Consider the following 110,138-nt stretch of genomic DNA (forward strand, 5'->3'; position numbering starts at 1 on the left):
ACGGGCCAGGTAGTAGCGGGCGACAAATTCATCTTCAACCGTCAGCCGAACCCGTTGTGCCGCCAGCATGCGCACGGCCATGGCGAAGTTGTGCACAGGGACCTTCTGAAATTGCAGGTCGCGGTCGAAGTCCGCCGAATAGGCATAGCCGCGCACCACGGCGACGGGATAGTCGTGCAGTTGCTGCAGATTCTGGAACTCGATGGGGTCGTCTCGGCGCTTGATAAATCGCACCCTGTTAAGCAAATACTCGCCAGAAAACTGCCCCAGCTGCGTACGCGCTTCGTCGTACCAGGCGTTGACCAGCACGTCATAACGCCCGTCACCTACGCCCATCAACGCCCTAGCCCAGGGCACCTGTTCAAAATCACTGGGATAGCCCGCACGGGCCAGCGCGGTGCTGACGATGTCGGTGGCCAATCCGCCATTGACCAGCGTGGCGTCGGTAAACGGCGGCCAGGCATCTGCCACCAGGCGCAAGCGTTCTGCGGTGGCCGTCTGAGCCAGCAACAGCAATCCGAGCAAAGCAACGGCACGAGACAATCGCGGCATGCTTGAGGTCCTTGCGCAGCGGGCAAATGCTTACGGGGGATGACGTCTGGCAAGCCGTGATCCGCATCACGCCCAGGCCCTGACTGTAGCTCATCACTCGCGCTGTACAGCAGATTACACAAAGAAGTCAGCGGCGGGAGCACTCAATGATGGCAATTTGACCCCGCTCGAAATATAGCTGGCTTTTCAGGGGTTTGCACAACCCATAAAGACAGTTGCCAGCCACGGGATTACTATCCCAGACCGGTACTTATTCGAGATATAACAATGACTGTCGATTGGGTCTGCAAACACCACAATGATCTAGGCAAGGAACAGTTGTACGCCATTTTGCGCCTGCGGGCGGAGGTCTTCGTTGTCGAGCAACAGTGCGTTTATCAGGACCTCGACGGCCAGGACCTGGAAGGTGATACCCATCACCTGATGGCCTGGAACGACGATCAATTGGTAGCCTACCTGCGCCTGCTGGACCCGGACCTCCACGGCGGTGACCTGGTAATAGGCCGCGTGATCGTCGCACCGAGTGCACGGGGTACCGGTCTTGGTCATCAGATGATGGATGAAGCGCTCAGGCAGGCGCACAAGAACTGGCCCGAAGTGCCGATCTATCTGTCGGCCCAGGCGCATTTGCAGGGGTATTACGGGCGGTACGGGTTTGTGGTGGTCGGGGAGGAATATCTTGAAGATGATATTCCCCATATCGGGATGCGCCGGGCCTAGGGGTATCCCAGCACTCGCTTGATCGGCGACAGATTTGCCTCGATCCACCGCCGATCAATCGCACCCCAACTGCGAATCCGATAGCGTCCAGCATGATTGCGGGCGCCGTCTTCCTGTTCGAACTCACAGACGATATCCAGATCCGCCAACGCCGCAATCGTATCCTGGGCCGTGCGCCGGGGCATACCCGTCACCTCGGTCAGCGCCGGGACGCTGCTGGCCAACTTGCTGTCGATCAGATACGCCACATACAGGCGGCGATAGAAGCTGCTTTTGGTCTTGCTGACATCCATGCTCGGTAGCCTTTTGGAAGTTAGGTCTTGACCTGCAAATCGCGCCAAGTCAGGTACACCCGCAGGTCAAACTCCACCTGATGGTAGCCGGGCAGCATATGTTCGCAGAGTTTGTAAAATGCCTTGTTGTGGTCCGACTCCTTGAAGTGCGCCAGTTCGTGTACGACGATCATTCGCAAGAACTCGGGCGCTGCGTCCTTGAACAACGAAGCGATGCGGATTTCTTTCTTGGACTTGAGGTTGCCGCCCTGCACCCGGGAAATAGTGGTGTGCAGGCCCAGTGCGCGATGGGTCAGGTCCAGGCGGTTGTCGAACAATACTTTGTCGATGGCCGGCGCGTTACGCAGATGGTCCTGCTTCAAGGCCAGCGCATAGTTGTACAAGGCCTTGTCGCTCTGCACGCCGTGGCGCTCGGGGTAACGCTGGCTCAGGTAGTCGCTCAACTGATCCTTGGCGATCAACTGACGTACTTGGTCTTGCAGGGAAGCCGGGTAGGCCTGGAGGTATTTCAGCGCAGTCATGGCGTCAACAACGGGGATTTGAAAGGTCGCCAGTGTAGCGAATTCAGCGGAGCACCGCGCGCAAGGCGAAAGGTTACGGCCAGTCGGCAACCTCTTCGGCCATCAGCGGTTTAGCCACCAGTGATCCCTGAATAAACTCGCAGCCATTGGCTTTGAGCCATTGGCACTGCTCCTGGGTCTCGACTCCCTCGGCAATCACCAACAAATCGAAATGCCGGCACAGCTCGATAATACTGCGGGCCATGGCGGCATCCCGTGGCGAGTCCGGTAGGCGGGCAATCAATTGCGGATCGAGTTTCAAGGTATCGAACTCAAGATCACGCAAGTGCGCCAGGGAACAGGCGCCCAAACCAAAATCATCCAGGGCGATACGTACCCCGACCATCCTCAACAGCCTGAGTTGTTTGGCCGACTCCTCGGCGTTGTGCATCAAGCTTTCTTCACTGATTTCCACCTCCAGCTGCCGCCCTTGCAACCCATGTTGCTCCAGCACCTGCTGCAGTTGAACGGCGAGGTTGGGCATATTGAACTGGCTGCTGCTCAGGCTCACGCTTAGCACCAGATCATCGCTGAACGCCTGGGTCCAGGCCTTTCGCTGGATCGCCACCTGCTGGTAGATCCAGTTGCTGAGCTGGCTGATCAGCCGCGCCTCTTCCAGCAACGGCAGAAACAATCCAGGCGGCACGTCGCCAACACTGGGGTGCTGCCAGCGCAACAGCGCCTCGACCCCACGCAAATGACCATCGCCCAGAGATACCTGCGGCTGGTACACCAGGGTGAACTCCTTGTTGTCGATGGCGGTGCGCACACTGTCTTCGAGCATCAAGCGCGAGCGCGCCCGGCCGTTCATTTCCTGATCGTAATAGCGGTATTGCTGACGCCCTGCGCGCTTGGCTTCGTACATGGCGATGTCCGCCGCGCGCAGCAGGCCGTCCAGGTCGGAGCCGCAGTCAGGAAACGTGGCAATGCCAATACTGACGCCGAGCATCACATCCAGCCCCTCGACCTGCTGACAGATCGACACCCGCTCAATCAGCTTCTCGGCGATCTTCGCTGCCTGCTCCGGGAATTCCAGTTCCAGCAGCACGGTGAACTCATCACCGCCCATGCGTCCGAGAATGTCGTATGAACGCAAGCATGCCTTCAATTGCTCCGAGACCCAGCGCAGCACCCGGTCACCAGCGTCGTGCCCCAGGGAATCGTTGACCCGCTTGAAGCCGTCCAGGTCCAGATACAGCAAGACCAGGGAGTGCTCGCTGCGCTCACCGCGCAACAGGATATTCTCCACAGCCTGATGGAACCCGCGCCGATTGAGCAGGCCGGTTAGCGGGTCAGTAACCGCCTGGAACTCCAGTTGCTGGTGCAAATGGCGCACCTCAGACATGTCCAGCACCGTGACCACCATGGCCTTCTGCTCGGCGGGCAACGGCGCGCAAGACATCGCCACCGGTAGTTGCTGACCAGGAGCGGTGCGCAGGATGGCGTCGTGCAGGCGCCAGGTCTCGCCTCGACGATAGCCGGCGTACAGCTCGGAGTCGGACCAGCCGAGCACGTGGGGCTTTTGCAGGAAGCTGAGGAACTCCTTGCCCTGCAATTCATCGACCGAGGCATTGAGCAGACGCGAAATCGCCGGGTTCGCGTAGCTGATCACACCGTCTTCGCCTACCACCAGAATGCCCTCGGCGGCGTTGTCCAGCACCGAGGCATTGAAGGCACGAGCTGACTCCAGGTCATGACTCAAGCGCTGCAGGGCCCGGCGGCCGCTCTGATGCTCCAGCAGGGCCTGGACCTTGGGCTTGAGGATATGGGGGTCGAAGGGTTTGAACAGGTAATCGATCGCGCCGCTGGCATAGCCTTCCAGCACCGCCGCCGGCGATTGCGCATTGGCGCTTAGGAAAATGATCGGTGTCATCCGGGTGCGTTGGCTGCCGCGCATCAGTCGGGCGACTTCAAAGCCGTCCATGCCAGGCATCCGTACATCCAGCAGTACCAGGTCGACGTCGTGCTCCAGCAACAACCCAAGGGCTTCAAGACCCGACCCGGCAGTCACGACCTGCCAATCCTCACGCTGCAAAAGCGCGCGCATGCTAATCAGGTTTTCAGGGTAGTCATCGACCACCAAGAGAACTGAAGTGCCGTCGCCGGGCTTAATTGAAGCGCATGCCATGTTACATCTCTTCCTTGAGGAGCCACTCCGGTCACTTTTGAGAAAAACCGGACAAATATTGAGGGATCACTCTAGCTCTGGATCCAATAAAGCAGAAGTGACGACAGTGCCATCATTGCGCCAACGGCCATACAACCGACTAACGGTAAGAGTCCACAGCCCCCGGTTTATGGGGAACATGGCTTTTTGACATTCTAATGACGTCAATAATCCGCCATAAAAACATTAACAATCTATTACCAGGCGCTTATAAAGAATCCGCGAACCCTCGGGCCACGGCCTTCTTCCTTCTATTAAAGGCGTACTCAATGATTGATCTGTCCACCTGGAACCTGAGCATTCCCGTTGGCTCCCCGCCCACCACCATCGACACCCCCAAACTGCTCAGCGGTTTCAAGGACCAATACTTCCAGGCCGAAGGCAGCAGTGTGCAGTTCTGGTCCCCGGTCACCGGGACGCGCACCGAAAACGCCATTTACCCTCGCAGTGAACTGCGGGAAACCTACACCGACGGTCGCCTGCGCAACTGGATGTATCCGGACGCCGACAATTACCTGCGCGCCACCCTGGCCGTCAATCAGGTGCCGTCTTCCGGCAAGATCGTCATCGGCCAGATCCACGCCTATGACAGCCAGAAACCGCTGATAAAAGTCGAATACCAGTACAAGGAAAAAACCCAGACCGGCAACATCGTCGCCAAAGTCCGCATGCGCCCGGATGACAGCGAAGGCCGGGTGATCATCGTCGCCGAGAATGTGCCACTGGAGCGCAACTTCACCTACGTCATCCACTTGAACCGTACAGGCCTGTTGAGCGTGGAAGCCGCCAACGGCCAATGGAACGAACGCATCGGTGCCGCCTGGGGGAAAAAACCGCTGTACTTCAAGGCCGGGGTCTACGTGCAGGACAACAGCGGCGACAGCAAGGAAGGCGGCAAAGTGACCTTTGCCAAGTTGGATATCGATCACGACTAACACTCTGATCATTCTCACGACGCTTTAGGACAGAACCGCGACCCAGGGTCTCGACTTTTTTGTAGGACAATCCGAGTATGGCGCCGCACACGCGCAATACCCCCTACAAGAAAGTCATGGAGACTCGCCAATGCCATTCACTCGCACATTGCTCGCCCTCTCACTGGGCATGGTTCTGCTGCAAAATCCAACCTTCGCCGCCCCGCCACTGTCGATGACCGACGGGGTGGCGCAGGTCAATATCCAGGACAGCAACGCCTGGGTCGAAATCAACAAAGCCGCCTTCGAACACAACATCCGCACCCTGCAAGCCACTCTCGCCGACAAGTCGAAAATCTGCGCCGTGCTCAAGGCTGATGCCTACGGCCATGGCATTGGTTTGCTGATGCCGTCGGTGATCAAGCTGGGTGTGCCCTGCGTCGGTGTCGCCAGCAACGAAGAAGCCCGCGTGGTGCGCGAAAGCGGCTTCAAGGGCCAACTGATCCGCGTACGCACAGCCGCCTTGAGCGAACTGGAAGCGGCACTGCCCTATAACGTCGAAGAGTTGGTGGGCAATCTGGATTTCGCGGTGCGCGCCAGCCTGATCGCCGAACACCACGGCCGCCCGCTGGTGGTCCACCTGGGGCTGAACTCCAGCGGTATGAGCCGCAACGGCGTGGAAATGACCACCGCCCAGGGCCGCCGCGATGCCGTCGCCATCACCAAAGTGCCGAACCTTGAAGTGAAGGCGATCATGACCCACTTCACCGTCGAAGACGCCGCCGACGTACGCACCGGCCTCAAGGCCTTCAACGAACAGGCCAACTGGCTGATCAACGTCGCACAACTGGACCGCAGTAAAATCACCCTGCACGCCGCCAACTCCTTCGCCACCCTGGAAGTGCCAGAGTCGCGCCTGGACATGGTTCGCCCAGGCGGCCTGCTGTTTGGTGACACCGTACCGGCGTTTACCGAATACAAGCGGGTGATGCAGTTCAAATCCCATGTGGCGTCGGTCAACAGCTATCCGAAGGGCAATACCGTTGGCTATGACCGCACCTACACCCTGGCGCGGGACTCGAAACTGGCGAACATTACCGTGGGTTATTCCGATGGCTATCGCCGCGCGTTCACCAACAAAGGCATCGTGCTGATCAATGGCCATCGCGTGCCGGTGGTGGGCAAGGTGTCGATGAATACGTTGATGGTCGATGTCACCGATGTGCCGACCGTAAAGAGTGGCGATGAGGTGGTGTTGTTTGGCAAGCAGGGCAATGCGCAGATTGCCCAAGCGGAAGTCGAGGACATCAACGGGGCGTTGTTGGCGGACTTGTATACGGTTTGGGGCAACTCCAATCCGAAAGTCCTGGTCGACAAATAACCTTTAAAGGGGACGCCCATTACCTCAAGCGACGGACAAGCCCAACTCGGATAACAACATCGACGCCTGGGCTTTGGAAATCACGGCGCCTTTGAAAAGTTTGGCATCACTGAGCCTGAACCCACTCAAATCCGCACCCCGCAGGTCGGCACCGGCGAAATTAGCGCCGTTGATACGGGTATGGGCCAGGCTGCAGTCGATCAATTCGGCTTTGCGAAAATCTGCGTCCGACAGGTCACTGTCGGAAAAATCCAGGGTATTGAGGGTGGTTCGGGCAAAGGACAGCCCGGACAAAAAAGCACTGTTGAGCAGCGTCTCAGTGAACGTCAAACCCAGGGAGGCGCAATGGGTGAAGTTGGCGCCGGTCAGCTTGCAGTTGGAGAAACTGGCCTGGGACAGCTTGCTGCGCTGCCAGCGAGTGTTGTTCAGGTCGCACCCGGTGAACACCGCTTCCAACAGATTGGCCGCCTCGAAAACCGCGTGGGCCGCCCGGCAACTTTTCCACTGCGTGCCCTCAAGCCGCGCCCCGAGAAAGCACGTCTGGACCAGAATACAGCGCTCAAACACCCAATGATCCAGCACCAAACGCGACAAGTCTGCACCGCTCAAGTCGACACCGATCAAGCGCAATGGCCCGCCGTGGGTGCCCATCAAGGCTTCCAGCTCCTCGCGTTGCAAGGTGCCGCCCTCGATATCGGTATGCTGCATGGGGCCTCCGGGCAATGGCCGAACCAAATTGAGGCGCGAGTTTAACCCGACGCTGCCTATCGACATATATTTAAGGGGACGGATCTATTTAGCAGTTAAATGGATCGCCCTTTCAATGAATAACTCGGCAAAAAAAACCCGCATCACTGCGGGTTTTTTATAAACGCTTGAAGCTTAGTTAACCTTAGCGTTCAACTCACCTTTCAAATACCGCTGGTACATCGCTTCCAGGGAGACCGGCTTGATCTTCGAAGCATTGCCCGCAGTACCAAACGCTTCATAACGCGCGATACACACATCACGCATTGCGGTCACGGTAGCGCCGAAGAATTTACGCGGATCAAACTCGCTCGGGTTGGTTGCCATCAGGCGACGCATCGCACCAGTGGACGCCAAACGCAGGTCGGTGTCGATGTTGACCTTACGCACGCCGTGCTTGATGCCTTCGACGATTTCTTCAACCGGTACGCCGTAGGTTTCTTTGATGTCGCCGCCGTACTGGTTGATGATCGCCAGCCACTCTTGCGGTACCGAGGAAGAACCGTGCATCACCAGGTGGGTGTTGGGGATGCGTTTGTGGATTTCCTTGATGCGGTCGATGGCCAGCACGTCACCGGTAGGTGGCTTGGTGAACTTGTAGGCGCCGTGGCTGGTGCCGATGGCGATAGCCAGGGCGTCGACTTGGGTGCGCTTGACGAAGTCGGCGGCTTCTTCCGGGTCGGTCAGCATTTGGCTGTGATCCAACACGCCTTCAGCGCCGATGCCGTCTTCTTCGCCGGCCATGCCGGTTTCCAACGAACCCAGGCAGCCCAGCTCACCTTCAACCGATACGCCGCAGGCGTGAGCCAGGGCCACGGTTTGTTGGGTGACACGGACGTTGTAGTCGTAGTCAGTCGGAGTCTTGCCATCTTCGCCCAGGGAGCCGTCCATCATCACCGAGCTGAAGCCCAGTTGAATGGAGCGCTGGCACACGTCAGGGCTGGTGCCGTGGTCCTGGTGCATGCACACCGGGATGTGCGGGAATTCTTCGATGGCGGCGAGGATCAGGTGACGCAGGAACGGGGCACCGGCATATTTGCGGGCGCCGGCCGAAGCCTGGACGATCACTGGGGAGTCAGTCTTGTCAGCGGCTTCCATAATGGCGCGCATCTGCTCAAGGTTGTTGACGTTGAAGGCTGGAACGCCATAGCCGAATTCGGCTGCGTGGTCCAACATCTGGCGCATGCTGATAAGTGCCATTGTGAGTCTCTCTCCCGGTCGAGGGTCGTTAATCGTGCAAGCCTGCCGTAGCGGCGGCTGCTATTCAAGTTATTGCAGATCGGGGGTTTGAAGGCCGATTTGCTGAATCGTTATTGCACTAAGGCTTACGGCGCTTTGCAGCCGCGGCCGATCAAGTCGTCGGTGGCAACCCAGTAAACCAGGCCTTCCTCACCTTTTGTGTGAAACGCCAACTGGTCATTGCTGTACAGCACGCCCGAAGCCGCCACATCCTGCTTGAGGCGATAGACTTGGTCCGAACCGCCAAGGCGTATATCCACCTGGCTGTGGGCCTGATCGGTAAACCGCCAGACCACTTGTGCCTGGCTGTCGCAGGTCCAGGTGGTCCATTTTTCCTGTTGCGGTTCTGCCTTGTTGAACATGTTCAGGTTGGCGCAACCAGCCAATAAGGCCAGTGCTGCCAGGGCGAAAACGCCTTTCATTGCCAATCCTCGAACGGCGACCGGAGGCCGCCACTGCTGTCGGTTAGTGAATCAGACCCGTCAAGGGCAGCCCTGTTCCTTACCTTTGGGCGGGGAGTCGTACTTCTCCAGCCCATCCGGCCCGATACGTTTGCTGATCACCGGCAGGGTTTCAGCTTGCCAGTCGGCCTGGTAGCAGCCTTTGTCCGGTACGGCTTTCCCGGTTTCGGGCGCCGCAGGCGGCGCGCTGCTACAGCCGGCCAACAAGCCTGCGGCGATTACCAGCGCTATCGACTTGACCATGGGAATACTCCTTTTCTCAGGCCTTCAGGCCTCAGCCCTTGGCTCGGCTTTCCAGCACTTCGACGGCTGGTAATACCTTGCCTTCGACGAACTCAAGGAAAGCACCACCACCGGTAGAAATGTAGGAGATCTGGTCAGTAACGCCATATTTATCGATGGCCGCCAAGGTATCGCCACCGCCCGCAATGGAAAACGCCGAGCTTTCAGCGATGGCCTGGGCCAGCACCTTGGTGCCGTTACCGAATTGATCGAACTCGAACACGCCTACCGGGCCGTTCCACAGAATAGTGCGGGACGACTTCAGCAACTCGGCGAAGTTGGCAGCCGTTTGTGGGCCAATATCCAGGATCATGTCGTCAGCAGCGACGTCAGCGATCAGTTTGACGGTGGCTTCGGCGCTTTCAGAGAACTCCTTGGCCACCACCACATCCACTGGCAGCGGTACGCTGACCTTGGCGGCGATGGCGCGGGCGGTGTCCAGCAGGTCCGGCTCGTACAGCGATTTGCCGACCGGGTGACCGGCAGCAGCGAGAAAGGTGTTGGCGATGCCGCCGCCGACGATCAACTGGTTGCAGATCTGGCTCAGGCTGTTGAGCACGTCGAGCTTGGTCGAGACCTTGGAGCCAGCAACGATGGCGGCCATCGGTTGAGCCGGCGCACCGAGGGCTTTGCCCAAGGCTTCCAGTTCAGCAGCCAGCAACGGGCCAGCCGCAGCGACTTTGGCGAACTTGGCCACGCCGTGGGTAGAACCCTCGGCACGGTGAGCGGTACCAAATGCGTCCATCACGAACACGTCGCACAGGGCGGCGTATTGCTGGGCCAGTTCGTCGCTGTTCTTTTTCTCGCCCTTGTTAAAGCGCACGTTTTCGAACAGCACAATGTCGCCGGCCTTGACGTCGACGCCACCCAGGTAATCAGCCACCAGCGGCACGTCGCGGCCCAGGGCCTTGCTCAGGTACTCGGCGACAGGCTTCAGGCTGTTTTCGGCAGAGAACTCACCTTCGGTCGGACGACCCAGGTGGGAGCAGACCATTACGGCCGCGCCTTTTTCCAGGGCCAGCTTGATGGTCGGCAGCGAAGCCAGGATTCGCGCATCGCTGGTGACAACACCGTCCTTGACTGGGACGTTGAGGTCTTCGCGGATCAGTACGCGCTTACCTTGCAGATCGAGGTCGGTCATCTTCAACACGGTCATGGGTCGCAGTTCCTGTGTTACTGAATTAGAGAGCAGGTTTAGGTAATGGAGAAGCTGTTTGCAGGTAATGCTCTGCAACGTCCAGCATTCGGTTGGCAAAACCCCATTCGTTGTCGAACCAGGCCAGGATGTTAACCAGCCTTGGGCCGGAAACGCGGGTCTGGCTGGCATCAACGATGGCCGAATGCGGATCATGGTTGAAATCACAACTGGCGTGGGGCAACTCGGTGTAGGCCAAAAGCCCTTTGAGCGGGCCACTGGTAGAGGCCTCGCGCAGAATCCTGTTGACCTCCTCGGCGTCGGTGTCGCTGACGGTTTGCATGGTGATGTCCAGGCAGGACACGTTCACTGTCGGCACCCGAACTGCTTTGGCCTGGATTCGCCCGGCAAGTTCCGGCAGCAGGCGTTCGATACCTCTTGCCAGACCGGTGGACACCGGAATCACTGACTGGAACGCCGAACGCGTGCGGCGCAGGTCTTCGTGATGATAGGCATCGATCACCGGCTGATCATTCATCGCCGAGTGAATAGTGGTGATCGACACGTATTCCAGTCCGATGGCCTGATCCAGCAGGCGCAACAACGGCACGCCGCAGTTAGTGGTGCAGGAGGCGTTGGACACCAGCAGCTCGGCGCCGGTCAGGCAATCCTGGTTGACGCCGTAGACGATAGTGGCGTCGACATCTGACTCGCTGGCCATCGGCTGGGAAAACAGCACACGCGGTGCTCCGGCGTCGAGGAAACGCTGGCCATCGGCGCGAGTGTGGTAGGCACCGGAACATTCCAGCACCAGGTCAACGCCCAGCGACGCCCAGTCGATGCCCTCGGGGGTGGCACTGCGCAGGACCTTCACGCAGTTACCATTAATATGCAGACAATCGCCGTCGACCCGCACTTCGCCGGGAAACCGGCCGTGGGTGGAGTCAAAGCGTGTCAGGTATTCGATGCTGGCCATGTCGGCCAGATCGTTGATCGCAACAATTTCAAACCCGGCAGCCGGCCCTCGCTCGAACAGAGCACGCAAGACGCAACGACCAATCCGGCCGTAGCCGTTGAGTGCAACTTTGTAGGGGCGCGGTTGGGGCATGGGGTTCTCGATTCTTATGAGCGACACAAAACCATTGTAGGAGCGAGCTTGCTCGCGATGAACTTGAGGACAACGCGTTTATCCAGACAGCCAGCGTTATCGTTAACGACCATCGCGAGCAAGCTCGCTCCTACAAGGGATGCGGTGACCATCGGCCACCGCGTTCGCGCTTTTAGTCTTCCAGCAGCTCTTCAGCCTGACCCAGGATGTTTTCCAGGGTGAAGCCGAACTCTTCGAACAACGCTGGCGCTGGCGCCGACTCACCGTAGGTAGTCATGCCAATGACGCGGCCTTCCAGGCCCACGTACTTGTACCAGTAGTCAGCGTGAGCCGCTTCGATGGCGATACGGGCGCTGACCTGCAACGGCAGTACCGATTGCTTGTAGTCGGCATCCTGGGCTTCAAAGACGCTGGTGCATGGCATCGAAACCACACGCACGTTGCGGCCCTGCTCGGTCAGTTTGTCGTAGGCTTGAACCGTCAGGCCCACTTCGGAACCGGTGGAGATCAGGATCAGCTCCGGCTCGCCGATGCAGTCCTTGAGCACGTAGCCACCACGGCTGATGCCTTCGATCTGCGCCGCATCGCGGTTCTGATGCTGCAGGTTCTGACGGGAGAAGATCAGCGCCGAAGGGCCGTCCTTGCGTTCGATGGCGTGCTTCCAGGCCACGGCCGATTCGACCGCATCCGATGGACGCCAGGTGTCCAGGTTCGGCGTGGTGCGCAGGCTGGTCATTTGCTCGACCGGCTGGTGCGTCGGGCCGTCTTCGCCCAGACCGATGGAGTCGTGGGTGTAGACGAAGATCACACGTTTCTTCATCAGCGAAGCCATACGTACCGCGTTGCGGGCGTATTCCATGAACATCAGGAAGGTCGCGCCGTAAGGCACCAGGCCGCCGTGCAGGGCAACGCCGTTCATGATGGCGCTCATGCCGAACTCGCGAACGCCGTAGTACATGTAGTTGCCGCTGGCGTCTTCGGCCGAGACACCTTTGCAACCTTTCCACAGGGTCAGGTTGGAACCGGCCAGGTCAGCCGAACCGCCGAGGAACTCAGGCAGCAGCGGGCCAAAGGCATTCAGGGCGTTTTGGCTGGCTTTGCGGCTGGCAATGGTTTCGCCCTTGGCGGCGACTTCGGCGATGTAGGCCGACGCTTTTTCAGCGAAATCAGCTGGCAGGTCACCGGCCAGACGACGCACCAGTTCGCTGGCCAACTCAGGGAATTGAGCAGAGTAGGCAGCAAAACGCTGGTCCCACTCAGCTTCGGCAGCACGGCCGGTTTCCTTGGCGTCCCACTCGGCATAGATATCAGCCGGGATTTCGAACGGGCCGTGGTTCCACTTCAGCGCAGCGCGGGTCAGCGCGATTTCCGCGTCACCCAGTGGGGCGCCGTGGCAGTCTTCCTTGCCTTGTTTGTTCGGTGAGCCGAAACCGATGGTGGTCTTGCAGCAGATCAGCGTCGGCTGGTCGCTCTTGCGGGCGGTGTCGATGGCGGTCTTGATCTCTTCCGGATCGTGGCCGTCAACATTGCGGATCACCTGCCAGTTATAGGCTTCGAAACGCTTTGGCGTGTCGTCGGTGAACCAGCCTTCGACTTCGCCGTCGATGGAGATGCCGTTGTCATCGTAGAAGGCGATCAGTTTGCCCAGGCCCAGGGTACCGGCCAGGGAGCTGACTTCGTGGGAGATGCCTTCCATCATGCAGCCATCACCCAGGAACACATAGGTGTGGTGATCGACAACGTTGTGGCCTGGACGGTTGAACTGCGCCGCCAGGACTTTTTCGGCGAGGGCGAAACCGACCGCGTTAGCCAGGCCTTGGCCCAGGGGCCCGGTGGTGGTTTCAACGCCAGCGGTGTAGCCGTACTCCGGATGGCCCGGGGTGCGGCTGTGGATCTGACGGAAGTTTTTCAGGTCGTCGATGGACAGGTCGTAACCGGTCAGGTGCAGCAACGAGTAGATCAACATCGAGCCGTGGCCGTTGGACAGGATGAAGCGGTCACGGTCGGCGAACGACGGGTTGCTCGGGTTGTGTTTCAGGTAGTCACGCCAAAGTACCTCGGCGATATCCGCCATGCCCATCGGGGCACCGGGATGGCCGCTGTTGGCTTTTTGCACGGCATCCATGCTGAGGGCACGAATGGCGTTGGCACGCTCACGACGGCTGGGCATCGCTGTTCTCCTGCGGATATTGAATCGAGAGTGAATAAAAGAAACGGAAAAAAGGACCGGCATTTTCCCTCAGCCACGGCCTTCGGGGCAATGACAGATAGTCACTTGAGGGTGTTTTTCCTGTGGATTGGCCTGCATTGGCCTGGAGAAACCTTTCACCCCTTCGTCTAAAGGTTACAGAGCCTGCTTATAGCCACCACTTATCGACCAATATCAAAACTTTTTGATATTGGCCTTGCGAGGATTTATCCCCGTCACTAGACTGCTGGCCCTATGAACTTACGCGCGCCCTCCCTTCGTCATGACGACTGCGATGAGCTGGCGGCCTTGTGCAAGGCCGGCGGTGATCCCTTACGCCTGAATGTGTTGCGCGCGCTGGCCAACGACTCATTCGGCGTGCTGGAACTGGCACAGATCTTCGCCATCGGTCAGTCCGGCATGAGCCACCATCTGAAGGTGCTGGCCCAGGCCGACCTGGTGGCCACGCGCCGCGAAGGCAATGCGATTTTTTACCGGCGCGCGCTGCCGCACACCGACCACTTGGGTGGCAAGCTGCATGCCGCGCTCCTGGAAGAAGTGGACAACCTGGCGCTGCCGGCTGACGTACAGTCGCGAATCGGCCAGGTCCACGGGCAACGCGCTGCGGCCAGCCAGGATTTTTTCTCGCGGGTGGCGGAGAAGTTTCGTGCGCAGCAGGACTTGATCGCGGGGTTGGCGCAATACCGCGAAAGCGTGCTGGCACTTCTCGACAAGCTGAGCTTCAGTGATGAGGCCACGGCGCTCGAAGTCGGCCCTGGCGACGGCGGCTTTCTGCCGGAACTGGCGCGCCGCTTCCACCAGGTCACGGCGCTGGACAACAGCCCGGCGATGCTCGAACTGGCGCGCCAGGTGTGTGAACGCGATAACTTGAGCAACGTCAGTCTGCAGCTGGCCGATGCGTTGAATAATGTAAGCCTGAGGGCCGACTGCGTGGTGTTGAACATGGTCTTGCACCATTTCGCCGCCCCGGCTGAAGCCCTCAAGCAAATGGCCTGTTTGCTGCAACCCGGCGGCAGCCTGCTAGTGACAGATTTATGCAGCCACAACCAGAGTTGGGCCAGGGAGGCCTGCGGTGATCTCTGGCTGGGCTTTGAACAGGACGATCTGGCCCGTTGGGCCACCGCTGCGGGACTCGTTCCCGGGGAAAGTCTCTATGTAGGCTTACGTAATGGTTTCCAGATTCAGGTCCGCCATTTTCAGCGGCCATCTGGCGACACTCACCATCGGTAAATATCAGGAAAACATCGAGATGAGCGAATACTCCCTTTTCACCTCCGAGTCCGTGTCTGAAGGGCATCCGGACAAAATCGCCGACCAGATTTCTGATGCGGTGCTGGACGCCATCATTACTGAAGACAAGTTCGCCCGTGTGGCGTGCGAGACTCTGGTGAAAACCGGCGTGGCGATCATCGCTGGCGAAGTCACCACCTCGGCCTGGGTCGATCTGGAGGACATCGTTCGCAAGGTGATCCTTGATATCGGCTACAACAGCTCCGACGTGGGCTTCGACGGGGCGACCTGCGGCGTGATGAACATCATCGGCAAGCAGTCGGTGGACATCGCCCAGGGCGTTGACCGCAGCAAGCCGGAAGACCAGGGCGCCGGCGACCAGGGCCTGATGTTCGGCTACGCCAGCAACGAGACCGATGTGCTGATGCCTGCGCCGATCACCTTCTCCCACCAGTTGGTGAAGCGCCAGGCCGAAGCCCGCAAGTCCGGCCAACTGCCGTGGCTGCGTCCGGATGCCAAGTCCCAGGTGACCTGCCGCTACGAAGGCGGCAAAGTGGTGGGCATCGACGCCGTGGTGCTGTCGACCCAGCACAATCCGGAAGTCTCCTACAAAGACCTGCGCGAAGGCGTGATGGAGCTGATCGTCAAGCATGTGCTGCCTGCCGAACTGCTGCACAAGGACACCCAGTTCCACATCAACCCCACCGGCAACTTCATTATCGGTGGCCCGGTGGGCGATTGCGGCCTGACTGGTCGCAAGATTATCGTCGACACCTACGGCGGCATGGCCCGTCACGGTGGCGGTGCATTCTCCGGCAAGGACCCATCGAAGGTTGACCGCTCCGCCGCCTACGCCGGTCGTTACGTGGCCAAGAACATCGTTGCCGCCGGCCTGGCCGAGCGTTGCGAGATTCAGGTGTCCTACGCCATTGGTGTCGCCCAGCCGACGTCGATCTCGCTGAACACCTTCGGCACCGGCAAGATCAGCGATGACAAGATCATCAAGCTGGTGCGCGAAGTGTTCGACCTGCGTCCGTACGCGATCACCACCATGCTCGACCTGCTGCACCCGATGTACCAGGAAACTGCGGCCTACGGCCACTTCGGTCGCACCCCTGAACAGAAGACCGTCGGCGACGACACCTTCACCACGTTCACCTGGGAAAAAACCGACCGCGCCAACGACCTGCTTACCGCTGCCGGCCTGTAATCGCTGCCCGTTGTACCCAAAGCCCCGCCGGGTTTACTCGGCGGGGCTTTTTGTTGCGCGCTGATTGGCGCGATGACGTTCACATTTGTTCAACAGGGGCCTTGCAGGCCAAATAATGGCCCACTAGAATCCGCGCCCTCCCGAGCCCTTCACCTACTTGGATATTGCACTGCGCCAGCTCGGGATCCTTTTGTGCGCAGGCAATCGAACATTGAGGTTTTTCATGCGTATTTCCACGCTCGCTCCTGCCGCCCTTCTGCTCAGCCTGTTCGCCCTGCCAGTTCAAGCCGTCGACCTCGGCGCACTGGGCGGCGCTCTGACGTCTCAACTGGGTGGCACTTCCGGCGACTGCGAAAAACAAGGCAAAGACCTGCAAGCCAAGGTCGACGCGGCCAAGGCCAGTGGCGAAGAATTGAAAGTGAAGGCCATGCAGGCCGCACTGGACCAGGTAAACAAAGGTTGCAAAAAAGTCAGCGAGTCCCAGGACAAGCTGGACTCCACCCAACAGAAGCAACAGGCCAAGGCCGACGGCAACGACACCGTGAAAGCCTTGGGTGGTTTGTTCAAGTAAGCAGAAACACCCGGTAAAAAGCCTCGCGCCTGCGGGGCTTTTTTGTGGGTGCTCCGATGCCTTAGGCTGGGCGCCCCTTCGGAGCAAGGATGCTCATGATGATGCCGCGCCTGCTGGTCTGCCTGCTGTTGATCCTTTTCCCCATAACGGCCTGGAGCCAAGACTGTCCTGACTGGCACTCCGGCAAGGCCAGGGATGAAATGGCCGCACTGCAACAACAAATCAGCCTTTGGGACGACAGTTACCACCGGCTTGGCCAATCCTTGATCAGCGATGAACTCTACGACCAGGCACGTCTGCGCCTTGACCAATGGCGTACCTGCCTTGCACAGAACGCACCGCTCCCCGACAACCCGCTGGCCAGTTCCAGGGGCACTCTGGCCCATCCGACACCACACACCGGGCTGGAAAAACTGATCAGTGACCGGGCCGTCGAAGACTGGATCACTACCCGGCACGACCTGTGGATTCAACCCAAGGTCGACGGAGTCGCCGTAACGCTGATCTATCAAAAAGGTCGCCTGATTCAGGTCATCAGCCGCGGTGACGGGGTTCTCGGGCAAGACTGGTCGGTCTCGGCACGAAAGATCCCTGGCATCGTGCAGCAACTGCCCGAACCCATTGATCTGCTGCTGCAGGGTGAACTCTATTGGCGCCTGAGCGAACACCTCCAATCAGAACGGGGCGGTATTAATGCCCGCAGTAAAGTCGCCGGGCTGATGAACCGCCAACAGCTGAGCGATACCGATGCCGCCGGTATCGGCCTGTTTGTCTGGGCGTGGCCACAGGGGCCGGCCAACTTGAATGAGCAACTGGACACTCTGGAGCGATGGGGCTTTACCGACAGCAAGCGTTATAGCCAACCCATCAGTGACCTCGACGACGCTCGTCACTGGCGTACCTTCTGGTACAACAACCCACTGCCGTTCGCCAGCGATGGCGTGGTACTGCACCAAAGCCAGCGCGCACCAGCCAACCGTTGGCAGGCCAGCACACCCTACTGGGCGGCGGCCTGGAAATATCCGGTGATCAAAGCGCTGGCCCAGGTACGCAAGGTGCATTTCAAGATCGGACGCACCGGGCGTATCACGCCTATTCTGGAACTGGACCCGGTGTTGCTCGATGATCGGCAGATCAGGCGCGTCAGCGTCGGCTCGCTGAAGCGCTGGCAAGAACTGGATATCCGCCCCGGAGACCAAGTCGCCATCAGCCTCGCCGGCCAAGTCATTCCCAGGCTCGACCAGGTCATCCTGCGCAGCCAGCCACGAACCCACATCGAGGTGCCAGCGGCCAGCGCCTTCCATCATTTGAGCTGCTGGCAATTGGTCCCTGGTTGTGAGGAACAACTGCTTGCCCGCCTGACCTGGCTGAGTGGCAACCAAGGCCTGGCCCTGCCACATATCGGCCGTGAAACCTGGAATACGCTAATCCAGGCAGGTCTAATCAGCGGTCTGCTCGATTGGTTGAAGCTGGATGAGGCAGAGCTTGCTAACATTGACGGATTCGGTGATCGCAGCAGTGCGCGCCTGCTCGACAGTTTGCGCAGTGCCCGGCAGCGACCATTCGCACAATGGCTGATGGCTTTGGGTGTTCCGCCCACTGCCCGCAATAACCTGGAAGGTGGCTGGCAAACCCTGGCCACCAGAAACAGTCAAGCCTGGCAGGCTGAAGCTGGAATCGGCCCGGGACGCGCGGCGCAATTGAGCGCTTTTTTTCGCGATCCGCACGTCCTGGCTATGAGTGAAACATTACGCGCTGCCGGGATAGACGGTTTTTAGCCCGGACCCTGCAGTATTAACCGGTGCCAGCAGAACTCATCCTGCCCACCTGATTGCAACCTTGTTTACCCTGGAGCCCTTATGAAATTTCTTGCACCGCTCGCCCTTTTGACCGTCGCAAGCTTCATGACCACCCCGTTGCTGGCGGCCGAAGAAGCACAGGAACTCACCGGCTGCGCCGCCAAGCGTCAGGCCATCAGCGCCCAGATCGAACAGGCCAAGGCCCACGGCAACAGCGAGCAGCAAGCAGGCCTGGAAAAAGCCCTGAGCGAAGTCACCGCCCATTGCACCGACGCCTCCCTGAAAAAGGAGCGGGAAAACAAGGTGCTCGACGCCAAGCACGAAGTCAGCCGCCGCCAGGCCGACCTCGACAAGGCCATGAAGAAAGGTGATTCCGAGAGGATCAACAAGCGCAAAGACAAACTCGCCGAATCACGCAAAGAGTTGCAGGAAGCCTTGGACGAATTGGACAAGTAAGGCGCTTACCGCCCCCTTGCCCAGGCAGGATCAATGATCACGAAACTGTTTATGGCAGGCGCTGCAGGCATCTTCGACTTTCTGCACCGCAGGCCCCAGGTTGCTGGCCTTGTAAGGCTGCACCTGGCTGGCGATCACCAAATCACCGGTGGCCGCTTCAAGGTTTCTGGCCATCTCCTGAAAACGGGCCTGCTTTTGCCAGACATCATCCTTGGCGCTGGTGTGGTCTTCTTCGCGCACGGTTGGGAAATGCTTCCAAGGCTCATGGGACAGACTATCGAGCTTGACCGCACCCTCGGCGAATTTCGCGCCGTCAAACGGTATGCGCCCACGCAGCATGCCACCCAGGTCTTCGCCGGTCTTGAGCATCTGCTTGAAAATGGCCTTGCGTTGGCCCAGCGGCGAATTCGGATCAACGCCGCCACACGCAGACAGTGTCAGGCAGGCCAGTAATACAACGGTCAGTTTTTTAAGAATCATGGTGGCTCAGGGTCACGGGAAACGGCGGCCAGTATCCTCGCCCCGCCCGCAAAGACCAATAGCCCTATTAATAATACGGATTGCTTGAGCGCCAACAGGCTCGGGCAATCGCCTCAGGAATTGCTTGCATGAATGTTACGTTGAAACCCTGGAGCCGCCGCCTCGCGTGGACTTTACCGATGATTGCGCTGCTCGCCGGCTGCAACGCCGGCAAGCAGGAGCCAGAAAAACCCCACGCAATTGCCACCTATGTCAGTGCCACCTGGGAAGCCTTGCCGACGGTTTCGGATAGCGATTTGCAGGCAGGATTCGAATCCTGGCGCAGCGCTTGCCAACGCCTCAAGAGCGATCCGATATGGGCCGCGACCTGCGCCTCGGCCGTCAGCGTTCCGGCAACTGCCGTCGCCATTCGCGGATTTCTTAAAGAACACCTCGACGTCTATGGCTTGCGCTCGGCGGACAACACACCCCACGGCTTGATCACCGGCTACTACGAACCGGTTTATCCAGGCAGCCTCACCGAAACCAAAACGGCTCATGTGCCGGTGTTCGGTGTGCCGGACGACCTGATCATCGTCAACCTGGAAAGCATCTACCCGGAACTCAAGGGCAAACGCCTGCGCGGTCGCCTGGAAGGTCGCGTGCTCAAGCCTTATGACGACGCCAGCGCCATCAATCAACAAGGCTCTACTGCCGAGCCCATCGCCTGGCTAACCAACCCGATGGACCTGCAATTCCTGCAAATCCAGGGTTCGGGCCGCATCCAACTGGCCGACGGACGTCAACTGCGCGTGGGTTATGCTGATCAAAACGGCTTCCCGTATCGCCCCATCGGCCGCTGGCTGGTGGAACAAGGCGAACTGAAGAAAGAAGACGTGACCATGGGCGCTATCAGCACTTGGGCCAAGGCCCATCCCGAGCGGATTTCGGAACTACTGGCGAGCAACCCCAGCTATGTTTTTTTCAGCACTCGCCCCGACAGTAACGAAGGCCCGCGCGGTTCTCTTAATGTGCCGTTGACCGCCGGCTACAGCGTGGCAGTGGATCGCAAGGTAATTCCGTTGGGCAGCCTGTTGTGGCTGTCGACGACACGTCCCGATGGCGCGCCGATCGTACGCCCGGTGGCTGCCCAGGACACTGGCGGCGCGATTACCGGTGAAGTGCGGGCCGACCTGTTCTGGGGTACCGGCGATGCGGCGGGTGAGTTGGCGGGCAATATGAAACAGCAGGGGCAGATCTGGATGCTGTGGCCCAAAGGCGCGGTGCTGCCAAACGTGCCGGATGCACCGACTGGGACCTAGCGATCTATGTGGCGAGCGGGCTTGCCCGCTCGCCACATAGAGCCGACCCACGGGCAAGCCTTATATCGATACAAAAAAGAAGCTCGCAATCAACCCTACCCCCACAAACCACACCAGCGAACGCAGCATTGCCCAATCCGCCAGGTAGCAAATGATGTAGAGCAACCGGCTGGTAATAAACAGCACCGCCAGCACATTGATGGTCACCAGTTCCGCGTTGCCGGCCAGGTGGGCAATGATCACCGCAGCAGCAAACGCCGGGGTCACTTCAAAGCTGTTGAGCTGCGCGCTGTGGGCGCGCTTGGCAAAACCCTCCAGGGTTTCCAGGAAGGCCCGAGGATCGTGGTTCTGCCGGGGCCCGAACTTGCCACCGCTGAACTTGGCCACACCAATACACAGGTAAGGCAGAGCGATAGCGATCAACACACACCAGAAAGCGACTGTCATAACTCATTCCTTTGTTAGCGTTTTATTTAGAGTTTCATCACGAACATGCCGAACAACACCACCAGAATCACACTGACTTCCCGCAGCGCAACGGCCTCGGCAATCGAGCCCGACTGCATGGCCCAAGGCACCAGAGCGCGCTGATAAATTGCAGCATGAGTTGCTCATGCGGCATCTGTCTATTACTTGGGTAAACTGCTTTCACTGCGAATCTGCGCATGGCTGATCAAGGCAAAGATAAAGCTGCCGCCGATGATGTTGCCGGCCAGGGTCGGCCCGGCAAACACCAGCCAGAAATCCTTCCACGGCAACTCACCAGCAAACACCAGGTAAGACACTTCCGCCGAGCCAACGACGATGTGGGTGAAGTCCCCCAGGGACATCAGGTAAGTGATCAGAATGATGATCCAGATCTTGGCGCTTTCCATCGACGGAATCATCCACACCATGGTGGCGATCATCCAGCCAGAGACGATGCCCTTGGCAAACATCTGGCTGCTGTCGTTCTCCATGACCTTGCGCCCGATATCGAGGAAAGCCAGGTCAGTCTTGGCATCGAAGATCGGCAGATGCAACATCACGTACGCCACCAGCAAGGTGCCGCACAAGTTGCCCACCAGCACCACCGTCCATAAACGCAGCAGCCGCCCGGCGTTGGCCAGGGTCGGCTTGCTCATCACCGGCAGCACGGCGGTCAGGGTGTTTTCGGTAAACAATTGCTGGCGCGCCAGAATGACCGCCAGAAACCCCGCGCAGTAGCCGAAGCTGGCAATGACCTTGAACCCTTCACCGCCCGGCAGGCGCGAGTTGAGCAAGCCCATGGCCATCAGCGAGAGGCCCATGGTCAGGCCCGCAGCCAATGCGGACCACCAAAGTGCGGCAACGGTACGCTCCAGCTCCTGATCGCCCTGGGTACGGATGATTTCATGCAAAACCGCCGCACGAGGCGGTTGGTTCTTGTCCACGTCCTGTTGTTCTTCCTGCGACAGGTTGGGGGTCTTGCCGTCTTTTTGCGTGGCCATAGTGCTCCTCAATTCAAGGGGTGCCTGTAACTACGACACGCTGGATTCAGGGCTGTTCAGTGGCTGGATAACTTGACCGGCAGGCGCCAGGCCGGGGGCGGCGATAACTCCACCTTGATCCGGCCATCGGGGGCTCGCCATAGGATCATCTTGCGTTCGCCCGCGCCCTCTTCCACGGGCGCAGCCACACCTTCGGATTGCGCCGCAGAGGCCAGGGGACTTGTGATGATCGGCGCCACAGTAGCGTGGCGTGGCACAGATTCGAGCAGTTTCATACGCGGACTCTCTACAGGATGCAGTCCTGAGTGACGAGAGAGCCTGGGACATATCCATCCGGAATGATTTGATTAAAAATCAAACCGGCGCTGAGTTATTCGCTGATGCCGTCATCCTGAAACTGATCCTTCACGTACTTGATTTCGGTACGACCGTGGGGGGCCGGCAAACCGTCTTCACCCAGGTTGACGAAGACCATCTTTTCCACCGTCAGGATGCTCTTGCGCGTAATCTTGTTGCGCACTTCGCAGGTCAGGGTGATGGAGGTGCGACCAAACGCGGTGGCCGTGATGCCCAGTTCGATGATGTCGCCCTGGCGCGAGGCGCTGACAAAGTTGATTTCGGAGATGTACTTGGTCACCACCCGCTGGTTGCCCAACTGGACAATCGCGTAGATGGCAGCTTCTTCGTCGATCCAGCGCAGCAGGCTGCCACCGAACAGGGTGCCGTTGGGGTTGAGGTCTTCGGGTTTTACCCATTTGCGGGTGTGAAAGTTCATGGTCACTCCAAAGCGTCTTGCCAAATGATGGGCAACATCATGGCAGAGCAGCGCAGCAAGCTCTATGAACCATTGCCTATCAACCCCATGAGCGATCTTCATGCTGCCGACAGAAAGGCTTGGGAAGTCAGCCGCAGCCCGTTATAATCCCCACCGCTTCAAAACGGTCATCTTCAGTTGATACCGTTCTCCCGCCACCTGTCCGAGGGGCGCTGCAGCAGGCTCGACCTGTCAGGCTCGGATGGGGCGTTGTCTGGCCTGGTTGTCCTGGCCTGATACTAAACGCACAACGGCGCCCATTCGCACACTACGAATGGAGGCTCTTCATGAGCGCTGTAATCACGCCTGCAGATTTTAACGACTACAAAGTCGCCGACATGTCCCTCGCCGCCTGGGGCCGTCGCGAAACCTTTATCGCCGAATCCGAAATGCCAGCCCTGATGGGTCTGCGCCGCAAGTACGCCGCTGAGCAACCGCTCAAGGGCGCGAAGATTCTCGGCTGCATCCACATGACCATCCAGACTGCCGTGCTGATCGAAACCCTGGTTGCCCTGGGCGCCGAAGTACGCTGGTCGTCCTGCAACATTTTCTCGACTCAGGATCAGGCCGCTGCCGCTATCGCCGCTGCCGGCATTCCGGTTTTCGCCTGGAAAGGCGAGACCGAAGTAGAGTACGAGTGGTGCCTGGAGCAAACCATCCTTAAGGATGGCGCGCCATGGGATGCCAACATGATCCTCGATGACGGCGGCGACCTGACCGAGTTGCTGCACAAGAAATACCCGGCCATCCTCGACCGCGTCCACGGCGTGACCGAAGAAACCACCACCGGCGTACACCGCCTGCTGGACATGCTGGCCAAGGGCGAACTGAAAATCCCGGCCATCAACGTCAACGACTCGGTGACCAAGAGCAAGAACGACAACAAGTACGGCTGCCGTCACAGCCTGAACGACGCGATCAAGCGCGGCACTGACCACCTGCTGTCCGGCAAGCAAGCGCTGGTTATCGGCTACGGTGACGTGGGCAAGGGTTCGTCCCAGTCCCTGCGCCAGGAAGGCATGATCGTCAAGGTTTCCGAAGTTGACCCGATCTGCGCCATGCAAGCCTGCATGGACGGTTTTGAGCTGGTTTCGCCGTTCATCGACGGCATCAACACCGGTACCGAAGCAAGCATCGATAAAGCCCTGCTGGGCAAGATCGACCTGATCGTTACCACCACCGGCAACGTCAATGTTTGCGACTCGAACATGCTCAAGGCCCTGAAGAAGCGTGCCGTGGTCTGCAACATCGGTCACTTTGACAACGAGATCGACACCGCTTTCATGCGCAAGAACTGGGCATGGGAAGAAGTGAAGCCGCAGGTGCACAAGGTTCACCGCACCGGCGCAGCTAGCTTCGACCCACAGAACGACGACTACCTGATCCTGCTGGCCGAAGGCCGTCTGGTGAACCTGGGCAACGCCACCGGCCACCCAAGCCGCATCATGGACGGTTCGTTCGCCAACCAGGTACTGGCGCAAATCCTCCTGTTCGGCCAGAAGTACGCCGACCTGTCGCCTGCCCAGAAGGCCGAGCGCTTGACCGTGGAAGTACTGCCGAAGAAACTCGACGAAGAAGTGGCCCTGGAAATGGTCCGCGGCTTCGGCGGCGTGGTGACTCAACTGACCAAGACCCAGGCCGACTATATCGGCGTGACCGTTGAAGGTCCGTTCAAGCCGCACGCATATCGCTACTAAGTAACCGGCGCCACCTGCTCTACCTGTAGGAGCGAGCTTGCTCGCGAAAAACCCAAAGGCACCGCGTATGTCCTGTTTACACGCGTTATCGTTGCGGTTCTTCGCGAGCAAGCTCGCTCCTACAGTACAGATGGATGCACAGTCGGTTTTCGAGTTCCCAAGGGTATTACCATGTCCCAAGACCGTCGCTACAGCTTCGAGTTCTTCCCCACCAAGACCGATGCTGGGCATGAAAAACTGCTCGCCACTGCCCGTCAGTTGGCCAGCTATAACCCCGATTTCTTCTCCTGCACCTACGGTGCCGGCGGCTCCACCCGTGACCGCACGATCAACACCGTGCTGCAGCTGGAAAGCGAAGTCAAAGTACCGGCCGCCCCGCATTTGTCCTGCGTTGGCGACAGCAAGGCCGACCTGCAGAGCCTGCTGACACAATACAAAAGTGCGGGCATCAAGCGCATCGTCGCCCTGCGCGGCGACTTGCCGTCCGGCATGGGCATGGCCAGCGGCGAGCTGCGCTACGCCAATGACCTGGTGAGCTTCATCCGCGAAGAGACCGGTGACCACTTCCACATCGAAGTGGCTGCTTACCCGGAAATGCACCCCCAGGCGCGCAACTTCGAAGACGATCTACGCAACTTCGTGCGCAAGGCCAATGCCGGTGCCGACAGCGCGATCACCCAGTACTTCTTCAACGCCGACAGCTATTTCTACTTCGTCGAGCGTGTACGGGCGCTTGGTGTGAACATTCCAATCGTGCCGGGCATCATGCCAATCACCAACTACAGCAAACTGGCGCGGTTCTCTGACGCCTGCGGCGCGGAAATCCCCCGCTTCATTCGCAAACAACTGGAATCCTATGGCGATGACGTCAAAAGCATCCAGGCGTTCGGCGAGCAGGTCATCAGCGAAATGTGTGAACGTTTATTGCAAGGTGGCGCGCCAGGGTTGCACTTCTATACCCTGAACCAGGCCGAACCAAGCCTGGCCGTCTGGAACAACCTCAAGCTACCTCGCTAAGGTTCGTTTCAAAGTGCCCAGGCCCTCTTAATACGAGGGCCTTTGCCGTTTTAAATGCCCACGGAAACCTGCAGTCCATGAATACAGTCGCCCCGACTCCGCGCCCACAACTGGTTTACCTAGTATTTGGCTCCGAGACTTACCATCAGGAAGCGGTATTCAGCATCGCCAGCGCCCTGGACGATACGCGCCAGGTCTCCGCTCACCTGCCGCGCCCACCGCGTCTGCAGCGCTTGATGTACAAGCTGATCACCCTGGTGCTACCCAAGCATCAGCAGCAGTTCATCCGGGAAATCCTCTACGGCTGCTACGAACACCCCAACGAATTCGACCAGGCCTGTGGCCCGGTTTGGTGGGAGAAGGCGCGGCAGAACCAGGAAGAACGCCAAGGCCGCCCTATTGATGCCAGCCTTCTGGAGCACTGGTTCGCCAACCCCTTTGTACGCCTGATCCTCGGCGAGCGCCGCGAAGCCATTTACGAACACCTGATGAAGTCTTCGCCAAAATAAAAATTCAGTATCAGCGCCCGCAGATCCCTGTTCCAGAGCTTCTATTTAAGCGGAGACAGTCGTAACCTCAGGTATGCCAGCCATTTTCCAGTTGTTGACAGCTGTTCTTCTCACTTGCCTGAGCCTGACCGCCCGAGGCGAGAAACTGCGTATTGTCACCGAACCCTGGGCGCCCTATGTGTACGAGGAAAACGGCAGCATGCGCGGCCTCGACTACGAGACCACGGTGATTGTCTTCCAGCGCCTGGGGATTGATGTGCAATGGCAGTTCCTGCCCTGGAAGCGCTGCCTGGCCATGCTCGACCAGGGCCAGGCCGACGGCGCGCTGGACATTTTCCACAGCACCGAACGGGACAATGTGCTGCTGTACCCCAGTGAACCGCTGTCCCGGGTGGAGTTCGTAATGTTCTATGCCAACGAGCGCCCTCACCCGTTCCAGACCCTTGATGACCTGCGCGGCCTGACCATCGGCACTTCGCCGGGCTACCTTTACGGCGCTGAATTCAGCGAATCCACCCTCTTCAACCGCGAACCGGCCCCCAGCCATGAAGCCAATTTCGGCAAATTGGCCCGTGGACGGATCGACTTGCTGATCACCGATCGCCGAGTCGGCCAGCATGCACTCAAGGAGTTGGGCCTTGAAGACCAGATCACCCAGGCGCCGAACGTGATCAGCAGCCAACAGCAATTTCTCGCCGTGCGCCGTGGCGCGGGGATGGACTTGCTGGTCCAGCGCTTCGGCGCCGAGCTCAAGCGCTTCAAACAAGAGCCTGCCTACGCGGCCTTGAGCGCCAAATACGCAGGCGCCAGCGCTGAAACGACCTCATTGCCGCTTCCAGCGCCACCCCCGGACAAAACCGTTGAGCAGCAGGAAAGCAGCGCATACTGATTGCTCTGTTATACTGCGGCCTTTCCGCCAGGCTTACGCCCGGACGCTTGGGTCTATAAAAGACACCCCGATGCAGCTACTGCGCAGCTTTGCAGCCCGCGCGAGCCGTCGAAGTGCCTGCCAGCCCCAGCAGGACCGGACGGGATTGCGTTCATCTAAACGCCATTCGCGCCAGGCAAGACTATCCCTCTGGGCCAAGCCCTAACTAAAACAGGATTACTCATGTCCTTTGCTTCCCTCGGTCTCTCCGAGGCTTTAGTCCGTGCCATCGAGGCAGCGGGCTATACCGAGCCTACTCCGGTGCAACAGCGGGCCATTCCCGCCGTGTTGCAAGGTCGCGACCTAATGGTTGCGGCACAGACAGGTACTGGTAAAACCGGCGGCTTCGCCCTTCCGATTCTGGAACGGCTGTTCCCCAATGGTCACCCGGACAAATCCCAGCGTCACGGCCCGCGCCAACCGCGCGTATTGGTCCTGACCCCTACCCGCGAACTCGCAGCCCAGGTGCACGAGAGCTTCAAGCTCTATGCCCGCGACTTGAAGTTCGTCAGCGCCTGCATCTTCGGCGGCGTCGGCATGAACCCACAGGTTCAGGCCATGGCCCGTGGTGTAGACGTACTGGTTGCCTGCCCAGGTCGCTTGCTCGACCTGTGCGGCCAAGGCAGCGTCGACCTGTCCCACGTGGAAATCCTCGTGCTGGACGAAGCCGACCGCATGCTCGACATGGGCTTTGTCCATGACGTGAAGAAAGTCCTCGCCCGCCTGCCAGCTAAACGCCAGAACCTGCTGTTCTCGGCGACCTTCTCCAATGACATCACGTCCTTGGCCGGCAAGCTGCTGCACAACCCCGAGCGCATCGAAGTCACGCCGCCGAACACCACCGTCGAGCGTATCGAGCAACGGGTGTTCCGCTTGGCCGCGAGCCACAAGCGTGCGCTGCTGGCCCACTTGATCACCGCCGGCGCCTGGGAACAGGTCCTGGTGTTCACCCGCACCAAGCACGGCGCCAACCGCTTGGCCGAGTACCTGGACAAGCACGGTCTCACCTCCGTCGCCATCCACGGCAACAAGAGCCAGAACGCACGGACCAAAGCCCTGGCCGACTTCAAGGCCGGTGAAGTGCGCATCCTGGTGGCCACCGACATCGCCGCGCGCGGCCTGGACATCGATCAGTTGCCCCACGTGGTCAACTTCGAGCTGCCAAACGTCGATGAAGACTATGTGCACCGTATCGGCCGTACCGGCCGTGCCGGTCGTTCGGGCGAGGCCATTTCCCTGGTCGCTCCGGACGAAGAAAAGCTGCTCAAAAGCATCGAACGCATGACCAAGCAGAAAATTGCCGACGGCAACCTGATGGGCTTCGATGCCAGCGCAGTGGAAGCCGAGAAGCCGGAAGTGCGCGAGCGTCCGGACGTACGCAACCCACGCAACAACCCACGCGGTCCGAAGGGCGATGGCCCGAACGGCGGTGGCGGCGGCGGTGGTCGCAAGGACAAGGGCAAGGACAAGGGCGCCAAGGAGAAACCTGCAGCCAGCAGCCGTGGCGAACGCCCGGCCCGCGAGCAGAAGCCTCGTGAAGGCACTCCGGCCCGCGAACAGCGCCAGCCGAGCCAGCCACCACGTGCTGCCGCTGACCGCGCCCCGGACGAGTTCCTCGACGACGACGTGGATAATTTCGGTAACCGCGCTGACTACGTGCCCCAGGCCAAACCAGCCCAGGGCCGTGGTCGTCGTCCAGGTGCTCCGGCACAGGGTGCAGGCGCAGGAACTGGTGCTCCACGCACCGGCCAGCCGCAGGGTCGCCAAAGCGCTCCGCGCAGCAGCAACGGCGCAACCACTGGCACCCCGCCAGCCAAGCGCAATGGCCCACGCAATGGTGCTCCCCGTGACGGTCAGGCCCGTCGCGAAGAGGCGCCACGTAACCGCCGGCCAGCTCGTGACGAGCAGCCACAGTCGTCGGAACCGGCTGTGCAAAACCCGCGTGGCGGCCCTGCGCCGAAGATCATCCACAAGGAGTCAAAAAGCGATCGCTCCCTGACACCTGAGCAGTTGGATCAACTGCCAGGCCGTCCTCGTGGTGAAAAACCAGCGCTGCTGACCCGCAACCGCTGAGTTTTCAGCTGTAAAAAAACGCCCCGACTGGTTCGGGGCGTTTTTGTATCTGGCATTTTTCTTATTAATCGACAGCCGTACCAACCTTATGAAAAAGCTTGGCAAAAATAGTCCAGCGACCGTCCACTTTCATCAGGTTCAAGTAGTCCACCATGATGTTATCGAACAGGCGCAGGCGAACCTTGACCATGGCCATTTCCGGTGACATCACATCAATCATCAGCACTTCGTCCAATCGCGCAAACCCACCTTCCTGCGGCGACTTACGACCCTGGACCATGGCGCGATACTCAGCGAAAGGGCGCACGGTCACTTGCCCATCCTGAGCGGCATACAACACACAACCCGGATGAAAAACCTGATCGAACGTGTTTAAGTCTTGGGTTTGCAACACATCAAAGTACTCTTTCAACATGCTTTGAATTTCATGACTAACCATACTGGGTCCCCTGATGATTTAACTGTGTGCCACTTCAATAAGTAACATGCAGCCAATTATCAGCAAGGCACCGGACTCGGGTATAGCGGCTATTATTCGTCCTTTATGTGAACGGAATTCACCTATTGAAACTGCCTCCCCTCGCAGCCTTGCGTGCTTTCGAAGCACTCGCCCGATTGGGCAAGGTGAACCTGGCAGCGCTGGAGCTGCATGTCACCCACAGCGCCGTCAGCCATCAAATCCGCTCCCTGGAGGAATACCTCGACGTGGCGCTGGTCGCGCGCGCCGGGCGCTCATTGGTGTTGACCGATGAAGGCCGGATCTACGCCTATCAAATCCGCCAAGCGCTAGGAGAGATTGCCGGGGTCACCGAAAAGTTTCTGGCGAAGACCAAGCATCCACAACTGACGCTGTCGGTCCTGCCCTCGTATGGCCTTTTTTGGCTACTGCCCAGGCTCAAAGGCTTCATGTGCGCCCACCCCGACTTGCACCTCAAGCTGGCCTCCACCATGGAGTTCGTCAGTTTTGAGCAGGGGCTGGTAGATTGCGCAATCCGCTTCGGCCACGGCCAATGGCCCGACGTGCATTGCGAACCCCTGATGGCGGACTCATTGCTGGTGGTCGCCGCTGCAAACTTCAACGGCGGCGCGCTGCCAATCACCCCGCAGGCTGTACTGGAACAGCCGCTGCTACATGCCAGCGAAAGCTGGCCAGTCTGGCTCAGCGCGGCTGGAATCGAGGGTCAACGCCCTCCCGCCACACTAGAGTTCACCGACTCCACGTTACTGCTTGAGGCCGTCAGGCTGGGATACGGCATTGCGCTGACCCGACGTTCGATTGCCCATTCCCTGATAAAGCGCGGGGAGTTGGTCAAACTGACGGATATCGAACCCGTGCATTCATCACGCTACTTTCTGGTCTGGCCCACCGACAGCAAACGTTCGGCGCAAATATCATCACTGCTTAAGTGGCTCAAAGAACAGGTCGTGCAGTATCAGGGCGGCCTATAGGCCTACAACTGACAGACAGCAAAACGCCGACCCTGAGGTCGGCGCTTAGGGTTGACGCAGCGAAAATTACTTCGCTTTGACACCTTCAAGCGAGATGTCCAGATCCAGCGTCTGCGACGTAGGGCCTGGGCCTTTGATGCCGAAGTCGTTCAGGTTCAGGGTGGACTTGGCGTTGAAGCCAGCACGTTCGCCGCCCCAAGGATCCTTGCCCTCACCGTTGAAGGTGGCCTTGAACACGACCGGTTTGGTCACGCCGTGAAAGGTCAGGTCGCCGGTGACATCAGCGGTTTTCTCGCCAGTGGATTTAACACTGGTGGAGACGAACTTGGCTTGCGGGTACTTGGCTACGTCGAGGAAGTCTTTGCTGGCGATGTGCTTGTCACGCTCGGCGTGGTTGCTCCACAGGCTGGCTGTCTTCAGGTCAACTGCGATTTTGCTCGCTTCAGGCTTGGCAGCATCCCAGGTGAACGAACCATCAAAGTCCTTGAACGTACCGTGAATGAAGCTGTAGCCCAGGTGGCTGATTTTCCAATCAACGAAGGCGTGCTGGCCTTCCTTGTCGATCTTGTAGTCAGCCGCCATCACCTGACCGGCAGACAGCAAAGCAGAACCGATTGCCAGAGCAGCGAGAGTCTTTTTCAACATGCTTTATATTCCTTGTGAGTCGAGGTTGAACATCAGGCTCTGCGCCCCAGCATACGAACCAGGGTCGCATCACGATCAATGAAGTGGTGTTTCAGTGCAGCCACACCATGCAGGCCAGCGAACACAACCAGTACCCAGGCCAGGTAAAAATGCACCAAGCCGGCTACGTCTGCCTGGTCCGGTAGACCGGAAACCAGCGCAGGAATTTCAAACAGGCCAAACACCGGGATCCCGACACCGTCTGCGGTGGAAATCAGGTAACCGGCAATCATCACGGCAAACAGCCCGAGATAAAGGAAGGCATGACCAAACTTGGCACCCAAGCGGGTCAAGCGGCTGTAGCTGGCCAGTGACGGCGGCGGTGGGCTGATAAAGAGCCACATCACCCGCAACAGCATGATGGCGAACAAGGTGATGCCGATGCTCTTGTGCAGGTCCGGCGCGTCTTTGCGCCACATGCTGTAGTAGTCAAGACCGACCATCCACAGCCCAAGAGCGAACAGACCGAACACCACCAAGGCCACGCCCCAGTGGATAACAATGCTGACCCAGCCGTAGCGGGCCGCTGAATTTCGTAGTTGCATTACCCAAATCCCGTAAGAGCTGCGCCCAAGACTAGCGTTTTACCTATCGAATTAAAGCGGAAAATTTCGCTTTGAAATATCGAGAAATATGATGTTAAGCGTAGGAGCAATAAATTAACCGGGGATTAAGGACTATTCAGAGGAAACGTGACAGACCGTCCTGCTACAGGCACCAATTCGATTTTCAAAGCACGCAATGGGTTGTGACACTGCCCGGCATTGCATAGGCTTGCGCGATTGTTTCGCCCGCGCACGTCGCGAGCCGCTTCGAGGAGACTGAAGATGGGATTGAATAACCAGTGGATGCAACGCGATCTTGCGGTGCTGTGGCATCCCTGCACCCAGATGAAAGACCATCAGCAACTGCCGCTGATTCCCATCAAGCGCGGTGAAGGCGTGTGGCTGGAAGACTTCGAAGGCAAGCGCTACCTGGACGCCGTCAGTTCCTGGTGGGTCAACGTGTTCGGCCACGCCAACCCACGCATCAACCAGCGCATCAAGGATCAGGTGGATCAGTTGGAGCATGTGATCCTCGCCGGTTTCAGCCACCAGCCGGTGATCGAGCTGTCCGAGCGCCTGGTGAAGATGACGCCCGAAGGCCTGACCCGTTGCTTCTACGCCGACAATGGTTCGTCGTGCATAGAAGTCGCGCTGAAGATGAGCTTTCACTACTGGCTCAACCGTGGCCAGCCTGCCAAGAAGCGCTTCGTCACCCTGACCAACAGTTACCACGGTGAAACCATCGCGGCGATGTCGGTGGGCGATGTGCCGCTGTTCACCGAAACCTACAAGGCCCTGCTGCTGGACACCATCAAGGTGCCGAGCCCGGACTGCTACCTGCGCCCCGAAGGCATGAGCTGGGAAGAACACTCACGCAACATGTTCCTGGCCATGGAACAAACCCTGGCCGAGAACCATGACAGCGTCGCCGCCGTGATCGTCGAACCGCTGATCCAGGGCGCCGGTGGCATGCGCATGTACCACCCGGTGTACCTCCAGTTGCTGCGCGACGCTTGCGACCGCTACGGCGTGCACCTGATCCACGACGAAATTGCCGTCGGCTTCGGACGCACCGGCACTATGTTCGCCTGTGAACAGGCTGGCATCCGCCCGGACTTCCTCTGCCTGTCCAAGGCCCTGACCGGCGGCTATTTGCCGCTGGCGGCCGTGGTCACTACAGAGGATGTCTACAGCGCCTTCTACGACGACTACCCGACCCTGCGTGCCTTCCTGCATTCCCACAGCTACACCGGCAATCCCCTGGCGTGTGCGGCGGCGCTGGCGACCCTGGATATTTTCGAAGAAGACAACGTCATCGAGAACAACAAGGCCCTGGCCCAGCGCATGACCACGGCCACCGCGCACCTGGTGGATCATCCCCACGTCTCGGAAGTGCGCCAGACCGGCATGGTCCTGGCCATCGAGATGGTCCAGGACAAGGCCACCAAGACTGCCTACCCGTGGCAGGAACGCCGTGGGCTCAAGGTCTTCGAACATGCTCTTGAGCGCGGCGCGTTGCTGCGCCCGTTAGGCAGCGTGGTGTATTTCCTGCCGCCTTATGTGATTACCCCGGAGCAGATCGACTTCCTCGCAGAAGTGGCCAGTGAAGGAATTGATATCGCCACCAACAGTAAAGTCAGCGTGGCAGTGCCCAAGGACTTTCACCCAGGGTTTCGTGATCCAGGCTGATTGCCCACCCCCTTGTTGATCGTTCCCACGCTCCACGTCTGCCCTGCACACTATTTCCAGAGAACAGAAATGAGACTGTCCCGCTTTTTTATCGACGCCCCCCTGAGCATTGGCGACCACGAGTTGCCCGAAGCCCAGGCGCATTACATCAGCCGCGTGTTGCGCATGAACGAAAGCGATCCCGTGCAGTTGTTCGACGGCTCCGGCCAGGAGTTTCGCGGCACGTTGCTGGAAGTCGGTAAAAAACGCGTGGTGGTGCAACTGACCGAAGCCTTCGCCGGGCAGCTCGAATCACCGTTACAGATCCACCTCGGCCAGGGCTTGTCCCGTGGCGAGCGGATGGACTGGGCGATCCAGAAAGCCACTGAGCTGGGGGTCAACGAAATCACCCCTATTTTCAGCGACCGCTGCGAAGTACGCCTCAAGGACGAACGGGCCGACAAGCGCCTTCAGCACTGGCGCCAAGTGGCGAGCAGCGCGTGCGAGCAGTGCGGTCGTTCGCGGGTGCCAGTGATTCATCCACCGCTGTTGCTGGCGGATTGGCTGAAGCAGACCGAGGCGGATTTGAAACTGGTCTTGCACCCGGTGGCCGAACCGTTGGTCAGCCATGCCAAGCCTGCAAGCCTGGCGTTTCTGATCGGGCCAGAGGGCGGTTTGACCGATGGGGAAGTGAACAGCGCGCAGAATGCCGGATTCCACTCGGCGCGACTGGGGCCGCGAGTGCTGCGCACCGAAACAGCGCCAGTCGTGGCGCTGGCGGTGGCCCAGCAGCTGTGGGGGGATTTCTAAACCAACGCAACTCATCCCATGAAAACCCAATCAAATGTGGGAGCTGGCTTGCCTACTCCCACATTTTGATCGGGCTACCACTCCATCACTCCACCGGATCACTCACCGGCTTGGCAATAATCGCCTTCAACTCGCTGGTCATCGGAAACTCCAGGTTCAAGCCCTTGGGCGGGATCGGCTGTTCAAACCAGCGCTGGTAAATCCCGTTGATCTCCCCCGAGCTGTACAGGCCCGCCAACGTCTCGTTGACCACCGCGAGAAACTGCGGATCGTCCTTGCGCACCATGCAGCTGTAGATTTCCCGCGACTGCTCCTCACCCACCACTACCCACTTATGGGGGTCCTTGGCCTTGGCGCGCTCACCGTAGAGCAAGGCGTCGTCCATGTAGAACGCCACTGCCCGGCCCGACTGCAGCATCTGGAACGCTTCGCCGTGGTCCTTGGCGCTGATCACCGATATGTTCAGCTTGTGGTCGGCGTTATAGCTCTTGATAAAGCGCTCGTTGGTGGTTCCCGCGGTGGTCACTACGTTCTTGCCTTTGAGGTCAGCGAAGCTGTTGATGCCGCTGTCCCTGGAGGTCAGCAACTGACCCTTCACGTAGATAAAACCGTAGGAAAACGCCACCTGCTTTTGCCGCTCGGCGGTCACGCCGGTAGAGCCACACTCCAGGTCCACAGTGCCGTTCTGCACCAGCGCGATACGGGTCTGGGACGTCACCAGGTTGTACTTAACATTGAGTTTCGGCACGCCGGTTTTCTGTTGAATGCGCTCGACAATCTTGCTCGCCAGATCCACCGAGTAGCCCATGGGTTTACCGGTGTGATCACCGACGTAGGAAAACGGCACCGAGGCATCGCGATAACCCAGGGTGATGCTCTTGGCGTTGGCGATCTTGCTCAACGTGCCTTGCAAGGGTGCTTCAGTGGCGTGGGCCTGAGCCCCAAGCAACAGCCCCAGGGTGCAGCCGATCAACGTGATTTTTTGCATTGTTATTCTCCGTTGGTTTTCTTGTTATGCAGATCGTTAAGGGCGGCGAGCAGCGATGACGCTGATTTCTACCAGCACGTCAGGACGTGCCAGCTCCGCTTGCAGGGTGGTGCGGGTTGGCGCCTGGCCGGGCGACAGCCAGGCTGACCAGACGTCATTCATCGGCGCAAAACCGTCCTGGATATTCTTCAGGTAAATGGTTGCGTTGAGTAGATGATCCTTGTCGCTGCCAGCGTCGCGCAGCAGCGCATCTATCTTGGCCAGGACTTCCTGGGTTTGCGTCGTCACATCCTGGCCCTCGCCGGGCACCTGGCCGGACAAAAACACCAGGCCCTGAAAGGTCACTGCGCCGGACAGACGACTGTTGCTGTTGATTCGGGTGATGCTCATCGGTGCATCCTCAGGCGGCGCGGGGAGCGAGGCCCTGCATATCAATGGAAGTCGTGTGTTGGCCGATCAATTCGGCGAGCAATTGGCCGCTGCCACAGGCCAGGGTAAACCCCAGGGCACCATGGCCAAGGTTAAGCCACAGGTTGCGATAGGCACTGGCGCCAATCAGCGGCACGCCGCTGGGCGTGGCCGGACGCATACCGGCCCATTCGATGGCCTGTGTGTAATCACCGGCCAGCGGGAACGTTTCACAGGCCTGGCGCTTGATCAGCGCCAGACGCTTGGGTTCAATACGGGTGTCGAAGCCTACGATATCCACCATCGCCGCCACCCGCAGTTGCTCGCCGATACGGGCGTAGACAATTTTGCGGTCGTAATCGGTGATGCTGATATTCGGCGCTTGATGCTGCTCGCCAATCGGCACGCTCAGGCTGTAGCCCTTGAGTGGATACAGCGGCAACGACACGCCAGGCAAAGCCAGCTCGGGGCTGCGATGACCCGCCGCCAGCACCAGGTGTTCGACCGCCAGCACCTCGACGCCCATCTCGATCGCCTGCACGGCGCCATCCGCGTGACGAATGCCGGTGACTTTACGGCCCAGCATGAACGTGCAACGCCCCGAAGCTTGAAGCCGCACTGCCAGTTGCTGGCAGAAGCCATGACAGTCCGCCACTTCTTCGTTGGGCGTGTAGATCCCGCCAACAAAATCCCCAGCGCCCAGGGTCGGCTCCAGCCGCGCACAATCAACCGCCGACAACACTTGTTGTTGCAGGCAATCGGTCACTTTGCCCCGCGCATGCTCAAACGTATTGTGGCTGCGAAACGTCACCAGCTTGCCGTTGCGCCGCCAGTCGAAGCCGTCCAGGCCGTCTTCGTCACGCCACTGCTGCAAGGTGCCCTGACTCAAAGACGCCAGGCGTAACAAATGCCCGGCATTGCGCTTGTTGACCGAGGCACGACAGGCGCCGAGAAAGGACGCCATCCAGCGCCATTGGGCTGGGTCCAGGCGCGGGCGCAGCTTCAATGGCGAGTCACCACGCAGCATCCAGCCGATGGCTTGCAGCGGTACCCCTTTATCGGCCAGCGGTGCGACATAGCGATAGGACAGTTGGCCGCCGTTGGCAAAGCTGGTTTCGCTGCCCAGGGTTTCCCGCGCCTCGACCACCGTCACGTCCATGCCGGCGCGCACCAGGGCGTAAGCGCTCGCCAGGCCGATGACCCCTCCGCCGATGATGCAAACCTGCTGAGCCATATCAGTCCTTAGCCGTTGATTGTCAGAGCTGAAGGTTAGGGCCAGGTGACAGACGCCGGACAATGAATAAAGATGGGGCACCCATAAACAAAGGTTATGGACTTTCCATGCGCTTGCGTCATATCGAAATCTTCCAGGCGATCCGCCAGACCGGCTCCGTCAGCGCCGCCGCGCAGTTGCTGCACGTCTCGCAACCGGCGGTGAGCAAGGTGTTGCAGCACGCCGAGTTGCAACTGGGCTTCCCGCTGTTTTTGCGCATCCGCGGCAAACTGCTGCCCACGCCCGAGGCGCTAGCCCTTGAGCGGGAAGTCGACAAGGTCACCGAAAGCCTGCAAGGCGTGCGGCGCCTGGCGCAGAACCTGCGCCGCGAACCGGGTCAAAGCCTGCGCATCGGCGCCACACCGGCCCTGGCGTTATCGCTGCTGCCACCGGCCATTCGCGAGTGGACTCAGCGCTACCCGGACATCGCCTGCGAACTGTCCAGCGCCCACAGCCGCGAGCTGGTGCAGAACCTGTTGATGCGCGAGATGGATGTGGCGCTGACGCTCAAGTCCCCCGATCACCCAGGATTGAAGGCCCAGGCGTTGGCCCATGGCGTGCTGGTCGCCCTGGCACCGCGAGGTTACTGGCCCGCGGCAGAACATGGGAAACCCTTGCCGCTGATGGCGTTGGCCGATGCGCCGTTGATTGGCCTGTCCAGCGCCGACCCGTTGTCGGCGAAACTCGACAGCTACCTGGAAGCCGTCGACCCGCCACCGCGCGTGAGCATCGCAGTGCAGACTTACTCCCTGGCCAGGGCCATGGTCGAGTCCGGTGCAGGGCTGGCGGTGATTGATCCGTTTACGGCCCTGGGTGCGTCAACGTCCACCACCTGCATCCGTCCGCTGGCACCGCCGCTGCCGATCACCTTGTATGCCCTGACTCGCGCCGATGAACCGCCGCCACATATGCTGGCGAGCCTACTGGAGATTTTCAGCAGCCGGGCCCAGGAACAACTCGACCGCCTGTAGGAGCGTCACAGTACATAGCGCATGATTGCCACGAAATGCAGCAAACTCCCACCGATCACAAACAAATGCCAGATCCCATGGGAGTGCCGCAGACGGTGCTCCAGGGCAAAGAAAATAATACCCACGGTGTACAACACCCCGCCCGACGCTAGCCAGATAAACCCCGCCGTGCCCAACACCGCAATCAGCGGTTTGACCGCCACCAGCACAATCCAACCCATCACCGCATAGATCACGATCGACAGAATCCGCGCCTCCGAGCGTGGTTTGATCTCTTGCAGGATACCAATCACCGCCAGTCCCCAGACAATCCCGAACAGCGTCCAGCCCCACGGCCCGCGCAGGGTCACCAGGCAAAACGGCGTGTAGCTGCCGGCGATCAGCAGGTAGATCGAAAAGTGATCGACCTTCTGCATGATCTCTTTTTTGCGCCCACGCACGCTGTGATAAACCGTTGACGCGCTGTACAGCACCAACAGCGTGAAACCATAAATCGCCACGCTGACAATCTTCCAGGGGCTGCCATCAAGACTTGCAACCACCAACAGCCACACCGCGCCGACAAAGGCCGCGACCGCCCCAAGCAAATGGCTCCAGGCGTTAAATCGTTCCCCGTGATACATGTGTCACTGACCTCCAATAGCCTGTGTTGCCAACAAGGCTCATGCCTGGCGAGAGATAGTGCAAGGCCGTTCTGATGTCCGCGACTCAAGATGCGCTACATGCCTGGGAGCGCGCAGGTTTTAGGGGCACAATCGAGCGCATTCGAACAAGAGTCACGGCCATGCTGATCGACGAAGAATTCACCCTCAAAAAACTGGAAATCTTCCTGGCGTTCATGCGTACCGGCAACCTGGCCCGGGCGGCAGCCGAGTTGCAGACCAGCAACGTCAGCGTGCACCGGGCGATCCACTCCCTGGAAAACACCCTGCGCTGCCCGCTGTTCAAGCACGAAGGCCGCAACCTCACACCGCTGGAAAGCGCCTATGTGCTGGAGGAGCGCGCACAAAAGCTGATCCAGGACGTGGTCGACAGCGTACGCCTGACCCGTGAAGCCGCCGGGTTCTCCGCCGAGCGTTTCAAACTGGGTTCCCTGTATTCCCTGACGGTAAAGACCGTGCCGCAGTTGATCATGGGCCTGAAAATCCGCCGCAGCGAGCTGAACATCGACCTGATCCTGGGCTCCAATTTCGACCTGCTGTACAAGCTCAAGAACATGGAAGTGGACGCGATCCTGATCTCCCTGGATGACAACGCCTGCGACTCGGACTGTGAGCAAATCGCGCTGTTTTCCGATGACATATTCCTCGCCACGCCTGCCGATTCGCCCTTGGACCGCGAACAGGAAATCGACCTGGCCGATGTGCGCGACGCCACCTTCATCACCCTGACCCAAGGCTTCGCCACTCACCAGGATGGCAATCGGGTGTTCAAGCAGGCTGGCTTCGAGCCCAAGGTGGCGATGCAGGTCAACGACATCTTCACGCTGCTGAGCATGGTCAGTTCAGGGGTGGGGTATGCGCTACTGCCGGGGAGAATTGCGGCGGTGTATGAGAATCGGGTGAAGCTGATTCCGTTGCAGCCGCGCTATCGGTTACAGCAGCGCATCGGCGTGATGTTCTTGAAGGCCAAGGAACGTGACCCGAACTTGCTCGCGCTATTGGCAGAGTGTCGGATGTATGCCAATCGGCAGGCCTGACACCCCACGGGCCGTTGTGGCGAGCGGGCTCGCCACAACAAGTCGTGCTCATATCACAGCAGTCAGGGCTTTAGCCCACCAACCCGCGCATGATCAGAAACAGCAACGACGGCCCCAGCAAACACCCCAGCGCCGTATAAAAAGCCGCCGTCAGGCAACCGTAAGGCACCAGCTTCGGATCGGTCGCCGCCAACCCGCCGGCCACACCGCTGGAGGTGCCCATCAGCCCGCCGAAGATCACCGCGCTGCGCGGACTGTTAAGGCCAATCAGGGGAGCTACGAACGGCGTCATCACCATCACCAGAATGGCCTTGATCAACCCGGCGGCAATGGACAACGCCATAACCTCGGAACTGGCACCAATCGCCGCACCGGTCACTGGCCCAACGATATAGGTCACGGCGCCAGCACCGATGGTGGTCAGGCTTACTGCATCGGTGTACCCAAACGCCATGGCCACCCCCACACCGGCGATAAACGATGAGCCAACGCCGACAAACAGCGCCAACACACCGACGTACCCTGCCCGCTTGAGTTCATCAACACTGACGCCAAACGCGGTGGCGACGATGGCAAAGTCCCGCAGCATCGCCCCGCCCAGCAGGCCGATGCCCGACAGCAACGGGATATCCACCACGCCTTTTGAGCCCCCGGTAAAGGCACCGCCGACATAGGACAGGACCAACCCCAGCAAAATGGCGATGGCCGAGCCATGCAGACGGCCCTTGGTGAAGGTGTCGGAGATCCAGTAGGAGACCCACATCGTCAGGCCAATCACCGCAAAACCGCTGATCAGGCCGTAGCCGGTGATCACTTTCATCATGGATTCATACATGGCAATCACCCGGCTTCTTTGGTGGGGACAACCGCACTCGGCTCACGGTTTCCGATGCGCACCAGCACCGGTACCAGGGCAAAGGCCACGACCACGGCAGCGGTTCCGGCAAGAATGGCCATGGGGCCGCCACTGATGGCGCCGTAGACGTTTTGCTGGGCAGCCATGGCCACCACAATCGGAATATAAATCGCCGCCCAGAAGGACAGGACCAACCCCAGCAAAATGGCGATGGCCGAGCCATGCAGACGGCCCTTGGTGAAGGTGTCGGAGATCCAGTAGGAGACCCACATCGTCAGGCCAATCACCGCAAAACCGCTGATCAGGCCGTAGCCGGTGATCACTTTCATCATGGATTCATACATGGCAATCACCCGGCTTCTTTGGTGGGGACAACCGCACTCGGCTCACGGTTTCCGATGCGCACCAGCACCGGTACCAGGGCAAAGGCCACGACCACGGCAGCGGTTCCGGCAAGAATGGCCATGGGGCCGCCACTGATGGCGCCGTAGACGTTTTGCTGGGCAGCCATGGCCACCACAATCGGAATATAAATCGCCGCCCAGAAGCTCACGCCCTGCTCCGACTTGCCGGTAAACAAGCCGCGCTTGCCCAGGTAGCTGCCCAGGCCGATCAACAGCAACATGGCAATCCCCACCCCGCCGACGTTGGCCGGGATGCCCATCCATTTCCCCAGCAGCTCGCCGACAAACAGGCCCGCCAGGGTACACAGCGCCAAAAACGCCACACCGTAAATAATCATGCTGGTTGTCCTCAAAGTGCTTCATCGAAATTGTTGTTTTTGTGCTTCGAAAGCCTCGGGTGCTGCTTTATCGGTGGCGGCGGCCCTCCTCTCGCAACAGGGCCTGCAAGGTGTCCAGGCGAGCACCTTCGAAGGCGATCACCGTGCCTTGCTCAAACACTCGCCGCGCCAGGCCGCTGAGCACCGCGCCCGGGGGCAACTCAATCTGCAGACGTACGCCGCGTTCGTAGGCGCTTTGCACGGTGCCGCGCCAGTCGACGATGCGGCACATGTTGAAGGCCAGGTCGTCGCGCAGGTGTTCGATATCGCGGATCGGCCGGGCGCGGGTGCTGCTCAGATAAGTGCTGGTTGGGGCTTTCAACGTAACGCGGGTAAATGCCTCGGCCAGGGCGTGGGCGGGTTTTTCCAGCAGCGGGCAATGGGACGGCACGCTGACGGCCAGGCGCCTGGCGACACCCGTGCCTCGTACCAGTGCCGCGACCGCCTTCATTGCATCATCGCTGCCGGCGATCACGGCTTGATTGTCGGCGTTGATATTGGCCAGGTAGACCGGTGTTTGTGGGCTGTGGACTTGAACGAGGAGTGCTTCGACGGCGGGCAATTGCAGGCCGATGATCGCGGTCATTCCATAGCCCTGTGGATAAGCCTGTTGCATCAACTCACCGCGCAGGCTGACCAGTTTCATCGCGTCGCTAAACGCCAGGGAGCCCGCAATCACCGCTGCCGGGTAGGCACCGATGGACAGGCCAGCGACGTAGTCCGGTGCATGCTCAAGCATCCGCGCACTGGCAACGCCTGCGATCAACAGGCATAGCTGGACCGCACGGGTCGAAGACAGCGCCTGGGCCGAATCGAGATTGCGCACCTCTTCGCCCAAGGCGTCGCTCGCCTCCTGCAACACCACTGCGGGCAAATGCTCGAGCATACCCGGACGCTGGGCGCCCTGCCCCGGGAACACCAAAAGGCTGCTCATGCCACTGCCTGCCAGGGATCAAGGACCAGATGCGCACCGCTGGCGCTTTTCAACAACACGCGCCGCGACGGACCGGCCCACTCACGCAAGGCGACCGCTCCTTGCGGGGCTTGCAGCTGCAGGTCTACCGGGCACACAGCGGTATCCAGTAACGCCAATAGTTCACGGGCGGCATTGCGTTCCAAAGGTTGCGGCGTGCGCAGAATCAGGTCCAGATCACTGCGTGCATGCAGCGCTTCAACGCCGCTGGCCAGCTCGAAACCGGCACTGCCGCTGACGCCCCAATCCAGCCCGAACTGTTCCAGCAATGGCCGCAGTTGATCGAGCGCCTGTAACGCCGGCAAGTCACGTGGCGAATGCACGCTGCGCAATTGCTCCGGACTTGTCCGGCGCTGAATAGCAGCCACCGGCATGACCGCGCCATAACGCTGTTCTCGCAACGGCCCGCGCACGCCCACCGACACCTGACCTACAGCGGTCATGGCACGGCGCACCACCACGGGGTGCCCAGCGCTCAGCGCATCCAACACCCACGACGGCGCATCGCCAGCAAAGTGCTCTGGCGTCATCCCCCAGAGCAAGTCATGGGGCAGCACACCGTTCACCACTGCTCACGCAACAGCTGGCGAACATGGGCGGAAGCGGCTCGATTGCTGGCGCCCAGGCGACCGCTCAAGTCACGACCGCCGGCCTGCACGTCCTTGATCGCCTGCACCAGGCAGTCGCTCACCCGAGCCAGATCGTCCGCCGTCGGCTGCTCGATCTGGCTGACCGACAAGGTCTCCCACAGCAAACCGAGGCTGGCAAAGCTGTCGATGTCATAGGCCATGGGCGGAACGCTGGCGGCCAAGGCTTCCAACTCCTCGACGCTGCGCAGGGTTACCCGCGCCGCCGAAGCCTTGCCCATAGCGTGAACCATCACACCGGGATCGCGCAGGGCGATCAAGCGGTTGGCCTGGTAACCATGAGCGAGAAACGCGCCGGACATGGCCTTGCCCACCAGCAGCGCAATCACCGGATGCCCGGCCAACCGAGCGCGAGCGTAACTGTCAGCGGCAGCGGCCAAGGCTTGATGGATGCCCAGGGCTTCTTCGCGACGACCGTAGGCCTGGCTAGGCACGTCGACGATGGCGATCAGCGGGCGCTTGTCGCCCGTGTTGATAGCTTCATCGATGGCCTTGGCCAAGCCCCAGCCTTCCAGCAAACCGACTTCACCATTGCGCGCACGGGGGAAGCGGCTTTGCGGGTCGGTGACGACAGCGATGAAGCGCACCTGTTGATCACCGAGCGTGCCATCGGCGACTTTCAGCGAATTCGGCAAACCGTTTACAGGAATGGCGCCGGTGCTCAATGCATTGAACCACTGCAAACCTCTCATGACCGTTCTCCCTGATACAGGTCGCGAACCGTTGCCGGGTCGATTTGCGGTTCGGCGTCCAGGCGCCCGAGGCGTTCAAGGTAGTGATCGGCCTGACGGCTGCGTTGAATACTGGGCAAACCTTGCTGCAACAACTCAGTGACTTGCTGTTGAATCTGCGCCACATCGTCCGCTACATAGCGGTCGGCCAGGCCGCTGGCAAAGCGCTGTTCGCCACCGGTCAGGCCCCAGATAAAGGGCCGGTCGCGGGAGTCGTACTCCTCAAGGCCAGCTTCCTGTTCGATCACTTGCGGGCCGTTCAGACCCAGCCGTGCTTCGCGGGTGACCACCAGATAACTGCACAAGCCTGCGGCAATGGACATGCCACCAAAGCAGCCAACGCTGCCCGCCACCACACCGATCACCGGCTGGTACTGGCGCAGGTCGACAATCGCGGCGTGGATATCGGCAATCGCCGCCAGCCCTAGGTTGGCTTCCTGTAAACGCACGCCACCGGTTTCCAGCAGCAACACGGCGCGAGTAGGAATGCCATTGCGGTTGTCTTCAGCGGCCAGTTCCAGGGCCCCGGCGATTTTCGCCCCGCCAACTTCACCGAGGCTGCCGCCCTGGAAATTGCCTTCGATAGCGGCGATCACCACCGGCAAACCACCGATGCTGCCCTTGGCAATCACCACGCCGTCGTCGGCTTGCGGGACAACGCCCTGGCGAGCCAGCCACGGCGACATCACCCGCTGGAACGGGTCGATCAGTTCACGAAAACTGCCCTGGTCGAGCAAGGCCTTGGCCCGCTGCCGGGCGCCGAGTTCGACGAAGCTGTGTTTATTGAGCAAGTCATTCATGACCGATCTCCTCGAAGCCTTGCTCCAGGCGCAAGCGCACCACGCCGGGGGTGGCGCCGAAGTCGTGGATATCAATGTTCAGGGCCGGTGGCGTCTGTTCCTGGAAGATCCGCTCGAGCAGATGCTGCCAGCGTTGTTCGGCGCCATTGACCGAGGTTTGCACCTGGATCGTCAGGGTACCCGCCGTGCCCGGTTCCAGCAGCACTTCCAGGTCACCGGAGCCGACGCAACCCACCAGCGCACGACCTTTGGCGGGCTGCCCGGCGGGGAATTCAAAGGACAAGGTTTCCATCAAAACGCTCCGTCGCAAGACTCGATGCGGTCGATAAACAGGCAGGCAGCCAACAGGTCGGCGGCGCCGCCTGGGGAGGCATTCAAGGCGAGCAGTTGTTGATCCAGTTCATGCAGGCGGCGACGCCCTGCAAGGCTCGCGCTACCACCGGCATCCAGCACGGCTTGGGCGCCTTGCTGCATGGCGTTTAAACCTTCGGTGCCGGCGCGGTAGAGCACGCAGGTGTCGGCCAGGTCGGTCATGATCGCCAGCAACGCGTCGAGGCGGGCGTTCTGTTCGCCGTGCTGTTGCAGGCGGCTTTTTTGCAGTTGCGGCAGGCCGCGTTGCAGGAGCGATGGGAAGCCCAGTTGCGCTTCTTCACGGGCACCGCGAGCGCCGTAGCGTTGGGCGACCAGGGCGCCGTGGCTCAGCGGCTGGGGCGCATGGCGGTCGTTGAGCAAAGCCAGGCGGGCGGCGCGCAAGGTCAGCTCGCTGGCTTGGCTGGATTCAGGTTCCAGCGCGGCAGCGGCCACCAACAACCCCAACGCCCAGATCGCCCCGCGATGCGTGTTCACCCCGCCCGTGGTGGTGAGCATCGACTGTTCACCTTCGCGACCAATACGCCCAAGGGCTTCGCGCAGGGGTAAACCGACCTCGCCGAACTCGATGGCCGCTTCAGCCATTGCCTTGAACGCCGGCCACAGGGACAACGCCGAGACGTGCATCAGGCCCAGGTGCAAATCACTGTGGGCGCCATTGCCACGGCGGTCCACCAGGGCCGGTTTGGGCGACAGGTCGGCCTCATCGATCAAAGCATCTACGGCCAGGTCGGCCAAGTGTTCAGCCAATGTCAGCTTATGCAATTTGAGTGCGTTCATTTACCAGCTCCTGAACTTGGCGGGCGGGTTGTACAAACCACCGGACCACTCCACCAAATCGGCCACGCTTTTCGCCGCGAGCAACTCGCGGGTGGCGTCGGTGCGGCGGATACCAAGGTCTTCGGGCAGCGCAATCAGGCCTTCGCGGCGCATGCGCACAGTGTCCTTGAGGTTGTGGCGCATACCGATGGCAGTCACCCCCGCGACCGCGGCGATCATCGCCTGGCGCTCTTCCAGGGAGCGGGCTTTGTACAGGTAGGCGATGCCTTCTTCGGTGAGCAGGTGGGTGACGTCGTCGCCGTAGATCATGATCGGCGCCAGGGGCATGCCGCTTTTGCGCGCCACTTCCACCGCGTCCAGCGTTTCGACGAAGGTCGGTTTGCCGCCTTCCTGGAAGGTCTCGACCATTTGCACCACCAACTTCTTGCCGCGTTCGAGCAAGGCTTCTGGGGCATCATCGTGGCGCATGTCGAGCCAGGCTGGGGTGCCGTGGCGGCGACCGCGCGGGTCATGGCCCATGTTCGGCGCCCCACCAAAACCGGCGAGGCGACCACGGGTCACGGTAGATGAATGGCCGTCGCCATCCACTTGCAATGTGGCACCGATAAACAGGTCCACAGCGTATTGGCCGGCCAATTGGCAGAACATCCGGTTGGAACGCATCGAGCCATCTCGGCCGGTGAAAAACACATCCGGGCGGGCGGCGATGTAGTTTTCCATGCCCAGTTCGGTGCCGAAGCAATGCACGCTTTGCACCCAGCCGCTTTCGATAGCGGGGATCAGGGTTGGGTGCGGGTTGAGGGTCCAGTTGCGGCAGATCTTGCCCTTCAGGCCCAGGGATTCACCGTAGGTCGGCAAGATCAACTCGATGGCGGCGGTGTTGAAACCAATACCGTGGTTCAGGGACTGGACGTTGTGTTTCTCATAAATGCCACGGATCGCCATCATCGCCATCAACACATGCACCGGCTTGATGTGCCGTGGGTCGCGGGTGAACAGCGGTTCGATGTAGAAAGGTTTGTCGGCCACCACCACGAAGTCGACCCAACTTGCCGGAATGTCGACACGGGGCAAGTCGCTGACGTCATCCACCAACTGGTTGACCTGGACGATGACAATGCCATCGCTGAAGGCCGCCGGTTCGATCAGCGCCGGGGTGTCTTCGGTACTGGGCCCGGTGTAGATATTGCCGGCGCGGTCGGCCATAAAGCCGGCGCAAAGGACCACGTTGGGAATCAGATCCACCACCAGCCGTGCATAGAGCTCGATGTAGGTGTGAATCGCACCGATTTCCAGCAGGCCGTCTTCCAGCAACTGGCTGATGCGCAGGGATTGGGTGCCGGCAAAGGAGAAGTCCAGCTTGCGGGCGATGCCCTTTTCAAACAGATCCAGGTGCTCGGAGCGGCCGACACTGGGCATGATCATGTGTAAATCGTGGAGCTTGGCCGGGTCGGTCTTGGCCAGCGAGCGAGAGAGAAAATCGGCCTGCTTCTGGTTGTTGCCTTCCAGGACTACCCGGTCGCCGGGGAGGATCAGGGCTTGCAGCGCCTCGATGATTCGGTCGCTGGGGAGGACGGCGCCGTCGGCAAAAGACTTTACCAGCGCCAGCCGCCGCTGCTTCTCATCGCGCCGCCGCGTCCAGCGCGAGCCGGGGGTTATTGTTGTTGTCATGGTCACTCCACGAGGATTGTGTCGTGGGCTGTACCTTAGAAGTGAATCAGGGGGGTATCAATCAAGCTGGGTGGTGGATTGTTACGGCTGGAGTAACGGTCTACAGTAAACGCAGGGCTCGAATTCAAAGAAAATCAAATGTGACTCGAGGGGAAGGTTTTGGGGCCGCTTCGCGGTCCAACGGGAGCAAGCTCCCTCGCCACAGGGGTAATTAATTGCCCATGAAAAATGTGCAGCTCAGGCTAATCCGGACTCCACCAACAACGCTTCCAACCCCATCAAATCCGGCACCTTTGCCACATGCTCCCCCACCTGCACCGCCGCTAGCTCCAGCGAACACAGCGGTACATCGACATAGCTCAACTGGCTGTCGAGTTTGTAAGAACGCGGAATCCCCTGAATCACCAGCGCAATAAACTTCAACGTCGGCCGCCCGCCCAAGGTATTGAGCACCACGATCCGCGCTCGCTCCCCCACGACACTGGCGCTACCGCAAGCCGCCTCAAAGCTGATCAACGGCAACTGCCGATCCCGCCACGTAACCTGGCGCAAATACCACGGCGGCGCATCGCTGGCCGGCTCACCACGCTGGAAATCGATCAGCTCGGCAACCGCAACATTGGGCAGCAGCAAATGGCGGTCGGCTAAAGGCAGCAGCAACCCGGTGAGTTGGCTGGCGCGGTGGTCAAGCATGATTGGGGCTCCAGTAGGCGATGCTTTCCAGCAACACCGACTCTTGGTAAGGCTTGCCGAGGTAGTCGTTGACGCCGATGGCCATGGCGCGATCGCGGTGTTTCTGCCCGGTGCGGGAGGTGATCATGATGATCGGCAGGTCTTTTAGCCGTGGGTCGTTACGTACCTGGAGGGCCACTTCGAAGCCATCCATGCGCGGCATTTCGATGTCCAGCAGCATCAGGTCCGGAGTGTGCTCTTCCAGCAGGGCAATGGCGTCGATGCCGTCCTTGGCGGTGAGTACATTCATGCCGTTACGCTCCAGCAGGCGGCTGGTGACTTTGCGCACGGTGACCGAGTCGTCCACCACCAGCACCAGCAGAGGGCGTTTTTGCTGGGGTTCGTTGACCGCCAATTGACTGTCCGTCCTCAGGGATGGCTGCGCCGGTTGCAACGCGCGAATGTGCGCCAGCAGGTCGATGATCAGCACCACCCGGCCATCGCCGAGAATGGTCGCACCGGACAAGCCCTTGACCCCGGCGAATTGTGGGCCCAGGCCCTTGACCACAATCTCCCGGGTGCCGGCCATGGCGTCCACCTGCACGGCGATGCGCCGCTCGTTGCATTGCACCAGCAGCACCGGCAGCGGCAGGCTCTGGCCCAGCAGTTTCGGCCGGGCGACGGTGTGCAGCAACTCGCCCAGGTAGTACAACTCGTAACGCTGCCCGGCGTATTCATAGACAGGCGGCTCGAGCTGGTAATGACCTTCCAGCTCATTGGGCAACACCCGCACCAGGCCTTCGATGGTGTTGAGCGGGATTGCATATTGATCGTCCGCGCACTGCACCATCAACGCCCGGTTGACGGACACGGTGAACGGCAAGCGAATGCGAAAATGCACGCCCTGCCCCGGCGTGGAATCGATGACCATGGAGCCGCCGAGCTGACGCACTTCTTCGTGCACCACGTCCATGCCGACGCCACGCCCGGAAATCTGGGTGATTTTTTCCGCAGTGGAGAACCCCGGTTGCAGGATGAACTGCAAGACATCGCGGTCGCTGATCTCCAGCGCAGGGTCGAGCAAACCGCGCTTGATCGCCTTGCGCCGCACTGCCTCCAGGGGCACCCCGGCGCCGTCGTCGCGCATGTCGAAGACGATGTCGCCGCCTTCATGGGTCAGGTCCAGGGTAACCCGGCCTTTTTCCGGTTTGCCCGCCAACAGCCTCGCATCACGGGACTCCAGGCCATGGTCGACGGCGTTGCGCAGCATGTGCTCCAGGGGTGCGACCATGCGCTCCAGCACGTTGCGGTCCATCTCACCTTCGGCATTGCCGACGATAAACTCAACGTCTTTGCCCAGCTCGCCGGCCACTTGCCGCACGATACGTTTGAGCCTTGGCAGCATGCGCTCGAATGGCACCATGCGCGTGCGCATCAGGCCTTCCTGCAATTCGGTATTGATCCGCGCCTGTTGCTGCAACAGGTTCTGTGCATCCTGATTGCGCTGGTCGAGGGTTTCCTTGAGGTCCAGCAGGTCGGAAGCCGATTCGAACAAGGCGCGGGATAATTGTTGCAACTGGGAATGACGGTCCATTTCCAGCGGATCGAATTCTTCATAACCCAAGCGCTCGGCTTCGGCCTGCTGGCGGCTGAGAATCCGCCCCTGGGTTTCGGTATCCAGCCTTCGCAGCTGGTCGCGCATGCGCTCGATGGTGGTTTCCACCTCGTGAAGGGCACTGCGTGCATCGTTGACTTGCTGCTCGATACGCCCGCGAAAGATCGAGGTTTCGCCGGCCAGGTTGACCAGGTCGTCCAGCAACTCGGCGGAGATTTTCACCATGTCGGCGGCCGGCTCATTGACCGGTACGGCCTCGGCCTTGATTGCTGGCAGCGTCACAGGCACCACCTGATCTTCGGCTGGATGCACCAGGCTTCTGATCCGCTCGATCAGTTGATCCACCGAGCCCACCGGCATGCCCGCCGTCACCGCTTCAACCATCTGCGCCAGGCGGTCGTGACAACCTTGCAGCAGCGCGAACAGTTCCGCGGACGGCGCCAGCAACCCTGCCGACAAGCCTTCGTAGAGAAACTCCAGCTCGTGGGCCAGGTCGCCAATGGGCCCGATCTCGACCATGCGCGCGCCGCCCTTGAGGGTGTGCAGATCGCGCAGCAGGGTTTCCACTTCCTGACGATTGTGTGGATCAGCCTGCCAGCGCAGCAATGCGGCGCCGGAGCTGTCGAGGATGTCGGCGGCTTCTTCGAGGAAGATCTCCAGCAACTCGGGATCACTGCCAGCCGACTCGACCTCGGGCGCCACAGGCGGCGGCACAAGCCCGGTGTTCTGACGAAGCTCATGCAAATTGCTGATCAGGGCGCTGGAATCACTCAGCGGTTGCTGGTGTTGCAATTGCTCCAACAGCACCGCCAGTCGCTCGTGGCTGGCCATCAGCACCTGAGCCAGATCGCCAGAGTAGCTGTAACGACGATCCACCAGCCCTTCGTAAAGGTTTTCCAGCTCCAGAGCCAGGTCACCCACGGGGCCGATGTCGGCCATGCGCGCGCCGCCCTTGAGGGTGTACATATCTCGTTGCAAGGACGAAAGCGGCGCCATGCTATCGGGGTCCAGCAGCCAACGCTTGAGGGACTGCCCGGCGCTGTCGAGGATATCCACCGCTTCCTCAAGGAATATCTCGACGATTTCGTCGTCCACCGCCGAGTCTTGCCCCAACTGCGCCGTCGCGGCGCCGAGTTCAGAAATACTCAGGGCGCGGCTGCCGTCGCTCTTGATCAGCCCGGTGGCGGATGGATCGAGGCCTTCATCCAGCAGCTCGCGCAGGGCTCGCACCCGTGCCGACGCAGGGCTGACTTCCTGGCCGGCGGCCAGTTGGTCAAGCATATTGAGCAGCGCTTCGTGGGCCTGTTCAGCCTCATGGAAAAATCGCTCGCTGACCGCCAGACTGCTCTCTTCAACCGCGCCATACAGGTCGAGCAAAGCTTCGCACAACTGGTCCATCGGGTGCAGGTCGGCCAGGTGCGCGCCCTCCCCCAACGTCGTCAATTCGTCCAGCAGCGCACTGAGTTCCTGACGCTCGCCGGGATGTTGCTGCCAGCGACGCAGAAGGTTTTCCGCGTCCAGCAGGATGTCCATGCCCTGGGCCAGGAAGTTGGCGATCAGGTGTGGATCGCGCTTGCCCCGTAGGCCGGTGCTGGGGGCGTTGAGCAGCGCTTCCAGTTGGCTGTCGAGGCGATTTTGCGTGCGTTCGATCAAGGAAGCGGCGCCGTTGATCGGTGTCAGCGGATCACCCTCCAACTGGCGTAAGCCACGCTGGAACAAGGTTTCGGCTTCCAGCAGCAATTCGATTTCATCCAGGTCCAGCGCCAGGCGGTGGGCCTTGTACTCGCGAGTCAGGTGATCCAGTGGCCGCGCCAGTTCGGCGATGGGCAACACGCCAGCCATATGGGCGCTGCCCTTGAGCGTATGCAACGCCCGTTGCAGTTCGTCACTGACTTGCAGCGGCACATGTTCGGTGGCCTGGTGCAGAAAATGGTTGAGGCTGTCCAGGTGGCTCTGGGCTTCATTGCGGAAGATTTCCAGCAACTGCGGATCGAAGGCCGTCGCATCTTCTTGCACCGCGACCGGCAGCTCGACACCACTGGCCAGCGCATGGGCACGGGCCGCCAGGTGGTCGACATCGTCCCTTTGGCGCTGGGCATCGACGGCGAAATCGGCGATCAACTCCGGCAGCAGTGCCACCACGTCATTGAGGACCGCCTGCACCTGCGGTCCCGGCGCGACACTGCGTTCGAGCACGCGATTGAGCAGGTTTTCCACCGCCCAGGCCAACTCCGCCAACACCAGCGCACGGACCATGCGACCACTGCCTTTCAAGGTGTGGAAGGCGCGGCGCATTTCGCTCAAGACGGCCTTGTCTTCCAGGCTCGCCGTACCATTTGGCACATAACGATGTAGCACCTCAAGCACTTCCCCGGTTTCTTCGAGAAAGACCTCGCGCAACTCATCATCCACCGGTTCTTCCCCGGCAGGCGGTGGCAGCAAGCTGCCGGGACGCTGCAGCGCCGGCGGGTTAAGGCGCGAAGTTGGGTTGGCCAGTACCTCGGCCAAGGACTGCGCCTGCGGCGGATCGTTGGGCGCGGGCAGTTCCTGGCGCCACGGCAGTTGAGTCTCAGCCGGCGCATAGCCAAGCGCCATCAGACCCTGGGCGGCAACTTCAAGCACCCGCTCGCCGGGGGCGTCATGGTCCTGGAGCATTCGCTCCAGGTAGTACTCCAGGCTGGTGAGCACATCGGCAAAATGATCGAGATGCGCCTCTGAAGGCGCGCTTTCGTTGACCATCAATTGCTCTTGGGCGTAATCATTACAGCCGCGCATCAAGCTCGCCGCGCGGGGCAGCGGGATCATCGCCAGGGCGCCGCGCACCTGGGTCAGCAGCTCTGGCAGGGACTCCACCAGGCGCTGCTTGTCCCAACCGGCTTCGAGACAGTCAACAATCAGCTCCTTGGCCTGCTTCAGGCACTGGCATGACTCCTTGATGACAAGCTGGTGGATCTGGGTCAGGTCGGTGGTCGGCAGGCGGCTTTCTTCGCGCCTTTCCGGTTCGACGGTGCCCACCATGCCGGCCAATGTTGCTTCGACGTAGAGCAAGGCACCGGCGACATCCATTAACACCGCATCGTTAGGCTCACGCTGCCCCTGGGCCAGGCCTTGCACCACAGCCAGTTGGTCGATGATCACTTTGCGCGGCTGACCGAAGCCCAGCACCGCAAGGGTGTCGGCAATCTGCCGCAGGGGCGACAGCAGGCTGTCGAGATTGGAGGTGTGTTGGCGGTCGCTGCGCACGAACAAATCCAGACGTTCCTTGACCCGTACCAGCTCTTCGCACAGGGCGCCGAGCACCGAGCCCATGGCATCGCGATCGGGTCCCGCCAGGCGCGCGCGCTCGGCGTCCACCACGGCACTGTCGGGCAGTGCTTCGTCCAGGCCGTAGCGTTCTTTCAGGCTTTGCATGCGCGGCGTCGGACGGGTGACTTTGGCGATGTAGAACAGCAAGCTCTTGAGCAATTCATCGGGCGCCGCCGTGTTGATCCCGGCGATGCCCTGGGCCAGCAGACGCTTGAGTTCCTTGTCGCAGGCCTTGAGCAGGCTGCGCAGGGCCGGACTGTTGGCGATGACGCCGGTGAGCATGCCTTCAGCCAGCGCCGAGGTCACTTGCCACAAGGGCAGCAACGGCGCGCCGTGGCACAGGGCTTCGAGCCGGGCGAAGACCCGCGCCATGTCTTCCAGGTTGCTGGGGCCGTGGTCTTCGCGCAGCAAACCCGCCAAGGCCTGTTGCAGCATTTGCCGCCACTGGCGCAGCAGCTCGGGAAAGTCCTCTGGCGTGCGCTGGGCCAGCGCATCATCGGGCAGCGGCGCAATCACCAGCAGTTGCGGGCTGAACAGGCTGGTTTCCGACAACAGGCTTTCGCCGCGCACGCTGCGCAGATCATTGAGCAGCGGCAACACCACCAGCGGCAGGTCGCGACGGGCGCTGTGCACTCGATCCAGATACAGCGGTAATTGCCCCAGGGCCTGTTGCAGCAGGCGAATACCTTCGTCGCGCTGGCTGACGCGCTCAGCTTGCAGCGCCAGCGCCAGGTGCTCCATTTCTTCGGCGAGCAGGGCCGCGCCGTAGAATTCGACCATCAGCAAACTGCCATGGACCTGGTGAATGCACTCAAGGCAGCCCGAAATCGCCTCGCGGCTCGAATCGTCGACAAAGGCGTCCAGCGCCGAACGGGCCTGCTTCAGGGTTTCGGCAATTTCGCCCTTGACCCATTCGAGGGCTACGTAGTCGTGCCGGTCAACCATAACGACTCCCGTCAGAATTCATGAATTGCAGTGTCGCTAACATCAATCCACATCCACCTGCCGAGCCGGCGGCAAGGTGAACCCCGACACCGAGCGCCGCAACTGACTGGCCATTTTCGCCAGGTTGCCGATGCTTTCGGCCGTGGCCGTAGAGCCCGACGAGGTCTGGCTGGTGATCTGCTGGATCACGTTCATGGTCAGGGATATCTGCCCCGCCGACGAGGTCTGCTGTTGCGCCGCATTGGAGATGCTCTGGATCAGCGCGGCGAGGGTTTTCGACACGCCTTCGATCTCTTCCAGCGCTACCCCGGCGTCCTGGGCCAACCGGGCGCCGCGCACCACTTCGGTGGTGGTTTGCTCCATGGAAATAACCGCTTCGTTGGTGTCGGTCTGAATCGCCCGCACCAGGGTTTCGATCTGCCGGGTAGCGGCCGAAGAACGCTCCGCCAGACGCTGAACTTCGTCGGCCACCACCGCGAAACCGCGCCCGGCATCACCGGCCATGCTGGCCTGGATCGCGGCGTTGAGGGCGAGGATATTGGTCTGCTCGGCGATGTCGTCGATCAGGCTGACGATGTCGCCAATTTCCTGGGACGATTCCCCCAGGCGCTTAATGCGCTTGGCGGTGTCCTGGATCTGTTCGCGGATGTTGTCCATACCATGGATGGTGTTGTGCACCACCTCGTTGCCCTTGTTGGCGATTTCCACCGAGCGCTCTGCCACAGCCGAGGATTCGGCGGCGTTGGCCGATACTTGATCAATGGATTGGGCCATCTGATTGATCGCCGTGGAAGCTTCGGCGATCTGCTGGGCCTGGTGCTCCGAGGCTTGGGCCAGATGCATGGCGGTGGCCTGGGTGTCCTGCACCGCGCCGGCGACTTGGCCGGCGGTGAGGTTGATAGTCGCCACCAGGTCGCGCAGTTGGTCTACGGAATAGTTGATGGAGTCAGCGATGGTGCCGGTAAAGTCTTCGGTCACCGAGGCAGTGACGGTGAGGTCGCCGTCGGCCAGGTCTTCGATTTCGTCCAGCAAGCGCATGATCGCGTTCTGGTTGCGCTCGTTCTTTTCAGCGGTTTCGCGCAGTTGGCGATTGGTCTCGCGCACCATCACCAAGCCGATCAGGATGATCGAGGCCAGCGCCAGCAAACCCAGCACGTAGCCGCCTATGGTGTCGAAGGTGCGACCGGCCGCCAGGTTTTCAAAACCGGTAGCCAGGTGCGAGGCTTCATCGAGCAGGGTTTGCGACAGGCTGAAAATATTGCTCGCCGAGGCGCGTACCTGGAACAGTTGCGGCGAGGTTTCGAGGATTTCATCCACGGAGCCTGAGACGAATTCGAACAGCTCCGCAATTTCTGCCAGACGAGCACGGGCGTCGGGGTCTTGCACTTCGGTGATCTTCAGGCCGGCGTTGCCCTGGAGCATGCCGTTGAGTACCAGGCCAAAACGGTTGGCATCGCGGCCAAAGGCATCGGCGGCCTTGACGGCGGTTTCATCGCCGGCGAGCACGGTGTTGACCGCTCCCAGGATTCGCTCGGCCAGCAACGATTGCCGCTGGGCCACGGCCACCTGGCTGGCTGGCGCGCCGCGTTGCAGGAGAATCTCCACGACCTTTTCCGACTCCAGCTGCAATTGCGGCACGGTTTCAGCCAGGGTCGCGGCCACCTGATGCAACGACAGCACCGTCTGTTCGCTGGCCAGGATCGCGTCGGTGTTCTTCAGCAGCGCTTCCCAGTCATGCTGCACCGCACGCATCTCGCCGCGTACGGCACTGGGTGCAGCAGGCAAGCCCGTGGCCGGGTCGCCCTTTTTGAGGTAACCCCAGCGCTGGGCAAAATCGTTGCGCGCCTCGCTCAGCAGCTTGAACGCGGCACCCTTGCCGGCCGCGGCTTCGGTGGCGTTCTTACCGATACGCTGGGACAGCACCCGCAACTCGCCGGCATGGCCGATGTACTGCTTGTCGTAGGTGGACTGGGTATTGAGGTAGGCAAAGTTGGCGAACAGCAACATGATGAAAATGATCAGGGCGATAAACAGCACAATGATCTGCGAACGGCTACGGGAGGCTTCCTGGGGTTTGGCGGGAGTGACGGTGGTCATGCGGAGACATCCATGAAGCCTGGTGCCTGGGCCAGGGCGAAGGGGCTGAAGACCTGCCACAGCTGGTCGCTGCTGAACTGGCCTTGGATAAACGGCGCGCTGGCCGCTTCATCCATCGACAGCTCGGCGCGTTCCAGCAGGTCCTGGGCAAAATGCTGCAGGCCGACCACTTCATCTACCAGCAGGCCAACAAAGATATCTTCGTGCTCGATCACCAATACTCGCCTCTGTTTGCGCCGCGCAGACAACCCGTGACCGAAGAACCCGCACAGGTCAATGACCGGCAACAGGCGCCCGCGCAGGTTCGCCACGCCCTTGACCCAAGGCTTGACCCCCGGCATCAAGGTGCAGCGCGGCTCGTGCAGCACTTCGGCGACTTCGCCCATGGGCGCAACGTACCAGTGATCACCCAGCCTAAAACCGATCCCGCTCCAGCTGTGCAGCCGGGTTTCCTGGGACGGCAGGTCGGCGGCCAACAGGCGGCAGCGGCGGTCGATGTCCAGCAGCAGTTCAAAGGCGGTTTGCGACTCGGTCATGGGAGCGTGCCGTCAGCCGATCAACACCTTGTTCAGGGTGGCGATCAGGGTCTCTTCATCCACCGGTTTGGTCAGGTAATCCTTGGCGCCTTGGCGCGTGCCCCAAACCTTGTCGGTTTCCTGATCCTTGGTGGTAATGATGATCACCGGGATATGGCCGGTTTCCGGGTCCTTGGTCAACTGGCGCGTCGCCTGGAAGCCGTTGAGACCCGGCATGACGATATCCATCAGCACCGCGTCTGGCTTTTCCTGGCGGGCAAGCGCTACGCCATCACCACCGTTTACGGCCTTGAGGACCTCGTGACCGTGCTTTTCCAGCATGCCGGTCAGTTTGTACATTTCAGTCGGCGAATCGTCGACGATCAGAATACGTGCCATGGTTTTCCCCACTACATTGGTCGATGCAAGCCCATATGGGCCTGCGTCAATGTGCTTGTTCTACTGCAGCGAAACCCGGCACATACGCCTTGATCGCGCTCAGCAGTTCTTCCTTGCTGAAAGGCTTGGTCAAAAACTGATCAGAGCCGACGATGCGTCCCTTGGCCTTGTCGAACAGACCGTCCTTGGAAGACAGCATGATCACCGGTATCGCCTTGAACGACGGGTGATTCTTGACCAGAGCGCAGGTCTGATAGCCATCCAGGCGCGGCATCATGATGTCGACAAAGATAATGTGCGGGTGATGATCAACGATCTTGGCCAAGGCATCGAAACCGTCGATGGCCGTGATGACTTCGCACCCTACGTTCTTCAACAGTGTTTCAGCGGTGCGGCGAATCGTCTTCGAATCGTCGATCACCATCACTTTCAAGGCGCTGGAATGCTGTTCCATATCTGCTCTACCCTCGCCACAGCGAATCGGTTTCGGTGTGTACTGCCTGATATTGCAAGGGACGAACGCCAAAACCCTTGCGGTTCAAGGGCCAGCACGCCATGGCAGCCTTTTTAGCACAGACTGGTGAGGCAATCTATCAGCCGACCGGCAAGGTGGTTTTTCCTTGACCCACAACACCCGCAGCGCCACTCTGACGCCACTTTTATGCGCCCTTATTTGCTAGAGGAAATCCCCCATGAGCGTTCGCGTCGGCATTGTCATGGACCCTATCGCCAGCATCTCCTATAAAAAGGATAGCTCGCTGGCCATGCTGCTGGCCGCCCAGGCCCGCGGCTGGACCCTGTTCTATATGGAACAGCGTGATCTTTATCAGGCCGAAGGGGAAGCTCGGGCACGGATGCGCCCGCTGCAGGTGTTTGCCAACCCTGAGAAGTGGTTCGAACTGGGCGCCGAAATTGACAGCCCCCTGAGCGACCTGGACGTGATCCTGATGCGCAAGGACCCGCCCTTCGACATGGAGTTCGTCTACTCCACCTACCTGCTGGAGCAGGCAGAACGTGCCGGTGTGCTGATCGTCAACAAGCCCCAGAGCCTGCGCGACTGCAACGAAAAGCTGTTCGCCACGCTGTTCCCGCAGTGCACGCCGCCCACCGTAGTCAGCCGCCGCGCCGATGTACTGCGTGAGTTTGCCGCCAAGCACGGCGATGTGATCCTTAAACCCCTGGACGGTATGGGCGGCACCTCGATCTTCCGGCATCGTGCCGGCGACCCGAACCTTTCAGTGATCCTGGAAACCCTGACGGCGCTGGGCAGCCAGCAAATCATGGCCCAGGCCTATATCCCAGCGATCAAGGACGGCGACAAGCGCATCCTGATGATCGACGGCGAGCCGGTGGACTATTGCCTGGCGCGGATTCCGGCAGCGGGTGAGACCCGTGGCAACCTGGCCGCCGGCGGTCGCGGTGAAGCCCGTCCGTTGACGGACAAGGATCGCTGGATTGCCGCCCAAGTCGGCCCGACCCTGCGCGAAAAAGGCCTGCTGTTTGTTGGCCTTGACGTGATTGGCGAGAACCTCACGGAAATCAACGTCACCAGCCCGACCTGCATTCGTGAAATCGACAATGCCTTTGGCACTAATATCGGTGAAATGCTGATGGCGGCTATCGACCAAAAGCTAAAAACCAAGTGACATAGAACAACCAGACACAAACCGACATTGCGTTATCATGCCCCACCTGTGAAATGCGCGATGTTGGTTTTCCTGTTATGACGCTCCCGTCCGAACTGCCCCCCGAACTCTCCCACAGCGGCGTGCGCCCGGCTGATCGGCTCGGATTTACCCTTTTTCTGGCGGCGTTGATTCATTTGGCTCTGATCCTCGGTCTGGGCTTCACCTTCGCCGAACCCAAGCAGATCAGCAAAACCCTGGAAATCACCCTCGCCACCTTCAAAAGCGAAAAGAAGCCGGAAAAGGCTGACTTCCTCGCCCAGGACAATCAGCAAGGCAGCGGTACCCTGGACAAGAAGGCGGTGCCCAAGACCACCAAAGTCGCGCCGTTCCAGGACAACAAGGTCAATAAGGTCACTCCACCGCCGGCCCCCAAGCCTGAGGTCAAGCAGGCCGCGCCGAAGGCCGCCGTTGCCACCGTCGCACCTAAACCGCAAAAAGCCGTAACCCAGCGCGAAACGGTGAAGACCGAGCCGGCTCCCAGCAAACCAGCGCCAACCTTCGACAGCTCCCAACTCTCCAGCGAAATCTCCAGCCTGGAAGCAGAGTTGGCCGCCGAGCAGCAGTTGTACGCCAAGCGCCCACGTATTTATCGCCTGAACGCCGCCTCGACCATGCGCGACAAAGGCGCCTGGTATAAGGACGAATGGCGCAAGAAGGTCGAGCGCATCGGCAACCTGAACTATCCGGACGAAGCCAGGCGCCAGCAGATTTACGGCAATTTACGCCTGCTGGTGTCGATCAATCGCGACGGCTCTTTATATGAAGTGCTGGTGCTGGAGTCGTCCGGCCAGCCGATGCTGGACCAGGCGGCGCAGCGGATTGTCCGTCTGGCAGCACCGTTTGCCCCCTTTACCGGGGACCTCGCGGACATTGATCGACTGGAAATCATCCGCACCTGGCGCTTTGCCAAGGGGGATCGGTTGTCCAGCAATTGACTGCCATGCTGATTTCCTGCACATCCTCAGCTTGTCAGTTCGCCCCTCCAACGCCACACTAGCGAACATGAAAAATGTCAGTCCGACCTACCTCAAGCACCAATTCCTGATCGCCATGCCCCATATGGCCGACCCGAACTTTGCGCAGACCTTGACCTATATCGTCGAGCACACGGCCAATGGTGCCATGGGGCTGGTGGTCAATCGCCCACAGCACCTGAGCCTGGCCGACATCCTTGAGCAGTTGCGCCCAGACATCGAGCCGCCGGCCAACAGCCAGGGCGTGCCGATCTACATCGGCGGGCCGGTGCAGACTGACCGGGGATTCGTGCTGCACCCTACGGGGCCCAAATTCCAGGCCACTGTGGATCTCGACGGGCTGTCCCTGTCCACCTCCCAGGACGTGCTGTTCGCCATCGCCGATGGCGTCGGGCCACAGCAGAGCCTGATTACCCTGGGTTATGCCGGCTGGGACGCAGGACAACTGGAAGACGAACTGGCCAACAACGCCTGGCTGACCTGCCCGTTCGATGCTGACATTCTGTTCAATACCGCCAGCGAACTGCGCCTTGAAGCCGCGGCGGCAAGGTTGGGCGTCAATCTCAGCCTATTGACCAGCCAGGCGGGGCACGCCTGATGGCCCTGCGTCTTATCCTCGGTTTTGACTACGGCACCAAACAGATCGGCGTCGCCGTCGGCCAGGTGATCACCGGCCAGGCCCGCGAACTGTGCACCTTGAAAGCCCAAAACGGCATACCTGACTGGAACCAGGTCGAAGCCTTGATCAAGGAATGGAAACCCGACGCCGTGGTGGTGGGCTTGCCGCTGAACATGGACGGCACCCCGAGCGACATGTGCCTGCGGGCCGAAAAATTCGCCCGGCGCCTCAATGGCCGCTACAACCTGCCCTTCTATACCCACGACGAACGCCTGACCACCTTCGAAGCCAAGGGCGAACGCCTGGCCCGTGGCGGGCAAAAAGGCAGCTACCGTGACAACCCGGTAGACGCCATTGCGGCCGCCCTGCTGCTGCAAGGCTGGCTGGACGAAAATACCGCTTTATTTGAATCCTGACTGACGCGGCTTGCCGCGTCTTCTTACATTTAAGCCCGCACCTTGCCGACACCCTGCCGTGCAAGGCCTTGAAGGAGCCACCATGAGCCTGCCCAATCCCGCCGAACTTATCCGCCAAATGGCGTCAAGCCTTACGGCACACTTGGAACACCGCGCCATCCGCGAGCCGCGCTTTATCGGCATTCGCACCGGCGGCATCTGGGTGGCCCAGGCGTTGCTGGAAGAGTTGGGCAACGACTCGCCCCTTGGCACCCTGGACGTGTCCTTCTATCGCGACGACTTCAGCCAGAACGGCCTGCACCCGCAAGTTCGCCCTTCGGCCCTGCCCTTCGATATCGAAGGCCAGCACTTGGTGCTGATCGATGATGTGCTGATGAGCGGCCGCACCATCCGCGCCGCCCTCAACGAACTGTTCGACTACGGCCGCCCGGCCAGCGTGACCCTGGTCTGCCTGCTGGACCTGGACGCTGGCGAGTTGCCCATCAGCCCGGACGTGGTCGGCGCCACCTTGTCGCTGGGCGCTCAGCAACGGGTAAAATTGTCCGGCCCTGCGCCGCTCAAACTCGAACTGCAAGAGCTTGCCCTTTAACCCTCCTTGTAAAGAGTCCCCGCGATGACGCCTCCAGATACCAAGCGCCCGCTGCAGCTCAATGCTCAGGGCCAGCTGCGCCACTTTTTGTCCCTCGACGGTTTGCCCCGCAAACTGCTCACCGAAATCCTCGACACCGCCGACTCGTTCCTTGAAGTCGGCGGCCGGGCGGTGAAAAAGGTCCCGCTGCTGCGGGGCAAGACCCTATGCAACGTGTTCTTCGAGAATTCCACCCGCACGCGCACCACCTTTGAACTGGCGGCCCAGCGCTTGTCGGCAGATGTCATCACGTTGAACATCTCCACATCGTCGGCAAGCAAGGGCGAAACCCTGCTCGACACCCTGCGCAACCTCGAAGCCATGGCCGCCGACATGTTCGTCGTGCGGCACGGTGACTCGGGCGCGGCGCACTTCATCGCCGAACACGTATGCCCGCAGGTGGCGATCATCAACGGCGGCGATGGCCGTCACGCCCACCCAACCCAGGGTATGCTCGACATGCTGACCATCCGTCGACACAAGGGTGGCTTCGAAAATCTCTCGGTGGCCATCGTCGGCGACATCCTGCACTCGCGGGTAGCGCGCTCGAACATGCTGGCCCTGAAAACCCTTGGCTGCCCGGATATCCGGGTGATCGCGCCAAAAACCCTGCTGCCCATTGGCATCGAGCAATATGGCGTTAAGGTCTACACCGACATGGTCGAAGGCCTGAAAGACGTCGATGTGGTGATCATGCTGCGCCTGCAACGCGAACGCATGTCCGGCGGCCTGCTGCCCAGCGAAGGTGAGTTCTACCGCCTGTTCGGCCTGACCACCGCGCGCCTGGCCGGCGCCAAACCGGATGCCATTGTCATGCACCCTGGCCCGATCAACCGTGGTGTGGAGATTGAGTCGGCAGTGGCCGACGGGCCGCAGTCGGTGATTCTCAACCAGGTCACCTACGGCATCGCCGTACGCATGGCGGTATTGTCCATGGCCATGAGCGGGCAAACCGCACAACGTCAATTCGAGCAGGAGAACGCCCAGTGAAGATCAGCATCCTCGGCGCCCGCGTCATCGATCCCGCCAGTGGCCTGGATCAAGTCAGCGATTTGCACCTGGAAGCCGGCAAGATCATTGCCATCGGCGCCGCACCCAGCGGCTTCAGCGCCGTCAAGACCATCGACGCCAAAGGCTTGGTCGCCGCGCCTGGGCTGGTGGATCTGAGTGTCGCCCTGCGCGAACCGGGTTACAGCCGCAAAGGCAGCATCGCCAGTGAAACCCGCGCAGCCGCCGCCGGTGGCGTCACCAGCCTGTGCTGCCCGCCGCACACCAAGCCGGTGCTGGACACCTCGGCCGTGACCGAACTGATCCTCGACCGCGCCCGCGAAGCCGGCAACTGCAAGGTCTTCCCCATCGGCGCCCTGAGCAAAGGCCTGGACGGCGAACGGCTGGCCGAGCTGATCGCCCTGCGCGACGCCGGTTGCGTGGCCTTCGGCAATGGCCTGGAGAGTTTTCGCAGCACCCGCACCCTGTGCCGCGCCCTGGAATATGCAGCCACCTTCGACCTGACGGTGATTTTCCACTCCCAAGACCGCGACCTGGCCGAAGGCGGTCTGGCCCACGAAGGCCCCACCGCCAGCTTCCTCGGCCTGGCGGGCATCCCGGAAACCGCAGAAACCGTGGCCTTGGCCCGGGACCTGCTGCTGGTGGAACAAAGCGGCGTGCGGGCGCACTTCAGCCAGTTGACCAGTGCACGGGGCGTGGCACTGATCGCCCAGGCACAAGCTCGCGGTTTGCCGGTGACGGCGGATGTGGCGCTGTATCAGCTGATTTTGACGGATGAAGCACTGATCGACTTTTCCAGCCTGTACCACGTGCAGCCGCCACTGCGCACTCGTGCTGATCGTGATGGTTTGCGGGCGGCGGTAAAATCCGGGGTGATCTCGGCGATTTCCAGCCATCACCAGCCTCACGAGCGGGATGCCAAGATGGCGCCATTCGGCGCGACAGAGCCTGGAATCAGCAGTGTTGAATTGCTGCTGCCGTTGGCGATGACGTTGGTGGAAGATGGCTTGCTGGACTTGCCAACGCTGTTGGCGCGCTTGAGCTCAGGCCCTGCGCAAGCGTTGCGCCTGCCGGCGGGTAAGCTGGAAGTGGGTTCAGCGGCGGATCTGGTGCTGTTTGATCCGGCCAGCTCCACGGTTGCCGGGGAGCACTGGCTGTCCAAAGGCGAAAACTGCCCGTTCATCGGTCACAGTTTGCCGGCGAATGTGCGATACACCTTCATGGATGGGCGGATCAGCTACCAGGCTTGATGACCTACTCGGTCAATGTGGGAGCGCGATAGCGGAGTGTCAGATACCCAAAATGTCGACTGACACACTGCTATCGCACCATAAGTATCTACACACTTTGAAGACAGAAACCGCCGTAGCTGTTATCGACCGCCAAGCCGCTCGGCATTGCGAATCGAAATCTGCGTATTCAGCGTCCAGAAGTCATACAGCACGCCAATCAGGAACAAACCACCGGTCAGCAGATAAAGGAGTCCGGTAAGCCATTTGCCCTGATACATCCTGTGCAAACCAAACACCCCAAGGAACGTCAGCAAGATCCAGGCGACATTATATTCAATGGGACCAGCGGTAAAACGCAGGTCCGCTTCCCGATCCATGGCCGGAATCAGGAACAGGTCAATCAACCAGCCAATCCCCAACAGGCCCAAGGTGAAAAACCAGATCGTGCCGGTCACTGGTTTGCCGTAATAAAAGCGGTGAGCACCCGTAAAGCCCAAAATCCAGAGCAGGTAACCGATCACCTTGCTGTGGGTGTCTTGCTGCGAAACATCCTGTCGATAGGTGTTCATAAATGACCTCTTTTGTCTCGATAGATAAATATTTCTGGTTTCTTTGTGACTTTTTTACAGACACCCGACGTATGGCAAATGGTATCGTCGCTTCCCTCAAAGCCCTGTACCACCTGACTTGTGTAGGACAATTGCGGCAGTTCGTCGCGGTTTTCCTGAGTTTGCCCCCAAGGTTCAGTCGACAGACGGCCTGAGAACGACACAAAAAGCTGTTATAAAGTTGCGCGCAAACCCATATAGAGCCTTGCCTAATGCGACCATTTTTCAAGACATGGCTAACCATTTGCCTATTAATGCCACTGGCCGCCCACGCCACCAATCGTGAGCAACGACTTCCGAACGTTAACGGTTTCACCCCTAAAGTTCATGCCACTACCAGCTCCGCCAAATCGGTAAAGCTGACCGTCAAGCGCCCGACTCAACTGAGCAAGGCCCACGGTAAAGCAACACCCGGCCTGATAGCGGTCAATACCAAGCAAAGCAGTACCGTCTTGAGCCGCGCCGTCAACGTGCTCGGCACTCCTTATCGTTGGGGCGGCAGCAGCCCAAGTAAAGGGTTCGACTGCAGCGGCTTGGTGAAATATGCATTTAATGATGTTGCCGCGGTTGATTTGCCGCGCACCTCCAATGCCATGGCCAACGGCCACGGGCAAAAGGTTGATCGCAAGGACCTGAAACCGGGCGACCTGCTGTTCTTCAAACTCAAGAGCCGCCAGGTCAATCATGTTGCCATCTACCTGGGCAACGACCGCTTCATCCACGCACCACGCCGTGGCAAGTCGGTCAGCATCGACACTCTGAAAAAACCGTTCTGGGACAAGAACTACGTGATTGCCAAGCGCGTGCTGCCTAAAGAACAGAACAATCTGCGGATTGTGCAGCGCTGATCGGCTTACTGTAGGAGCAAGCTCGCTCCTACAGTTCCCCAGGTACCCTCGCTTTCTCCCGCGCATCCTCGCGACTGATCAGACCCTGGCTGACCAACGCCTTCAAGCTCATGTCCAACGTCTTCATTCCCAACGCCCCACCCGTCTGAATCGCCGAATACAGCTGCGCCACCTTGTCCTCGCGGATCAGGTTACGGATCGCCGGTGTGCCGAGCATAATTTCATGGGCCGCCACCCGTCCGCCGCCGATCTTCTTGATCAACACTTGTGACACCACCGCCTGCAATGACTCCGAGAGCATTGAGCGGACCATGGCCTTTTCACCGCCCGGAAACACATCCACCACCCGGTCCACGGTTTTCGCCGCCGACGAGGTGTGTAGGGTGCCGAACACCAAGTGCCCGGTTTCCGCCGCGGTCAGCGCCAGGCGGATGGTTTCCAGGTCGCGCATCTCGCCCACCAGGATGACGTCAGGGTCTTCGCGCAGTGCCGAGCGCAAGGCTGTCGAAAAGCTATGGGTATCGCGATGCATCTGCCGCTGGTTGATCAGGGCGTTTTTCGGCTGGTGGACAAATTCGATGGGGTCTTCAAGGGTAAGGATGTGTTGATGACGGTGGTTGTTGAGGTAATCGATCATCGCCGCCAGGGTGGTGGATTTCCCGGAGCCGGTAGGGCCGGTTACCAATACCAGCCCCCGGGGTAGATCAGCGATCCGCCGAAACACCTCGCCCAACCCCAGGCTTTCCAGGCTCTGGACCTTTGACGGAATAGCGCGAAACACCGCCCCAACGCCCCGATGCTGCTGAAAGACATTCACCCGAAAGCGCGCCACGTCGGGCAACTCGAAGGCAAAATCCGTTTCAAGAGATATTTCGAAATCCTTTTGCTGGTGTTTGTTGAGTAAAGGGCTGAGCAGATCCACAACTTGCGTAGAGCTCAGCACCGGCCAGTCGAGCGCACGAACCTCGCCATCGACCCGCACCATCGGCGCCAGCCCGGCCGACAGATGCAGGTCGGACGCGCCTTGGCTGACGCTTGCAGCCAGCAATTGAGTGATATCCATAGGGCTTTCCATTTCCAGTAGAATGCCGCGAACTCCATATCCACGGGCGCATCTTGAATGTCGACGATAGCAGACAACATCGGCCTGGTTAGTGACCGGATCCGCGCGGCGGCCCAGGCCGTACAGCGCGACGAACACAGCATCCACCTGCTGGCCGTCAGCAAGACCAAACCCGCGCAAGCCGTGCGCGAAGCCTATGCCGCCGGGATGTGCGACTTTGGCGAGAACTATCTGCAGGAAGCGCTCGGTAAACAACTGGAATTAACCGACCTCCCCTTGAGTTGGCACTTCATTGGCCCCATTCAATCGAACAAGACTCGTGCGATCGCCGAGAATTTCGCTTGGGTGCATTCCGTGGACCGCCTGAAAATCGCACAACGCCTGTCCGAGCAACGTCCGGCCAACCTGCCGCCGCTGAATATCTGTATTCAGGTCAACGTCAGTGGCGAAGACAGTAAATCCGGCTGTACACCCGCAGATTTGCCGGCACTGGCCGAAGCGATAAGCGCCCTGCCCCGCTTGAAACTTCGCGGTTTGATGGCGATTCCCGAGCCGTCTGAAGATCGGGCAGCCCAGGACGCCGCGTTCTCAGCTGTACGCGATCTGCAAGCAAGCCTGAACCTGCCACTGGACACACTTTCCATGGGCATGAGCCACGACCTTGAGTCGGCCATCGCCCAAGGCGCCACCTGGGTGCGGATCGGTACCGCCCTGTTTGGCGCCCGCGACTACGGACAGCCGTGAAATGGCTGACTTCCATCTGAGTAAGGACCTGTCATGAGCAACACGCGTATTGCCTTTGTCGGCGCCGGTAACATGGCGGCCAGCCTGATCGGCGGCCTGCGGGCCAAGGGCCTGGAAGCGGACCGGATTCGCGCCAGCGACCCCGGTACCGAGACCCGCGCCCGCGTCAGTGCTGAACACGGCATCGAAGTCTTCGCCGACAACGCCGAGGCCATTCAAGGCGTCGACGTGATCGTGTTGGCGGTCAAGCCACAGGCCATGAAAGCCGTGTGCGAAAGCCTGCGCCCGAGCCTCAAACCCCATCAACTGGTGGTGTCCATAGCCGCCGGCATCACTTGCGCCAGCATGAACAACTGGCTCGGGGCCCAGCCGATTGTGCGCTGCATGCCCAATACCCCGGCGCTGCTGCGTCAGGGTGTGAGCGGGTTGTATGCCACCAGCGAAGTTAGCGCGGCACAACGTGATCAGGCGCAAGAGCTGTTGTCGGCTGTCGGCATCGCCCTGTGGCTGGAACAAGAGCAACAACTGGACGCCGTCACCGCCGTATCCGGCAGTGGTCCTGCGTACTTCTTCCTGCTGATTGAAGCAATGACCGCCGCCGGCGTGAAGCTTGGCCTGCCTCGGGAAACTGCCGAGCAACTGACCCTTCAAACCGCGCTGGGCGCCGCGCACATGGCGGTAGCGAGTGATGTCGATGCCGCCGAACTGCGCCGTCGCGTGACCTCGCCGGGTGGTACCACACAAGCCGCTATCGAATCGTTCCAGGCCGGGGGCTTTGAAGCCCTGGTGGAAAAAGCATTGGGCGCCGCAGCGCACCGCTCGGCCGAGATGGCCGAACAACTAGGTCAATAAGGAGCCAACATGATTGGTTTGAACACCGCAGCCGTCTACGTACTGCAAACCCTCGGCAGTCTGTACTTGCTGATCGTGCTGTTGCGTTTTGTCCTGCAACTGGTACGGGCAAACTTCTACAACCCGCTCTGCCAATTCGCCGTGAAGGCTACGCAGCCGCTGCTCAAGCCATTGCGCCGAGTGATCCCGAGCCTGTTCGGCCTGGACATGTCCTCGCTGGTGCTGGCGATCCTGGTGCAGTTGGCGTTGATGGCCCTGACGTTGCTGCTGACTTACGGCACTACCGGCAATTTCCTGCAGTTGGTGGCCTGGTCCCTGATCGGTGTGACCGCGCTGTTCCTGAAGATCTTCTTCTTTGCCCTGATCATCAGTGTGATCCTGTCCTGGGTCGCTCCGGGCAGCCATAACCCTGGCGCCGAACTGGTCAACCAGATCTGCGAGCCTGCCCTGGCGCCGTTCCGCAAGATCCTGCCGAACTTGGGTGGCCTGGATATTTCGCCGATCCTCGCCTTCATGGCACTCAAGCTGCTGGATATGCTGGTGATCAACAATCTGGCGGCCATGACCCAAATGCCAGACATCCTGCGCCTTCTGATCTGATGAGCTATTTCCGCTGGGACGGTGACGATCTGATTCTGGATTGTCACCTGCAACCTGCAGCCCGCAGCAACGAGTTCGCGGGCCTGCACGGCGAACGCCTGAAGATCCGCCTCACCGCCCCGCCAGTGGAGGGCAAGGCCAATGCCTATCTGATGGCGTTTCTGGGCAAGGCTTTCGGTATCCCAAAAAGCCAGGTCAGCCTGATCAGTGGCGAGTTGAACCGGCAGAAACGGGTTCGGCTGAAGGCGCCTAAAAAGCTGCCGGACTTGCCGGGGTTGGTGCGACCGGCCTGATCACTTGCCGCTGGGGTCCCCGCTCTTTAGACTTACTCCTCATTTAAACGAGAGCAGGGTCGATGCCAACTGCCTTTCCCCCCGATTCTGTTGGACTGGTCGTGCCACAAGTGGCGCACTTCAGCGAACCGCTGGCCCTGGCCTGCGGCCGTTCGCTGCCAGCCTACGACCTGATCTACGAAACCTATGGCGAACTGAACGCCACGGCCAGCAACGCCGTGCTGATCTGCCACGCCCTATCCGGCCACCATCACGCAGCCGGTTTCCACAACGTCGACGAGCGCAAGCCCGGCTGGTGGGACAGCTGCATCGGCCCTGGCAAGCCTATCGACACCAATAAGTTCTTCGTGGTCAGCCTGAACAACCTCGGCGGTTGCAACGGCTCAACCGGCCCCAGCAGCCTCAATCCGGAGACTGGCCGACCGTTCGGCGCCGACTTCCCGGTGCTGACCGTGGAAGATTGGGTTCACAGCCAGGCGCGCCTCGCTGATCTGCTGGGCATCGGCCAATGGGCAGCGGTGATCGGCGGTAGCCTGGGCGGCATGCAAGCCCTGCAATGGACCATCACTTATCCGGATCGGGTGCGCCATTGCCTGGCCATTGCCTCGGCGCCCAAGTTGTCGGCGCAGAACATCGCCTTCAACGAAGTGGCACGCCAGGCGATCCTCACCGACCCCGAGTTCCACGGCGGTTCGTTCCAGGAAGCTGGCGTGATTCCCAAGCGCGGGCTGATGCTGGCGCGGATGGTGGGACACATCACTTACCTGTCGGATGACTCCATGGGCGAGAAATTCGGCCGCGGCTTGAAGAGCGAGAAGCTCAACTACGACTTCCACAGCGTCGAGTTCCAGGTCGAAAGTTACCTGCGCTATCAGGGCGAAGAGTTTTCCGGGCGTTTCGACGCCAACACCTACCTGCTGATGACCAAGGCTCTGGACTACTTCGATCCGGCGGCGAACTTCGACGATGACCTGGCGAAAACCTTCGCCAATGCCACATCCAAGTTCTGCGTAATGTCGTTCACCACCGACTGGCGCTTCTCCCCGGCCCGCTCGCGGGAGCTGGTGGATGCACTGATGGCCGCGAAGAAAGACGTCTGTTACCTGGAGATCGACGCACCGCAGGGCCACGACGCCTTCCTGATCCCGATCCCGCGCTACCTGCAAGCGTTCACCCACTACATGAACCGCATAAAACTGTGAGAACGCCATGAGAGCCGACCTGGAAATCATCCAAGACTGGATCCCCGCCGGCAGCCGCGTACTCGACCTGGGTTGCGGCGATGGCGAACTGCTGAGCTGGCTGCGGGACAACAAGCAAGTCACCGGCTATGGCCTGGAAAACGACCCGGACAACATTGCCCAGTGCGTGGCCAAGGGCATCAACGTCATCGAGCAGGATCTGGACAAGGGGCTGGGCAACTTCGCCAGCAACAGTTTCGATATCGTGGTCATGACCCAGGCCCTGCAAGCCGTGCACTACCCGGACCGGATTCTCGACGAAATGTTGCGGGTAGGCCGCCAGTGCATCATCACCTTCCCCAATTTCGGCCACTGGCGCTGCCGCTGGTACCTGGCCAGCAAGGGCCGGATGCCGGTGTCGGATTTCCTGCCGTACACTTGGTACAACACGCCGAACATCCACTTCTGCACCTTCGAGGATTTCGAAGCGCTGTGCAGTGAACGCGAAGCCAAAGTCATCAACCGCCTTGCTGTCGACCAACAGCACCGCCACGGGTGGGCCAGTAAGCTATGGCCTAATCTGTTGGGTGAGATCGGGATTTACCGGGTCAGCAGTCCGGGCCTGACAGACCATCAGATTGCCATCTAACAACCCTATTTAAGGAGGACGATCATGAGTCGCCTGGCTGTTTTTCTACTCACCGCGTGCCTAAGCGTCACGGCCATGGCCGCCGACGTTATCAAGGGTGAGCGCAAGGAAGTGTTTGGTGATATCACCGTTCACTACAGCACCTTCAATTCCACCTTTTTGCAACCCGATGTGGCCCAGGCGGTTGAGCTGGTGCGCAGCAAGCAGCAGGGCGTGATCAACGTTTCTGTGATCAAGGGCGGCACTCCGTTAACCGCGCAGGTCAGCGGTACGATCACAGAGTTGAGCGGCAAGAGCGTGCCTCTGAGCTTCAAGCAGATTACTGAAAAGGGGGCGATTTATTACCTCGCCCAATACCCGGTGCCGCAGCAAGAAATCCGGGTTTTCACCATCAACGTTGAAACCGGCGGCAAAGCCCACGGTTTCAGTTTCAACCAAGAACTGTTTCCGGCTGAATAATGAACCTCACGCAACTCGTACTGGCCAGCCATAACGCCGGCAAACTCAAAGAACTCCAGGCCATGCTCGGCGAGTCGGTGCAACTGCGCTCGATTGGCGAGTTCAGCACCGTCGAACCGGAAGAGACCGGCCTGTCATTCGTCGAGAACGCCATCCTCAAGGCCCGCAATGCTTCGCGCATCTCGGGCCTACCGGCCCTGGCGGACGATTCGGGGCTGGCGGTGGACTTTCTTGGCGGTGCGCCGGGCATTTATTCCGCCCGTTATGCCGATGGCCAAGGCGATGCGGCGAACAACGCCAAGCTGCTGGACGTACTCAAGGACGTGCCCGACGCCGAGCGCGGCGCACAGTTCGTCTGTGTGCTGGCCTTGGTGCGTCACGCTGACGACCCGTTGCCGATCCTCTGCGAAGGCCTGTGGCACGGGCGCATCCTGCATGCGGCCAGCGGTGCCCACGGTTTTGGTTATGACCCGCTGTTCTGGGTACCAGAGCGCGATTGCTCAAGCGCCGAGCTGAGCCCGGCAGACAAGAACCAGATCAGCCACCGCGCCCGTGCAATGGATTTGCTGCGCCAGCGTCTGGGCCTGAAATGATCCAGAATACCTCTGCGCAGCCACTGATCCTCGGTGGCGCGCAAACACCTCGGGCGGCCCTGCCTCACCTGCCGCCCCTGGCGCTGTACATCCACATCCCGTGGTGCGTGCGTAAATGTCCCTATTGCGACTTCAACTCCCACACCGCCAGCCCCGTGTTGCCGGAAGAAGAGTACGTCGATGCCTTGCTGGCTGACCTTGATCAGGACCTGCACGCCGTTTACGGCCGCGAACTGAGTTCGATCTTCTTCGGCGGCGGCACCCCCAGCCTGTTCAGCGCAGCCGCGCTGGGCCGGCTGCTCAAGGGCGTGGAACAACGTATCCCGTTTGCCTGCGACATCGAGATTACCCTGGAAGCCAATCCCGGAACCTTCGAGCAAGAGAAGTTCGTGGCTTATCGCAAGCTGGGAATCAATCGACTGTCCATTGGCATCCAGAGCTTCCAGCAGGAAAAACTCAAGGCCCTGGGCCGAATCCACAATGGTGACGAAGCCATACGTGCCGCCGGTATGGCGCGTCGGGCAGGGTTCGACAACTTCAACCTGGACCTGATGCACGGCTTGCCCGATCAGTCCCTGGATGACGCCCTGGACGACCTGCGCCAGGCCATCGCCCTCAAACCCACACACCTGTCGTGGTATCAACTGACCCTGGAACCCAACACAGTGTTCTGGAACCAGCCGCCGACACTGCCGGAAGACGACACCTTGTGGGATATCCAGGAGGCAGGCCAAGCCCTGCTGGCCGAACACGGTTACGCCCAATATGAAGTCTCGGCCTACGCCCAGACGGGCCGGCCGGCGCGGCACAACCTCAATTACTGGAGTTTCGGCGACTTTATCGGCATCGGCGCCGGCGCCCACGGCAAGCTCAGCCATCCAGACGGGCGCATTGTGCGCACCTGGAAAACCCGCCTGCCCAAGGACTACCTCAACCCGACAAAAAACTTCCAGGCCGGCTCGAAAGAACTGACCAATGATGAGTTGCCGTTCGAGTTTCTGATGAACGCCCTGCGCCTCACCGACGGCGTCGAAGCCAGGCTCTACACCGAGCGCACCGGCCTGGACCTGGCCAGCCTCAGTGAAGCCCGCCGAGAGGCAGAACAAAGTGGCTTATTGCAGGTCGAACCGTCACGCCTGGCGGCCACCGACCGCGGGCAACTCTTTCTCAATGACCTGCTGCAGAAGTTTTTGAGCTGATAGCTCTAAGGAAATCGAATGGATTTGGTACTCGACCTGCTCGCCACCGTATCCCGCTGGAGCCGCAGCAACCTGTCGGAAATCTCCCTGGCCCTCGTCGGCTGCCTGCTGGTGGTGTTCGGCGCCGACATCAAGGGCTGGGTCGACGCCCGCATGGGCAGCATCGCCGGCGCGTTGCGCGTACCGCTGATGGCCCTGGTGTGCATGATCGGCAGTGGCGCCGCGTTGATCTACGCCACGCCGTGGATTGTTCGGGGGCTGAGCCAGTTCAACAACTACAGCCTGGCGCCGGTGTTGTTGGTGGTGCTGGTGTTGATTGGGGTTGTAGCGGATCGGCGCTGACCTCAAGCCCAACACAAAACACAACTGTAGGAGCGAGCTTGCTCGCTCCTACAGTTGATTGCCTTTCAGCTTTCTAGCTGATTAAGACAGCTTCTCGAACTTCATATCCCAAACCCCATGCCCCAGTCGCTCGCCGCGACGCTCGAACTTGGTGATCGGCCGTTCGGTCGGACGCGGGACGCATTTGCCGTCTTCGGCCAGGTTGCGGTAGCCGGGGGCGACGTCCATGACTTCCAGCATGTACTCGGTGTACGGTTCCCAGTCGGTGGCCATGTGCAGGATGCCGCCGACCTTGAGCTTGCTGCGTACCAGCTCCGCGAAGGAAGCCTGGACGATGCGGCGCTTGTGGTGACGGCTCTTGTGCCATGGGTCGGGAAAAAACAGCATCAGGCGATCGAGGCTATTGTCAGCGATGCAACGGTTGAGCACTTCAATGGCGTCGCAGTCGTAGACCCGCAGGTTGGTCAGGCCCAGGGTGAGCACGCCGTTGAGCAGCGCGCCGACACCCGGACGGTGCACTTCGACACCGATAAAGTCCTGTTCCGGCGAGGCCGCGGCCATTTCCAGCAGGGAGTGGCCCATGCCGAAGCCGATTTCCAGGGAGCGTGGGGCCGAACGGCCAAACACTTGGTCGAAGTCCACCGGCGCGTCGGCCAGGGGCAGGACGAACAGCGGCGTGCCCTGCTCCAGGCCCTTTTGCTGGCCTTCAGTCATGCGCCCAGCGCGCATCACAAAGCTCTTGATGCGGCGGTGCTGGCGCTCTTCGCCTTCTTCCACAGGGTTCGGCGTTTCGTTTGATTCAGTCATCAATGGCTCTTACTTGATCAGACCATCCAGCGGCGAGGAGGCGCTGGCGTAAAGTTTTTTCGGCATACGCCCGGCGAGGTACGCCAGGCGGCCGGCGACAATGGCGTGTTGCATGGCTTGCGCCATCATGATCGGTTGCTGCGCGTTGGCGATGGCCGAATTCATCAGCACCGCTTCACAGCCCAGCTCCATGGCGATGGTGGCGTCGGAGGCGGTACCGACCCCGGCGTCCACCAGCACAGGAATCTTGGCTTCTTCGAGGATGATCTGCAGGTTGTAAGGGTTGCAAATCCCCAGGCCAGTGCCGATCAGGCCAGCCAGCGGCATCACGGCGATACAGCCGATTTCCGCCAGTTGACGGGCGATGATCGGGTCATCGCTGGTGTAGACCATCACGTCGAAGCCTTCCTTGACCAGGGTTTCAGCGGCCTTGAGGGTTTCGATCACGTTGGGAAACAGGGTTTTCTGGTCGGCCAGGACCTCCAGCTTCACCAGGTTGTGGCCGTCGAGCAGTTCACGGGCCAGGCGGCAAGTGCGCACGGCCTCGATGGCGTCGTAGCAACCGGCGGTGTTCGGCAGAATGGTGTAGCGATCCGGCGGCAGGATATCCAACAGATTCGGTTCGCCCGGGTTCTGGCCAATATTGGTGCGGCGCACGGCAACCGTGACAATCTCGGCGCCCGAGGCTTCGATGGCCAGGCGGGTTTCTTCCATGTCGCGATACTTGCCGGTGCCTACCAGCAAACGCGACTGGTAGGTACGACCGGCCAGGACGAAGGGCTTGTCGCTACGAACGATGCTCATGGGAAATCCTCTGTTGGGGTGAGGTTCTGCAGAATGCGGGTTGGCGCGCTTACGCACCGGGCGAACGGCTAGCCGCCGCCGATAGCGTGGACCACTTCGACCTGGTCACCCTCGGTGAGCGCGGTCTCGGCGTGCTGGCTACGCAGGACGATATCCTGATTGAGCTCCACTGCGACGCGGCGTCCGGTCAAGTCCAGACGGGTCAGCAGGGCCGCAACGGTTTCACCGTCGGGCAGTTCAAAAGATTCGCCGTTCAACTGAATGCGCATGCCGCAGGCCGCCATCGTTTTTAGGGGCCAGCATTCTAGCCCGATCGGCCTTGCCGACCCAAGGCCCTTCGTCAGCTGCAAACGGCAAGCTTTAAGCCGAGAGTTGCAAGCGCCAGGCAGCCAGGCCAAGGCACAGCCAACCAATCAGGAACGCCAGGCCGCCGAACGGCGTAATGATCCCAAGTTTGCTGATGCCGGTCAGCGTCAGCAGGTACAGGCTGCCGGAGAACAGCAGGATGCCGACGACAAACGACATGCCCGCCCAGGTGACCAGCCGACCGGGAATGTGCGCGGCCAGCAGGGCCACGCCGAACAGTGCCAGGGTATGTACCAGTTGGTAGGTCACGCCGGTGTGGAAAATCGCCAGATAGTCGGCGCTCAGGCGGTTTTTCAGGCCGTGGGCGGCAAACGCACCAAGGGCGACACCGGTGAAACCAAAAAAGGCAGCCAGTAACAGAAAGCCACGCAGCATGAGGAACTCCAGTCAGACTCATTGGACAGGGTCTGTATAATGGCCCGCTCAAACGGTTCGGCCAAGCCATCTCTATGCTGCGTCTCCTCTTCAGTCGTTTCCTCAAAGCCGTGAAATGGTTTGCCATCGGCAGCATTTTACTGGTGCTGCTGTTTCGCGTGGTACCGCCACCGGGAACCGCGTTGATGGTCGAGCGCAAGGTCGAGTCCTGGTTCGACGGCGAACCCATTGACCTGCAGCGCAGTTGGGTGCCGTGGGATGAAATCTCCGCCGATCTGAAAGTAGCGGTGATGGCTGGCGAGGATCAGCGCTTTCCCCAGCATTGGGGCTTTGATTTTGGTGCGATCCAGGCCGCCTTGCTGCATAACGAGCGCGGCGGTTCGCTTCGCGGTGCCAGCACCTTGAGCCAGCAAGTGTCGAAGAACTTGTTCCTGTGGGCCGGGCGCAGTTGGCTGCGCAAGGGGCTGGAGGCCTGGTTTACCGGGCTGATCGAGATTCTTTGGCCCAAGCAGCGAATTCTTGAGGTGTACCTCAACAGCGTGGAGTGGGATGAAGGGGTATTTGGCGCGGAGGCGGCGGCACGGCATCACTTTGGCGTGAGCGCGAAGTCCCTGAGCCGTCAGCAGGCCAGCTATCTGGCGGCGGTGCTGCCTAACCCACGGGTTTGGAGCGCCAGTCATCCGACCGCTTATGTAGCCCGACGGGCCGCCTGGATTCGCCAACAGATGAGTCAGTTGGGTGGCGACAGTTACCTGAATGAACTGAGCAATTCGCGTAAGGCGCCATGGGCCGACTGATTTTTTCCAGCACCAACAAAAATGCCCCGATCTTTCGATCGGGGCATTTTTTTATGCCTTTCGCAGCGTTTTAAGCGGCGATCGACAGTTTCAGCTTATTCATCGCGCTTTTCTCAAGCTGACGAATCCGCTCGGCCGACACGTTGTACTTCTGCGCCAAGTCGTGCAGCGTGGCTTTTTCTTCTGCCAGCCAGCGCTGGTAGAGGATGTCGCGGCTGCGGTCGTCCAGCACTTCCAGTGCTTCGTGCAGGTTGTGGTTGGAGTTATCGCTCCAGTCGGCATCTTCCAGTTGACGCGCCGGGTCGTACCGGTGGTCTTCCAGGTAGTTGGCCGGCGATTGGAAGGCGCTGTCGTCGTCCGCTTCCGCGGCCGGGTCAAAGGCCATGTCATGGCCGGTCAAACGACTTTCCATCTCGCGCACTTCCCGAGGCTCCACACCGAGGCTTTCCGCCACGCGATGGACTTCCTCGTTGTTCAGCCACGCCAGGCGTTTCTTCTGGCTGCGCAGATTGAAGAACAGTTTGCGCTGGGCCTTGGTGGTCGCGACTTTCACGATCCGCCAGTTACGCAGGATAAATTCGTGAATTTCTGCCTTGATCCAGTGCACGGCGAACGACACCAAACGCACACCCATCTCCGGGTTGAAGCGCTTTACCGCCTTCATCAGGCCGACGTTGCCTTCCTGGATCAGGTCAGCCTGGGCCAGGCCGTAGCCGCTATAGCTACGGGCGATATGTACAACAAAACGCAGGTGGGCGAGCACCATCTGCCGAGCCGCCCCCAAATCCTGCTCATAGTAGAGACTCTCGGCCAGTTCACGCTCCTGCTCGGGCGTCAGCAATGGAATGCTGTTGACCGTGTGCACATAGGCTTCCAGGTTCGCACCCGGGACCAAGGCATAAGCAGGTTGCAAAGAAGTGGTCATACGAAAAAACCTCCGACTCACATAACTCGTGCAGTTCAGCACTGCGAAAATTGACCGGGAACCGTAGGACAAGTTCCCTAAACCGCTGATACGGTCAATACAAACAAAACCACGTTAATCTGACATTAACTACTTCGGTGCCAACTCACGTAAATGCCGTGCGACCGCAATCCAAGCACCGATATACCCCAACAATACCGCGCCAAGCAAGAGCGACAGACCATCGGCTGCCGGCACGCCGGCCAGCGCAAAATCGCTGCCGTACAAACCGGCCAGGCCAACCACCGCATCGTCCAGCCAATCCAGGCCAAACGCGAGGACGCCCCAGGACAGAATCCCGGCACCGAAGCCATACAACGCGCCCATATACAGAAATGGACGACGCACATAGCTGTCCGTGCCGCCGACCAGTTTAATCACTTCTATCTCTGTGCGCCGGTTTTCAATATGAAGACGAATGGTATTACCTATCACCAAAAGTAATGCAGAAACCAAAAGTACCGTCAAACCGAAGACAAACCGGTCACCCAGCTTGAGAATTGCCGCCAGGCGCTCGACCCAGACGAGATCAAGCTGCGCCTGTTGCACCTTGGGCAGCTCGGACAGTTTTTGTCGCAAGGCTTCAAGGGTCGGCTTGTCGACTTCATTGGGCGTCACCAACACCACGCCCGGCAGCGGATTTTGCGGCAATTCTTTCAGTGCCTCACCCAAACCGGTTTGCTGCTGGAACTCTTCCAGAGCCTGATCGCGGCTGATGTACTCGGCATCAGCCACACCCGGCATGTTCTTGATCTGCTCGCGCAGAGCCTCGCCTTCAGCGGGACTGGCGTCCAATTGCAAGTACAGGGAAATCTGCGCCGCCCGCTGCCAGGAACCGCCGAGGCGCTCGACATTATTAAGCAGCAGCGACAAACCCATCGGCAGACTCAAGGCCACGGCCATCACCAGGCAGGTAAAAAAACTACCCACAGGCTGTTTGCCCAGACGACGCAGGCTGTCCAGCAGGCTGGCGCGGTGGTTTTCGATCCAGGCTTGCAGCAAGGTGCTGAAGTCCGGGCCGTCGTCCTCGTCGTGTTTCTTTTTCTTCTGCGGTTGCGGGTCGGCCGGTTTCGGCGCGACACGTTCGGAAACCTTAGGGCTGCGTGTAGCACTCATACGCCAGCCTCCCCGTCACCGATCAAGCGGCCGCGTTGCAGGGTCAGCATGCGATGGCGCATACGGGCGATCAGCGCCAGGTCGTGACTGGCGATCAGTACACTGGTGCCCAGGCGGTTGATGTCTTCAAAAACACCCATGATTTCTGCTGCCAGACGCGGGTCGAGGTTACCAGTGGGCTCATCCGCCAGCAGCAAGGCCGGGCGATGGACGATGGCGCGGGCGATGCCGACGCGCTGCTGCTGGCCGGTAGACAGGTCGCCGGGATAAAGATCGGTCTTGTCCGACAGCGCCACACGCTCCAGGGCCGAATCCACACGTTTGACGATTTCCGCCTTGGACAGCCCGAGAATCTGTAACGGCAAGGCAATGTTGTTGAACACCGTGCGATCAAACAGCAACTGGTGATTCTGGAACACCACGCCAATCTGACGGCGCAAGAACGGGATCTGCGAGTTACTGATGGTCGCCAGGTCCTGGCCCGCCAGCAGCAGCTTGCCAGTGGTTGGGCGCTCCATGGCCAGCAGCAACCGCAACAAAGTACTTTTGCCAGCACCGGAATGACCGGTGACGAACAAGAATTCGCCGCGACGCACTCTAAAACTCAGCTCGTGCAAGCCGACATGCCCGTTAGCGTAGCGTTTACCGACTTGTTCGAAACGAATCATGAACTCTCCCGCTCGGCAAACAGTGCCTGGACAAAGGGTTCGGCTTCAAAAGTTCGCAGATCATCGATGCCTTCACCGACACCGATATAACGAATGGGCAGCCCGAATTGTTTAGCCAGGGCGAAAATCACGCCGCCCTTGGCCGTGCCGTCGAGCTTAGTCAATGCCAGGCCAGTCAGTTGGACCGTCTGATGGAATTGTTTGGCCTGACTGATGGCGTTCTGGCCAGTACCAGCGTCAAGCACCAGCAAAACCTCATGGGGAGCGTCAGCGTCCAGCTTGCCCATGACCCGGCGCACCTTCTTCAACTCTTCCATCAGATTATCTTTGGTGTGCAGGCGACCGGCGGTATCAGCGATTAGCACATCAATGTTGCGGGCCTTGGCAGCCTGCACGGCATCGAAAATCACCGAAGCCGAATCGGCACCGGTGTGCTGGGCGATCACCGGGATCTTGTTGCGCTCGCCCCAGACCTGTAGTTGCTCCACGGCGGCGGCGCGGAAGGTGTCACCAGCGGCGAGCATGACTTTCTTGCCTTCCAGTTGCAGCTTCTTCGCCAGTTTGCCGATGGTAGTGGTCTTGCCGGCGCCATTGACGCCCACCACCAGGATCACGAACGGCTTGTTCGGGGTGATGACCAGTGGTTGTTCCACCGGTTTGAGCATAGCGGTCAACTCGGCCTGCAACGATTTGTAGAGCGCATCCGCGTCGGTCAGTTGCTTGCGCGCGACCTTCTGGGTCAGGCTCTGGATGATCACGGCGGTGGCTTCGACGCCCACGTCGGCGGTCAGCAGGCGGGTTTCGATGTCTTCGAGCAGTTCGTCATCAATGATTTTCTTGCCCAGGAACAGGCTGGCCATGCCTTCGCCAATGCTCGCGCTGGTTTTGCTCAGGCCTTGTTTCAGGCGGGCGAAGAAGCCGGTTTTACTGGCTTCGGTGACAGCGACTGGCTCCGGATCGGCGGCGGGCTCGATGACAGCTGGCGCCGCGACCACAACTGGGGCGACGACTGGCACAGGGGCAGGCTCGGCGACAACAAGGGCAGGCACTTCAACGACCGGCACCTCTTCAATCACAACCTGCACGGGCTCCAACGCCGGAATCGGCGGCACCACATGTTCAGCCTGCTCGTCTTCGACCAAGGCTACGGGCTCTTCCGCCACCGGCAAGACCAGCCAGGGTTTGTGCTCTGGCTCGGGCTCAGGTTTCGGCACGGCTTCAACAACCGGCTGCAATACCGGCTCAGCCATGGGCAACACCACCGGCACCAGCGTTTCGGCAATCGGCTCGGCTTCTACCGGCTCAGGGATCGGCTCAGGCTGAACTTGCGGCTGTTCGACGACGGTTTCCTGCGGCTTTTTGCGCAGCCATCCGAACAGGCCTTTTTTCTCGCCAGCCGCAGCTGGGGTCTTCTTGTCGTCGTTGGAACCAAACATGGAGGACGGCTATCTCAAGGTAGCGACGCGCCAAGGTGGCGCTTCGGTAAATAATATTCGATGCGTAACAGACTGTTTTTTAGCCAGCTTGTTCATGCGCAACATTTTGTAAGGCGTAAACACGGCCTCAACAAATCGATTCAATATAGGTCTGAAGCAATAAAATCGGCAAAAAAACAAAGATCGTCGAGGAAAACCACCGCTAACTCCATCATTCCTACGACTGAATCCGAAACAATTTGGATGCCTCGCGCCTTATAGCCGTGGCCGCCAGTAAAACGGATCAGTATCCTAGCATCTCCTCGCCCGCCGACGCTAAGACCAAGCGGGCAGCCCAACAGGTTTAAAAACGAATGAATGCTCTAGCCCGCCGCGCCGCAGGCCTGCTGCTCAGCACAGTTTGTCTGCCCCTTTCAGCCTTGGCTGCCGACCCACAACCCACCCATGAGTTCACCCTGGACAACGGCCTCAAGGTCGTCGTGCGCGAAGACCATCGTGCGCCAGTGGTGGTTTCGCAGGTTTGGTACAAGGTCGGCTCCAGCTATGAAACCCCGGGCCAGACCGGTTTGTCCCACGCCCTGGAACACATGATGTTCAAGGGCAGCTCCAAGACCGGCCCCGGTGAAGCGTCGTTGATCCTGCGCGACCTCGGCGCCGAAGAAAACGCCTTCACCAGCGATGACTACACCGCTTATTACCAGGTCCTGGCCCGTGACCGCCTGGGCGTCGCCTTCGAACTGGAAGCCGACCGCATGGCCACCCTGCGCCTGCCGGCTGACGAGTTCAGCCGCGAAATCGAGGTGATCAAGGAGGAGCGCCGCCTGCGCACCGACGACAACCCGATGTCCAAGGCCTACGAGCGCTTCAAGGCCATGGCCTACCCGGCCAGCGGCTACCACACGCCAACCATCGGCTGGATGGCTGACCTGGATCGCATGAAGGTCGAAGAGCTGCGCCACTGGTACCAATCCTGGTACGTGCCGAACAACGCCACCCTGGTGGTGGTCGGCGACGTGACTCCAGATGAAGTTAAAATCTTGGCGCAACGCTATTTCGGCCCGATTCCCAAACGCGACGTGCCACCGGCGAAAATCCCTCTGGAACTGGCCGAGCCTGGCGAGCGACTGCTGACCATGCACGTGCAGACCCAACTGCCGAGCGTGATCCTCGGGTTCAACGTACCAAGCATCGCCACCGCCGAAGACAAACGTTCGGTCAACGCCCTGCGCCTGATCTCGGCGTTGCTGGACGGCGGCTACAGCGCGCGCATCCCAACACAGTTGGAGCGCGGCGAAGAACTGGTGTCCGGCGCCTCGACCAACTACGACGCCTACACGCGCGGCGACAGCCTGTTCACCCTCAGCGCCACGCCGAACCAGCAGAAAAGCAAGACCGTTGCCCAGGCCGAAGCCGGCCTCTGGCGCCTGCTGGATGAGCTGAAAGCCAAACCGCCGACCGCTGAGGAGCTGGAGCGTATCCGCGCCCAAGTGATTGCTGGCGTGGTCTATGAGCGCGACTCCATCACCAGTCAGGCCACGGCCATTGGCTCCCTGGAAACCGTCGGCCTGTCCTGGAAGCTCATGGACACCGAGCTTGCCGAGCTGCAAAGCGTGACCGTCGACGACATCCAGAAAGCCGCACGCACCTATTTCACCCACGAACGTCTCAGCGTCGCCCATGTTTTGCCCGAGGAGACCGCTCATGAGTGACCGCAAAAATAGCCGCTTGGTTATTCCCGGCCTGATCGTTGTCACCCTGGTCGCCGCTGTGGCGGTGTATTTCGGCCGCCCGGACGAATCCGTCGCCAGTGAGGCGCTGGAAAAGGCCAAGGCTGCCAATACCCTGCAATCCCTGGCGGAACTGGACGGCAAGAACCCGACCAACCGCCAGCTCAACGTACAGACCTGGAATACCGCCGAAGGCGCCAAGGTGCTGTTCGTCGAAGCCCATGAACTGCCGATGTTCGACATTCGCATTCTGTTCGCCGCCGGCAGCAGCCAGGACGGCAATGCACCAGGCCTGGCCCTGCTGACCAACGCCATGCTCAATGAAGGCGTGCCGGGCAAGGACGTCGGCCAGATTGCCGCTGGTTTTGAAGGCCTGGGCGCTGATTTCAGCAATGGAGCCTACCGCGACATGGCCCTGGTTTCGTTACGCAGCCTGAGTACTGCCGACAAACGGGATGCCGCGCTGACGCTGTTTGATGACGTGATCGGTAAACCAACCTTCCCTGCTGATTCCCTGGCGCGGATCAAAAACCAGTTGCTGGCCGGCTTCGAATACCAGAAACAGAACCCCGCCAAACTGGCGAGTATCGAGCTGTTCAAGCGCCTGTATGGCGATCATCCCTACGCGCACCCGAGCGAAGGCAACGCCCAGAGCGTTCCTGGCATCACCCTCGCACAACTGCGTGAGTTCCATGCCAAGGCCTACGCCGCCGGCAACGCGGTGATTGCAGTGGTGGGCGACTTGTCCCGTGCCGACGCCGAAGCGATGGCCGCCAAGGTGTCCGCGTCGCTGCCAAAGGGCCCGGCGCTGGCGAAAATCGCTCAACCGGTCGACCCCAAGGCGGGTCTCAGCCACATTGAGTTCCCCTCCAAGCAGACGCATTTGCTGTTCGCCCAATTGGGCATCGACCGCGCCGACCCGGATTACGCCGCCTTGTCCCTGGGCAACCAGATCCTCGGTGGTGGTGGCTTCGGCACCCGCTTGATGAGTGAAGTGCGCGAGAAACGCGGCCTGACCTACGGCGTTTACTCTGGCTTCTCGCCGATGCAGGTACGTGGTCCGTTCATGATCAACCTGCAAACCCGCGCCGAAATGAGCGGCGGCACCTTGCGACTGGTCGAGGAAGTCCTCGCCGACTACCTCAAGACCGGCCCGACGCAAAAGGAACTGGACGACGCCAAGCGTGAACTGGCCGGCAGCTTCCCGCTGTCCACCGCCAGTAACGCTGATATCGTCGGGCAATTGGGTGCCATGGGGTTCTATAATCTGCCGCTCAACTACCTGGAAGACTTCATGAAGCAGTCCCAGGCCCTGACGGTAGAACAAGTCAAAGCCGCGCTGAATAAACACCTGAGCAGCGACAAAATGGTCATAGTCACCGCCGGCCCGACCACCGCGCAAAAGCCACTACCGCCCCCCACTGATAAACCTGCCGAGCAACCGCTCGGGGTTCCGGAGCATTAATGGCTAGTCCATCCCGTCCCAAAAAACCTGTCCACAACGTCCACAACGGTGTGGGCCAACTGCGCATCATCGGCGGAGAGTGGGGCAGCCGCAAACTGAGCTTCCCCGACGTAGTGGGCCTGCGCCCGACGCCGGATCGCGTGCGCGAAACCCTGTTCAACTGGCTCGCGCCGTATATTGCAGGCGCCAAGGTGCTGGATCCGTTTGCCGGCAGCGGCGCGCTGTTCCTGGAGTCTCTGTCCCGTGGCGCCGCCCTGGGCCAGGCGCTGGACGCCAGCAACGTAGCGGTCGCCAGCCTCAAGGAGCATCTGGGCACCTTGCGCTGCACCACCGGGCAAGTGCAGACCGCCGATGCCCTGCGCTACCTGGAAACCCAGGAAGCTCGTGAGTTCGACGTGGTGTTCCTCGACCCGCCGTTCAACCAGAACCTGCTGCCAACCGTTTGCGCGCTGCTGGAAGAGCGTCAGTGGCTGGCCGAGAACGCCTGGATCTACACCGAAAGCGAAACCGCGCCGTCTACCCTCGGCCTGCCCGGCAGCTGGCGCCTGCACCGGGAACAAAGGTCCGGGCGGGTGTATTACGCGTTGTGGCAACGTACGTCTGAGAGCGTTTAATACGCACGGTGCGCCCTCTTTTGTGGCGAGGGGGCTTGCCCCTCACCACAACAAGCCCGCTCGGCATAGAGACTTGCATGACCCCTTCTCCCGACCGCTTCACCCCAGCCTTCGGCCTCGGCAACCCGCACCTGCAAACGTTGTGGGGGCCGCTGTGGCGCCCTACCACTCATATCGAACGTCAGCGTGAACGGCTGTGGCTAGAAGACGGCGATTTTCTCGACCTCGACTGGCACGGCCCGCACGATCCGCACGCCCCGCTGGTGTTGGTACTGCACGGGCTGACCGGCTCTTCCAACTCGCCCTACGTGGCTGGCCTGCAAAAAGCCCTGGCGTTCCAAGGGTGGGCTAGCGTGGCGCTGAATTGGCGCGGCTGTTCCGGCGAGCCCAATCTATTGGCCCGCAGTTACCATTCCGGCGCCAGCGAAGATTTGGCCGCCGCCATTACGCACCTGCGAAGCAAGCGCCCGTTAGCACCGTTGTATGCAGTGGGCTATTCCCTGGGCGGCAACGTGCTGCTCAAGCATTTGGGAGAAACCGGCGAAGACTCCGGCCTGCAAGGCGCAGCGGCGGTATCGGTGCCATTTCGCCTGGATCAGTGCGCAGACCGCATTGGCCTGGGATTCTCTCGTGTGTACCAAAAGCATTTCATGCGCGAGATGCTGGCTTACATCCGCGTCAAGGAGCGCCAGTTTCTCCAGGATGGCCGTGAAGAAGGACTGAAAGCCATCTCCGCCCTCGGCTCACTGGAAAAAATGCGCACCTTCTGGGACTTCGATGGCCGGGTCACTGCGCCACTGCATGGTTACCTGAGCGCCGAGGACTATTACCGTCGGGCCTCCAGCCGGTATTTCCTGGGCGCGATCCGCACGCCGACCCTGATTATCCAGGCCGCCGACGATCCCTTCGTATTCGCCCACAGCCTTCCCGAGGCCAGCGAACTGTCGGCTTGCACCGAGTTCGAGTTGCTGGCCAAGGGCGGCCATGTCGGGTTTGTCGATGGCACGCTGAAGCGGCCGGGGTACTACCTGGAGCGGCGGATTCCGGCCTGGTTGCTCAGTCGCCCGTCGCAACAACCCGCTTCGGATCGGTAATCCACTCACTCCACGACCCGGCATACAGCTTGCCCAACGGATAACCCGCCAGACTCAGGGCGAACAGGTTGTGGCAGGCCGTCACCCCGGAGCCGCAATACGCCACCAGTTCATCCGCAGAGCGCCCATCAAGCTTGTCAGCAAAGCGCTGCTTGAGTTGATCGACCGGCAGAAAGCGGCCATCGCTGCCCAGGTTTTCGTTGAACGCGGCACATTGCGCACCGGGAATGTGCCCGGCCACCGGATCAAGGGGTTCCACATCACCGCGAAAACGCGGCTGGGCGCGGGCGTCGATCAAGGTCAGGCCCGGCTCGCCAAGACGCTTTTGCAGGTGTTCGGCGTCCAGCAACAAGCGATTGTCAGGCGCCCCCGTAAACGTCCCGACTTCAATCACCGGTGCATCCAGGCTCAGCGGTAAACCGGCGGCATGCCAGGCTTTCAATCCGCCATCAAGGATAAATACGCCATCGCGCTTGCCCAGCCAGGCCAGCAACCACCAGCCACGGGCGGCAAATGCACCGGGGCCGTCGTCGTACAGCACCACATCGCTGTCACCATTAACGCCCCAAGCCCGTAACTGCCCGACCAACTTGTCTGGCGCCGGCAGCGGATGGCGCCCGGTCACGCCCTTGGTCACCGGCCCGCTGAAGTCTCGTTCCAGGTCAGCAAAGCTGGCGCCTTCGATATGCCCTTCGGCATAGCTGCAAAGACCGTAATCCGGGTCTTCCAGGGCAAAGCGGCAATCCAGGATCACCAGTGCACCGGTCTTCTGGCGTTCGGCCAGTTGCTGGGGGCTGATCAGTTGGGCAAGCGGCATAGCGAACTCCCATGAATAGGTCAGAAAGGTTCTACTTCACGTCTTCCAGTGCCTGGCTCAGCGGCACGTAAAACTCCTTGAACAGTGCGTCCACCGCATCAAAAGCCTGCGGCGTGACAAACCCGGCTTCCAGCACCAGCACCTGATACACCCCGCGCTTGATCGCCTCGGCGCTCAGGTGCGCTGAGTTTTCGTTGGTGGTGCACAAAAAACGCACCCAGGAGGTAAGGATGATCCAGGCATTGAGGGTCAGGGCCTCCGTCTGCACCGGGTTCATGTTCAGGATGCCGGCGTCGACAAAACCCTTGTAGATAGCGCTGCCCTGAATCAGGCAACGTTGAGAAAAACGCCGGTAGCCGGTGGCCAGTTCCGGATCGCTTTCCAGCAGATGTTCCAGGTCGCGGTGCAAAAAGCGGTAGCGCCACATGCCGGCCAGCACCGCTTGCAGGTAGAAACGCTTGTCTTCGACGGTCACGGCACGGCCTTGAGGTGGACGCAGGAAACTGTCGACCAGGGCTTCGTACTCGCGAAACAGCACGGCGATAATCGCCTGCTTATTGGGGAAGTGGTAGTACAGGTTACCCGGAGAAATCTCCATATGGGCGGCGATATGGTTGGTGCTGACACTGCGCTCACCTTGCTGGTTGAACAGTTCCAGGCTGGTTTGCACGATGCGCTCGCTGGTCTTTACTCGTGGTGCCATGGGGGATCAGCTTCGATTACCAGTGGTGCGGGCATCTTACGACCTATCCTTGTCAGGATAAATCCAAGTGTTACTGCAATGTCATTTGACAACTTAGAGCAATAACTCTAAAAACTCATTCATTCCAATAAAAAGTCGGGAACTGCCATGTCTGCCAACGTTGCCTACCTGCAAGATTCCCAAGCGCTGGATCAGCTACAGGGGCTGTTCGACATCCAGCGCCGGGCCTACGCCGCCAACCCCATGCCGCCGGCCGCACAACGCCAGCAATGGCTCAAGGCCTTGCGAGATCTGCTCAGCGATGAACGCCAGGCGCTGATCGACGCCATCAGCAGTGATTTCAGCCATCGCAGCGCCGACGAAACCCTGTTCGCCGAGTTGATGCCCAGCCTGCACGGCATTCATTACGCCAGCAAACACCTCAAGGGCTGGATGAAACCGTCCCGTCGCGCTGTAGGCATTGCCTTCCAGCCCGCCTCGGCCAAGGTTATTTATCAACCGTTGGGCGTGGTCGGGATTATCGTGCCCTGGAACTACCCGTTGTACCTGGCCATCGGCCCGCTTGTCGGCGCTCTGGCGGCCGGTAATCGGGTGATGCTCAAGCTCAGTGAATCCACCCCCGCTACCGGGCAGTTGCTCAAGGCCCTGTTGGCGAAGATCTTTCCCGAAGACCTGGTCTGCGTGGTGCTCGGCGAAGCCGAAGTGGGCATCGCGTTTTCCAGGCTGCGTTTCGATCACCTGCTGTTCACTGGCGCCACCAGCATCGGTAAGCATGTAATGCGTGCGGCGGCCGAGCACCTGACGCCTGTCACGCTGGAGCTGGGTGGCAAGTCGCCGGCAATCGTTTCAGCAGAGGTACCGCTCAAGGACGCCGCCGAGCGGATCGCCTTCGGCAAGACGTTGAATGCCGGACAAACCTGCGTGGCGCCGGACTACGTACTGGTGCCGGAAGACCGTGTCGATAGTTTCGTCGAGGCCTACAGCAAGGCAGTTCGCGGGTTTTATCCGACCCTGGCCGACAACCCGGACTACACAGCGATCATCAACGAACGGCAATTGGCCCGGCTCAACGGTTACGTCAAGGACGCTACCGACAAGGGCGCGACTCTGATCCCGCTGTATGACCAGGGCCAGGGGCGGCGCATGGCCCACAGCCTGCTGCTGAATGTCAGCGACGAGATGACGGTGATGCAGGACGAAATCTTCGGCCCAGTGCTGCCCATCGTCCCGTATCGCGGCCTCGATCAAGCCTTTGCCTACATCAACCAGCGCCCTCGCCCACTGGCTCTGTATTACTTCGGCTACAACAAGGCCGAACAGAATCGCGTGCTCCATGAAACCCACTCCGGCGGCGTGTGCCTGAACGACACCCTGTTGCATGTGGCCCAGGACGATATGCCTTTTGGCGGTATCGGCCCCTCGGGCATGGGCCATTACCACGGCCACGAAGGTTTCCTGACGTTCAGCAAGGCCAAGGGCGTGTTGGTGAAGCAACGCCTGAACGCGGCGAAATTGATTTATCCGCCCTATGGCAAATCGATCCAGAAGTTGATCCAGAAGCTGTTTGTCCGCTAACAAACCCATCACCGGGATAACAATAAGAATGAACCCTAGCCTGATTGAAACACCTGGGTTGTCGCGGCGCGGAGTCCTGAAAGTAGGCCTGTGTGCCAGTGCGTTCCTGGCAACCGCAGGCGTAGGCGCCAGCCTTAGCGGTTGCTCCAGCAGCACCCCCGCCAGCGGCTTTGCCATGTTGCGCAGCAGTGACCTACCGTTTTTACGGGCGGTGATTCCAGTGCTGCTGGAAGGCGTGGCCAGCGCCCAGGAAGTGGCAGCTGGAATTGAAGACACGCTGAAAAAACTCGATTACAGCTTGCAACACCTGTCACCGGAGATGTTCAAGCTGACCCAGCAGTTATTTGACGTGCTGGGCATGGCCATCACCCGCGGGCCATTGACCGGCGTGTGGGGCAGTTGGGAAAACGCCAGCCGCGAGCAGATCCGCAACTTCCTGCACCGCTGGGAGAACAGCTACCTGAACCTGCTGCGCATGGGCCAGGGCTCGCTGCTCAAGCTGGTGATCATGGCCTGGTATTTCCGAGCCCAATCCTGGGCCCATTGCGGGTATCCCGGCCCGCCCAGGATCTGATCTGCATCCCTATAAAAACAAGAGAAGACACTGATGCCCGTACCTGATCTGTTCCGCGACGGCATGGCCCGCGGCTGGAAAACCCATAACGGCGCCGCCCTCGACCAGGACCTGACCCTGGAAGCCGATGTCGCGATCATCGGCAGCGGCGCAGGTGGTGGCACCACTGCCGAAATCCTCAGCGCCGCCGGCTACAAGGTGCTGTTGATCGAGGAAGGCCCGCTCAAGACCAGCAGCGACTTCAAGATGCTTGAGGACGAGGCCTACGCCAGCCTGTACCAGGAAGGCATCGGCCGGATGAGCAAGGACGGTGCCATCACCATCCTCCAGGGCCGCGCAGTGGGCGGCACCACGTTGATCAACTGGACCTCCAGTTTCCGCACGCCCGACCCGACGCTCGCCCACTGGGCCAGTGAATACGCGATCAAGGGCCACAGCAGCGCCGAAATGGCGCCCTGGTTCGAGAAAATGGAACAGCGCCTGGGCATCGCGCCCTGGGCTATCCCACCCAACGCCAACAACGATGTGATCCGCAAAGGCTGTGAAAAGCTCGGCTACAGTTGGCATGTGATCCCGCGCAACGTGCGCGGCTGTTTCAACCTGGGTTATTGCGGCATGGGCTGCCCGGTCAACGCCAAGCAATCGATGCTGGTGACCACCATCCCGTCGACGTTGGAGCAAGGCGGCGAACTGCTGTATCTGGCCCGCGCCGAACGCCTGAAGTTCAGCGGCGACACCATCACCAGCCTGGAATGCGTGGCGATGGACTCACGCTGCGTGGCGCCCACAGGCCGAAAAATTACGGTGAAGGCCAAGCATTACGTACTGGCGGGCGGCGGTATCAATAGCCCGGCGCTGCTGCTGCGTTCGGACGCGCCCGACCCCCATTCCCGGCTGGGCAAGCGGACCTTCCTGCACCTGGTGAATTTTTCCGCTGGGCTGTTCGACGAGGTGATCAACCCGTTCTATGGCGCGCCGCAGTCGATCTATTCCGACCATTTCCAATGGCAGGACGGCACCGCCGGCAAAATGTCCTACAAGCTTGAAGTGCCTCCGCTGCACCCCGGACTGGCCAGCACCTTACTCGGTGGTTATGGCACGCAAAACGCCCTGGACATGGGCCAGCTACCCAATACCCACGCCATGCTCGCGCTACTGCGGGACGGTTTTCACCCCGACAGCCAAGGCGGCAGTGTCGAACTACGCGGCGACGGCACGCCAGTGCTCGACTATCAAGTCTCGCCCTACGCCTGGGACGGCTTGCGCCGCGCCTTCCACAGCATGGCCGAGATCCAATTTGCCGGCGGAGCCAAGTCGGTGATGCCGCTGCACAATGATGCGCGCTACGTGAACACCCTGGCCCAAGCGCGCAGCATGATCGATGGCCTGAACCTGGAATTGCACCGCACACGGCTGGGCAGTGCCCACGTGATGGGCGGTTGCGCCATGGGCGACGAGCCGAAAAACGCCGTAGCCGACAGCCTCGGCCGCCATCATCAGTTGCGCAATCTGTCGATCCACGATGGCTCTTTATTCCCCACCAGCATCGGCGCCAACCCACAGCTTTCGGTGTATGGGCTGACGGCGCAACTGGCAACAGCACTGGCAGAACGTCTGAAAACAGCCTGAAAAAGCAGACTATTCGCGGTGTCTATAGTGCTTTCTTCTGAATAAGTTGACTTGGCCGACCGGGATGGCTGCGATACCATCCGGTTCCCCAACGGACTCCGCCAGGACGACGCGATGAACCGAGTGTTGTACCCAGGTACCTTCGACCCTATTACCAAGGGCCATGGTGATCTGGTCGAACGCGCCTCGCGCTTGTTCGACCACGTGATCATCGCGGTCGCCGCCAGCCCCAAGAAAAACCCGCTGTTTCCCCTGGAACAGCGCGTGGAGCTGGCCCGTGAGGTCACCAAGCATCTGCCCAACGTCGAAGTCGTCGGCTTCGCCACGCTGCTGGCGCATTTCGCCAAGGAACAGAACGCCAATGTATTCCTGCGCGGCCTGCGAGCGGTGTCGGACTTCGAATATGAATTTCAGCTGGCCAACATGAACCGTCAATTGGCGCCGGACGTGGAAAGCCTGTTTCTTACGCCGTCGGAGCGTTATTCGTTCATTTCCTCGACCCTGGTCCGGGAAATCGCCGCGCTGGGCGGTGACATCACCAAGTTTGTCCACCCTGCGGTAGCCGATGCGCTGACCCTACGCTTCAAGAAATAAAATAATTGTGGCGAGCGGGTTTACCCGCGCCGGACTGCGCAGCAGTCCCATTTTTGGGGCCGCTTCGCAGCCCAACGCGGGTAAACCCGCTCGCCACAGCTCGCACTGCGGGCGCCAATGCGGCACAATTGCGCGCATTAGTTTTCAGATGCCTTGGCCATGTGCCCTGGCAGGAGTCCCCATGTCCCTGATCATCACCGACGATTGCATCAACTGCGACGTTTGCGAACCCGAGTGCCCGAACGCCGCCATTTCCCAAGGCGAAGAGATCTATGTGATCGACCCGAACCTGTGCACCCAATGCGTCGGCCACTACGACGAACCCCAGTGCCAGCAGGTTTGCCCGGTGGATTGCATTCCGCTGGATGAGGCTCATCCAGAGACGCAAGAGCAGTTGATGGAGAAGTATCTGGTGATTACCGGGAAGGCTTAAGGATTAGCTCGGCCCAAGTGCTTCCCCTTCAATCAGCTCTGGCACCTGGGGCAAAACACGCTCGCCCGCTGCCCCAGCTTCACTTCGCGCAACTCGGTCCCGCAGACTTTGCAGCCCGCCCCGCCACGGCCATAGACGAACAATTCCTGCTGGAAATACCCCGGCTGCCCGTCGCCGCCGATAAAGTCCCGCAGTGTAGTGCCGCCGCGCTCGATGGCGGCGGCGAGAATGCGCTTGATCTCAATCGCCAGCTTCAAATAGCGCCCACGGGAAATGCCTCCGGCCGCACGGCGCGGGTCGATCCCGGCAGCGAACAACGCTTCAGTCGCGTAGATATTGCCCACCCCCACCACCACCGCGTTGTCCATGATGAACGGCTTCACCGCTATGGACCGCCCACGGGACATCTGGAACAGGCGCTCGCCATCAAACAGGTCGGTCAACGGCTCCGGCCCCAGGCGAACCAGCAGTTCATGGTTGAGCGGGTCCAGGCTCCAGAGCATCGCACCGAAACGTCGAGGGTCGGTGTAACGCAGGGCCAGGCCCGACTCCAGCTCGATGTCCACATGCTCATGCTTGGCCGCCGGCAGGCCGACCTCCACCAGCCGCAGATTGCCCGACATACCCAAGTGGCTGATCAAGGTGCCCACTTCGGCATTGATCAACAGGTACTTGGCCCGCCGCTCCACCAGCACGATGCGTTGCCCGGAAAGCCGCACATCCAGGTCTTCGGGGATCGGCCAGCGCAAGCGCCGGTCACGCACCACCACGCGGCTGACCCGCTGGCCTTCCAGGTGTGGCGCAATACCGCGCCGGGTGGTTTCGACTTCGGGTAACTCGGGCATGTTTACCTCTGGTATGAAGGGGCCGTGAATAAAAGATCAGTGCGTACCCAGCTCGCGAATCGACAACTTCAGGCTCTCGAAGTCGTAATCCGACAAACCGACGTAATCGAGCACCAGATGGCCGATGCTGTTCCACTCGTGGTCATCCACCTGATTGCCCAGCACCCGGTAAGAGGCGCAAATATGCTCGGCCATTTTCAGGATCGCCAGCAGGTTTTTCAGCGGGCTGTTGCGCGCAGATTCGTCGCTGAAAATCGCCAGGGCGTTGTGGTGGTTGGCGATGGCGTTGGTCACGTGCTCCGGCAAGCGCCAGGATTTGGCCGTGTAATAGCCGACTACCGCATGATTGGTATTGAACGCCCGATTTTCGGTATCGACCACGCGGCACTCCGGGCCAGCGCAGGCGTAGGACTCTTCCAGCACCGCCATGTAATCAGGGAAGCGCTTGAGCATCAGCGGTACGCCACAATCGTGAAACAGCCCCAGGGCATAGGCTTCGTCCACAGCCTGGGAGCCAGTGCGCTTGGCCAGGGTCAGGCACGTCATGGCGACGTCCTGGGCGGTGTCCCAGAACCGGTTGAGGGTGACGATGGTGTCGTCGCTCATCTCTCCCTTGATCGACTGGGCGTTGATCAGGTTGATGATCGAGCGGCTGCCCAGCAGGTTTACCGCCCGTTGGATCGAAGCAATCTTGTTGCTCAGGCCGTAATACGGCGAGTTGACGATCTTCAGCAACGAGCCGGAAAGGCCCGGGTCCTGGGCGATCAGCCGGGCAATCACTTCCAGGTCCGGGTCGGGCATGTACTGCTCCATCTGCAAATCCACCATGATTTGCGGTTGAGGCGGCACGCTGATGCCTTGCAGGGCCTGCTGGATCTGTTCGGCGGAAAGCTCTTGGGACATAAGTTCATACTCTGGGCTAGGCGGCGATTCTAACCCTTATAAAGGATGGGTCGACACCTTCCCGCACATCCGGCGGCGCGATCAATTGCTACACAACAGGGTATACTCCCGCTCTTTTTTCCGGAGCGACGTCATGTCCCTGCCAAGCCTGCGTCTCAAAGCCAACGCCGATCGTCGTTTGCGCAACGGCCACCTGTGGGTCTACAGCAACGAAATCGACGTGGCCGCCACCCCACTTCATGGCTTCAAGGCAGGCGACCAGGCGATTCTGGAAGCGGCCGGCGGCAAGCCGTTGGGCATCGTGGCCATGAGCCCGAACAACCTGATCTGCGCCCGCCTGTTGTCCCGCGACGTCAAGTTGCCCCTGGACAAATCCCTGCTGGTCCACCGCATAAACGTCGCCCTGTCCCTGCGCGATCGCCTGTTCGACAAGCCGTTCTACCGTCTGGTGTACGGCGATTCCGACTTGCTGCCGGGTCTGGTGGTCGACCGTTTCGGCGACATCCTGGTGGTACAGATCGCCTCGGCGACCATGGAAGCCCATAAAGACGACGTGATCGCCGCGCTGACCCAAGTGCTCAAGCCCAGCGGTATCCTGTTCAAGAACGACTCCGCCGCCCGCGACGCCGAAGGCCTCAACCGCTACGTCGAAACCGTATTTGGCCTGGTGCCGGAATGGGTTGCCCTGGAAGAAAACGGCGTGAAGTTCGAAGCGCCGGTCATCCAAGGCCAGAAAACCGGCTGGTTCTACGACCACCGCATGAACCGCGCCCGCCTGGCCCCTTACGCCAAAGGCAAACGCGTCCTGGACCTGTACAGCTACATCGGCGGCTGGGGCGTGCAAGCCGCCGCGTTCGGAGCCAGTGAAGTGTTCTGCGTTGACTCTTCGGCCTTCGCCCTCGACGGCGTCGAGCGCAACGCAGCGCTGAACGGTGTTGCCGAGAAAATGACCTGCGTCGAAGGCGACGTCTTCGAAGCCCTGAAAGAACTGAAAGCCAGCGAAGAACGCTTCGACGTGATCGTCGCCGATCCTCCTGCCTTCATCAAACGCAAGAAAGACATGAAAAACGGCGAAGGCGCCTACCGCCGCCTCAACGAGCAAGCCATGCGCCTGCTCAGCAAGGACGGCATCCTGATCAGCGCCTCGTGCTCCATGCATTTGCCAGAAGATGACCTGCAGAACATCCTGCTGACCAGCGCCCGTCACCTGGATCGCAATATCCAGATGCTGGAGCGTGGCAGCCAGGGCCCAGATCATCCGGTGCACCCGGCGATTGCCGAGACTCGGTATATCAAGAGCATTACTTGCCGGTTGTTGCCCAATAGCTAAGGCTAAGGCCAGGACCGATTTCAAATTGAAACCGGCCCCACTGTAGGAGCTCGCGAAAAACGCAAGGGCACCGCGGGCTACCTGATAGCGCTGCGTTATCGTTGACGTTTTTCGCGAGCAAGCTCGCTCCTACAGGAAACGAGACACATCCTGACCCACTGTCGAAACGACAACCTCCCGCCCCACGCCTACCGTTTCTCTTCCCATCACGGAAGAGGACGAAGGAATGTCCAACGCACCACATGCACATCATTTACGCACCGGTCGCTACTCGGAACCTGGGCGTTTCTACTTGTTAACTGCCGTTACCCATCAACGACAACCAGCCTTCAAGGATTGGCGCATGGGTCGACTGGTGGTGAACGAATTCAGAAGAGCTGAGGAAGACGGCAAGGCCACCTCCGTGGCGTGGGTGGTCATGCCTGATCACTTCCACTGGCCGGTTGAGCTGCATAGCGGTGACTTGCCGAAGCTGATGCAAGCCACCAAGTCGCGAAGCGCACGAGCCATCAATAAGGCGAGAGGTCTGCACGAGACGCTGTGGCAAAAAGGTTATTTCGACCGGGCGCTGCGTCGCGAAGAGGATCTGAAAGCGATGGCTCGGTACATCGTCGGCAATCCATTGCGAGCCGGGCTAGTCGACCAAATCGGCGAATACTCGCTGTGGGACGCAATGTGGCTCTGAAATGCACACCTCATGTAGGAGCGAGCTTGCTCGCTCCTACAGTGATTGCATTTTACGCACCCACACGTCTCGTAAGCGCTACCTCCACGCTTCTCGCCATTCCCTCCAGCCGCCAGCGGTGTAGAATCGGCCTATTCATCGCCAGTCATCCCCCGGCGGGTTTATGAGCTCAAGGCCAATGCGCACGGCGATCCCGTAACGTTTGAGGCAACTTCCGGACACACGGCCATTTCTGATGTGCTCCAGACGTCAATAGAAGCTCACTCCCCTTAGTACCTGATTAGCCGCCCGGAGTGCTCCATGCCAGATTACCGCTCGAAAACATCCACCCACGGCCGCAACATGGCCGGCGCCCGCGCACTGTGGCGCGCCACGGGGATGAAAGATGACGACTTCAAAAAGCCGATCATCGCTATTTCCAACTCGTTCACCCAGTTCGTACCAGGCCACGTCCACCTCAAGGACCTGGGGCAACTGGTGGCCCGTGAGATCGAACGCGCTGGCGGCGTAGCGAAAGAATTCAACACCATCGCCGTGGACGACGGCATCGCCATGGGTCATGACGGCATGCTGTATTCCCTGCCGAGCCGCGAGATCATCGCCGACTCCGTGGAATACATGGTCAACGCCCACTGCGCCGACGCCATCGTGTGCATTTCCAACTGCGACAAAATCACCCCTGGCATGCTGATGGCTGCCCTGCGCCTGAACATTCCGGTGATTTTCGTCTCCGGCGGTCCGATGGAAGCCGGCAAGACCAAACTCGCCAGCCACGGCCTGGACCTGGTAGATGCCATGGTCATCGCCGCCGATTCCAGTGCTTCTGACGAGAAGGTTGCGGAATACGAGCGTAGCGCCTGCCCAACCTGTGGTTCGTGCTCCGGCATGTTCACCGCCAACTCGATGAACTGCCTGGTGGAAGCCCTGGGCCTTGCCTTGCCGGGCAACGGTTCGACACTGGCCACCCACAGCGACCGCGAGCAGCTGTTCCTGCAGGCCGGGCGCACCATCGTCGAGCTGTGCAAGCGTTACTACACCGACAACGATGAGTCGGTGTTGCCGCGCAACATCGCCAACTTCAAGGCGTTCGAAAACGCCATGACCCTGGATATCGCCATGGGCGGTTCCACCAACACCATCCTGCACTTGCTGGCCGCCGCCCAAGAAGCCGAGATCGACTTCGACCTGCGCGACATCGACCGTCTCTCGCGCCATGTGCCGCAATTGTGCAAAGTCGCGCCGAACATCCAGAAGTACCACATGGAAGACGTGCACCGCGCCGGTGGGATCTTCTCGATCCTCGGCTCCCTGGCCCGTGGCGGCCTGCTGCACACCGACCTGCCGACCGTACACAGCAAGTCCCTCGCCGAGGGTATCGCCAAATGGGACATCACCCAGACTGACGATGAGGCCGTGCACACCTTCTTCAAGGCAGGCCCGGCCGGCATCCCGACCCAGACCGCATTCAGCCAGTCGACCCGTTGGGAAACCCTGGACGACGACCGTGAAAACGGCTGCATCCGCAGCGTCGAACACGCCTACTCCCAGGAAGGCGGCCTGGCCGTGCTGTACGGCAACATCGCCCTCGATGGCTGCGTGGTAAAAACCGCCGGCGTGGATGAGTCGATCCATGTGTTCGAAGGTCGCGCCAAGATCTACGAAAGCCAGGACAGCTCTGTGCGCGGCATCCTCGCTGACGAAGTGAAGGCTGGCGACATCGTGATCATCCGTTACGAAGGCCCGAAAGGCGGCCCGGGCATGCAGGAAATGCTCTATCCGACCTCGTACCTGAAGTCCAAGGGACTGGGCAAAGCCTGCGCCTTGCTGACCGATGGTCGTTTCTCCGGCGGCACTTCCGGCCTGTCCATCGGCCACGCTTCCCCGGAAGCCGCTGCCGGTGGCGCGATTGGCCTGGTGCAAGACGGCGACAAGGTGCTGATCGACATTCCGAACCGCTCGATCAACCTGTTGATCAGCGATGAAGAACTGGCCGCACGCCGGGTCGAGCAGGACAAGAAAGGCTGGAAGCCAGTGGAGAAGCGTCCGCGCAAAGTCACCACCGCGCTGAAGGCTTACGCCCTGCTGGCTACCAGTGCCGACAAGGGTGCCGTGCGTAACAAGGCGATGTTGGACGGGCTGTAAGCCTGCCCTTACCCATAAAAACCGTCGACCATAAAAATGCCCCGCCAAGTGCGGGGCATTTTTTTGTCTGGGTTAACCCGAAAATACTGGGTTCTACTGTGCGGTTGGCCTTCTGTGGCGAGTGGGTTTATCCGCTCTCCACAACAGTTGGGGCTATTGAATCTCATCCGGCTTGACGATCACCCAATTCTTGTCCGCCGTGACCGGCAAGCCTTCCTTGGCCTGGGCCGCAGCGTGCTTGGCCATCATGCCGTTGAGCTGGGTCATGTATTTGTCCTTGCGGTTGACCCACAGGTGGATGCCGCCCTTAGCCACGTCAACATCGTGGAACAGCATGTAGCCGTCACTGGTCGGGGTGTCGCCGCCTACCAGCACCGGTTTTTTCCATTCGTCGATATAGGTCAGGATCGCCGCGTGTTTACCGGCCATCCAGGTCGCCGGGGTCCACAGGTAGGGAGTCAGTTCCAGGCCGAGGTTGGCCTTTTCGTCATACTTGCCAGCGGTGATTTGCTTACGGGCGGTGGTCAGCTCGCCGGTCTTGCGATCCTTGAGCAAAGTGGTGACGCCGATGACGTTCTGTGGCTTGACGTTGTAGCCGTACTTCGGGTCGGCGGCGACCATGCGCACCAGCTCTTCGGAGGCGGCGGTCATCACGTAGACCTCGATGCCGTTTTCCATCAATTTGTTGAACAGTTCAGCCTGGCCGGTAAAGATTTTCGGCGGCTGGACCTCCATGTTCTTCACCACGTCACCCTCGTAGTAGGTAGCCGGGACCGGCTTGCCGGAAGCCATCAACTCATCGACGTAGCCCTTGAGCTCCTTGAGGGTGAAACCGGAAAAAACCTGGGCGACCCACGGATAGCAGACCATGTCGTCGACTTCGCAAAGGCGATAGTAGTAACTGAACAGGCTTTCCTTGTGGTCGGCGGTGTCCTTGAACGGCATCAGCTTCAGTGAAGGATCGAGAGTGTCGCGGGTGATCAAGCCCTTGTTTTCCATGAACGGCAGCAAGGACTCTTCAAGGTCGTAGCGGTAACTGGTGTTGTCCATGTCGAACACCGCGAAGTTACCCTTGTTGGCGTTGGCGGCGATCATTTCGTTCAGTTGCTTGGCGGCAGGTGCAGGCCAGTGCTTCAACTCGGTGGCGGCAAACGCCTGGCTGGCGAGCCCCAGGCAAAGTGCGGCGGCAAATAATCTTGGCGCGAGCTTCATGTGCGTTTTCTCCCTGAGTAAAAGACATCGACGCTAACAAATCCCCGTGACACTTCCCACCACGGGCACGACCGACTGCGTCCTGATCCCGCCACGGGCATACTCCTGAGCGCCAATCCCTTATTCCAAAAACGACAGTCACCATTCCATCTCGGTATTAAATCAATAAATATCAAGCTGTTAGGATCGCCGGTTCGCAATCGCAGGCTCGCGCGATTGGCTGCCCTTTACATGGAGCTTCAATGAATCTGCCCCTGATTCTCAATTTACTGGTGTTTCTCGCCCTGTTGCTGGGCCTGGCACAAACCCGTCGCACCCACTGGAGCCTGGCCAGAAAGGTCTTGCTCGCCCTGGTGCTCGGCGTGGTTTTCGGTGTGATCCTGCACACCATTTATGGTGCCGGTCACCCAGTGCTCAAGGCGTCGATCGGCTGGTTTGACCTGGTAGGCAATGGTTATGTGCAGTTGCTGCAGATGATCGTGATCCCGCTGGTGTTCGCCTCGATCCTCAGCGCCGTGGCGCGGCTGCACAACGCCACAGCCCTGGGCAAGATCAGCTTCCTGACCATCGGCACGCTGCTGTTCACCACGGCTATCGCGGCGCTGATCGGTATCGGCCTGACCAACCTCTTCGGCCTCACCGCCGAAGGCCTGGTGGCCGGCACCCAGGAAATGGCCCGCCTGCAAGTGATCCAGAGCGACTACGCCGGCAAGGTCGCCGACCTGAATGTGCCGCAACTGCTGCTGTCGTTTATCCCGCAAAACCCGTTTGCCGACCTGGCGCGGGCCAAGCCGACGTCGATTATCAGCGTGGTGATTTTCGCTGCATTCCTGGGGGTTGCCGCGCTGCAATTGCTCAAGGATGACGTGGCAAAAGGTCAGAAAGTAATCAACGCCATCGACACCCTGCAAGCCTGGGTGATGCGCCTGGTGCGCCTGGTGATGACGCTGACCCCTTACGGCGTACTGGCGCTGATGACTAAGGTGGTCGCCAGCTCCAACCTGCAAGACATCGTCAAGCTGGGCAGTTTCGTGGCGGTGTCCTACCTGGCCCTGGGGCTGATGTTTGTGGTCCACGGCCTGCTGCTGTCCCTTTCCGGGATCAACCCGCTGCGGTTTTTCCGCAAGGTCTGGCCGGTGCTGACCTTTGCCTTCACCAGCCGCTCCAGCGCCGCAAGCATCCCGCTGAGCATTGAAGCGCAGACCCGGCGCCTGGGCATCCCGCAATCCATCGCCAGTTTTGCTGCCTCGTTTGGTGCGACCATCGGCCAGAACGGTTGCGCCGGCCTCTACCCGGCCATGTTGGCGGTAATGGTGGCGCCGACCGTGGGCATCAACCCGCTGGACCCGCTGTGGATTGCCACGCTGGTGGCGATTGTGACCTTGAGTTCGGCGGGCGTGGCCGGCGTGGGTGGCGGTGCGACATTTGCCGCGCTGATCGTGCTACCAGCCATGGGCTTGCCGGTGTCACTGGTGGCGTTGCTGATTTCGGTTGAGCCATTGATCGACATGGGCCGTACGGCGTTGAACGTCAATGGTTCGATGACAGCGGGGGCAATTACCAGCCAGATCATGCAGCAGACCGATAAAGAGCTGCTCAATGCCGATAAGCATGCCGAGTTGGCGCAGGCTTAGAATGAACCCTTAACCTGTCGAGATCGTTCCCGCGCGCGTGGGAACGATCTATCGTCAGATCTTTTCCCAAACCTCAAAGTTGAACGCTGGCTTATCGCCTTCGGCCGGATTCTCGACATTCGACACCAGTTTCCACTGGTTCAAGTCAAACTCGGGAAACCACGCATCCCCTTCAGGGCTCAACGCCACTCGCGTCAGATACAGGCGATCCGCCTGCGCAAGGCCCTGCGCATAAAGCTGCGCGCCGCCGATCAGCATCAGCTCATCAACGCCCTGCGCCAAAGCCCACTCTTCAGCTCGCGCCACCGCCGCATCGAGGGACGGATAAACTTGCGCACCTTCAAGCACCAGATCGGTCTGACGGCTGACCACGATATTCAAGCGACCCGGCAACGGCCGACCGAGGGAATCCCAGGTCTTGCGCCCCATGATGATCGGCTTGCCCAGCGTGGTGGCCTTGAAATACTTGAAATCCCCCGGCAAGTGCCAGGGCATGCTGTTGTCGACGCCGATCACACGGTTTTCACCGATGGCTGCAATCAGGCTTAAAGGGAGAGTTTTTTTCATGCTGGCGAGAATACCAGAGGCACACACCGACAAACGAGCGGCATACCCCAACCCACGCCACAGCGGTTATGCTCCAACCTCACTTGCACAACAGGACGGCGCGTGACTGCTCTGACTCCCCTGCACCAACTCTGGCTGACGGAAACCTTGCGCCTGCGTGAAGAACACGCGGGCCCTTTGGAAGACCAGGAAGCCAATCGCCTGGCCCGCAGCACTGGCGGCGACTTGCCGACGCGCATTCAAAACCGCGCCCTGTGGCTGGCCGAACGTGATGGCCTGATCGCCGCCCTGCACCATTGGCTGCAAGGCGCGCGGCTGGCGCTGATGGTATTGGCCGTGATCGCCATCATCAGCGGCGCCGGCCTGGCATTCGCCGCGCTGGGCAACGGCCTGGCGCCGGTCAATGTGTTCTGGGCCCTGGGCAGCCTGCTGGGCTTGAACCTGATCCTGCTCTTGAGCTGGGCCCTGGGCCTGTTGTTTGCCGGCGAGCATGGTGCCAGCCTCGGGCGCCTGTGGTTGTGGCTCAGCGAAAAACTCGCCCGTGACGCCAAGGCCGCGCAACTGGCGCCGGCACTGTTGCTCCTGTTGCAGCGCAAGAAACTCAATCGCTGGGCGGTGGGAGTGCTGGTCAATGGTCTGTGGCTGCTGGCCCTGTTCAGTGCGCTGGTGATCCTGCTGACATTGATGGCGACCCGGCGTTACGGTTTTGTCTGGGAAACCACCATTCTGCGGGCCGATACCTTTGTCAGCGTGACCCAAACCCTCGGCGCCCTGCCCGCACTGCTGGGTTTCAGCGTGCCCACCGTCGAGATGATCCGCGCCAGCGGCGATTCGGCACTGAACATCGAAAGCGCCCGCCAAGCCTGGGCCGCCTGGCTGGTCGGCGTACTGCTGATCTACGGCATCCTGCCCCGACTGATCCTCGCATTGTTGTGCCTGTGGCGCTGGAAACGCGGGCGCACCGCCTTGCGCCTGGACCTCAACCTTCCTGGCTACAGCCAACTGCGTGAGCGCTTGATGCCCAGCAGCGAGCGCCTTGGGGTCAACGACGCCGCGCCCGAACAGCTTCATCACGTGACCGGTGGCGTCAGCACCCTGGAAAGCGACGGCGCCCTGCTGGTGGCCATCGAGCTTGATGATCAACGCCCTTGGCCACCGAAACTGCCCGCCAACGTCAAGGACGCCGGCATCCTCGACAGCCGCGAATCGCGGCACAAGCTGCTGGAGCAATTGACCCGTTTCCCGCCCGCGCGCCTGGCCATCGCCTGCGACCCGCGCCGTTCGCCAGATCGCGGCAGCCTGGCGCTGATCGCCGAACTGGCCCGCAGCGCCACGGCCACCCGTGTCTGGCTTCTGCAAGCGCCGCCGGGCCAGGCCCTGGATGCAGAACGCCTTGGCGATTGGCATACAGCCTTGCAGCAGTTGCAATTGCCATTCGCCGACTGCGCGCCGCTCAATTGGCTGGAGACAGGTCATGACTAAACCGCTGAAACTTGCCGTGGTCGGCCACACCAATGTCGGCAAGACCTCGCTTCTGCGCACCCTGACTCGGGATGTGGGCTTTGGTGAAGTCTCCCATCGCCCGAGCACCACCCGCCATGTCGAAGGCGCGCGTCTGTCGGTGAACGGCGAAGCCCTGCTGGAGCTGTACGACACCCCCGGACTGGAAGATGCCATCGCCCTGCTCGACTATCTCGAACGTCTGGACCGCCCCGGCGAACGCCTCGACGGCCCGGCCAGGCTGGCGCGTTTTCTGGAAGGCAGCGAAGCCCGGCAGCGTTTCGAACAGGAAGCCAAGGTCCTGCGCCAGTTGCTGGCCTGCGACGCCGGGCTCTACGTAATCGACGCCCGCGAACCGGTGCTGGCCAAATACCGCGACGAACTGCAAGTGCTGGCCAGCTGCGGCAAACCGTTGTTGCCGGTGCTCAATTTTGTCAGCAGCGCTGAACACCGCGAGCCAGACTGGCGCGAAGCCCTGGCCCGCCTCGGCCTGCATGCGCTGGTGCGCTTCGACAGCGTGGCACCACCAGAGGACGGCGAGCGGCGGCTGTATGAAAGCCTGGCCCTGTTGCTGGAGCATTCCCGGCCACAACTGAAGCGGCTGATTATTGATCAAGAGGCCCAGCGCCAGGCCCGTCATCAAAGCGCCGCCCGGCTGATCGCCGAGCTGCTGATCGACTGCGCCGCCTGCCGGCGTAGCGTGGTCAGCGAGGCCGATATCGAACAGCAAGCCATCAGCGAACTGCGCAAAACCGTACGCCAGCGCGAACAACGTTGTGTAGAAGCCCTGCTCAAGCTGTTCGGCTTTCGCCCACAGGATGCCGCCGCCAGTGATTTACCGCTGCTGGATGGCCGCTGGGGCGACGACCTGTTCAATCCGGAAACGCTCAAGCAACTGGGTGTGCGGGTTGGCGGCGGTATCGCGGCCGGCGCGGCGGCGGGTGCGGGTGTGGATTTATTGGTCGGCGGCCTGACCCTCGGCGCTGCCGCCCTGGCCGGGGCCATCGCCGGTGGCGCGCTGCAAACCGCCCGCAGTTATGGCAGCCGCCTGCTGGGCAAGATCAAGGGCCAGCGGGAACTGACCGTCGATGACAGCGTGTTACGCCTGTTGGCCCTGCGCCAGCGGCAACTGCTCAAGGCCTTGAACCTGCGAGGCCATGCGGCCATGCACAGCATCAAGGTCGATACCCCCCAGGACAAGACCTGGCGCGAAGGCAAGCTACCTGAAGCGCTGAACAAGGCCCGGGCCCATCCGCAATGGTCGTCCCTCAACCCTCACGCCAAACTGAGCCAAGCCGAGCGCCAGGAACAGATCGAAGCACTGGCCCTGCGTCTGGACGAAACCTAAGCAGCCAACAAGCGCTGGGCCTTGGCCTTCAAGAGGCCTAGGTCCAGCACCGGCACATGCATTTCCTTGGCCTGCTCATCCCAGTGGCGCATACGCAGACTCACGGCGCATAACGGGTCCTGCTCAAACGCCCGCGCTTCATCTGCCGTCATGACGCCCCCCTGATAACCCAGTGTGCGGCGGCTGGCTTCACTCAGACGCGCGTAGTAATCCGGCTGGCTGAACGTCAGGTAGCGCTTGGCCTGGACGTGATACTCCACCAGTTTCGCCATCCGCTCGCTGAAACCGGCCCGCCGCAAATAATCAGCCCCCAGCCGCTCATGGCTGACCACGCCATAACCGCCCATGTTCTCGCCGCCCTGGCCGCAAAGATGGCCGATGTCATGGAAAAACGCCGCCAACACCACCTCATCATCGAAACCTTCGGCCATGGCCAGTTGCGCGGCCTGGGACATGTGCTCGATCTGCGACACCGGTTCGCCGATGTAATCGGCTGAGCCATGTTGCTCGTAAAGGCCGAAGACTTCGGCAATGGCGTGTTCAACCTTCATTCAGCTCCTCCCCACAGATCGGTGATATTGCCCTCGGCCATCGCCGGCCCCACGCTCATGCCCACGCCGGTGTGCATCAACGCCGCACTCACACCCGGCGCCACCCGCAAGAACGAAAACGGCCCCGGCCCGCGGGAACCATAAACGCCCTGCCAGCGTTCCAGCACCTGAATTTCGCAGCCTAGCGTGTGCTCGGCCAGTTCGATCATCCAGTTATCCACCTGTTCGGCGTTGAATGGTGAGGGATCGCTACCGTAATGGTGGGAATCGCCGATGATCAGTTCACCATAAGGCGTCGGGCTGATCAGCAGATGGATGCCGTTTTCGTGCAGGTGTGGCGTGTCACGAAGGATTTGTGCCTGTACCGCCGCCGCTTCCGGCAGGTCAGCGAAGGCACCGTAATGCACGCAGCTCAGGCCGGTCAGCAGTGCGTGCTGCAGATTCAAATCTACCTGAGGCTGGGCCCGCAGCATTTGCAGGCGGCAGGTTTGCGGATTGAGTTCGGCAATGTGCTCGGCCAGCAGGGTTTGGTAGTCATGACCGGAGCAGACGATGATCTGCTCACCGCGAAAAGTCCCGGCGGTGGTATGCACCTGACCGGGCTCGACGTCGCGTACCAACGTGGAAAAGTGAAACTCCACCTTGAGTTCGCGACTCAGGTAGTTGATCAACGCCGGGATAGCTTCGCGCGAATACAGCTGCTGATCGTCCTGGCCAAGGAGCGCAGCACGGTGATGGCGGAACTGGCCGCCGTACAGATCATTCATCGCAGCGCCCTGTAGCAGCTCAACACGGTAGCCATGCTCCCGGGCGCGGCCGGCGCAAAAAGCTTCCAGCAAATGTTCTTCCGCTTCGGTGCGGGCAAACAAGTAGGAGCCGTTGCGCTTGAGCTGAATGCCGGCCAACTGCGCCCATTGGCCCCAGATGTCACGGCTTTGCCGTGCCAGGTCGAGCATCGGCCCTGGCGGCTGGCCGGTGACCAGGGCCTGGCCGAAGTTGCGCACCGAGGCGCCCAACGGCGTGGCGCTGCGCTCGAACACCTTGACCCGCAAGCCACGCTTGGCAGCGGCGTAGGCATGGGAAAGGCCGAGGATGCCAGCGCCGATGATCAGTAGATCACTGTGGTGTGTCATGAATTTCGCTGCCCCTTGTAGGAGCGAGCTTGCTCGCGAAGAACGTTAACGATGACTCGGGCATCCTGAATGCACGCGTCGCTCTCAGGTTTTTCGCGAGCAAGCTCGCTCCTACAGTAACGGTGGTAGTTATTGTTTTTCCGACTTGCCGTCATAGCGCTTGCGCCATTCGGTCAGGATGTTGTCGCGGTTTTTCGAAGCCCAGGCGAAGTCGTTCTTGATCAGCCGTTGCTCATAGTCAGCCGGCAATTCGGTCTGCGGCTTGGCAAGCCCCGGCTGGGCGAGCACGGCGAAGTTCTCTTTATACAGGTCCATCGCAGCAGTGCTGGCAGAGAAGTCGGCGAGCTTCTTCGCCGCGTCCTCATGAGCGGTGCCCTTGATTACGGCGGTGGCTTCGATGTCCCAACCCAGGCCCTCTTTGGGCAGCACGATGTCCAGCGGCGCGCCTTGGCGTTTCAACTGAACGGCTGGGTATTCGAAGGAAATCCCGATCGGGAACTCACCGGAAGCCGCCAGCTTGCACGGCTTGGAACCGGAGTGAACATACTGGCCGATGTTCTGGTGCAAGTCGTCCATGTACTGCCAGCCCTGCTTCTCGCCGAAAGTCTGCAGCCAAGCGCTGACATCCAGGAAGCCCGTGCCGGACGACGCCGGGTTGGGCATGACGATCTTGCCCTTGTACTCGGGCTTGGTCAGGTCTTGCCAGCTGATCGGCTTGGTCAGGCCCTGCTTTTCAGCTTCGACAGTGTTGAAACAGATAGTCGCGGCCCACACGTCCATGCCGACCCAGGCCGGAGGGTTGGCGGCGTCACGGTAGTTCGCGCCGATCTTGCCCAGGTCTTTCGGGGCGTAGCTTTGCAGCATGCCTTGTTGATCAAGAATGGCCAGGCTGGACGCCGCCAAGCCCCAGACTGCGTCAGCCTGCGGGCGGGCTTTTTCAGCCAGCAGCTTGGCGGTGATGATCCCGGTGGAGTCGCGCACCCATTTTATTTCAATGTCTGGGTTGGCGGCTTCGAAGGCTTTTTTGTAGGTCTTCAACTGCTCGGCTTCGAGGGCCGTGTAGACGGTCAACTCGGTTTTAGCAGCGAAGGCATTCAGACTGAACGCAGCGAGCACAGCAGCGGCTAACGCCAGGGGCTTGAACATGGTGCAGTTCCTTTTTAATGGGGACGGATTTATTTATTGACCAGGCGCGGTTTGGCGCCAGGCCTGGGAGCGGCGCAACAAACCGCGTGAGGCCCACGCCAGCAGCAGCGATACGCCCGCCGAGGTGAACAGAATGAGCGTGGACATGGCCGCCGCACCGCCAACATTGCCGGCGTCGTCCATGTTCAGAACCGCCACCGCCGCGAGGATGGTGTCGGGGCTGTAGAGGAAGATCGCCGCCGAGACAGTGGTCATCGCCGAGACGAACAGGTAGCGCACGATGTCCAGTAACGCCGGCAGGCAAATCGGCACGGTGACCCGCAGGTAGTGGCGGTAAAGCGGCGCCTTGAGGGACAACGCGGCGGCTTCAAATTCCGCGTCCAGTTGGCGCAGGGCCGTGGTGGCGGTCATTTGTGCGGTGGTCAAATAGTGAGCAATGGTGCACACAACCAGCAGGGTCATGGTCCCGTAGAACACATGCAGCGGGTTGCCGGGGAGGTTGAAAAAGAACACGTAGCCCAGGCCCAGCACCAGGCCCGGTACCGCCATCGGTACGAAACTGAGCATGCGCAATGCCAGGTTCAGGCCGCGTTGGCCGTGGGTCTTTTCCATCAGGTAGGCGCCGGTGAAGATCAGCACGCTGCCGATCAATGCCGTGCACAGGGCCATGGTCAAACTGTTGCGATAGGCCAGCCAGCCGCCGCCCGCCGTGTCGTTGAACTGGTAATGGTTCAGCGACAGCGACAGGTTATAGGGCCAGAACTTCACCAGCGATGAATAGACCGCCATGCCGAACACCAGCAGCAACACCGTACAGATCAGCAGGACGATGGCCAGGTAACAGCCGTCCCGCAGCCGCGATGGCGCAGGTTGAAAGACCTGGGCGCGACCGCTCATGGAGTCACCATGACGACGGCGCAGCCAGGCATCAACGCAAAAGCTGAACAACGCCGGCAGCAGCAGTACCATGCCGATCAAGGCGCCACGGCCAAATTGTTGTTGGCCGACCACCGCTTTGTAAGCTTCCAACGCCAGCACTTGATAGTCGCCGCCCACCACCACAGGCACGCCGAAGTCGGTGATGGTCAGGGTGAACACCAGGCAGAACGCGGCGAATACCGCCTGGCGCGTTGCCGGCCAAGTGATGCTGCGAAAAGCCCGGGCGGGGCTTGCACCCATACTCGACGCCGCGTCGAACAGCCGCGCATCCGCCAGGGACAGCGCCGACAACAGGATCATCAGCGCATGGGGAAAGGTGTAGATCACTTCACCAATGACAATGCCCCAGAAGCCATAGATGTTGTCTGACAGCAGCCCGCGCAACATTCCCTGGTTGCCGAACAGATAGACCAGTGCGATACCCGGCAGCATCGAAGGCGCCATCAGCGGCAGCAATGACATGCCGCGCCAGATGACCTTGCCGGGGATCAGTGTGCGTTGCAGCGCGTAGGCAAACAGGTAGGCCAGCGGTACGACGATGGCCGAGACACTGAGGGAAACCTTCAGGCTATTGCCCAGCAGCCAGTGGAAATTGTCACTGGTGAGCAACTCGCGCGCAGCCACCAGGCCACCGCCCTGCCCATCTTCAGCGCTGAAACCACTCCAGAAGATCGCCAGCAGCGGCAGCAACACCGCCACGCCCAGCAGGAGCAACAGCAGCAGCTTGCCGCCCAGTACGAAAATGCGGTCGCCGAGTTCGGCACGGGAAGCCTGACGAGCCACGTTGTCGGGTATCGGCAGGGTCATGTCGGCGGCCATCTCAGGCAAACACCTGCAGGCTGCGCGGCGGCAGCGCAACCCAGATGTCCTGGGCGCCAAGGCGCGGCATGGCTTCCGGGGCCAGTTCGGCGAGCAGCGGATGGCCGGGCAATTGGTCCAGCTCAAAGCTCATGCGGCAGCGGTTACCGAGGAAGGTGATTTCGCGGACCTTGGCCGGGAACAGGTTTTCCTCATGCACTGGCGGGTTGACGCTGATGGCTTCGGGGCGGCAGAACAAACGACCTGATGCCGCTTTACCAGAGTTTTCGGCCAGGCGCACATTCATCCCGCCGACCTGGGCATGGCTGGCGCTGTTGCGGCTGAACGGCAGCCAGTTGCCTTGGCCGACAAATTCGGCGACGAAAGGCGTGGCCGGGCGATCGTAAATTTCCTGGGGAGTGGCGTATTGCTCGACCTTGCCATTGTTCATCACGGCGATGCGGTCGGCCATCAGCATGGCCTCGTCCTGATTGTGGGTGACCATCAGGGTGGTGATGCCCAGGCGCTGTTGCAATTGGCGCAGTTCGGTACACAGATGCTCGCGCACGCGGGCGTCGAGGGCGGACATCGGCTCATCAAGCAACAACAGCGACGGTGCGGGCGCCAGGGCACGGGCCAGGGCCACGCGTTGTTGTTGGCCGCCGGAGAGTTGGCCGGGGTATTTTTTTTCGCTGCCCAGCAGGCCCACCAGTTCCAGCATCTGCCCGACGCGCTTGCGTACTTCATCGCGGCCGCTGCCGGCCAGGCCGTAGCCGATGTTCGCTTCGACGGTGAGGTTGGGAAACAACGCGTAGGACTGGAACAGAATGCCGTAGTCCCGCGCCTGAGGGGCCAGCAGGGAAACGTCGCGCTCACCCAGGTACAACTCGCCACTGTCCTGGCGCTCCAGCCCTGCGATACAACGCAACAAGGTGGTCTTGCCGCAGCCGGATGGGCCGAGCAGGCACACCAGTTCACCGGCGGCGACATCCAGGGACACGTTGTCCAGAGCGGTAAAGGCGCCGAAACGCTTCTGGATACCGCGCACCTTCATCGGCGCGCCGGGGTTGGTCATGGCTGTGTTCATGGAGGCACCTCATCAAACTGATGAAGGCCATCCTAGGGAGCAAATGCGTAGCTCGTGTGGCAGGAAGGCAAAAGTGAGCGATAGTGGTATTGGTAGATTTGGGTAGGGCTGAACAATTATTTGTGGCGAGCATAGCTTGTGTGGCGAGCGGGCTTGCCCGATCGCCACACAAGGTAGTCAGCCCGCTGGCGACATTTCCTGCGCCAACCCCAGAAAAGCCGCCGGCAACCGCGCGCCCTTTCGCTCCTTGAGGCAGTACAGGTATTCGGCAATCTGCGGCGCATTCTCGATGGTCAGTACCCGCAACTGCGGATCATGGGGCACTTCCTGGCGAGCAATGATGCTGATGCCGATATTGCGCAGCACCGCCTCGCGAATCGATTCCCGACTGCCAATCTCCAGCAGCGGGCCGTAACTCACCCCCGTGCCCTGCAACATTTCTTCGGTCAGCCGCCGAGTGGTGGAACCTGCTTCGCGCATCAATAAGGTGTGCCCGGCCAGAGCGCTCAACGGCACAGGGTCCAGCACCGCCAGAGGATGATTGCGATGTACCGCCAACACCAGCGGATCGGTGCCCAATACCCGACGAATCAGGCGCGGGTCTTCCAGCAATTGCGACGACGCGGCGACATCCACCCGGTAGTCTTCCAGCGCTTCCAGCACCTGCTGGGAGTTGCCGATCTCCACCGAGACTTCCACCTGGGGCAGCCTTTCGCGAAAGGTTTTTACCAAATCGAGGATGTAGTACGGAGCGGTCGCGGCAATTCTCAACGTGCCCTGAACCTGGCCG

113 protein-coding genes, 2 pseudogenes and 1 riboswitch (2 of these 116 running past the window's edge) are annotated in these 110,138 nt (G+C 60.4%); of the genes and pseudogenes, 53 read left to right on the forward strand and 62 right to left on the reverse strand.

Annotation, left to right across the window (positions count from 1 at the left end; all coding sequences use genetic code 11):
• Nucleotides 1-552, reverse strand: partial view of a substrate-binding periplasmic protein gene (locus tag ACZRJ6_RS06690; protein ID WP_463967813.1) — the 5' portion only. Its footprint begins 186 nt before the window's first position; 552 of the gene's 738 nt are visible here — the first part of the coding sequence; it begins with the start codon at nt 550-552; its stop codon lies beyond the left edge, outside the window.
• 267 nt (nt 553-819) lie between these two features.
• Here ACZRJ6_RS06690 and ACZRJ6_RS06695 point away from each other — a divergent pair, with 267 nt between their 5' ends.
• Nucleotides 820-1,272, forward strand: coding sequence for a GNAT family N-acetyltransferase (locus ACZRJ6_RS06695; RefSeq protein ID WP_133102379.1), 453 nt, complete (start codon nt 820-822; stop codon nt 1,270-1,272).
• On the opposite strand, the gene ACZRJ6_RS06700 is transcribed toward ACZRJ6_RS06695, so the two are convergent.
• The 3 genes from ACZRJ6_RS06700 to ACZRJ6_RS06710 all read right to left on the reverse strand — a co-directional run bounded on the left by ACZRJ6_RS06700 (nt 1,269) and on the right by ACZRJ6_RS06710 (nt 4,253).
• Nucleotides 1,269-1,565 carry a winged helix-turn-helix domain-containing protein gene (locus ACZRJ6_RS06700; protein WP_463967812.1) on the reverse strand — a complete coding sequence of 99 codons (297 nt, stop codon included), beginning with the start codon at nt 1,563-1,565 and terminating at the stop codon, nt 1,269-1,271. The two genes, ACZRJ6_RS06695 and ACZRJ6_RS06700, sit on opposite strands and share 4 nt — an antisense overlap.
• Nucleotides 1,566-1,585: 20 nt before the next feature.
• On the reverse strand, nt 1,586-2,086 hold the full coding sequence (locus tag ACZRJ6_RS06705) for a M48 metallopeptidase family protein (RefSeq protein WP_463967811.1): 501 nt from the start codon (nt 2,084-2,086) through the stop codon (nt 1,586-1,588).
• A 73-nt stretch (nt 2,087-2,159) separates the two neighbouring features.
• Nucleotides 2,160-4,253, reverse strand: coding sequence for a putative bifunctional diguanylate cyclase/phosphodiesterase (locus ACZRJ6_RS06710; protein ID WP_463967810.1), 2,094 nt, complete (start codon nt 4,251-4,253; stop codon nt 2,160-2,162).
• 308 nt (nt 4,254-4,561) lie between these two features.
• On the opposite strand from ACZRJ6_RS06710, the gene ACZRJ6_RS06715 reads away from it, so the two are divergent.
• Nucleotides 4,562-5,227 carry a polysaccharide lyase family 7 protein gene (locus ACZRJ6_RS06715; protein WP_463967809.1) on the forward strand — a complete coding sequence of 222 codons (666 nt, stop codon included), beginning with the start codon at nt 4,562-4,564 and terminating at the stop codon, nt 5,225-5,227.
• A 130-nt stretch (nt 5,228-5,357) separates the two neighbouring features.
• A complete protein-coding gene (gene alr, locus ACZRJ6_RS06720; protein ID WP_463967808.1) occupies nt 5,358-6,587 on the forward strand; it encodes an alanine racemase in 1,230 nt (409 codons plus the stop codon).
• A gap of 24 nt (nt 6,588-6,611) precedes the next feature.
• Here alr and ACZRJ6_RS06725 read toward each other — a convergent pair whose 3' ends face one another.
• From ACZRJ6_RS06725 to tkt, 7 genes are all read right to left on the reverse strand, one after another.
• A complete protein-coding gene (locus tag ACZRJ6_RS06725; RefSeq protein WP_463967807.1) occupies nt 6,612-7,295 on the reverse strand; it encodes a pentapeptide repeat-containing protein in 684 nt (227 codons plus the stop codon).
• A gap of 174 nt (nt 7,296-7,469) precedes the next feature.
• Complete coding sequence (gene fba / locus ACZRJ6_RS06730; RefSeq protein ID WP_029297347.1) at nt 7,470-8,534, reverse strand: class II fructose-bisphosphate aldolase; 1,065 nt, start codon at nt 8,532-8,534, stop codon at nt 7,470-7,472.
• Nucleotides 8,535-8,659: 125 nt separating this feature from the next.
• Nucleotides 8,660-8,995, reverse strand: coding sequence for an MliC family protein (locus ACZRJ6_RS06735; RefSeq protein WP_463967806.1), 336 nt, complete (start codon nt 8,993-8,995; stop codon nt 8,660-8,662).
• A gap of 60 nt (nt 8,996-9,055) precedes the next feature.
• Nucleotides 9,056-9,277, reverse strand: coding sequence for a hypothetical protein (locus ACZRJ6_RS06740; RefSeq protein ID WP_463967805.1), 222 nt, complete (start codon nt 9,275-9,277; stop codon nt 9,056-9,058).
• 31 nt (nt 9,278-9,308) lie between these two features.
• Nucleotides 9,309-10,472 carry a phosphoglycerate kinase gene (locus ACZRJ6_RS06745; protein WP_463967804.1) on the reverse strand — a complete coding sequence of 388 codons (1,164 nt, stop codon included), beginning with the start codon at nt 10,470-10,472 and terminating at the stop codon, nt 9,309-9,311.
• Nucleotides 10,473-10,497: 25 nt separating this feature from the next.
• Nucleotides 10,498-11,559, reverse strand: a complete 1,062-nt coding sequence (gene epd / locus ACZRJ6_RS06750; protein WP_463967803.1) for an erythrose-4-phosphate dehydrogenase — start codon at nt 11,557-11,559, stop codon at nt 10,498-10,500.
• A 172-nt stretch (nt 11,560-11,731) separates the two neighbouring features.
• Nucleotides 11,732-13,729 carry a transketolase gene (tkt, locus tag ACZRJ6_RS06755; RefSeq protein ID WP_463967802.1) on the reverse strand — a complete coding sequence of 666 codons (1,998 nt, stop codon included), beginning with the start codon at nt 13,727-13,729 and terminating at the stop codon, nt 11,732-11,734.
• Nucleotides 13,730-14,002: 273 nt separating this feature from the next.
• On the opposite strand from tkt, the gene ACZRJ6_RS06760 reads away from it, so the two are divergent.
• The 5 genes from ACZRJ6_RS06760 to ACZRJ6_RS06780 all read left to right on the forward strand — a co-directional run bounded on the left by ACZRJ6_RS06760 (nt 14,003) and on the right by ACZRJ6_RS06780 (nt 19,034).
• Nucleotides 14,003-14,998, forward strand: coding sequence for an ArsR/SmtB family transcription factor (locus ACZRJ6_RS06760; RefSeq protein ID WP_463967801.1), 996 nt, complete (start codon nt 14,003-14,005; stop codon nt 14,996-14,998).
• 19 nt (nt 14,999-15,017) lie between these two features.
• The gene (gene metK, locus ACZRJ6_RS06765; protein ID WP_133102391.1) at nt 15,018-16,208 is read left to right on the forward strand and encodes a methionine adenosyltransferase; all 1,191 of its coding nucleotides are present in this window, start codon (nt 15,018-15,020) and stop codon (nt 16,206-16,208) included.
• Nucleotides 16,209-16,431: 223 nt separating this feature from the next.
• Entirely contained in the window at nt 16,432-16,779 is a 348-nt protein-coding gene (locus ACZRJ6_RS06770; protein WP_463967800.1) for a hypothetical protein, read from the forward strand.
• 101 nt (nt 16,780-16,880) lie between these two features.
• The gene (gene ligB, locus ACZRJ6_RS06775) at nt 16,881-18,557 is read left to right on the forward strand and encodes an NAD-dependent DNA ligase LigB (RefSeq protein WP_463967932.1); all 1,677 of its coding nucleotides are present in this window, start codon (nt 16,881-16,883) and stop codon (nt 18,555-18,557) included.
• Nucleotides 18,558-18,638: 81 nt separating this feature from the next.
• Nucleotides 18,639-19,034: a DUF1090 domain-containing protein gene (locus ACZRJ6_RS06780; RefSeq protein WP_463967799.1), complete on the forward strand. Its 396-nt coding sequence runs from the start codon at nt 18,639-18,641 to the stop codon at nt 19,032-19,034.
• Between the two features lie 30 nt (nt 19,035-19,064).
• On the opposite strand, the gene ACZRJ6_RS06785 is transcribed toward ACZRJ6_RS06780, so the two are convergent.
• Complete coding sequence (locus ACZRJ6_RS06785; RefSeq protein ID WP_463967798.1) at nt 19,065-19,514, reverse strand: c-type cytochrome; 450 nt, start codon at nt 19,512-19,514, stop codon at nt 19,065-19,067.
• Nucleotides 19,515-19,642: 128 nt separating this feature from the next.
• Here ACZRJ6_RS06785 and mltA point away from each other — a divergent pair, with 128 nt between their 5' ends.
• The gene (gene mltA, locus ACZRJ6_RS06790) at nt 19,643-20,815 is read left to right on the forward strand and encodes a murein transglycosylase A (RefSeq protein WP_463967797.1); all 1,173 of its coding nucleotides are present in this window, start codon (nt 19,643-19,645) and stop codon (nt 20,813-20,815) included.
• A gap of 60 nt (nt 20,816-20,875) precedes the next feature.
• On the opposite strand, the gene ACZRJ6_RS06795 is transcribed toward mltA, so the two are convergent.
• The 5 genes and pseudogenes from ACZRJ6_RS06795 to ACZRJ6_RS06815 all read right to left on the reverse strand — a co-directional run bounded on the left by ACZRJ6_RS06795 (nt 20,876) and on the right by ACZRJ6_RS06815 (nt 23,059).
• Nucleotides 20,876-21,262 (reverse strand): MAPEG family protein, encoded by a 387-nt coding sequence (locus ACZRJ6_RS06795; RefSeq protein ID WP_149414435.1) that lies wholly within the window; start codon nt 21,260-21,262, stop codon nt 20,876-20,878.
• Nucleotides 21,263-21,294: 32 nt separating this feature from the next.
• Nucleotides 21,295-21,411: pseudogene (locus ACZRJ6_RS06800) on the reverse strand (EamA family transporter); the annotation flags it as partial.
• A 33-nt stretch (nt 21,412-21,444) separates the two neighbouring features.
• The gene (locus ACZRJ6_RS06805) at nt 21,445-22,284 is read right to left on the reverse strand and encodes a formate/nitrite transporter family protein (protein ID WP_149414434.1); all 840 of its coding nucleotides are present in this window, start codon (nt 22,282-22,284) and stop codon (nt 21,445-21,447) included.
• A 56-nt stretch (nt 22,285-22,340) separates the two neighbouring features.
• Nucleotides 22,341-22,559, reverse strand: a complete 219-nt coding sequence (locus ACZRJ6_RS06810) for a hypothetical protein (protein ID WP_149414433.1) — start codon at nt 22,557-22,559, stop codon at nt 22,341-22,343.
• A 95-nt stretch (nt 22,560-22,654) separates the two neighbouring features.
• The gene (locus tag ACZRJ6_RS06815; protein ID WP_149414432.1) at nt 22,655-23,059 is read right to left on the reverse strand and encodes an acyl-CoA thioesterase; all 405 of its coding nucleotides are present in this window, start codon (nt 23,057-23,059) and stop codon (nt 22,655-22,657) included.
• 198 nt (nt 23,060-23,257) lie between these two features.
• A riboswitch (S-adenosyl-L-homocysteine riboswitch) is annotated at nt 23,258-23,364 on the forward strand.
• Nucleotides 23,365-23,385: 21 nt separating this feature from the next.
• Here ACZRJ6_RS06815 and ACZRJ6_RS06820 point away from each other — a divergent pair.
• From ACZRJ6_RS06820 to ACZRJ6_RS06840, 5 genes and pseudogenes are all read left to right on the forward strand, one after another.
• Complete coding sequence (locus ACZRJ6_RS06820; RefSeq protein WP_463967796.1) at nt 23,386-24,795, forward strand: adenosylhomocysteinase; 1,410 nt, start codon at nt 23,386-23,388, stop codon at nt 24,793-24,795.
• Nucleotides 24,796-24,966: 171 nt separating this feature from the next.
• A complete protein-coding gene (gene metF / locus ACZRJ6_RS06825) occupies nt 24,967-25,812 on the forward strand; it encodes a methylenetetrahydrofolate reductase [NAD(P)H] (RefSeq protein ID WP_463967795.1) in 846 nt (281 codons plus the stop codon).
• A gap of 167 nt (nt 25,813-25,979) precedes the next feature.
• A pseudogene (locus tag ACZRJ6_RS06830) lies at nt 25,980-26,321 on the forward strand (hypothetical protein); the annotation flags it as partial.
• A 73-nt stretch (nt 26,322-26,394) separates the two neighbouring features.
• Nucleotides 26,395-27,210, forward strand: a complete 816-nt coding sequence (locus ACZRJ6_RS06835) for a substrate-binding periplasmic protein (RefSeq protein ID WP_463967794.1) — start codon at nt 26,395-26,397, stop codon at nt 27,208-27,210.
• Between the two features lie 222 nt (nt 27,211-27,432).
• Nucleotides 27,433-29,322 carry a DEAD/DEAH box helicase gene (locus tag ACZRJ6_RS06840; RefSeq protein ID WP_463967793.1) on the forward strand — a complete coding sequence of 630 codons (1,890 nt, stop codon included), beginning with the start codon at nt 27,433-27,435 and terminating at the stop codon, nt 29,320-29,322.
• A 64-nt stretch (nt 29,323-29,386) separates the two neighbouring features.
• Here ACZRJ6_RS06840 and ACZRJ6_RS06845 read toward each other — a convergent pair whose 3' ends face one another.
• A complete protein-coding gene (locus ACZRJ6_RS06845) occupies nt 29,387-29,761 on the reverse strand; it encodes a nuclear transport factor 2 family protein (protein ID WP_149414427.1) in 375 nt (124 codons plus the stop codon).
• A 125-nt stretch (nt 29,762-29,886) separates the two neighbouring features.
• Here ACZRJ6_RS06845 and ACZRJ6_RS06850 point away from each other — a divergent pair, with 125 nt between their 5' ends.
• Nucleotides 29,887-30,771 carry a LysR substrate-binding domain-containing protein gene (locus ACZRJ6_RS06850; protein WP_463967792.1) on the forward strand — a complete coding sequence of 295 codons (885 nt, stop codon included), beginning with the start codon at nt 29,887-29,889 and terminating at the stop codon, nt 30,769-30,771.
• Between the two features lie 66 nt (nt 30,772-30,837).
• Here ACZRJ6_RS06850 and ACZRJ6_RS06855 read toward each other — a convergent pair whose 3' ends face one another.
• Together ACZRJ6_RS06855 and ACZRJ6_RS06860 are read right to left on the reverse strand one after the other, a co-directional pair.
• On the reverse strand, nt 30,838-31,416 hold the full coding sequence (locus ACZRJ6_RS06855; RefSeq protein WP_133102404.1) for a YceI family protein: 579 nt from the start codon (nt 31,414-31,416) through the stop codon (nt 30,838-30,840).
• Between the two features lie 32 nt (nt 31,417-31,448).
• Nucleotides 31,449-32,000, reverse strand: a complete 552-nt coding sequence (locus ACZRJ6_RS06860) for a cytochrome b (protein ID WP_463967791.1) — start codon at nt 31,998-32,000, stop codon at nt 31,449-31,451.
• A gap of 282 nt (nt 32,001-32,282) precedes the next feature.
• Here ACZRJ6_RS06860 and ACZRJ6_RS06865 point away from each other — a divergent pair, with 282 nt between their 5' ends.
• Together ACZRJ6_RS06865 and ACZRJ6_RS06870 are read left to right on the forward strand one after the other, a co-directional pair.
• Nucleotides 32,283-33,689 carry an adenosylmethionine--8-amino-7-oxononanoate transaminase gene (locus ACZRJ6_RS06865; RefSeq protein ID WP_149414424.1) on the forward strand — a complete coding sequence of 469 codons (1,407 nt, stop codon included), beginning with the start codon at nt 32,283-32,285 and terminating at the stop codon, nt 33,687-33,689.
• 69 nt (nt 33,690-33,758) lie between these two features.
• Nucleotides 33,759-34,478, forward strand: coding sequence for a 16S rRNA (uracil(1498)-N(3))-methyltransferase (locus ACZRJ6_RS06870; RefSeq protein WP_463967790.1), 720 nt, complete (start codon nt 33,759-33,761; stop codon nt 34,476-34,478).
• A gap of 85 nt (nt 34,479-34,563) precedes the next feature.
• Here the strand turns inward: ACZRJ6_RS06870 and ACZRJ6_RS06875 are convergent, their stop codons facing one another.
• The 3 genes from ACZRJ6_RS06875 to ACZRJ6_RS06885 are packed head-to-tail and all read right to left on the reverse strand — an operon-like array spanning nt 34,564 to nt 37,153.
• Nucleotides 34,564-35,466 (reverse strand): transporter substrate-binding domain-containing protein, encoded by a 903-nt coding sequence (locus ACZRJ6_RS06875; protein ID WP_350614233.1) that lies wholly within the window; start codon nt 35,464-35,466, stop codon nt 34,564-34,566.
• Between the two features lie 36 nt (nt 35,467-35,502).
• On the reverse strand, nt 35,503-35,856 hold the full coding sequence (locus ACZRJ6_RS06880; RefSeq protein WP_149414421.1) for a RidA family protein: 354 nt from the start codon (nt 35,854-35,856) through the stop codon (nt 35,503-35,505).
• 10 nt (nt 35,857-35,866) lie between these two features.
• The gene (locus ACZRJ6_RS06885) at nt 35,867-37,153 is read right to left on the reverse strand and encodes a D-amino acid dehydrogenase (RefSeq protein ID WP_463967931.1); all 1,287 of its coding nucleotides are present in this window, start codon (nt 37,151-37,153) and stop codon (nt 35,867-35,869) included.
• A 62-nt stretch (nt 37,154-37,215) separates the two neighbouring features.
• On the opposite strand from ACZRJ6_RS06885, the gene ACZRJ6_RS06890 reads away from it, so the two are divergent.
• Nucleotides 37,216-38,118, forward strand: a complete 903-nt coding sequence (locus ACZRJ6_RS06890; RefSeq protein WP_463967789.1) for a LysR family transcriptional regulator — start codon at nt 37,216-37,218, stop codon at nt 38,116-38,118.
• 5 nt (nt 38,119-38,123) lie between these two features.
• On the opposite strand, the gene trhA is transcribed toward ACZRJ6_RS06890, so the two are convergent.
• The gene (gene trhA, locus ACZRJ6_RS06895) at nt 38,124-38,741 is read right to left on the reverse strand and encodes a PAQR family membrane homeostasis protein TrhA (protein ID WP_463967788.1); all 618 of its coding nucleotides are present in this window, start codon (nt 38,739-38,741) and stop codon (nt 38,124-38,126) included.
• Between the two features lie 161 nt (nt 38,742-38,902).
• On the opposite strand from trhA, the gene ACZRJ6_RS06900 reads away from it, so the two are divergent.
• Nucleotides 38,903-39,817: a LysR family transcriptional regulator gene (locus tag ACZRJ6_RS06900; RefSeq protein WP_463967787.1), complete on the forward strand. Its 915-nt coding sequence runs from the start codon at nt 38,903-38,905 to the stop codon at nt 39,815-39,817.
• Between the two features lie 70 nt (nt 39,818-39,887).
• On the opposite strand, the gene madM is transcribed toward ACZRJ6_RS06900, so the two are convergent.
• The 16 genes from madM to pilG form a co-directional block, all read right to left on the reverse strand.
• Nucleotides 39,888-40,652, reverse strand: a complete 765-nt coding sequence (gene madM / locus ACZRJ6_RS06905; protein ID WP_133102413.1) for a malonate transporter subunit MadM — start codon at nt 40,650-40,652, stop codon at nt 39,888-39,890.
• A 5-nt stretch (nt 40,653-40,657) separates the two neighbouring features.
• Complete coding sequence (locus ACZRJ6_RS06910; RefSeq protein WP_463967786.1) at nt 40,658-41,017, reverse strand: malonate transporter subunit MadL; 360 nt, start codon at nt 41,015-41,017, stop codon at nt 40,658-40,660.
• Nucleotides 41,018-41,022: 5 nt separating this feature from the next.
• Nucleotides 41,023-41,415, reverse strand: a complete 393-nt coding sequence (gene madL, locus ACZRJ6_RS06915) for a malonate transporter subunit MadL (protein ID WP_463967785.1) — start codon at nt 41,413-41,415, stop codon at nt 41,023-41,025.
• A 67-nt stretch (nt 41,416-41,482) separates the two neighbouring features.
• Nucleotides 41,483-42,388: a malonate decarboxylase subunit epsilon gene (mdcH, locus tag ACZRJ6_RS06920; RefSeq protein WP_463967784.1), complete on the reverse strand. Its 906-nt coding sequence runs from the start codon at nt 42,386-42,388 to the stop codon at nt 41,483-41,485.
• Nucleotides 42,385-42,984, reverse strand: a complete 600-nt coding sequence (locus ACZRJ6_RS06925; RefSeq protein ID WP_463967930.1) for a malonate decarboxylase holo-ACP synthase — start codon at nt 42,982-42,984, stop codon at nt 42,385-42,387. The genes mdcH and ACZRJ6_RS06925 overlap by 4 nt, the downstream gene beginning before the upstream one ends.
• 5 nt (nt 42,985-42,989) lie before the next feature.
• Complete coding sequence (gene mdcE / locus ACZRJ6_RS06930; protein WP_463967783.1) at nt 42,990-43,766, reverse strand: biotin-independent malonate decarboxylase subunit gamma; 777 nt, start codon at nt 43,764-43,766, stop codon at nt 42,990-42,992.
• Nucleotides 43,763-44,605 (reverse strand): biotin-independent malonate decarboxylase subunit beta, encoded by an 843-nt coding sequence (locus ACZRJ6_RS06935; RefSeq protein ID WP_463967782.1) that lies wholly within the window; start codon nt 44,603-44,605, stop codon nt 43,763-43,765. The genes mdcE and ACZRJ6_RS06935 overlap by 4 nt, the downstream gene beginning before the upstream one ends.
• On the reverse strand, nt 44,598-44,897 hold the full coding sequence (locus ACZRJ6_RS06940) for a malonate decarboxylase subunit delta (protein ID WP_463967781.1): 300 nt from the start codon (nt 44,895-44,897) through the stop codon (nt 44,598-44,600). Before ACZRJ6_RS06940 ends, ACZRJ6_RS06935 begins: the two co-directional genes overlap by 8 nt.
• Nucleotides 44,897-45,754 (reverse strand): triphosphoribosyl-dephospho-CoA synthase, encoded by an 858-nt coding sequence (locus ACZRJ6_RS06945; RefSeq protein WP_463967780.1) that lies wholly within the window; start codon nt 45,752-45,754, stop codon nt 44,897-44,899. The genes ACZRJ6_RS06940 and ACZRJ6_RS06945 overlap by 1 nt, the downstream gene beginning before the upstream one ends.
• A complete protein-coding gene (gene mdcA / locus ACZRJ6_RS06950; protein ID WP_463967779.1) occupies nt 45,755-47,425 on the reverse strand; it encodes a malonate decarboxylase subunit alpha in 1,671 nt (556 codons plus the stop codon).
• Between the two features lie 237 nt (nt 47,426-47,662).
• On the reverse strand, nt 47,663-48,118 hold the full coding sequence (locus tag ACZRJ6_RS06955) for a chemotaxis protein CheW (RefSeq protein WP_133102421.1): 456 nt from the start codon (nt 48,116-48,118) through the stop codon (nt 47,663-47,665).
• Nucleotides 48,111-53,963, reverse strand: coding sequence for an Hpt domain-containing protein (locus ACZRJ6_RS06960; RefSeq protein WP_463967778.1), 5,853 nt, complete (start codon nt 53,961-53,963; stop codon nt 48,111-48,113). The genes ACZRJ6_RS06955 and ACZRJ6_RS06960 overlap by 8 nt, the downstream gene beginning before the upstream one ends.
• Before the next feature lie 42 nt (nt 53,964-54,005).
• The gene (locus ACZRJ6_RS06965) at nt 54,006-56,060 is read right to left on the reverse strand and encodes a methyl-accepting chemotaxis protein (protein ID WP_463967777.1); all 2,055 of its coding nucleotides are present in this window, start codon (nt 56,058-56,060) and stop codon (nt 54,006-54,008) included.
• Complete coding sequence (locus tag ACZRJ6_RS06970) at nt 56,057-56,596, reverse strand: chemotaxis protein CheW (protein WP_463967776.1); 540 nt, start codon at nt 56,594-56,596, stop codon at nt 56,057-56,059. Before ACZRJ6_RS06970 ends, ACZRJ6_RS06965 begins: the two co-directional genes overlap by 4 nt.
• Nucleotides 56,597-56,608: 12 nt before the next feature.
• Nucleotides 56,609-56,974 (reverse strand): twitching motility response regulator PilH, encoded by a 366-nt coding sequence (gene pilH / locus ACZRJ6_RS06975; RefSeq protein ID WP_463967775.1) that lies wholly within the window; start codon nt 56,972-56,974, stop codon nt 56,609-56,611.
• Nucleotides 56,975-57,020: 46 nt separating this feature from the next.
• Nucleotides 57,021-57,428 carry a twitching motility response regulator PilG gene (gene pilG / locus ACZRJ6_RS06980; RefSeq protein WP_133102426.1) on the reverse strand — a complete coding sequence of 136 codons (408 nt, stop codon included), beginning with the start codon at nt 57,426-57,428 and terminating at the stop codon, nt 57,021-57,023.
• Nucleotides 57,429-57,666: 238 nt separating this feature from the next.
• On the opposite strand from pilG, the gene gshB reads away from it, so the two are divergent.
• From gshB to ACZRJ6_RS07015, 7 genes are all read left to right on the forward strand, one after another.
• Nucleotides 57,667-58,620, forward strand: a complete 954-nt coding sequence (gshB, locus tag ACZRJ6_RS06985) for a glutathione synthase (RefSeq protein WP_463967774.1) — start codon at nt 57,667-57,669, stop codon at nt 58,618-58,620.
• 77 nt (nt 58,621-58,697) lie between these two features.
• A complete protein-coding gene (locus ACZRJ6_RS06990; RefSeq protein ID WP_463967773.1) occupies nt 58,698-59,597 on the forward strand; it encodes an energy transducer TonB in 900 nt (299 codons plus the stop codon).
• 67 nt (nt 59,598-59,664) lie between these two features.
• Nucleotides 59,665-60,234 (forward strand): YqgE/AlgH family protein, encoded by a 570-nt coding sequence (locus ACZRJ6_RS06995; protein ID WP_463967772.1) that lies wholly within the window; start codon nt 59,665-59,667, stop codon nt 60,232-60,234.
• Nucleotides 60,234-60,671, forward strand: coding sequence for a Holliday junction resolvase RuvX (gene ruvX / locus ACZRJ6_RS07000; protein ID WP_133102430.1), 438 nt, complete (start codon nt 60,234-60,236; stop codon nt 60,669-60,671). The genes ACZRJ6_RS06995 and ruvX overlap by 1 nt, the downstream gene beginning before the upstream one ends.
• A gap of 82 nt (nt 60,672-60,753) precedes the next feature.
• Entirely contained in the window at nt 60,754-61,260 is a 507-nt protein-coding gene (pyrR, locus tag ACZRJ6_RS07005; protein ID WP_463967771.1) for a bifunctional pyr operon transcriptional regulator/uracil phosphoribosyltransferase PyrR, read from the forward strand.
• A gap of 24 nt (nt 61,261-61,284) precedes the next feature.
• Entirely contained in the window at nt 61,285-62,289 is a 1,005-nt protein-coding gene (locus tag ACZRJ6_RS07010; RefSeq protein WP_463967770.1) for an aspartate carbamoyltransferase catalytic subunit, read from the forward strand.
• Complete coding sequence (locus ACZRJ6_RS07015; protein WP_463967769.1) at nt 62,286-63,557, forward strand: dihydroorotase; 1,272 nt, start codon at nt 62,286-62,288, stop codon at nt 63,555-63,557. Before ACZRJ6_RS07010 ends, ACZRJ6_RS07015 begins: the two co-directional genes overlap by 4 nt.
• Before the next feature lie 122 nt (nt 63,558-63,679).
• Here the strand turns inward: ACZRJ6_RS07015 and ACZRJ6_RS07020 are convergent, their stop codons facing one another.
• Nucleotides 63,680-64,108, reverse strand: coding sequence for an NINE protein (locus ACZRJ6_RS07020; protein ID WP_133102434.1), 429 nt, complete (start codon nt 64,106-64,108; stop codon nt 63,680-63,682).
• 251 nt (nt 64,109-64,359) lie between these two features.
• Between ACZRJ6_RS07020 and ACZRJ6_RS07025 the strand changes: the two genes are divergently transcribed.
• Nucleotides 64,360-64,995, forward strand: coding sequence for a C40 family peptidase (locus ACZRJ6_RS07025; RefSeq protein ID WP_149412207.1), 636 nt, complete (start codon nt 64,360-64,362; stop codon nt 64,993-64,995).
• 28 nt (nt 64,996-65,023) lie between these two features.
• On the opposite strand, the gene ACZRJ6_RS07030 is transcribed toward ACZRJ6_RS07025, so the two are convergent.
• Entirely contained in the window at nt 65,024-66,058 is a 1,035-nt protein-coding gene (locus ACZRJ6_RS07030; RefSeq protein WP_463967768.1) for a type IV pilus twitching motility protein PilT, read from the reverse strand.
• Between the two features lie 57 nt (nt 66,059-66,115).
• Here ACZRJ6_RS07030 and ACZRJ6_RS07035 point away from each other — a divergent pair, with 57 nt between their 5' ends.
• The 10 genes from ACZRJ6_RS07035 (at nt 66,116) to ACZRJ6_RS07080 (ending at nt 72,970) form a co-directional block, all read left to right on the forward strand.
• Nucleotides 66,116-66,802, forward strand: a complete 687-nt coding sequence (locus ACZRJ6_RS07035; RefSeq protein ID WP_149412209.1) for a YggS family pyridoxal phosphate-dependent enzyme — start codon at nt 66,116-66,118, stop codon at nt 66,800-66,802.
• 33 nt (nt 66,803-66,835) lie between these two features.
• On the forward strand, nt 66,836-67,654 hold the full coding sequence (proC, locus tag ACZRJ6_RS07040) for a pyrroline-5-carboxylate reductase (protein ID WP_463967767.1): 819 nt from the start codon (nt 66,836-66,838) through the stop codon (nt 67,652-67,654).
• A 9-nt stretch (nt 67,655-67,663) separates the two neighbouring features.
• Complete coding sequence (locus tag ACZRJ6_RS07045; protein ID WP_133102439.1) at nt 67,664-68,254, forward strand: YggT family protein; 591 nt, start codon at nt 67,664-67,666, stop codon at nt 68,252-68,254.
• A complete protein-coding gene (locus ACZRJ6_RS07050; protein WP_133102440.1) occupies nt 68,254-68,547 on the forward strand; it encodes a DUF167 domain-containing protein in 294 nt (97 codons plus the stop codon). The genes ACZRJ6_RS07045 and ACZRJ6_RS07050 overlap by 1 nt, the downstream gene beginning before the upstream one ends.
• A gap of 62 nt (nt 68,548-68,609) precedes the next feature.
• On the forward strand, nt 68,610-69,749 hold the full coding sequence (gene metX, locus ACZRJ6_RS07055; protein WP_133102441.1) for a homoserine O-succinyltransferase MetX: 1,140 nt from the start codon (nt 68,610-68,612) through the stop codon (nt 69,747-69,749).
• Nucleotides 69,750-69,756: 7 nt separating this feature from the next.
• The gene (gene metW, locus ACZRJ6_RS07060; RefSeq protein ID WP_133102442.1) at nt 69,757-70,377 is read left to right on the forward strand and encodes a methionine biosynthesis protein MetW; all 621 of its coding nucleotides are present in this window, start codon (nt 69,757-69,759) and stop codon (nt 70,375-70,377) included.
• A gap of 24 nt (nt 70,378-70,401) precedes the next feature.
• On the forward strand, nt 70,402-70,836 hold the full coding sequence (locus ACZRJ6_RS07065) for a DUF4426 domain-containing protein (RefSeq protein WP_463967766.1): 435 nt from the start codon (nt 70,402-70,404) through the stop codon (nt 70,834-70,836).
• On the forward strand, nt 70,833-71,429 hold the full coding sequence (gene rdgB / locus ACZRJ6_RS07070; RefSeq protein WP_463967929.1) for an RdgB/HAM1 family non-canonical purine NTP pyrophosphatase: 597 nt from the start codon (nt 70,833-70,835) through the stop codon (nt 71,427-71,429). Before ACZRJ6_RS07065 ends, rdgB begins: the two co-directional genes overlap by 4 nt.
• Nucleotides 71,426-72,628 (forward strand): radical SAM family heme chaperone HemW, encoded by a 1,203-nt coding sequence (gene hemW, locus ACZRJ6_RS07075; RefSeq protein ID WP_463967765.1) that lies wholly within the window; start codon nt 71,426-71,428, stop codon nt 72,626-72,628. The genes rdgB and hemW overlap by 4 nt, the downstream gene beginning before the upstream one ends.
• Before the next feature lie 18 nt (nt 72,629-72,646).
• Complete coding sequence (locus ACZRJ6_RS07080) at nt 72,647-72,970, forward strand: DUF3392 domain-containing protein (RefSeq protein WP_133102446.1); 324 nt, start codon at nt 72,647-72,649, stop codon at nt 72,968-72,970.
• A gap of 81 nt (nt 72,971-73,051) precedes the next feature.
• Here the strand turns inward: ACZRJ6_RS07080 and trmB are convergent, their stop codons facing one another.
• The 4 genes from trmB to ACZRJ6_RS07100 form a co-directional block, all read right to left on the reverse strand.
• Nucleotides 73,052-73,777, reverse strand: a complete 726-nt coding sequence (gene trmB / locus ACZRJ6_RS07085) for a tRNA (guanosine(46)-N7)-methyltransferase TrmB (RefSeq protein WP_463967764.1) — start codon at nt 73,775-73,777, stop codon at nt 73,052-73,054.
• Between the two features lie 9 nt (nt 73,778-73,786).
• A complete protein-coding gene (locus ACZRJ6_RS07090; protein WP_463967763.1) occupies nt 73,787-74,581 on the reverse strand; it encodes a thiazole synthase in 795 nt (264 codons plus the stop codon).
• A 68-nt stretch (nt 74,582-74,649) separates the two neighbouring features.
• A complete protein-coding gene (thiS, locus tag ACZRJ6_RS07095) occupies nt 74,650-74,850 on the reverse strand; it encodes a sulfur carrier protein ThiS (RefSeq protein WP_463967762.1) in 201 nt (66 codons plus the stop codon).
• 91 nt (nt 74,851-74,941) lie between these two features.
• Nucleotides 74,942-75,322 (reverse strand): DUF423 domain-containing protein, encoded by a 381-nt coding sequence (locus ACZRJ6_RS07100; protein WP_133102450.1) that lies wholly within the window; start codon nt 75,320-75,322, stop codon nt 74,942-74,944.
• 74 nt (nt 75,323-75,396) lie between these two features.
• Here ACZRJ6_RS07100 and mtgA point away from each other — a divergent pair, with 74 nt between their 5' ends.
• Entirely contained in the window at nt 75,397-76,119 is a 723-nt protein-coding gene (gene mtgA / locus ACZRJ6_RS07105) for a monofunctional biosynthetic peptidoglycan transglycosylase (protein WP_463967761.1), read from the forward strand.
• A 70-nt stretch (nt 76,120-76,189) separates the two neighbouring features.
• Here mtgA and rpoH read toward each other — a convergent pair whose 3' ends face one another.
• The 4 genes from rpoH to ftsY form a co-directional block, all read right to left on the reverse strand.
• Nucleotides 76,190-77,044: an RNA polymerase sigma factor RpoH gene (rpoH, locus tag ACZRJ6_RS07110; RefSeq protein ID WP_003176698.1), complete on the reverse strand. Its 855-nt coding sequence runs from the start codon at nt 77,042-77,044 to the stop codon at nt 76,190-76,192.
• 129 nt (nt 77,045-77,173) lie between these two features.
• On the reverse strand, nt 77,174-78,199 hold the full coding sequence (gene ftsX, locus ACZRJ6_RS07115; RefSeq protein WP_463967760.1) for a permease-like cell division protein FtsX: 1,026 nt from the start codon (nt 78,197-78,199) through the stop codon (nt 77,174-77,176).
• Nucleotides 78,196-78,867, reverse strand: coding sequence for a cell division ATP-binding protein FtsE (ftsE, locus tag ACZRJ6_RS07120; RefSeq protein WP_149412221.1), 672 nt, complete (start codon nt 78,865-78,867; stop codon nt 78,196-78,198). Before ftsE ends, ftsX begins: the two co-directional genes overlap by 4 nt.
• Entirely contained in the window at nt 78,864-80,303 is a 1,440-nt protein-coding gene (ftsY, locus tag ACZRJ6_RS07125) for a signal recognition particle-docking protein FtsY (RefSeq protein ID WP_463967759.1), read from the reverse strand. The genes ftsE and ftsY overlap by 4 nt, the downstream gene beginning before the upstream one ends.
• A 353-nt stretch (nt 80,304-80,656) precedes the next feature.
• Between ftsY and ACZRJ6_RS07130 the strand changes: the two genes are divergently transcribed.
• The 4 genes from ACZRJ6_RS07130 to ACZRJ6_RS07145 all read left to right on the forward strand — a co-directional run bounded on the left by ACZRJ6_RS07130 (nt 80,657) and on the right by ACZRJ6_RS07145 (nt 85,203).
• Nucleotides 80,657-82,012 (forward strand): M16 family metallopeptidase, encoded by a 1,356-nt coding sequence (locus tag ACZRJ6_RS07130; RefSeq protein ID WP_463967758.1) that lies wholly within the window; start codon nt 80,657-80,659, stop codon nt 82,010-82,012.
• Nucleotides 82,005-83,495: a M16 family metallopeptidase gene (locus ACZRJ6_RS07135; protein WP_463967757.1), complete on the forward strand. Its 1,491-nt coding sequence runs from the start codon at nt 82,005-82,007 to the stop codon at nt 83,493-83,495. Before ACZRJ6_RS07130 ends, ACZRJ6_RS07135 begins: the two co-directional genes overlap by 8 nt.
• Nucleotides 83,495-84,109, forward strand: coding sequence for a 16S rRNA (guanine(966)-N(2))-methyltransferase RsmD (rsmD, locus tag ACZRJ6_RS07140; RefSeq protein ID WP_463967756.1), 615 nt, complete (start codon nt 83,495-83,497; stop codon nt 84,107-84,109). Before ACZRJ6_RS07135 ends, rsmD begins: the two co-directional genes overlap by 1 nt.
• A gap of 77 nt (nt 84,110-84,186) precedes the next feature.
• Nucleotides 84,187-85,203 (forward strand): hydrolase, encoded by a 1,017-nt coding sequence (locus ACZRJ6_RS07145; RefSeq protein WP_463967755.1) that lies wholly within the window; start codon nt 84,187-84,189, stop codon nt 85,201-85,203.
• On the opposite strand, the gene ACZRJ6_RS07150 is transcribed toward ACZRJ6_RS07145, so the two are convergent.
• Both ACZRJ6_RS07150 and ACZRJ6_RS07155 read right to left on the reverse strand, forming a co-directional pair.
• Entirely contained in the window at nt 85,166-86,020 is an 855-nt protein-coding gene (locus tag ACZRJ6_RS07150) for a sulfurtransferase (protein WP_463967754.1), read from the reverse strand. The two genes, ACZRJ6_RS07145 and ACZRJ6_RS07150, sit on opposite strands and share 38 nt — an antisense overlap.
• A gap of 31 nt (nt 86,021-86,051) precedes the next feature.
• Nucleotides 86,052-86,723: a TetR/AcrR family transcriptional regulator gene (locus ACZRJ6_RS07155; protein WP_463967753.1), complete on the reverse strand. Its 672-nt coding sequence runs from the start codon at nt 86,721-86,723 to the stop codon at nt 86,052-86,054.
• A 147-nt stretch (nt 86,724-86,870) separates the two neighbouring features.
• Here ACZRJ6_RS07155 and ACZRJ6_RS07160 point away from each other — a divergent pair, with 147 nt between their 5' ends.
• The 5 genes from ACZRJ6_RS07160 (at nt 86,871) to ACZRJ6_RS07180 (ending at nt 91,528) form a co-directional block, all read left to right on the forward strand.
• Nucleotides 86,871-88,298, forward strand: a complete 1,428-nt coding sequence (locus ACZRJ6_RS07160) for a coniferyl aldehyde dehydrogenase (RefSeq protein ID WP_463967752.1) — start codon at nt 86,871-86,873, stop codon at nt 88,296-88,298.
• Nucleotides 88,299-88,326: 28 nt separating this feature from the next.
• On the forward strand, nt 88,327-88,872 hold the full coding sequence (locus ACZRJ6_RS07165; RefSeq protein WP_463967751.1) for a twin-arginine translocation pathway signal protein: 546 nt from the start codon (nt 88,327-88,329) through the stop codon (nt 88,870-88,872).
• A 33-nt stretch (nt 88,873-88,905) separates the two neighbouring features.
• A complete protein-coding gene (locus tag ACZRJ6_RS07170) occupies nt 88,906-90,501 on the forward strand; it encodes a GMC family oxidoreductase (RefSeq protein WP_463967750.1) in 1,596 nt (531 codons plus the stop codon).
• A gap of 114 nt (nt 90,502-90,615) precedes the next feature.
• Entirely contained in the window at nt 90,616-91,095 is a 480-nt protein-coding gene (coaD, locus tag ACZRJ6_RS07175; protein ID WP_049711086.1) for a pantetheine-phosphate adenylyltransferase, read from the forward strand.
• A 181-nt stretch (nt 91,096-91,276) separates the two neighbouring features.
• Nucleotides 91,277-91,528, forward strand: a complete 252-nt coding sequence (locus ACZRJ6_RS07180; protein WP_133102465.1) for a YfhL family 4Fe-4S dicluster ferredoxin — start codon at nt 91,277-91,279, stop codon at nt 91,526-91,528.
• Nucleotides 91,529-91,560: 32 nt separating this feature from the next.
• Here the strand turns inward: ACZRJ6_RS07180 and mutM are convergent, their stop codons facing one another.
• Nucleotides 91,561-92,373, reverse strand: a complete 813-nt coding sequence (mutM, locus tag ACZRJ6_RS07185; protein WP_463967749.1) for a bifunctional DNA-formamidopyrimidine glycosylase/DNA-(apurinic or apyrimidinic site) lyase — start codon at nt 92,371-92,373, stop codon at nt 91,561-91,563.
• A gap of 36 nt (nt 92,374-92,409) precedes the next feature.
• Nucleotides 92,410-93,222: an HDOD domain-containing protein gene (locus ACZRJ6_RS07190; protein ID WP_463967928.1), complete on the reverse strand. Its 813-nt coding sequence runs from the start codon at nt 93,220-93,222 to the stop codon at nt 92,410-92,412.
• Nucleotides 93,223-93,409: 187 nt separating this feature from the next.
• On the opposite strand from ACZRJ6_RS07190, the gene ACZRJ6_RS07195 reads away from it, so the two are divergent.
• From ACZRJ6_RS07195 to ilvD, 3 genes are all read left to right on the forward strand, one after another.
• Complete coding sequence (locus ACZRJ6_RS07195) at nt 93,410-94,606, forward strand: class I SAM-dependent rRNA methyltransferase (RefSeq protein WP_133102468.1); 1,197 nt, start codon at nt 93,410-93,412, stop codon at nt 94,604-94,606.
• Nucleotides 94,607-94,832: 226 nt separating this feature from the next.
• A complete protein-coding gene (locus ACZRJ6_RS07200; protein WP_463967748.1) occupies nt 94,833-95,291 on the forward strand; it encodes an REP-associated tyrosine transposase in 459 nt (152 codons plus the stop codon).
• Between the two features lie 300 nt (nt 95,292-95,591).
• Complete coding sequence (ilvD, locus tag ACZRJ6_RS07205; protein ID WP_133102471.1) at nt 95,592-97,433, forward strand: dihydroxy-acid dehydratase; 1,842 nt, start codon at nt 95,592-95,594, stop codon at nt 97,431-97,433.
• A gap of 153 nt (nt 97,434-97,586) precedes the next feature.
• Here the strand turns inward: ilvD and ACZRJ6_RS07210 are convergent, their stop codons facing one another.
• The gene (locus ACZRJ6_RS07210) at nt 97,587-98,645 is read right to left on the reverse strand and encodes an HAD family hydrolase (RefSeq protein ID WP_149412236.1); all 1,059 of its coding nucleotides are present in this window, start codon (nt 98,643-98,645) and stop codon (nt 97,587-97,589) included.
• Between the two features lie 242 nt (nt 98,646-98,887).
• Between ACZRJ6_RS07210 and ACZRJ6_RS07215 the strand changes: the two genes are divergently transcribed.
• Nucleotides 98,888-100,279, forward strand: a complete 1,392-nt coding sequence (locus tag ACZRJ6_RS07215; protein WP_463967747.1) for an L-cystine transporter — start codon at nt 98,888-98,890, stop codon at nt 100,277-100,279.
• A 54-nt stretch (nt 100,280-100,333) separates the two neighbouring features.
• Here the strand turns inward: ACZRJ6_RS07215 and ACZRJ6_RS07220 are convergent, their stop codons facing one another.
• Nucleotides 100,334-100,846, reverse strand: coding sequence for a dihydrofolate reductase (locus tag ACZRJ6_RS07220; RefSeq protein ID WP_463967746.1), 513 nt, complete (start codon nt 100,844-100,846; stop codon nt 100,334-100,336).
• 102 nt (nt 100,847-100,948) lie between these two features.
• Between ACZRJ6_RS07220 and ACZRJ6_RS07225 the strand changes: the two genes are divergently transcribed.
• Both ACZRJ6_RS07225 and ACZRJ6_RS07230 read left to right on the forward strand, forming a co-directional pair.
• Nucleotides 100,949-102,328 carry a DUF2868 domain-containing protein gene (locus ACZRJ6_RS07225; protein WP_463967745.1) on the forward strand — a complete coding sequence of 460 codons (1,380 nt, stop codon included), beginning with the start codon at nt 100,949-100,951 and terminating at the stop codon, nt 102,326-102,328.
• Nucleotides 102,321-103,694: a GTPase/DUF3482 domain-containing protein gene (locus tag ACZRJ6_RS07230; protein ID WP_463967744.1), complete on the forward strand. Its 1,374-nt coding sequence runs from the start codon at nt 102,321-102,323 to the stop codon at nt 103,692-103,694. Before ACZRJ6_RS07225 ends, ACZRJ6_RS07230 begins: the two co-directional genes overlap by 8 nt.
• On the opposite strand, the gene ACZRJ6_RS07235 is transcribed toward ACZRJ6_RS07230, so the two are convergent.
• The 6 genes from ACZRJ6_RS07235 to ACZRJ6_RS07260 form a co-directional block, all read right to left on the reverse strand.
• A complete protein-coding gene (locus ACZRJ6_RS07235; RefSeq protein ID WP_463967743.1) occupies nt 103,691-104,245 on the reverse strand; it encodes a phosphonate degradation HD-domain oxygenase in 555 nt (184 codons plus the stop codon). The genes ACZRJ6_RS07230 and ACZRJ6_RS07235 overlap by 4 nt on opposite strands.
• Entirely contained in the window at nt 104,242-105,378 is a 1,137-nt protein-coding gene (locus ACZRJ6_RS07240; RefSeq protein ID WP_463967742.1) for a TIGR03364 family FAD-dependent oxidoreductase, read from the reverse strand. Before ACZRJ6_RS07240 ends, ACZRJ6_RS07235 begins: the two co-directional genes overlap by 4 nt.
• A 129-nt stretch (nt 105,379-105,507) precedes the next feature.
• The gene (locus ACZRJ6_RS07245; protein ID WP_463967741.1) at nt 105,508-106,524 is read right to left on the reverse strand and encodes a putative 2-aminoethylphosphonate ABC transporter substrate-binding protein; all 1,017 of its coding nucleotides are present in this window, start codon (nt 106,522-106,524) and stop codon (nt 105,508-105,510) included.
• Between the two features lie 33 nt (nt 106,525-106,557).
• The gene (locus tag ACZRJ6_RS07250; RefSeq protein WP_463967740.1) at nt 106,558-108,282 is read right to left on the reverse strand and encodes a putative 2-aminoethylphosphonate ABC transporter permease subunit; all 1,725 of its coding nucleotides are present in this window, start codon (nt 108,280-108,282) and stop codon (nt 106,558-106,560) included.
• A 1-nt stretch (nt 108,283) separates the two neighbouring features.
• Nucleotides 108,284-109,348, reverse strand: a complete 1,065-nt coding sequence (locus ACZRJ6_RS07255) for a putative 2-aminoethylphosphonate ABC transporter ATP-binding protein (protein ID WP_463967739.1) — start codon at nt 109,346-109,348, stop codon at nt 108,284-108,286.
• Nucleotides 109,349-109,525: 177 nt separating this feature from the next.
• Nucleotides 109,526-110,138, reverse strand: the 3' portion of a protein-coding gene (locus ACZRJ6_RS07260; RefSeq protein WP_463967738.1) for a LysR family transcriptional regulator. The gene runs 254 nt beyond the window's last position; the window shows 613 of its 867 coding nt (coding positions 255-867); its start codon lies off the right edge, out of view; its stop codon occupies nt 109,526-109,528.

It is taken from the genome of Pseudomonas sp. C321 (assembly GCF_055407105.1).

What these genes read in the sequence shown, in the direction of transcription:
- ACZRJ6_RS06695 (WP_133102379.1), top strand. Translation starts at nt 820, where the DNA reads ATGACTGTCGATTGGGTCTGCAAACACCACAATGATCTAGGCAAGGAA.
- ACZRJ6_RS06700 (WP_463967812.1), bottom strand. Translation starts at nt 1,565, where the DNA reads ATGGATGTCAGCAAGACCAAAAGCAGCTTCTATCGCCGCCTGTATGTG.
- ACZRJ6_RS06705 (WP_463967811.1), bottom strand. Translation starts at nt 2,086, where the DNA reads ATGACTGCGCTGAAATACCTCCAGGCCTACCCGGCTTCCCTGCAAGAC.
- ACZRJ6_RS06710 (WP_463967810.1), bottom strand. Translation starts at nt 4,253, where the DNA reads ATGGCATGCGCTTCAATTAAGCCCGGCGACGGCACTTCAGTTCTCTTG.
- ACZRJ6_RS06715 (WP_463967809.1), top strand. Translation starts at nt 4,562, where the DNA reads ATGATTGATCTGTCCACCTGGAACCTGAGCATTCCCGTTGGCTCCCCG.
- alr (WP_463967808.1), top strand. Translation starts at nt 5,358, where the DNA reads ATGCCATTCACTCGCACATTGCTCGCCCTCTCACTGGGCATGGTTCTG.
- ACZRJ6_RS06725 (WP_463967807.1), bottom strand. Translation starts at nt 7,295, where the DNA reads ATGCAGCATACCGATATCGAGGGCGGCACCTTGCAACGCGAGGAGCTG.
- fba (WP_029297347.1), bottom strand. Translation starts at nt 8,534, where the DNA reads ATGGCACTTATCAGCATGCGCCAGATGTTGGACCACGCAGCCGAATTC.
- ACZRJ6_RS06735 (WP_463967806.1), bottom strand. Translation starts at nt 8,995, where the DNA reads ATGAAAGGCGTTTTCGCCCTGGCAGCACTGGCCTTATTGGCTGGTTGC.
- ACZRJ6_RS06740 (WP_463967805.1), bottom strand. Translation starts at nt 9,277, where the DNA reads ATGGTCAAGTCGATAGCGCTGGTAATCGCCGCAGGCTTGTTGGCCGGC.
- ACZRJ6_RS06745 (WP_463967804.1), bottom strand. Translation starts at nt 10,472, where the DNA reads ATGACCGTGTTGAAGATGACCGACCTCGATCTGCAAGGTAAGCGCGTA.
- epd (WP_463967803.1), bottom strand. Translation starts at nt 11,559, where the DNA reads ATGCCCCAACCGCGCCCCTACAAAGTTGCACTCAACGGCTACGGCCGG.
- tkt (WP_463967802.1), bottom strand. Translation starts at nt 13,729, where the DNA reads ATGCCCAGCCGTCGTGAGCGTGCCAACGCCATTCGTGCCCTCAGCATG.
- ACZRJ6_RS06760 (WP_463967801.1), top strand. Translation starts at nt 14,003, where the DNA reads ATGAACTTACGCGCGCCCTCCCTTCGTCATGACGACTGCGATGAGCTG.
- metK (WP_133102391.1), top strand. Translation starts at nt 15,018, where the DNA reads ATGAGCGAATACTCCCTTTTCACCTCCGAGTCCGTGTCTGAAGGGCAT.
- ACZRJ6_RS06770 (WP_463967800.1), top strand. Translation starts at nt 16,432, where the DNA reads ATGCGTATTTCCACGCTCGCTCCTGCCGCCCTTCTGCTCAGCCTGTTC.
- ligB (WP_463967932.1), top strand. Translation starts at nt 16,881, where the DNA reads ATGCCGCGCCTGCTGGTCTGCCTGCTGTTGATCCTTTTCCCCATAACG.
- ACZRJ6_RS06780 (WP_463967799.1), top strand. Translation starts at nt 18,639, where the DNA reads ATGAAATTTCTTGCACCGCTCGCCCTTTTGACCGTCGCAAGCTTCATG.
- ACZRJ6_RS06785 (WP_463967798.1), bottom strand. Translation starts at nt 19,514, where the DNA reads ATGATTCTTAAAAAACTGACCGTTGTATTACTGGCCTGCCTGACACTG.
- mltA (WP_463967797.1), top strand. Translation starts at nt 19,643, where the DNA reads ATGAATGTTACGTTGAAACCCTGGAGCCGCCGCCTCGCGTGGACTTTA.
- ACZRJ6_RS06795 (WP_149414435.1), bottom strand. Translation starts at nt 21,262, where the DNA reads ATGACAGTCGCTTTCTGGTGTGTGTTGATCGCTATCGCTCTGCCTTAC.
- ACZRJ6_RS06805 (WP_149414434.1), bottom strand. Translation starts at nt 22,284, where the DNA reads ATGGCCACGCAAAAAGACGGCAAGACCCCCAACCTGTCGCAGGAAGAA.
- ACZRJ6_RS06810 (WP_149414433.1), bottom strand. Translation starts at nt 22,559, where the DNA reads ATGAAACTGCTCGAATCTGTGCCACGCCACGCTACTGTGGCGCCGATC.
- ACZRJ6_RS06815 (WP_149414432.1), bottom strand. Translation starts at nt 23,059, where the DNA reads ATGAACTTTCACACCCGCAAATGGGTAAAACCCGAAGACCTCAACCCC.
- ACZRJ6_RS06820 (WP_463967796.1), top strand. Translation starts at nt 23,386, where the DNA reads ATGAGCGCTGTAATCACGCCTGCAGATTTTAACGACTACAAAGTCGCC.
- metF (WP_463967795.1), top strand. Translation starts at nt 24,967, where the DNA reads ATGTCCCAAGACCGTCGCTACAGCTTCGAGTTCTTCCCCACCAAGACC.
- ACZRJ6_RS06835 (WP_463967794.1), top strand. Translation starts at nt 26,395, where the DNA reads ATGCCAGCCATTTTCCAGTTGTTGACAGCTGTTCTTCTCACTTGCCTG.
- ACZRJ6_RS06840 (WP_463967793.1), top strand. Translation starts at nt 27,433, where the DNA reads ATGTCCTTTGCTTCCCTCGGTCTCTCCGAGGCTTTAGTCCGTGCCATC.
- ACZRJ6_RS06845 (WP_149414427.1), bottom strand. Translation starts at nt 29,761, where the DNA reads ATGGTTAGTCATGAAATTCAAAGCATGTTGAAAGAGTACTTTGATGTG.
- ACZRJ6_RS06855 (WP_133102404.1), bottom strand. Translation starts at nt 31,416, where the DNA reads ATGTTGAAAAAGACTCTCGCTGCTCTGGCAATCGGTTCTGCTTTGCTG.
- ACZRJ6_RS06860 (WP_463967791.1), bottom strand. Translation starts at nt 32,000, where the DNA reads ATGCAACTACGAAATTCAGCGGCCCGCTACGGCTGGGTCAGCATTGTT.
- ACZRJ6_RS06865 (WP_149414424.1), top strand. Translation starts at nt 32,283, where the DNA reads ATGGGATTGAATAACCAGTGGATGCAACGCGATCTTGCGGTGCTGTGG.
- ACZRJ6_RS06870 (WP_463967790.1), top strand. Translation starts at nt 33,759, where the DNA reads ATGAGACTGTCCCGCTTTTTTATCGACGCCCCCCTGAGCATTGGCGAC.
- ACZRJ6_RS06875 (WP_350614233.1), bottom strand. Translation starts at nt 35,466, where the DNA reads ATGCAAAAAATCACGTTGATCGGCTGCACCCTGGGGCTGTTGCTTGGG.
- ACZRJ6_RS06880 (WP_149414421.1), bottom strand. Translation starts at nt 35,856, where the DNA reads ATGAGCATCACCCGAATCAACAGCAACAGTCGTCTGTCCGGCGCAGTG.
- ACZRJ6_RS06890 (WP_463967789.1), top strand. Translation starts at nt 37,216, where the DNA reads ATGCGCTTGCGTCATATCGAAATCTTCCAGGCGATCCGCCAGACCGGC.
- trhA (WP_463967788.1), bottom strand. Translation starts at nt 38,741, where the DNA reads ATGTATCACGGGGAACGATTTAACGCCTGGAGCCATTTGCTTGGGGCG.
- ACZRJ6_RS06900 (WP_463967787.1), top strand. Translation starts at nt 38,903, where the DNA reads ATGCTGATCGACGAAGAATTCACCCTCAAAAAACTGGAAATCTTCCTG.
- madM (WP_133102413.1), bottom strand. Translation starts at nt 40,652, where the DNA reads ATGTATGAATCCATGATGAAAGTGATCACCGGCTACGGCCTGATCAGC.
- ACZRJ6_RS06910 (WP_463967786.1), bottom strand. Translation starts at nt 41,017, where the DNA reads ATGTATGAATCCATGATGAAAGTGATCACCGGCTACGGCCTGATCAGC.
- madL (WP_463967785.1), bottom strand. Translation starts at nt 41,415, where the DNA reads ATGATTATTTACGGTGTGGCGTTTTTGGCGCTGTGTACCCTGGCGGGC.
- mdcH (WP_463967784.1), bottom strand. Translation starts at nt 42,388, where the DNA reads ATGAGCAGCCTTTTGGTGTTCCCGGGGCAGGGCGCCCAGCGTCCGGGT.
- mdcE (WP_463967783.1), bottom strand. Translation starts at nt 43,766, where the DNA reads ATGAGAGGTTTGCAGTGGTTCAATGCATTGAGCACCGGCGCCATTCCT.
- ACZRJ6_RS06935 (WP_463967782.1), bottom strand. Translation starts at nt 44,605, where the DNA reads ATGAATGACTTGCTCAATAAACACAGCTTCGTCGAACTCGGCGCCCGG.
- ACZRJ6_RS06940 (WP_463967781.1), bottom strand. Translation starts at nt 44,897, where the DNA reads ATGGAAACCTTGTCCTTTGAATTCCCCGCCGGGCAGCCCGCCAAAGGT.
- ACZRJ6_RS06945 (WP_463967780.1), bottom strand. Translation starts at nt 45,754, where the DNA reads ATGAACGCACTCAAATTGCATAAGCTGACATTGGCTGAACACTTGGCC.
- mdcA (WP_463967779.1), bottom strand. Translation starts at nt 47,425, where the DNA reads ATGACAACAACAATAACCCCCGGCTCGCGCTGGACGCGGCGGCGCGAT.
- ACZRJ6_RS06955 (WP_133102421.1), bottom strand. Translation starts at nt 48,118, where the DNA reads ATGCTTGACCACCGCGCCAGCCAACTCACCGGGTTGCTGCTGCCTTTA.
- ACZRJ6_RS06960 (WP_463967778.1), bottom strand. Translation starts at nt 53,963, where the DNA reads ATGGTTGACCGGCACGACTACGTAGCCCTCGAATGGGTCAAGGGCGAA.
- ACZRJ6_RS06965 (WP_463967777.1), bottom strand. Translation starts at nt 56,060, where the DNA reads ATGACCACCGTCACTCCCGCCAAACCCCAGGAAGCCTCCCGTAGCCGT.
- ACZRJ6_RS06970 (WP_463967776.1), bottom strand. Translation starts at nt 56,596, where the DNA reads ATGACCGAGTCGCAAACCGCCTTTGAACTGCTGCTGGACATCGACCGC.
- pilH (WP_463967775.1), bottom strand. Translation starts at nt 56,974, where the DNA reads ATGGCACGTATTCTGATCGTCGACGATTCGCCGACTGAAATGTACAAA.
- pilG (WP_133102426.1), bottom strand. Translation starts at nt 57,428, where the DNA reads ATGGAACAGCATTCCAGCGCCTTGAAAGTGATGGTGATCGACGATTCG.
- gshB (WP_463967774.1), top strand. Translation starts at nt 57,667, where the DNA reads ATGAGCGTTCGCGTCGGCATTGTCATGGACCCTATCGCCAGCATCTCC.
- ACZRJ6_RS06990 (WP_463967773.1), top strand. Translation starts at nt 58,698, where the DNA reads ATGACGCTCCCGTCCGAACTGCCCCCCGAACTCTCCCACAGCGGCGTG.
- ACZRJ6_RS06995 (WP_463967772.1), top strand. Translation starts at nt 59,665, where the DNA reads ATGAAAAATGTCAGTCCGACCTACCTCAAGCACCAATTCCTGATCGCC.
- ruvX (WP_133102430.1), top strand. Translation starts at nt 60,234, where the DNA reads ATGGCCCTGCGTCTTATCCTCGGTTTTGACTACGGCACCAAACAGATC.
- pyrR (WP_463967771.1), top strand. Translation starts at nt 60,754, where the DNA reads ATGAGCCTGCCCAATCCCGCCGAACTTATCCGCCAAATGGCGTCAAGC.
- ACZRJ6_RS07010 (WP_463967770.1), top strand. Translation starts at nt 61,285, where the DNA reads ATGACGCCTCCAGATACCAAGCGCCCGCTGCAGCTCAATGCTCAGGGC.
- ACZRJ6_RS07020 (WP_133102434.1), bottom strand. Translation starts at nt 64,108, where the DNA reads ATGAACACCTATCGACAGGATGTTTCGCAGCAAGACACCCACAGCAAG.
- ACZRJ6_RS07025 (WP_149412207.1), top strand. Translation starts at nt 64,360, where the DNA reads ATGCGACCATTTTTCAAGACATGGCTAACCATTTGCCTATTAATGCCA.
- ACZRJ6_RS07030 (WP_463967768.1), bottom strand. Translation starts at nt 66,058, where the DNA reads ATGGATATCACTCAATTGCTGGCTGCAAGCGTCAGCCAAGGCGCGTCC.
- ACZRJ6_RS07035 (WP_149412209.1), top strand. Translation starts at nt 66,116, where the DNA reads ATGTCGACGATAGCAGACAACATCGGCCTGGTTAGTGACCGGATCCGC.
- proC (WP_463967767.1), top strand. Translation starts at nt 66,836, where the DNA reads ATGAGCAACACGCGTATTGCCTTTGTCGGCGCCGGTAACATGGCGGCC.
- ACZRJ6_RS07045 (WP_133102439.1), top strand. Translation starts at nt 67,664, where the DNA reads ATGATTGGTTTGAACACCGCAGCCGTCTACGTACTGCAAACCCTCGGC.
- ACZRJ6_RS07050 (WP_133102440.1), top strand. Translation starts at nt 68,254, where the DNA reads ATGAGCTATTTCCGCTGGGACGGTGACGATCTGATTCTGGATTGTCAC.
- metX (WP_133102441.1), top strand. Translation starts at nt 68,610, where the DNA reads ATGCCAACTGCCTTTCCCCCCGATTCTGTTGGACTGGTCGTGCCACAA.
- metW (WP_133102442.1), top strand. Translation starts at nt 69,757, where the DNA reads ATGAGAGCCGACCTGGAAATCATCCAAGACTGGATCCCCGCCGGCAGC.
- ACZRJ6_RS07065 (WP_463967766.1), top strand. Translation starts at nt 70,402, where the DNA reads ATGAGTCGCCTGGCTGTTTTTCTACTCACCGCGTGCCTAAGCGTCACG.
- hemW (WP_463967765.1), top strand. Translation starts at nt 71,426, where the DNA reads ATGATCCAGAATACCTCTGCGCAGCCACTGATCCTCGGTGGCGCGCAA.
- ACZRJ6_RS07080 (WP_133102446.1), top strand. Translation starts at nt 72,647, where the DNA reads ATGGATTTGGTACTCGACCTGCTCGCCACCGTATCCCGCTGGAGCCGC.
- trmB (WP_463967764.1), bottom strand. Translation starts at nt 73,777, where the DNA reads ATGACTGAATCAAACGAAACGCCGAACCCTGTGGAAGAAGGCGAAGAG.
- ACZRJ6_RS07090 (WP_463967763.1), bottom strand. Translation starts at nt 74,581, where the DNA reads ATGAGCATCGTTCGTAGCGACAAGCCCTTCGTCCTGGCCGGTCGTACC.
- thiS (WP_463967762.1), bottom strand. Translation starts at nt 74,850, where the DNA reads ATGCGCATTCAGTTGAACGGCGAATCTTTTGAACTGCCCGACGGTGAA.
- ACZRJ6_RS07100 (WP_133102450.1), bottom strand. Translation starts at nt 75,322, where the DNA reads ATGCTGCGTGGCTTTCTGTTACTGGCTGCCTTTTTTGGTTTCACCGGT.
- mtgA (WP_463967761.1), top strand. Translation starts at nt 75,397, where the DNA reads ATGCTGCGTCTCCTCTTCAGTCGTTTCCTCAAAGCCGTGAAATGGTTT.
- rpoH (WP_003176698.1), bottom strand. Translation starts at nt 77,044, where the DNA reads ATGACCACTTCTTTGCAACCTGCTTATGCCTTGGTCCCGGGTGCGAAC.
- ftsX (WP_463967760.1), bottom strand. Translation starts at nt 78,199, where the DNA reads ATGAGTGCTACACGCAGCCCTAAGGTTTCCGAACGTGTCGCGCCGAAA.
- ftsE (WP_149412221.1), bottom strand. Translation starts at nt 78,867, where the DNA reads ATGATTCGTTTCGAACAAGTCGGTAAACGCTACGCTAACGGGCATGTC.
- ftsY (WP_463967759.1), bottom strand. Translation starts at nt 80,303, where the DNA reads ATGTTTGGTTCCAACGACGACAAGAAGACCCCAGCTGCGGCTGGCGAG.
- ACZRJ6_RS07130 (WP_463967758.1), top strand. Translation starts at nt 80,657, where the DNA reads ATGAATGCTCTAGCCCGCCGCGCCGCAGGCCTGCTGCTCAGCACAGTT.
- ACZRJ6_RS07135 (WP_463967757.1), top strand. Translation starts at nt 82,005, where the DNA reads ATGAGTGACCGCAAAAATAGCCGCTTGGTTATTCCCGGCCTGATCGTT.
- rsmD (WP_463967756.1), top strand. Translation starts at nt 83,495, where the DNA reads ATGGCTAGTCCATCCCGTCCCAAAAAACCTGTCCACAACGTCCACAAC.
- ACZRJ6_RS07145 (WP_463967755.1), top strand. Translation starts at nt 84,187, where the DNA reads ATGACCCCTTCTCCCGACCGCTTCACCCCAGCCTTCGGCCTCGGCAAC.
- ACZRJ6_RS07150 (WP_463967754.1), bottom strand. Translation starts at nt 86,020, where the DNA reads ATGCCGCTTGCCCAACTGATCAGCCCCCAGCAACTGGCCGAACGCCAG.
- ACZRJ6_RS07155 (WP_463967753.1), bottom strand. Translation starts at nt 86,723, where the DNA reads ATGGCACCACGAGTAAAGACCAGCGAGCGCATCGTGCAAACCAGCCTG.
- ACZRJ6_RS07160 (WP_463967752.1), top strand. Translation starts at nt 86,871, where the DNA reads ATGTCTGCCAACGTTGCCTACCTGCAAGATTCCCAAGCGCTGGATCAG.
- ACZRJ6_RS07165 (WP_463967751.1), top strand. Translation starts at nt 88,327, where the DNA reads ATGAACCCTAGCCTGATTGAAACACCTGGGTTGTCGCGGCGCGGAGTC.
- ACZRJ6_RS07170 (WP_463967750.1), top strand. Translation starts at nt 88,906, where the DNA reads ATGCCCGTACCTGATCTGTTCCGCGACGGCATGGCCCGCGGCTGGAAA.
- coaD (WP_049711086.1), top strand. Translation starts at nt 90,616, where the DNA reads ATGAACCGAGTGTTGTACCCAGGTACCTTCGACCCTATTACCAAGGGC.
- ACZRJ6_RS07180 (WP_133102465.1), top strand. Translation starts at nt 91,277, where the DNA reads ATGTCCCTGATCATCACCGACGATTGCATCAACTGCGACGTTTGCGAA.
- mutM (WP_463967749.1), bottom strand. Translation starts at nt 92,373, where the DNA reads ATGCCCGAGTTACCCGAAGTCGAAACCACCCGGCGCGGTATTGCGCCA.
- ACZRJ6_RS07195 (WP_133102468.1), top strand. Translation starts at nt 93,410, where the DNA reads ATGTCCCTGCCAAGCCTGCGTCTCAAAGCCAACGCCGATCGTCGTTTG.
- ACZRJ6_RS07200 (WP_463967748.1), top strand. Translation starts at nt 94,833, where the DNA reads ATGTCCAACGCACCACATGCACATCATTTACGCACCGGTCGCTACTCG.
- ilvD (WP_133102471.1), top strand. Translation starts at nt 95,592, where the DNA reads ATGCCAGATTACCGCTCGAAAACATCCACCCACGGCCGCAACATGGCC.
- ACZRJ6_RS07210 (WP_149412236.1), bottom strand. Translation starts at nt 98,645, where the DNA reads ATGAAGCTCGCGCCAAGATTATTTGCCGCCGCACTTTGCCTGGGGCTC.
- ACZRJ6_RS07215 (WP_463967747.1), top strand. Translation starts at nt 98,888, where the DNA reads ATGAATCTGCCCCTGATTCTCAATTTACTGGTGTTTCTCGCCCTGTTG.
- ACZRJ6_RS07220 (WP_463967746.1), bottom strand. Translation starts at nt 100,846, where the DNA reads ATGAAAAAAACTCTCCCTTTAAGCCTGATTGCAGCCATCGGTGAAAAC.
- ACZRJ6_RS07230 (WP_463967744.1), top strand. Translation starts at nt 102,321, where the DNA reads ATGACTAAACCGCTGAAACTTGCCGTGGTCGGCCACACCAATGTCGGC.
- ACZRJ6_RS07235 (WP_463967743.1), bottom strand. Translation starts at nt 104,245, where the DNA reads ATGAAGGTTGAACACGCCATTGCCGAAGTCTTCGGCCTTTACGAGCAA.
- ACZRJ6_RS07240 (WP_463967742.1), bottom strand. Translation starts at nt 105,378, where the DNA reads ATGACACACCACAGTGATCTACTGATCATCGGCGCTGGCATCCTCGGC.
- ACZRJ6_RS07245 (WP_463967741.1), bottom strand. Translation starts at nt 106,524, where the DNA reads ATGTTCAAGCCCCTGGCGTTAGCCGCTGCTGTGCTCGCTGCGTTCAGT.
- ACZRJ6_RS07250 (WP_463967740.1), bottom strand. Translation starts at nt 108,282, where the DNA reads ATGGCCGCCGACATGACCCTGCCGATACCCGACAACGTGGCTCGTCAG.
- ACZRJ6_RS07255 (WP_463967739.1), bottom strand. Translation starts at nt 109,348, where the DNA reads ATGAACACAGCCATGACCAACCCCGGCGCGCCGATGAAGGTGCGCGGT.